This window comes from Enterococcus sp. DIV0691 (assembly GCF_051711145.1).
In the GTDB taxonomy this organism is placed as follows: domain Bacteria; phylum Bacillota; class Bacilli; order Lactobacillales; family Enterococcaceae; genus Enterococcus_B; species Enterococcus_B hirae.
Map to the genome: position 1 here is coordinate 2,350,172 of NZ_JBIOLY010000001.1, position 115,343 is coordinate 2,465,514.

The 115,343-nt window shown below is 37.2% G+C and carries 101 protein-coding genes, 1 pseudogene, 1 riboswitch and 1 other annotated feature (2 of these 104 running past the window's edge); of the genes and pseudogenes, 25 read left to right on the plus strand and 77 right to left on the minus strand.

What is annotated here, in order from left to right; genetic code table 11:
- The 6 genes from IGJ11_RS10810 to IGJ11_RS10835 all read right to left on the minus strand — a co-directional run.
- Window positions 1-564, minus strand: partial view of a hypothetical protein gene (locus tag IGJ11_RS10810; protein WP_010720766.1) — the 5' portion only. Its footprint begins 63 nt before the window's first position; 564 of the gene's 627 nt are visible here — the first part of the coding sequence; it begins with the start codon at window positions 562-564; its stop codon lies off the left edge, out of view.
- Between the two features lie 884 nt (window positions 565-1,448).
- Window positions 1,449-1,715 (minus strand): hypothetical protein, encoded by a 267-nt coding sequence (locus tag IGJ11_RS10815; RefSeq protein WP_242697128.1) that lies wholly within the window; start codon window positions 1,713-1,715, stop codon window positions 1,449-1,451.
- A 317-nt stretch (window positions 1,716-2,032) separates the two neighbouring features.
- A complete protein-coding gene (gene rsmA, locus IGJ11_RS10820) occupies window positions 2,033-2,923 on the minus strand; it encodes a 16S rRNA (adenine(1518)-N(6)/adenine(1519)-N(6))-dimethyltransferase RsmA (RefSeq protein ID WP_010720768.1) in 891 nt (296 codons plus the stop codon).
- Window positions 2,916-3,482, minus strand: a complete 567-nt coding sequence (gene rnmV, locus IGJ11_RS10825) for a ribonuclease M5 (RefSeq protein WP_010720769.1) — start codon at window positions 3,480-3,482, stop codon at window positions 2,916-2,918. Before rnmV ends, rsmA begins: the two co-directional genes overlap by 8 nt.
- Complete coding sequence (locus IGJ11_RS10830) at window positions 3,475-4,251, minus strand: TatD family hydrolase (RefSeq protein WP_010720770.1); 777 nt, start codon at window positions 4,249-4,251, stop codon at window positions 3,475-3,477. The genes rnmV and IGJ11_RS10830 overlap by 8 nt, the downstream gene beginning before the upstream one ends.
- A gap of 162 nt (window positions 4,252-4,413) precedes the next feature.
- Complete coding sequence (locus IGJ11_RS10835; protein WP_010720771.1) at window positions 4,414-5,733, minus strand: APC family permease; 1,320 nt, start codon at window positions 5,731-5,733, stop codon at window positions 4,414-4,416.
- Window positions 5,734-5,905: 172 nt separating this feature from the next.
- Here IGJ11_RS10835 and IGJ11_RS10840 point away from each other — a divergent pair, with 172 nt between their 5' ends.
- Window positions 5,906-6,493, plus strand: a complete 588-nt coding sequence (locus IGJ11_RS10840; RefSeq protein WP_207431616.1) for a hypothetical protein — start codon at window positions 5,906-5,908, stop codon at window positions 6,491-6,493.
- A gap of 179 nt (window positions 6,494-6,672) precedes the next feature.
- Here the strand turns inward: IGJ11_RS10840 and ribH are convergent, their stop codons facing one another.
- The 7 genes from ribH to metG form a co-directional block, all read right to left on the minus strand.
- Window positions 6,673-7,134, minus strand: coding sequence for a 6,7-dimethyl-8-ribityllumazine synthase (ribH, locus tag IGJ11_RS10845; protein ID WP_207431614.1), 462 nt, complete (start codon window positions 7,132-7,134; stop codon window positions 6,673-6,675).
- Between the two features lie 18 nt (window positions 7,135-7,152).
- The gene (gene ribA / locus IGJ11_RS10850) at window positions 7,153-8,328 is read right to left on the minus strand and encodes a GTP cyclohydrolase II (protein ID WP_207431612.1); all 1,176 of its coding nucleotides are present in this window, start codon (window positions 8,326-8,328) and stop codon (window positions 7,153-7,155) included.
- Window positions 8,325-8,945: a riboflavin synthase gene (gene ribE / locus IGJ11_RS10855; protein ID WP_207431610.1), complete on the minus strand. Its 621-nt coding sequence runs from the start codon at window positions 8,943-8,945 to the stop codon at window positions 8,325-8,327. The genes ribA and ribE overlap by 4 nt, the downstream gene beginning before the upstream one ends.
- Complete coding sequence (gene ribD / locus IGJ11_RS10860) at window positions 8,930-10,003, minus strand: bifunctional diaminohydroxyphosphoribosylaminopyrimidine deaminase/5-amino-6-(5-phosphoribosylamino)uracil reductase RibD (RefSeq protein ID WP_207431631.1); 1,074 nt, start codon at window positions 10,001-10,003, stop codon at window positions 8,930-8,932. Before ribD ends, ribE begins: the two co-directional genes overlap by 16 nt.
- Window positions 10,004-10,112: 109 nt before the next feature.
- A riboswitch (FMN riboswitch) is annotated at window positions 10,113-10,246 on the minus strand.
- 566 nt (window positions 10,247-10,812) lie between these two features.
- Window positions 10,813-10,980: a hypothetical protein gene (locus IGJ11_RS10865; protein WP_207431608.1), complete on the minus strand. Its 168-nt coding sequence runs from the start codon at window positions 10,978-10,980 to the stop codon at window positions 10,813-10,815.
- Between the two features lie 12 nt (window positions 10,981-10,992).
- Window positions 10,993-11,670 carry a DUF6338 family protein gene (locus tag IGJ11_RS10870; protein ID WP_207431607.1) on the minus strand — a complete coding sequence of 226 codons (678 nt, stop codon included), beginning with the start codon at window positions 11,668-11,670 and terminating at the stop codon, window positions 10,993-10,995.
- A 933-nt stretch (window positions 11,671-12,603) separates the two neighbouring features.
- On the minus strand, window positions 12,604-14,613 hold the full coding sequence (metG, locus tag IGJ11_RS10875; RefSeq protein ID WP_010720780.1) for a methionine--tRNA ligase: 2,010 nt from the start codon (window positions 14,611-14,613) through the stop codon (window positions 12,604-12,606).
- 431 nt (window positions 14,614-15,044) lie between these two features.
- Between metG and IGJ11_RS10880 the strand changes: the two genes are divergently transcribed.
- Together IGJ11_RS10880 and IGJ11_RS10885 are read left to right on the plus strand one after the other, a co-directional pair.
- Window positions 15,045-15,323, plus strand: coding sequence for a hypothetical protein (locus tag IGJ11_RS10880; RefSeq protein WP_341352323.1), 279 nt, complete (start codon window positions 15,045-15,047; stop codon window positions 15,321-15,323).
- 102 nt (window positions 15,324-15,425) lie between these two features.
- Entirely contained in the window at window positions 15,426-16,247 is an 822-nt protein-coding gene (locus IGJ11_RS10885) for an NUDIX domain-containing protein (RefSeq protein WP_010737158.1), read from the plus strand.
- Between the two features lie 311 nt (window positions 16,248-16,558).
- Here IGJ11_RS10885 and IGJ11_RS10890 read toward each other — a convergent pair whose 3' ends face one another.
- The 5 genes from IGJ11_RS10890 to opp3b are packed head-to-tail and all read right to left on the minus strand — an operon-like array spanning window position 16,559 to window position 21,578.
- The gene (locus tag IGJ11_RS10890) at window positions 16,559-17,566 is read right to left on the minus strand and encodes an RNA-guided endonuclease TnpB family protein (RefSeq protein ID WP_034700625.1); all 1,008 of its coding nucleotides are present in this window, start codon (window positions 17,564-17,566) and stop codon (window positions 16,559-16,561) included.
- Window positions 17,567-17,579: 13 nt separating this feature from the next.
- The gene (locus tag IGJ11_RS10895) at window positions 17,580-18,536 is read right to left on the minus strand and encodes an ABC transporter ATP-binding protein (RefSeq protein WP_010720784.1); all 957 of its coding nucleotides are present in this window, start codon (window positions 18,534-18,536) and stop codon (window positions 17,580-17,582) included.
- The gene (locus IGJ11_RS10900; protein ID WP_207431606.1) at window positions 18,511-19,587 is read right to left on the minus strand and encodes an ABC transporter ATP-binding protein; all 1,077 of its coding nucleotides are present in this window, start codon (window positions 19,585-19,587) and stop codon (window positions 18,511-18,513) included. The genes IGJ11_RS10895 and IGJ11_RS10900 overlap by 26 nt, the downstream gene beginning before the upstream one ends.
- 5 nt (window positions 19,588-19,592) lie before the next feature.
- Complete coding sequence (locus IGJ11_RS10905) at window positions 19,593-20,636, minus strand: ABC transporter permease (RefSeq protein ID WP_010737155.1); 1,044 nt, start codon at window positions 20,634-20,636, stop codon at window positions 19,593-19,595.
- Window positions 20,637-21,578: an oligopeptide ABC transporter permease gene (opp3b, locus tag IGJ11_RS10910; RefSeq protein ID WP_010720787.1), complete on the minus strand. Its 942-nt coding sequence runs from the start codon at window positions 21,576-21,578 to the stop codon at window positions 20,637-20,639.
- 83 nt (window positions 21,579-21,661) lie between these two features.
- Between opp3b and IGJ11_RS10915 the strand changes: the two genes are divergently transcribed.
- Window positions 21,662-22,006, plus strand: a complete 345-nt coding sequence (locus IGJ11_RS10915; RefSeq protein ID WP_010720788.1) for a DUF3899 domain-containing protein — start codon at window positions 21,662-21,664, stop codon at window positions 22,004-22,006.
- A 79-nt stretch (window positions 22,007-22,085) separates the two neighbouring features.
- Here IGJ11_RS10915 and IGJ11_RS10920 read toward each other — a convergent pair whose 3' ends face one another.
- The 8 genes from IGJ11_RS10920 to IGJ11_RS10955 all read right to left on the minus strand — a co-directional run bounded on the left by IGJ11_RS10920 (window position 22,086) and on the right by IGJ11_RS10955 (window position 33,277).
- Window positions 22,086-23,750 (minus strand): peptide ABC transporter substrate-binding protein, encoded by a 1,665-nt coding sequence (locus IGJ11_RS10920; protein WP_010720789.1) that lies wholly within the window; start codon window positions 23,748-23,750, stop codon window positions 22,086-22,088.
- A gap of 353 nt (window positions 23,751-24,103) precedes the next feature.
- Window positions 24,104-24,652 carry an aminoglycoside 6'-N-acetyltransferase gene (locus IGJ11_RS10925; RefSeq protein ID WP_034700626.1) on the minus strand — a complete coding sequence of 183 codons (549 nt, stop codon included), beginning with the start codon at window positions 24,650-24,652 and terminating at the stop codon, window positions 24,104-24,106.
- 685 nt (window positions 24,653-25,337) lie between these two features.
- A complete protein-coding gene (gene rlmN, locus IGJ11_RS10930) occupies window positions 25,338-26,411 on the minus strand; it encodes a 23S rRNA (adenine(2503)-C(2))-methyltransferase RlmN (protein WP_251849716.1) in 1,074 nt (357 codons plus the stop codon).
- 250 nt (window positions 26,412-26,661) lie between these two features.
- A complete protein-coding gene (locus IGJ11_RS10935) occupies window positions 26,662-29,103 on the minus strand; it encodes a DNA translocase FtsK (RefSeq protein ID WP_207431605.1) in 2,442 nt (813 codons plus the stop codon).
- Between the two features lie 341 nt (window positions 29,104-29,444).
- The gene (locus tag IGJ11_RS10940) at window positions 29,445-30,881 is read right to left on the minus strand and encodes a glycoside hydrolase family 1 protein (protein ID WP_207431604.1); all 1,437 of its coding nucleotides are present in this window, start codon (window positions 30,879-30,881) and stop codon (window positions 29,445-29,447) included.
- Window positions 30,882-31,153: 272 nt separating this feature from the next.
- Complete coding sequence (locus IGJ11_RS10945) at window positions 31,154-31,972, minus strand: amino acid ABC transporter substrate-binding protein (RefSeq protein WP_010720795.1); 819 nt, start codon at window positions 31,970-31,972, stop codon at window positions 31,154-31,156.
- Window positions 31,973-31,988: 16 nt separating this feature from the next.
- Window positions 31,989-32,624 carry an amino acid ABC transporter ATP-binding protein gene (locus IGJ11_RS10950; protein WP_010720796.1) on the minus strand — a complete coding sequence of 212 codons (636 nt, stop codon included), beginning with the start codon at window positions 32,622-32,624 and terminating at the stop codon, window positions 31,989-31,991.
- A gap of 11 nt (window positions 32,625-32,635) precedes the next feature.
- Complete coding sequence (locus IGJ11_RS10955) at window positions 32,636-33,277, minus strand: amino acid ABC transporter permease (RefSeq protein ID WP_010720797.1); 642 nt, start codon at window positions 33,275-33,277, stop codon at window positions 32,636-32,638.
- Window positions 33,278-33,477: 200 nt separating this feature from the next.
- Window positions 33,478-33,708, minus strand: a binding site (T-box leader).
- Window positions 33,709-33,800: 92 nt separating this feature from the next.
- Here IGJ11_RS10955 and IGJ11_RS10960 point away from each other — a divergent pair.
- Window positions 33,801-34,286: a prolyl-tRNA synthetase associated domain-containing protein gene (locus IGJ11_RS10960; RefSeq protein ID WP_081128492.1), complete on the plus strand. Its 486-nt coding sequence runs from the start codon at window positions 33,801-33,803 to the stop codon at window positions 34,284-34,286.
- A 231-nt stretch (window positions 34,287-34,517) separates the two neighbouring features.
- On the opposite strand, the gene IGJ11_RS10965 is transcribed toward IGJ11_RS10960, so the two are convergent.
- From IGJ11_RS10965 to IGJ11_RS10975, 3 genes are all read right to left on the minus strand, one after another.
- On the minus strand, window positions 34,518-36,590 hold the full coding sequence (locus IGJ11_RS10965; protein ID WP_251849718.1) for a DNA topoisomerase III: 2,073 nt from the start codon (window positions 36,588-36,590) through the stop codon (window positions 34,518-34,520).
- A complete protein-coding gene (locus IGJ11_RS10970) occupies window positions 36,523-36,900 on the minus strand; it encodes a DUF1033 family protein (protein ID WP_010720800.1) in 378 nt (125 codons plus the stop codon). Before IGJ11_RS10970 ends, IGJ11_RS10965 begins: the two co-directional genes overlap by 68 nt.
- A 123-nt stretch (window positions 36,901-37,023) precedes the next feature.
- Window positions 37,024-37,590 (minus strand): TetR/AcrR family transcriptional regulator, encoded by a 567-nt coding sequence (locus IGJ11_RS10975; RefSeq protein ID WP_010720801.1) that lies wholly within the window; start codon window positions 37,588-37,590, stop codon window positions 37,024-37,026.
- 149 nt (window positions 37,591-37,739) lie between these two features.
- On the opposite strand from IGJ11_RS10975, the gene IGJ11_RS10980 reads away from it, so the two are divergent.
- Window positions 37,740-39,041, plus strand: coding sequence for a multidrug efflux MFS transporter (locus IGJ11_RS10980; RefSeq protein ID WP_081128488.1), 1,302 nt, complete (start codon window positions 37,740-37,742; stop codon window positions 39,039-39,041).
- Between the two features lie 112 nt (window positions 39,042-39,153).
- On the opposite strand, the gene IGJ11_RS10985 is transcribed toward IGJ11_RS10980, so the two are convergent.
- The 7 genes from IGJ11_RS10985 to IGJ11_RS11015 all read right to left on the minus strand — a co-directional run bounded on the left by IGJ11_RS10985 (window position 39,154) and on the right by IGJ11_RS11015 (window position 46,733).
- Complete coding sequence (locus IGJ11_RS10985) at window positions 39,154-40,281, minus strand: aminotransferase (protein ID WP_207431602.1); 1,128 nt, start codon at window positions 40,279-40,281, stop codon at window positions 39,154-39,156.
- A gap of 432 nt (window positions 40,282-40,713) precedes the next feature.
- A complete protein-coding gene (gene mnmA / locus IGJ11_RS10990; protein ID WP_010720804.1) occupies window positions 40,714-41,835 on the minus strand; it encodes a tRNA 2-thiouridine(34) synthase MnmA in 1,122 nt (373 codons plus the stop codon).
- Window positions 41,836-42,412: 577 nt separating this feature from the next.
- Window positions 42,413-42,697, minus strand: coding sequence for a hypothetical protein (locus IGJ11_RS10995; protein WP_010720808.1), 285 nt, complete (start codon window positions 42,695-42,697; stop codon window positions 42,413-42,415).
- A gap of 98 nt (window positions 42,698-42,795) precedes the next feature.
- Entirely contained in the window at window positions 42,796-43,575 is a 780-nt protein-coding gene (locus IGJ11_RS11000) for a hypothetical protein (protein ID WP_080292488.1), read from the minus strand.
- 230 nt (window positions 43,576-43,805) lie between these two features.
- Window positions 43,806-44,354, minus strand: a complete 549-nt coding sequence (locus IGJ11_RS11005; RefSeq protein ID WP_438772553.1) for a hypothetical protein — start codon at window positions 44,352-44,354, stop codon at window positions 43,806-43,808.
- Window positions 44,355-44,524: 170 nt separating this feature from the next.
- On the minus strand, window positions 44,525-45,076 hold the full coding sequence (locus IGJ11_RS11010; RefSeq protein WP_438772554.1) for a hypothetical protein: 552 nt from the start codon (window positions 45,074-45,076) through the stop codon (window positions 44,525-44,527).
- A 1,045-nt stretch (window positions 45,077-46,121) separates the two neighbouring features.
- The gene (locus IGJ11_RS11015; protein ID WP_207431598.1) at window positions 46,122-46,733 is read right to left on the minus strand and encodes a metallophosphoesterase; all 612 of its coding nucleotides are present in this window, start codon (window positions 46,731-46,733) and stop codon (window positions 46,122-46,124) included.
- A gap of 698 nt (window positions 46,734-47,431) precedes the next feature.
- Here IGJ11_RS11015 and IGJ11_RS11020 point away from each other — a divergent pair.
- Window positions 47,432-51,292, plus strand: coding sequence for a bacterial Ig-like domain-containing protein (locus tag IGJ11_RS11020; protein ID WP_207431596.1), 3,861 nt, complete (start codon window positions 47,432-47,434; stop codon window positions 51,290-51,292).
- 95 nt (window positions 51,293-51,387) lie between these two features.
- Window positions 51,388-52,164 carry a hypothetical protein gene (locus IGJ11_RS11025; RefSeq protein ID WP_010720815.1) on the plus strand — a complete coding sequence of 259 codons (777 nt, stop codon included), beginning with the start codon at window positions 51,388-51,390 and terminating at the stop codon, window positions 52,162-52,164.
- Window positions 52,165-52,288: 124 nt separating this feature from the next.
- Here IGJ11_RS11025 and IGJ11_RS11030 read toward each other — a convergent pair whose 3' ends face one another.
- The 4 genes from IGJ11_RS11030 to IGJ11_RS11045 form a co-directional block, all read right to left on the minus strand.
- Window positions 52,289-52,630, minus strand: a complete 342-nt coding sequence (locus IGJ11_RS11030) for a DUF1831 domain-containing protein (protein WP_010720816.1) — start codon at window positions 52,628-52,630, stop codon at window positions 52,289-52,291.
- Between the two features lie 75 nt (window positions 52,631-52,705).
- Window positions 52,706-53,836 carry a cysteine desulfurase family protein gene (locus tag IGJ11_RS11035; protein WP_207431593.1) on the minus strand — a complete coding sequence of 377 codons (1,131 nt, stop codon included), beginning with the start codon at window positions 53,834-53,836 and terminating at the stop codon, window positions 52,706-52,708.
- A 176-nt stretch (window positions 53,837-54,012) separates the two neighbouring features.
- Entirely contained in the window at window positions 54,013-54,987 is a 975-nt protein-coding gene (locus tag IGJ11_RS11040; protein ID WP_010720818.1) for a ribose-phosphate diphosphokinase, read from the minus strand.
- 81 nt (window positions 54,988-55,068) lie between these two features.
- Window positions 55,069-55,917: a dihydrolipoamide dehydrogenase gene (locus IGJ11_RS11045; protein WP_207431591.1), complete on the minus strand. Its 849-nt coding sequence runs from the start codon at window positions 55,915-55,917 to the stop codon at window positions 55,069-55,071.
- Between the two features lie 179 nt (window positions 55,918-56,096).
- Here IGJ11_RS11045 and IGJ11_RS11050 point away from each other — a divergent pair, with 179 nt between their 5' ends.
- The 4 genes from IGJ11_RS11050 (at window position 56,097) to IGJ11_RS11065 (ending at window position 61,170) form a co-directional block, all read left to right on the plus strand.
- Window positions 56,097-58,004, plus strand: a complete 1,908-nt coding sequence (locus tag IGJ11_RS11050) for a M13 family metallopeptidase (protein ID WP_207431590.1) — start codon at window positions 56,097-56,099, stop codon at window positions 58,002-58,004.
- A 962-nt stretch (window positions 58,005-58,966) separates the two neighbouring features.
- On the plus strand, window positions 58,967-59,932 hold the full coding sequence (gene bioB / locus IGJ11_RS11055) for a biotin synthase BioB (RefSeq protein ID WP_034699881.1): 966 nt from the start codon (window positions 58,967-58,969) through the stop codon (window positions 59,930-59,932).
- A complete protein-coding gene (bioD, locus tag IGJ11_RS11060) occupies window positions 59,922-60,599 on the plus strand; it encodes a dethiobiotin synthase (protein WP_207431589.1) in 678 nt (225 codons plus the stop codon). Before bioB ends, bioD begins: the two co-directional genes overlap by 11 nt.
- Entirely contained in the window at window positions 60,586-61,170 is a 585-nt protein-coding gene (locus IGJ11_RS11065) for a biotin transporter BioY (protein ID WP_010737130.1), read from the plus strand. Before bioD ends, IGJ11_RS11065 begins: the two co-directional genes overlap by 14 nt.
- A 260-nt stretch (window positions 61,171-61,430) precedes the next feature.
- On the opposite strand, the gene IGJ11_RS11070 is transcribed toward IGJ11_RS11065, so the two are convergent.
- From IGJ11_RS11070 to IGJ11_RS11085, 4 genes are read right to left on the minus strand one after another with little or no spacing between them, the layout of a single operon-like run.
- On the minus strand, window positions 61,431-61,979 hold the full coding sequence (locus IGJ11_RS11070) for a cysteine hydrolase family protein (RefSeq protein WP_161652028.1): 549 nt from the start codon (window positions 61,977-61,979) through the stop codon (window positions 61,431-61,433).
- Window positions 61,980-61,990: 11 nt separating this feature from the next.
- The gene (locus tag IGJ11_RS11075) at window positions 61,991-62,683 is read right to left on the minus strand and encodes a 5'-methylthioadenosine/adenosylhomocysteine nucleosidase (protein ID WP_010737128.1); all 693 of its coding nucleotides are present in this window, start codon (window positions 62,681-62,683) and stop codon (window positions 61,991-61,993) included.
- 16 nt (window positions 62,684-62,699) lie between these two features.
- Window positions 62,700-62,984 (minus strand): cell wall synthase accessory phosphoprotein MacP, encoded by a 285-nt coding sequence (gene macP / locus IGJ11_RS11080; protein WP_010720826.1) that lies wholly within the window; start codon window positions 62,982-62,984, stop codon window positions 62,700-62,702.
- A 12-nt stretch (window positions 62,985-62,996) separates the two neighbouring features.
- Window positions 62,997-63,560, minus strand: a complete 564-nt coding sequence (locus tag IGJ11_RS11085) for an NUDIX hydrolase (protein WP_010720827.1) — start codon at window positions 63,558-63,560, stop codon at window positions 62,997-62,999.
- Window positions 63,561-63,785: 225 nt separating this feature from the next.
- Here IGJ11_RS11085 and IGJ11_RS11090 point away from each other — a divergent pair, with 225 nt between their 5' ends.
- Both IGJ11_RS11090 and IGJ11_RS11095 read left to right on the plus strand, forming a co-directional pair.
- Complete coding sequence (locus IGJ11_RS11090; RefSeq protein ID WP_010737126.1) at window positions 63,786-64,451, plus strand: 5-bromo-4-chloroindolyl phosphate hydrolysis family protein; 666 nt, start codon at window positions 63,786-63,788, stop codon at window positions 64,449-64,451.
- A gap of 169 nt (window positions 64,452-64,620) precedes the next feature.
- The gene (locus IGJ11_RS11095) at window positions 64,621-65,808 is read left to right on the plus strand and encodes a toxic anion resistance protein (protein ID WP_010720829.1); all 1,188 of its coding nucleotides are present in this window, start codon (window positions 64,621-64,623) and stop codon (window positions 65,806-65,808) included.
- A gap of 222 nt (window positions 65,809-66,030) precedes the next feature.
- On the opposite strand, the gene IGJ11_RS11100 is transcribed toward IGJ11_RS11095, so the two are convergent.
- The 8 genes from IGJ11_RS11100 to IGJ11_RS11135 all read right to left on the minus strand — a co-directional run bounded on the left by IGJ11_RS11100 (window position 66,031) and on the right by IGJ11_RS11135 (window position 74,039).
- Window positions 66,031-67,410, minus strand: a complete 1,380-nt coding sequence (locus IGJ11_RS11100) for an APC family permease (RefSeq protein ID WP_010720830.1) — start codon at window positions 67,408-67,410, stop codon at window positions 66,031-66,033.
- Between the two features lie 36 nt (window positions 67,411-67,446).
- Window positions 67,447-68,313, minus strand: a complete 867-nt coding sequence (locus tag IGJ11_RS11105; RefSeq protein WP_207431588.1) for a GRP family sugar transporter — start codon at window positions 68,311-68,313, stop codon at window positions 67,447-67,449.
- A gap of 88 nt (window positions 68,314-68,401) precedes the next feature.
- Window positions 68,402-69,427 carry a two-component system sensor histidine kinase SapS gene (sapS, locus tag IGJ11_RS11110; protein ID WP_010720832.1) on the minus strand — a complete coding sequence of 342 codons (1,026 nt, stop codon included), beginning with the start codon at window positions 69,425-69,427 and terminating at the stop codon, window positions 68,402-68,404.
- Between the two features lie 17 nt (window positions 69,428-69,444).
- On the minus strand, window positions 69,445-70,119 hold the full coding sequence (gene sapR, locus IGJ11_RS11115; RefSeq protein ID WP_010720833.1) for a two-component system response regulator SapR: 675 nt from the start codon (window positions 70,117-70,119) through the stop codon (window positions 69,445-69,447).
- Between the two features lie 176 nt (window positions 70,120-70,295).
- On the minus strand, window positions 70,296-70,910 hold the full coding sequence (locus IGJ11_RS11120) for a DUF624 domain-containing protein (protein WP_053766293.1): 615 nt from the start codon (window positions 70,908-70,910) through the stop codon (window positions 70,296-70,298).
- Window positions 70,911-71,765 carry a carbohydrate ABC transporter permease gene (locus tag IGJ11_RS11125; protein WP_081128456.1) on the minus strand — a complete coding sequence of 285 codons (855 nt, stop codon included), beginning with the start codon at window positions 71,763-71,765 and terminating at the stop codon, window positions 70,911-70,913.
- The gene (locus IGJ11_RS11130; RefSeq protein WP_063627525.1) at window positions 71,762-72,673 is read right to left on the minus strand and encodes a carbohydrate ABC transporter permease; all 912 of its coding nucleotides are present in this window, start codon (window positions 72,671-72,673) and stop codon (window positions 71,762-71,764) included. Before IGJ11_RS11130 ends, IGJ11_RS11125 begins: the two co-directional genes overlap by 4 nt.
- 40 nt (window positions 72,674-72,713) lie before the next feature.
- The gene (locus IGJ11_RS11135; protein ID WP_063627526.1) at window positions 72,714-74,039 is read right to left on the minus strand and encodes an ABC transporter substrate-binding protein; all 1,326 of its coding nucleotides are present in this window, start codon (window positions 74,037-74,039) and stop codon (window positions 72,714-72,716) included.
- A gap of 227 nt (window positions 74,040-74,266) precedes the next feature.
- Here IGJ11_RS11135 and IGJ11_RS11140 point away from each other — a divergent pair, with 227 nt between their 5' ends.
- Entirely contained in the window at window positions 74,267-75,097 is an 831-nt protein-coding gene (locus IGJ11_RS11140; protein ID WP_207431586.1) for a manganese catalase family protein, read from the plus strand.
- Window positions 75,098-75,378: 281 nt separating this feature from the next.
- Here IGJ11_RS11140 and IGJ11_RS11145 read toward each other — a convergent pair whose 3' ends face one another.
- The 5 genes from IGJ11_RS11145 to IGJ11_RS11165 form a co-directional block, all read right to left on the minus strand.
- Window positions 75,379-75,780, minus strand: coding sequence for an organic hydroperoxide resistance protein (locus IGJ11_RS11145; RefSeq protein ID WP_010720840.1), 402 nt, complete (start codon window positions 75,778-75,780; stop codon window positions 75,379-75,381).
- A gap of 153 nt (window positions 75,781-75,933) precedes the next feature.
- Window positions 75,934-76,140 (minus strand): hypothetical protein, encoded by a 207-nt coding sequence (locus IGJ11_RS11150; protein ID WP_010720841.1) that lies wholly within the window; start codon window positions 76,138-76,140, stop codon window positions 75,934-75,936.
- Between the two features lie 2 nt (window positions 76,141-76,142).
- The gene (locus IGJ11_RS11155) at window positions 76,143-77,678 is read right to left on the minus strand and encodes a phosphomannomutase/phosphoglucomutase (RefSeq protein ID WP_207431585.1); all 1,536 of its coding nucleotides are present in this window, start codon (window positions 77,676-77,678) and stop codon (window positions 76,143-76,145) included.
- Between the two features lie 18 nt (window positions 77,679-77,696).
- On the minus strand, window positions 77,697-78,152 hold the full coding sequence (locus tag IGJ11_RS11160) for an arginine repressor (RefSeq protein ID WP_251849725.1): 456 nt from the start codon (window positions 78,150-78,152) through the stop codon (window positions 77,697-77,699).
- A 72-nt stretch (window positions 78,153-78,224) separates the two neighbouring features.
- Window positions 78,225-78,863, minus strand: coding sequence for a GyrI-like domain-containing protein (locus IGJ11_RS11165; RefSeq protein ID WP_207431584.1), 639 nt, complete (start codon window positions 78,861-78,863; stop codon window positions 78,225-78,227).
- Between the two features lie 213 nt (window positions 78,864-79,076).
- Between IGJ11_RS11165 and IGJ11_RS11170 the strand changes: the two genes are divergently transcribed.
- A complete protein-coding gene (locus tag IGJ11_RS11170; protein ID WP_010737117.1) occupies window positions 79,077-80,450 on the plus strand; it encodes an MFS transporter in 1,374 nt (457 codons plus the stop codon).
- Between the two features lie 78 nt (window positions 80,451-80,528).
- Window positions 80,529-81,635: an NAD(P)/FAD-dependent oxidoreductase gene (locus IGJ11_RS11175; RefSeq protein WP_207431576.1), complete on the plus strand. Its 1,107-nt coding sequence runs from the start codon at window positions 80,529-80,531 to the stop codon at window positions 81,633-81,635.
- A 136-nt stretch (window positions 81,636-81,771) separates the two neighbouring features.
- Here IGJ11_RS11175 and IGJ11_RS11180 read toward each other — a convergent pair whose 3' ends face one another.
- The 6 genes from IGJ11_RS11180 to IGJ11_RS11205 form a co-directional block, all read right to left on the minus strand.
- Window positions 81,772-82,371, minus strand: coding sequence for a LysM peptidoglycan-binding domain-containing protein (locus IGJ11_RS11180; protein WP_010737115.1), 600 nt, complete (start codon window positions 82,369-82,371; stop codon window positions 81,772-81,774).
- A 705-nt stretch (window positions 82,372-83,076) separates the two neighbouring features.
- On the minus strand, window positions 83,077-84,249 hold the full coding sequence (queG, locus tag IGJ11_RS11185) for a tRNA epoxyqueuosine(34) reductase QueG (RefSeq protein WP_010720848.1): 1,173 nt from the start codon (window positions 84,247-84,249) through the stop codon (window positions 83,077-83,079).
- A 24-nt stretch (window positions 84,250-84,273) separates the two neighbouring features.
- Window positions 84,274-85,020, minus strand: coding sequence for a hypothetical protein (locus IGJ11_RS11190; RefSeq protein ID WP_010720849.1), 747 nt, complete (start codon window positions 85,018-85,020; stop codon window positions 84,274-84,276).
- Window positions 85,021-85,324: 304 nt separating this feature from the next.
- Window positions 85,325-86,275, minus strand: a complete 951-nt coding sequence (locus IGJ11_RS11195; RefSeq protein ID WP_063627531.1) for a metal ABC transporter substrate-binding protein — start codon at window positions 86,273-86,275, stop codon at window positions 85,325-85,327.
- Between the two features lie 47 nt (window positions 86,276-86,322).
- Window positions 86,323-87,174 carry a metal ABC transporter permease gene (locus IGJ11_RS11200; protein WP_010720851.1) on the minus strand — a complete coding sequence of 284 codons (852 nt, stop codon included), beginning with the start codon at window positions 87,172-87,174 and terminating at the stop codon, window positions 86,323-86,325.
- Window positions 87,171-87,917, minus strand: coding sequence for a metal ABC transporter ATP-binding protein (locus IGJ11_RS11205; RefSeq protein ID WP_207431574.1), 747 nt, complete (start codon window positions 87,915-87,917; stop codon window positions 87,171-87,173). The genes IGJ11_RS11200 and IGJ11_RS11205 overlap by 4 nt, the downstream gene beginning before the upstream one ends.
- A 245-nt stretch (window positions 87,918-88,162) precedes the next feature.
- On the opposite strand from IGJ11_RS11205, the gene IGJ11_RS11210 reads away from it, so the two are divergent.
- Window positions 88,163-89,536, plus strand: coding sequence for an amino acid permease (locus tag IGJ11_RS11210; protein WP_010737111.1), 1,374 nt, complete (start codon window positions 88,163-88,165; stop codon window positions 89,534-89,536).
- Between the two features lie 232 nt (window positions 89,537-89,768).
- On the opposite strand, the gene IGJ11_RS11215 is transcribed toward IGJ11_RS11210, so the two are convergent.
- The 4 genes from IGJ11_RS11215 to IGJ11_RS11230 form a co-directional block, all read right to left on the minus strand.
- The gene (locus IGJ11_RS11215; protein WP_010737107.1) at window positions 89,769-90,659 is read right to left on the minus strand and encodes a LysM peptidoglycan-binding domain-containing protein; all 891 of its coding nucleotides are present in this window, start codon (window positions 90,657-90,659) and stop codon (window positions 89,769-89,771) included.
- Between the two features lie 113 nt (window positions 90,660-90,772).
- Entirely contained in the window at window positions 90,773-90,943 is a 171-nt protein-coding gene (locus IGJ11_RS11220) for a hypothetical protein (RefSeq protein ID WP_010720855.1), read from the minus strand.
- A gap of 1 nt (window position 90,944) precedes the next feature.
- Window positions 90,945-91,616 carry an NAD(P)H-dependent oxidoreductase gene (locus IGJ11_RS11225; RefSeq protein WP_207431572.1) on the minus strand — a complete coding sequence of 224 codons (672 nt, stop codon included), beginning with the start codon at window positions 91,614-91,616 and terminating at the stop codon, window positions 90,945-90,947.
- A gap of 77 nt (window positions 91,617-91,693) precedes the next feature.
- A complete protein-coding gene (locus tag IGJ11_RS11230; protein WP_034699918.1) occupies window positions 91,694-92,599 on the minus strand; it encodes an AraC family transcriptional regulator in 906 nt (301 codons plus the stop codon).
- A 194-nt stretch (window positions 92,600-92,793) separates the two neighbouring features.
- Here IGJ11_RS11230 and IGJ11_RS11235 point away from each other — a divergent pair, with 194 nt between their 5' ends.
- Genes IGJ11_RS11235 through IGJ11_RS11245 form a run of 3 tightly spaced genes read left to right on the plus strand, consistent with a single transcriptional unit; the run spans window position 92,794 to window position 96,491 of the window.
- On the plus strand, window positions 92,794-94,251 hold the full coding sequence (locus IGJ11_RS11235) for a glycoside-pentoside-hexuronide (GPH):cation symporter (RefSeq protein WP_034699920.1): 1,458 nt from the start codon (window positions 92,794-92,796) through the stop codon (window positions 94,249-94,251).
- A 15-nt stretch (window positions 94,252-94,266) separates the two neighbouring features.
- Window positions 94,267-95,301, plus strand: coding sequence for an aldose epimerase family protein (locus tag IGJ11_RS11240; RefSeq protein WP_178287213.1), 1,035 nt, complete (start codon window positions 94,267-94,269; stop codon window positions 95,299-95,301).
- 2 nt (window positions 95,302-95,303) lie between these two features.
- The gene (locus IGJ11_RS11245) at window positions 95,304-96,491 is read left to right on the plus strand and encodes a galactokinase (RefSeq protein ID WP_010720860.1); all 1,188 of its coding nucleotides are present in this window, start codon (window positions 95,304-95,306) and stop codon (window positions 96,489-96,491) included.
- Between the two features lie 221 nt (window positions 96,492-96,712).
- Here IGJ11_RS11245 and IGJ11_RS11250 read toward each other — a convergent pair whose 3' ends face one another.
- The 5 genes from IGJ11_RS11250 to spxA form a co-directional block, all read right to left on the minus strand.
- Complete coding sequence (locus IGJ11_RS11250) at window positions 96,713-97,180, minus strand: DUF4809 family protein (protein WP_178287211.1); 468 nt, start codon at window positions 97,178-97,180, stop codon at window positions 96,713-96,715.
- 542 nt (window positions 97,181-97,722) lie between these two features.
- Complete coding sequence (gene pepF, locus IGJ11_RS11255; protein WP_034699929.1) at window positions 97,723-99,537, minus strand: oligoendopeptidase F; 1,815 nt, start codon at window positions 99,535-99,537, stop codon at window positions 97,723-97,725.
- Between the two features lie 123 nt (window positions 99,538-99,660).
- Window positions 99,661-100,656 (minus strand): competence protein CoiA, encoded by a 996-nt coding sequence (locus tag IGJ11_RS11260; protein ID WP_207431569.1) that lies wholly within the window; start codon window positions 100,654-100,656, stop codon window positions 99,661-99,663.
- A gap of 100 nt (window positions 100,657-100,756) precedes the next feature.
- Window positions 100,757-101,404: an adaptor protein MecA gene (locus tag IGJ11_RS11265; RefSeq protein ID WP_010720865.1), complete on the minus strand. Its 648-nt coding sequence runs from the start codon at window positions 101,402-101,404 to the stop codon at window positions 100,757-100,759.
- 388 nt (window positions 101,405-101,792) lie between these two features.
- Window positions 101,793-102,191 (minus strand): transcriptional regulator SpxA, encoded by a 399-nt coding sequence (spxA, locus tag IGJ11_RS11270; protein ID WP_002296384.1) that lies wholly within the window; start codon window positions 102,189-102,191, stop codon window positions 101,793-101,795.
- Between the two features lie 778 nt (window positions 102,192-102,969).
- Between spxA and IGJ11_RS11275 the strand changes: the two genes are divergently transcribed.
- Window positions 102,970-103,677: an HAD family hydrolase gene (locus IGJ11_RS11275; RefSeq protein WP_010720866.1), complete on the plus strand. Its 708-nt coding sequence runs from the start codon at window positions 102,970-102,972 to the stop codon at window positions 103,675-103,677.
- 119 nt (window positions 103,678-103,796) lie between these two features.
- Here the strand turns inward: IGJ11_RS11275 and IGJ11_RS11280 are convergent, their stop codons facing one another.
- From IGJ11_RS11280 to IGJ11_RS11295, 4 genes are all read right to left on the minus strand, one after another.
- Complete coding sequence (locus IGJ11_RS11280; protein ID WP_178287205.1) at window positions 103,797-106,991, minus strand: DEAD/DEAH box helicase; 3,195 nt, start codon at window positions 106,989-106,991, stop codon at window positions 103,797-103,799.
- A 15-nt stretch (window positions 106,992-107,006) separates the two neighbouring features.
- Entirely contained in the window at window positions 107,007-110,141 is a 3,135-nt protein-coding gene (locus tag IGJ11_RS11285; protein ID WP_207431567.1) for an AAA family ATPase, read from the minus strand.
- Window positions 110,141-111,268 carry an exonuclease SbcCD subunit D gene (locus IGJ11_RS11290; protein ID WP_207431566.1) on the minus strand — a complete coding sequence of 376 codons (1,128 nt, stop codon included), beginning with the start codon at window positions 111,266-111,268 and terminating at the stop codon, window positions 110,141-110,143. The genes IGJ11_RS11285 and IGJ11_RS11290 overlap by 1 nt, the downstream gene beginning before the upstream one ends.
- A 200-nt stretch (window positions 111,269-111,468) precedes the next feature.
- The gene (locus IGJ11_RS11295) at window positions 111,469-112,095 is read right to left on the minus strand and encodes a lysophospholipid acyltransferase family protein (protein WP_010720870.1); all 627 of its coding nucleotides are present in this window, start codon (window positions 112,093-112,095) and stop codon (window positions 111,469-111,471) included.
- A 128-nt stretch (window positions 112,096-112,223) separates the two neighbouring features.
- Here IGJ11_RS11295 and IGJ11_RS11300 point away from each other — a divergent pair, with 128 nt between their 5' ends.
- The 3 genes and pseudogenes from IGJ11_RS11300 to IGJ11_RS11310 form a co-directional block, all read left to right on the plus strand.
- A complete protein-coding gene (locus IGJ11_RS11300; protein WP_010720871.1) occupies window positions 112,224-112,958 on the plus strand; it encodes a tRNA1(Val) (adenine(37)-N6)-methyltransferase in 735 nt (244 codons plus the stop codon).
- The gene (locus tag IGJ11_RS11305; RefSeq protein ID WP_053766274.1) at window positions 112,948-113,229 is read left to right on the plus strand and encodes a GIY-YIG nuclease family protein; all 282 of its coding nucleotides are present in this window, start codon (window positions 112,948-112,950) and stop codon (window positions 113,227-113,229) included. The genes IGJ11_RS11300 and IGJ11_RS11305 overlap by 11 nt, the downstream gene beginning before the upstream one ends.
- Before the next feature lie 227 nt (window positions 113,230-113,456).
- Window positions 113,457-113,564: pseudogene (locus tag IGJ11_RS11310) on the plus strand (transposase); the annotation flags it as partial.
- Between the two features lie 113 nt (window positions 113,565-113,677).
- Here IGJ11_RS11310 and IGJ11_RS11315 read toward each other — a convergent pair.
- Window positions 113,678-115,343, minus strand: the 3' portion of a protein-coding gene (locus IGJ11_RS11315) for an acyltransferase family protein (protein ID WP_010720873.1). The gene runs 281 nt beyond the window's last position; the window shows 1,666 of its 1,947 coding nt (coding positions 282-1,947); its start codon lies beyond the right edge, outside the window; it ends in the stop codon at window positions 113,678-113,680.

Below are 115,343 nucleotides of genomic sequence, written 5' to 3' on the forward strand. Positions count from 1 at the left end.
GAAAACTGGAATATCAAAATATTTGCTCAATGTTCCGGCTACAAAATAAGCAATATTGTAATCGACTAAACTATGGATCAACCCACCAATCCCCATTAGGATAAAGACTGTATAAAAATAGCCTTCAGAATAATAAGTTTCTGGCATGTTCCCTACAAAGAAAAAGACACTAACCACTAACATTTCCGCAATCGAATGAATGATACCTATCACAAAATTGAAACTTTGGAAGCGCCAGTTGGCTAAAGTAAATTGGCCATTTTTTAAAACGATTTCTGGTTTCTTTTGCAAATACCAAGAACCAATCACTGCAAAAATCAAATGAGATAATGCACGCAGCGCAATAATTACTGGTGTGGTCAAAAAGAAGCCAAATGTTGTACCCAAAGCAACGGTAATCGCAATTCCTGGTGAAAAAAACATCGCAATAAATATGGGTACATGAGAAGCCAAAGTAAAAGAAGCAGGTGGAATCATGATTTTTGGCATAACCATTGGAATAATAACCCCCATAGCTATCAACAAGGCAGAAATAGTCAGGGATCGTACTGATTTTTTTTTCATTTTTTTCTCTCCTAATGTGTCTTGACACCTTTATGATGTCTTATTTTAACTTTAACAACAAGATGTGTCAAGACACATCAATCAGAAAAATGTTGAATGAGCCTTTTTCATGTATTCAATTATCCGACACCAGATAAAGTAAATTTTGAATGAAGCTTATACAAGAAATATGTTTTAAACTACAGTCTCTGCTAGCTACATCATCTCCTTCAATTTTTGTCTATATAGATGAAAGATAAATACAAAAAAGAAGTACGCCCTATGTACATGTCAACAACAATATTTCCTGGAACCCTATTTAGCCCCAGTATCATTCTAATTCCCTACCCTAAGGTATACACTAAAACAACGAGATACACTGGGCTCACCCTCTTGAATTATAGTCCATTTTAATGGTTGCTGATTTTAATACAAAAATAAACCCGTCCACCCTCACTGAAGTTTATGACAGGTTTATATTTGGTTGTTTTACTTCAATCAAAAAAATTTTTTTCTTTTTTATAAGGATAGCTCCACCAAAACAACAGTATGAACACGATAAAAAAAATTACTTTTAGATAGGCAGGAACATCCCTGAAATAAACTCTTACTGTTTTTCCAAAATCATCATGAATGAATAATCTAATGAAATTAGATACACAAAAAAATAGTGTCAGTCCCCAAAAAATCAGTCTCTTTGTTCCTTTCATTTTCTTAAATGAAGCTAGCAGTCTTAACAGTCCAATGAGCTGCGGTTCTATTCCACCCGTGATTCACTAACCAATTTTCTGCACCTTGTTCTAAATTATCTTGCCATTCGAATAAGTAATTAGTAACATCACTTACCGTTTTTTCACCTGTTTTAGCTACTAACCATTTGGCTATCTTTTAATGACGGCAATTTTCTAGCGAGGAGTTGGTTGTCTATCGGACTCGTATTTTTCTTTTAATATTTGTAATTGCTCCACTTGGGATAAGTGAGCATCGGATACTAATCGTTCAAATTCTACTTTCTTTTCATTTGATAAATCGTTGTAGTATTTATCAAATTCGTTTGTGGCGGTAAAGTTCGTAGCTTTTTCTGAAGCAAATACATTGGTAACAGGGGCAATTGATCCGCCAACGGTAATCAATGTTAACCCCAAAACAATCGATTGGTTCATTTTGTTCATTAACTCACCCTTCTTTCTCCTTAGTAATCAAAATAAGTTCTAAAAATTCATCGTGTTCATTTATGATTATAGTATCGTTTTATTCTAAAAAAATTTATTTTCATAAGAAACTATTTTTCGGTCTAAACCGTTAGCCATTCTTAAATACATGAACGATTATGATCTTAAACTGAGATTACAGGAATCGGGCTACAGGAGTCATTTACTTATTTTTTCAATTAGTGATGACTATCCTGAACTTAGATAAACAAAACGCCTAAAAGCTAGTATGCTAGACTTTTAGGCGTTTTGCTTTCTTTATTGAATTATATTAGAACTTAATTTTTCTCGCTCAGCTCTTCCATTGCATTACTTAATGCAGCAAATTCGGCTAATGAGAGGGTTTCTCCACGACGTTTAGGATCGATGTTAGCTTTTTCTAAACTAGTCGTTAACCAAGCTTTCGTTGCTTCATCTTTGCCATATGAAGATTGTAAGTTATTCCATAATGTTTTTCTTCGTTGCTGAAACGCTGCTTTTGTCAATCGGAAAAATGCCTTTTCATCAGTAACCGCTACAGCTGGTTGCTTTCTTCTGGTTAGTTTCAAGATAGCTGAATCGACATTCGGTTGTGGAACAAAAACAGTCTTAGGTACGATGAAAGCAACAGATGCTTCCATATAATACTGTACAGCGATTGATAATGAGCCATATGCTTTTGTACCGGGATTTGCAGAAATACGATCAGCAACTTCTTTTTGCATCATCACAACCATTTCTTCTACTTGCAGATCTGATTCTAAGAAATGCATCATGATCGGTGTCGTAATATAATAAGGTAAATTTGCAACAACTTTGATCGGTAAATCTTGTTCAAAATAGGTTGTTGCTGCCTGATCTAAATTAGTTTTTAAAATATCTTGATGAACAACAGTCACATTAGGATAAGGAGCTAACGTATCTTTTAACACAGGAATCAAGCGATCATCGATTTCAAAGGCAACGACTTGATTGGCATTACGTGCTAGTTGTTCCGTCAACGCTCCAATACCTGGACCAACTTCGATGACATTTGTTTGTTGATCGATTTCGCCAGTTTCCACGATTTTTCTTAAGATATTTGGCTCAGTCAAAAAATTTTGACCTAAACTTTTTTTAAATGAAAATCCATGTTTCAATAAGATTTCTTTTGTTCTAGAAGGTGTCGCAATATCACGCTGTTCACTCATGTTGTTCCTCCACTTTTTTCATTGCTTGGGCAAATTCCTCTGGTGTGATCCGAAACATTTTTAAACGCTTCTCCAGTTGTTTCCCATTGGTATAACCAATTCTTAATTCGTCCCCTAATTTTTCACGTTTTTCTTTTGCTTGTGCTCCCGCTATTAAACCATGAGAAATCAACACTTGTCTAGTAATTTCCGTTTCGTCTTCCTCAAAAGATGGGGTGATTACTTTTTTTAATGCTTCTAAGATGGCCTCGTCACTAGCATGTTCAACGCCAAGACTTCCTTGTTTTTTGGGACGTGCTTGCTGACGAGGTAAGAAAGCATGTTTTGCCTGAGGAACGACTTCCATGATCGTCTTGCGGATTTTCTCGCCCGAAAAATCAGGATCGGTAAAGATGATCACACCACGTGTTTCCTGCGCATGTTCAATCTGCATGAGTATTTCATCATTGATCGCTGAACCAATCGTTTCGATCGTGTCGACGTCGACTACTTCTTGGAGTCTTCTAGTATCGTCTTTTCCCTCAACGACTACAATTTCTTGGATTTTTAATTTAGTCATTTTCAGCGATCCTAAATAGACGATGAGCATTTTTCCAAGTTTGGAGCGCCACTTCTTCTACCGGAAGATTACGTAATTCGGCAATTTTTTCAACTGTATAACGGGTATAACCTGGCTCGTTTCGTTTCCCACGATAAGGTACTGGAGCTAAGTAAGGCGCATCCGTTTCTACTAGCAATCGATCGAGTGGAACATGAGTGGCTGCTTCTTGAACATCTTGCGCTTTTTTGAAAGTCACGACCCCACTAAATGAAATGTGCATTCCTAAATCAAGAAATCGTTTGGCCCATTCAAAATCGCCACTAAAACTGTGCATGATTCCACCAATATCACGAATATCTTCTTCTTTTAAAATTTGATAAGTATCTGCTAACGCTTCTCTGGTATGGATACTGATCGGCAGATTCATTTCTTTCGCAATCGCAATTTGTCTACGAAAAACTTCAGCTTGCACTTCTTTCGGATCTTCCATCCAGTAATAATCTAAGCCGATTTCACCTAACGCTACCACTTTCGGCATCGTTAATTGCTCTTGTAATTTTTTCTCAACGTCTTTAGTATAACTTCCTGCTTCAGTAGGATGCCAACCAATAATACTATATATGTTTGAATAATCGTGACTAAGCTGTAATGATTTTTCGATCGTTGGGGTATCGAAACCTACTACCGCCATTTTTGTCACGCCCAACTCTTTGGCCCGTTCAATAGTTTCAGGAATATCATCATTAAATTGTTCCGCATTCAAATGGGTATGAGAATCAAATATCATTTTTTATCGCTCCTTTTCTTCATTACTTTAGCATATAAGTGGCTATGGCAGAAGTAGGAAAGACGAAAATCAGGTCAAATTTATTGAAATGCAAATTTCTAGTTGTAAATAAAAGGACTTAAGCAAGTTTCCTCTCTTAAGTCCTTTTACATGACTATTAAATTAACGCTCGTCTTGTTTTTTCTTGTAATAATACACTGGGATACCTAGTAATGTGACAACGATCCCGATCATTGCCAAAGCTGTTTGAGTAAATAAAGTCATCCCTAAAATAAAGACAGCGCCAAAAATTGCAATCAATGGAATCACGGGATACAAAGGTACTTTGTATGGTCTTGGTAAGTCTGGTTGTTTTTTTCTTAAAACAAATACACCGATAAATATCAATAAGCTAAACAGCCACATAACAAAAATTAGCATATCAGTTAAAAAGTCGAATGAACCTAAACTCATCATAATGCACGCAATCACTAATTGAAAAAGTGCTGGAACATATGGCACTGTGAATTTTTTTGATAATTTCGTTAACTGTTTACTAAAAGGTAACTCACCTTCCAAAGCCATCGCATAAGGAATACGGATTCCGGTCAACGTGTACCCATTCAGTGCCCCATAAACAGAAATCAAGATACCGATTGTCACGATCTTTCCACCGATATTTCCAAAAATAACCGCTGATGCATCAGATGCTGCATTAAGGTTACCTGCAATCTGATCAATTGGCAGAGTTTTTAAGAAAACAAAGTTGATCAATAAGTAAACCACTGTTACAAAACTTAACCCTAAAATAATTGCTTTAGGTAAATCTTTTTCGGGACGTTTCATTTCCCCCGCCATTGCACCGACACCAAGCCAGCCATCATAAGCGAATAAAGTTGCTAGTAAAGCACTACTCAAGCCTTCTGCAAAAGACACATCTTTCCCTGCTTCGAATGGGAATAGTTGGATCGTTCCACTACCTGGTGTCAACAGTCCCCAAATAACGATGACAGCTAATGGAATCAATTTGATAATCAGTGTCGCAGACTGGACAGTCGTACCCACTTTTGTTCCTAGTAAATTCAAACCAGTAACAGAAATAGCAGTAATAATCGCAATTAATAGAAGATAATCCGTAGATATTTGTAATAAGTTCGTCATTTGTGTCGCAAAAATAATCGAAAGCGCCGCAATATTCGCTGGAAAATAAATCAAGCTTTGGGACCAACCCAGTAAAAAGCTCGGTAATTTTCCATAAGCGGCTTCAATATATTTGACTGCACCACCCGTTTCTGGGATCGCAGTTGCCAACTCAGCTACCGTTAGACCAGCACAGATCGTTAAAAATCCTCCTAATAGCCATGCCAATAAGGTCAAACTAGTCGATTGTGTACTTGCCGTAACAGCCGCTGTTTTAAAGAAAACTCCTGCCCCAATTACAGTTCCCATAACAGTTGCTAATGCGCCAAATAAGTTGATCTCTCGTTTTAACTTGCCTTTCATTCACATTCCCCTTTTCCCCGCAGTTTTTAATATAATTTTCAGTATAACGGAGAATATTTTGTTTTACCATCATTTTTTTCAGTAAATTTATTGAAAGATACCACCTTAGACCTATGAATCCTCCATTCACCTCAATTATAATTAATGTAGGTTAGATAAAGGAGGACCAATTATGGAATTTAATCGTTCTTACCCAAAACTGGCATCTTTCCTAAAGGATCATTTTGCCATTTCCAGAAAATCACAACAACAATCACTTTGGCATTGGTTCACGCTGATTTTGTTCGGGACATTCATTCTTGCTACTTTCACTCAACAGTTGCTTTTGTTGTTTAGCTTGATTCTGCTAGTTGCACTGATCAAAGGTCCCGGAATGATTATATGGGGAGCCATTTATGCTTTTTTAATCAGCCTTTTTCCTCCTCTAGGTATCATTTTATCTGCGCTTTTCTTTCTATTGAATCTCAGTACTTTCACCAAAAATTGGCGAGTCACTTTAGTTGCTGGTTTCTTTTATTTTTACCCTGCAACGATCATGTCGTTAAGGACGCTCTCACAGCTCGATAATCCTTGGTTCCTATATAGCAGTTTATTCGCTGGGTTAGTGCTACTCCATTTGATGTTGCAAAAACTTTACCAACGCTATGGGATTGGCCGAACGATTTTTTGGTACATTGTATCGATACCTTTTACTCTTTTAAGTTTCTTGTTACCAACTCGTTTAAAAGAGCGATTCAAAAAAATCCCCTCAAAAAAATAGTGTCAATTTGTATAGCGACCACCTAAAGTTAGATTTTTTGGTCTAACTTTAGGTGGTCGCTTTAATGTATCTATTTCAAGCAAAACATACTAAGATTAATATTTACGTTTGTTACATTTAGTAAACTGAAGAATGCTATTTACACAGTAAACTCATCATACTCTAAAAAATAGGAATTCTTAAATTTGTTGTGAAAGAGAAATCATCTCAATTAACCCTTGCGCAGCTTCACTGCCTTTATTCCCTGCTTTCGTCCCTGCTCGTTCAATTGCTTGTTCAATGGATTCCGTGGTTAATACCCCGAACATCACTGGAATATTGGACTCCAGGTTAATATGTGCGACTCCTTTGGCTACCTCATTGGAAACCAATTCATAATGAGTAGTTGCACCTCTGATAACTGTCCCCAACGTAATCAACCCATCGTAATTGTCCTTTTTGCTGAGCTTTTTGGTAATAAAAGGAATTTCAAAAGCTCCTGGTACCCAATAAATATCAATTTGTTCTTCTTTCACACCGTGCCTTTTTAAATTATCCAAAGCTCCTTGTAATAATTTTTGATTGATAAATTCATTAAAACGCGCGACTACAATTCCGATTCGAATATCTTTTGGAGAATAATTTCCTTCAAAAATTGTCATTTTCTTGCTCCTTTATTTTTATACTGATAAGTAATGGTGAAACTTATCTTTTTTTGTTTTTAAATAGGCTTGGTTTTCCTTTTTCGGAACGGTTTCAATTGGTACCCTATTGACAATCGTAATTCCATCTTGTTGTAACTCTATTACTTTATCGGGATTGTTTGTAAGTAAACGAATGGACGTTACACCAATTGATTTTAAAATTTCTGCTGCAAAGTGATAATCCCGTTCATCCGGAGCAAAGCCCAATTCAGTATTTGCTTCATAAGTATCCAATCCTTTTTCCTGCAATTGATACGCTTTTAACTTATTCCTCAATCCGATTCCGCGGCCTTCTTGACGAAGATAAAGAATAGCTCCAGTCCCCTCTTCCTTGATCATTCTCATCGCTTCATGTAACTGTTCCCCACAATCGCAACGCTGAGACCCGAAGACATCACCAGTTAGACATTCCGAATGAACTCGGACTAATGTAGGAAACTGACTATTTTGAATATCTCCCTTTGTTAACAATAGATGCTCCCGTTTTTCTCCGTCTTCATAAATAGTCAATTTGAAATCACCATAATCTGTTGGTAAATTTACGGTTATATGACTATTTTCTTCTAAATAATTTACCAACTCATCAATCGTAATTAAAGGTAATTGCCATTCTTCAGATAAACGGGTCAGATCTTTCATTCTTGCCATCGTTCCATCTTCTTTCAGAATCTCACAAATATAAGCAGCCTCTACACTATTAGCTAATTTGGCTAAATCAATTGCAGCTTCGGTGTGTCCTCGACGTATAAGCGTTCCGCCATCTACACTAATCAAAGGAAAAATATGTCCTGGTCTAAGAAAATCACTTGTTTTCGAATGAGGATCAGCCAATGCTTTAATGGAAGTAGCTCGATCAAATACTGAAATACCAGTCTTCGTATGTTTATGATCCACACTAATCGTAAAAGCTGTACCAAACGCATCAGTATTATGAGTTGTCATTTCTTCTAAAGATAAGTGTTGCGCAATCTTCTTCGATATTGGCACACAGATTAATCCTCGACCAAATTTGGTCATGAAATTTACTGCCTCAGGTGTCACATATTCGGCTAAACCAACCAAATCTCCTTCTGATTCTCTATCTTCATCATCAGCTACAATGATTAATCCGCCCTTTTTCAAGGTCTTTATTGCTTCAGTAATATTACTCATCGTAAGTCCTTCTCCTTGTACATTTCAAATTTATTTCTCTGTGCCTTTACATATTTCCCAACGATATCCGTTTCTATATTCACAAGATGTCCTACACCTAAATTCCCCAGATTTGTTAAGGATTTGGAATGTGGAATCAGACTAACAGAAAAGCTTGCTGTTGTTGTTTCCGTAACCGTTAAACTTACTCCATTAATTGCAATTGATCCTTGCGGAATGATTTCACCTGCATATTTGGTTGGATAAGCAAACGTCAAAATTAATGCGTTTTGATTCTCTATTTTCTTGATCAATCTTGTAACAGTATCAATATGTCCCGAAACAAAATGTCCTTCAAAGCGTTGCGTCATCAAAACTGCTCGTTCTAGATTTACCCTCTCTCCAACTTTTACGGTGGAGAAAGTAGTCCGTTTAAAAGTTTCAGGCATTATTTCAGCTTTAAAAAATGTGCTTGAAACCTCAATAGCAGTTAAACACACGCCATTGACTGCCATGCTATCTCCAATTTTGTAATCACTTAGTATACTGTTTGAAGCTTGGAAAGTGAGTTGGATCATTTGTTGGTTTCGTCTAATTTCTTTGACTTTTCCTTGCTCGGCGATTAATCCTGTGAACATTGCTTTCGTTTCCCCCTAACTCGAATGTCTTTTCCAAGCTGTTCAACTTCCAAAAATACTAATTGTTGTTCTTTAGAAACTAAACGTTCACTATGAAAGGACATCGGACTTTTTCCACCAAAAAGTTTGGGCGCAATATAACTGATGACTTCATCCCAGAGATTTTCTGCTAAAAAAGCATCATGAATTTTCGCTCCACCTTCTATATACAGCGACTGAACACCTCTTTTTCTCATGGTCTCAATAAAGAAGGTAAAAGAAAACTTAGGCGTATAAAAAATAGTTACATGGGGAAACAGCTCCTTTAGCTTAGGGTTTTCCGTAAATATCCATACTGGATTTGTTGTCGTTTGAAAAAGATTGAGTTTAGGATTTTTAAGAATCCGCCCTCTACGATCCAAAACAATGCGCACTGGTGGAAAGTTAGTTACGACATCAGGCAACAAAATAGGGTTATCAACTAGAACGGTTTCGCTTCCCACTACGATTCCTTGATATTCTCCTCGCTCTTTCCGTACTCTTGAGATTGCCTCTGTACCTGTTATTGAGTACCGCGAACCTTCCTTTAAAGAAATCTTTCCATCTAGTGTAATAGCTTGTTTTAATGTGATATAGGGACGATCCCTTTCAAAAAAATGGTTATAAAAAGGGTTCAGTGCTCTACATTTCTCTTCTTCCACACCTACAATTACTTTGATCCCATGATTTTGTAGAAATTCTTTCCCTTTTCCTGCTACTAAAGGATTTGGGTCAAGCTGACCTATGACTACCGTTGAGATACCAGACTGAATAATAGCTTGCGTACAAGGCGGCTGTTTCCCTTGGTGGTTACAAGGTTCTAAGGTAACATATAGAGTTGAATCAAACAGTTCTTCGGGGGAATCACAATTTTGAATAGCATTTACTTCAGCGTGGGACTCGCCATATTGTAAATGGACACCTAATGAGAGTAGCTTTCCTTCTTTTACAATCGCTGCTCCAACTAATGGATTGGTAAAGGTATTTCCCTTTCCTTTTTTTGCCTCTTCAATCGCAGCCATCATGAAAGACTGGTGCATATCAATTCCCCCTTTCAACAAAAAAAGCCCTGCGAAATTAATCACAGGGCATAACTAAATAAACCTAAAGATAATCGATTTTAATACAAATAAAACCGATCTTCAGTCGATTTTTCTTCTCCCATCCAGACTTTAACTGTCGGTGCCAGATTCTCACTGGCTCAACCACAAAAATGTGGGTCACGGACTTCGAGTAAACTCGTCACCGTCGGTCGGGAATTACACCCTGCCCCGAAGAAATATTCAATTCGTTTAGAGTATATTCTTAAAGCTTAATTGTGTCAACCTCAAAAAAAAACACAAAAAATAAAATGTAGGTTGAATATCAACAGTTAATTAGTGTGAATCGTATGAATAGAATACGGTAATATGTCTATGAAATGGACACTAATAGAGCATAAAAAAACTTTTCTATCTATGATTAAGGTTTGTTTTAAATAATCAAGAAAAAGCAGGTAAAAATTTTGAAAATTGTTTATTTTCGTGTTTTATTAATTAATCAAAATGAACAATTGGAATAAAATTATTGCAAGTAGGCATTTTTAGTCATTTCCTTTTCATCAAAAACAAAAAGCAGTCGTATCGAAGGCGTAAAAACCTTGATATGACTGCTTTTATCGTATACCAGCTATAGGGATCGAACCTAAGACCTATGCGTTACGAGTAAATAAATCTTTTTTATTGATTTTACTACTAATAAATAGTAAATATAATTTAAATATTTCAATTTCTATATCAAATTTCTAATTATTTCAGTCATTTTTAGGACTTTTAAAATAACAGTTTATACAATTATAGTATTTTTAAACCTATTTGTTATCTTTATGGTACGATGCAGGTTTCATATTACTTGGCTTTTTAAGATGGGAATTACCTTGGATGGGTTGAAAACCTCTTTTTTCAACATGTTCATAGCCAAAATCATATACTTTATCTGATTCCGAAAAAATTTTTTTTATTTTTCTATTACTATTCATCTTCCTTATCTCCTATTCATTATTTTGAGAATGCAAACTAAAATCAGTACTTAACGAAATTATATCTGATTGTCTAATATACACACCAGTATTATTGGACTCGTCAAATTTATATGAGTTGTAGGTTTCCTCTAAAAACAAATCATTTTCTCCATCTTTTTTTCCACTTGAAGCAAATGATTTACTTGAAAACAGTCCATAGATTTCTTCACCATTTTTTAGTTTTACTATCATGTAACCGCCACCCATATACTTTAGTTCATAAAAAATATAGTCCCAGGAATTTGAGGTAATCGATGCCTTATCAATACCTAGCCAACACAATAATAACTTAATTTTTCGTAAAAGTCTGTAAAGTATACTTTGCTTATCATTAGATGTCTTAGAGGAAGTTGCTTTGAGTAAACTAATTATTGATATAGAAATAATTATTGGTAGAACTATATTTCTTAATAGAGAAACTAAAGATTCACTTTTAAATAAATAATCACCAACAAAATAGTAATATATCCTATCAATTAATTTATAAAAGAAAATATTAACTAAACTAAAAACCAGATACTTATATATGGTCAGCGTGCCATTACTTTTTTCTAAATACAAAGCATTAATTAACATCATACTTATTAAAAATCCAGGAATAAAATAAGAAATAGCTAAAATTAATCCTTCTTCAGAAAAATTTATCAATTGAAGTCACTTTCTTTCGTAAATATTCATCAATTATTTTATTATAACATTAATGGTTTATAAAAGTCAGAACTATAGCTAAATTTATATAGTTCATTATTATATACGCTTTTCTATTTTTGAAAAACTTTACTAGAGAATAAGTGAAAGTTTTTTTCAACAAATAAATATTTAAATTAGAAATAGCTACACTCATAATAGATACTACCCTTTAATTTTTTTAGTGTTTAGTTATACAGATACTTTAGAGAAGATAGCAGGTAGATAAAACCATCTTAATAGCTATGTGGAAAAATTTAGTACTTGAACATAGAGTCTCAAACAGTGAACCATACGAACCTAATATAAATGTGAAATTAACTTTTAAGCGTATATATACTTAGGAAAATAATGATATGTTCTTTAGAGTAGATAATTTACAAATGCTCCATACTTTTTGATGTCGATGAAATTCGCCAACATCTTTTTTATGATGTAAAAGGGTAAAAAAGACACCTGGAATCCTTTAGAATTAATTTGACGAACCAATTCATAGGAGGATTCAAAATGTCTTATACTCAGCTTATCGAAGGACTTTAAATATTCTAAACCTAATTATCTATTTTGAGGAAAATAATTTAACCCAAAAAAATATAATGGCAAATTTAATTGATTGGCAAAGATACTCTTCAATACACGCCCGAAGAATATCCACATTGTCATTTGTCGTCTCCTCTAGGATCATTTGTTAGAAGGACAATTATTGTGACGATTTATGATTCGTCACGATAAAACCAACCAAATAAAAAAGACAGAAAGAAGTATTTCTTCTTTCTGTCCAAATTATTCTAAGATTATTCTTTACCAACATCATTTGACTACACTACTTTTTATGATGATTGGCTCACCATTCACGCTTACTGATTATTGACCTAAATCATATGGATGTTCATCTTACCCAATTTCTGAACCATTTGGCATTGATTTTGGCGCTTCGACTACTTGTAACGTGCCATCGGGTGCTTCTGCAGAAAGAATCATCCCTTGGCTAATTTGTCCACGCATCTTACGTGGTTTCAAATTCGCTACGATCACTAGTTTTTTGCCGATCAATTCACTTGGATCAGGATAAAATTCAGCGATACCTGATAAAATTTGGCGGTCTTGGTTATCTCCCGCATCTAAACGGAATTGCAATAGCTTATCTGCTCCTTCAACTTTTTGACAGTTGATGACTTCAGCTACTTTTAATTCCACTTTTTCAAATACATCAAATTTGATTTGTTTGTCTTTAGTTGAAACAAGCTCAGTTTCTTCGGGGTCCCATTTCACTGATTCTTCATTCGTTTGTGTTCCTTCAGACATTTTCGCTTGGATATAGCTGATTTCTTCTTCCATGTCCAACCGTGGGAAAATTGGTGTACCTTTAGCAACTACTTTTGTTCCAGAAGGAAATTCGCCAAAGTGCAAGCCTTGAAGATTCATCGTTTCTGGGTCTAGTCCTAATTGATTAAAGATTTTAATTGGCGTTTCTGTCATGATCGGTTGCAATAAGATCGCAGTGATCCGTAATGATTCTGCTAGATGGATCATTACACTCGCTAATTCTTTTTTCTTGTCCTCGTCTTTGACTAAAACCCATGGCTCTGTTTCATCGATATATTTATTTGCACGAGAAATCAAGACCCAAATTTCAGCTAATGCCGTATTGAACTCCATTTTTTCCATCGCATCATGATATCGTCCGACGACATTTGCAGCTGTTGTTGATAATTCACTATCAAAAGGCGTCACTAAAGAAGCATAGTCAGGAACGATCCCATCACAATATTTATTGATCATTGCAACGGTACGATTCAATAGGTTTCCAAGATCGTTCGCCAAGTCATAGTTGACCCGAGAAACAAAATCTTCTGGTGTAAATACGCCATCTGAACCAAATGGAACAGCACGAAGTAAATAGTAACGTAACGCATCGAGACCATAACGTTCAACTAGCATCTCTGGATAAACCACGTTTCCTTTTGACTTAGACATTTTTCCGTCTTTCATCAACAACCAACCGTGACCAAAGACTTTTTTCGGTAACGGTAAATCTAATGCCATCAACATGATTGGCCAATAGATCGTATGGAAACGGACAATTTCTTTTCCAACCATATGGACATCTGCCGGCCAATATTTTTGGAATAAGCTATCATCATCAGAGCCGTAACCTAATGCAGTAATATAGTTGGATAACGCATCGATCCAAACATAAACGACATGTTTAGGGTCGTCTTTCACAGGGATTCCCCAACTAAATGTCGTTCTGGAAACAGCAAGATCTTCTAACCCTGGTTTGATAAAGTTATTGATCATTTCTTTCTTACGAGATTCTGGTTGGATAAATTCAGGATGCTCTTGGTAATACTCTAAAAGACGATCAGCATATTTGCTCATACGGAAGAAATAAGATTCTTCTTTGACTAATTCGACTTCATGCCCACTTGGAGCTTTCCCACCGATTACATTTCCTTCTTCGTCTTTATAAACTTCTGCTAATTGTGTTTCAGTGAAAAATTCTTCATCCGAAACAGAATACCAGCCTTCATATTCGCCAAGATAAATATCGCCTTGTTCAACTAGACGATCAAAGATTTTTTGAACAGCCGCTTTATGATAATCATCCGTTGTTCGGATGAATTTGTCATAACTGATATCCAGCGTTTTCCAAAGTTTTTTCACATCCGCAGCCATCTTATCGACATAGGCTTGTGGTTCAACACCTAATTCTGCTGCTTTTTTTTCTATTTTTTGACCGTGTTCATCCACCCCAGTTAGATAAAACACATCAAAGCCCATCAATCGCTTATAACGTGCAACTGCATCACAGGCAATCGTTGTATACGAATTACCAATATGCAGTTTGCCACTTGGATAATAGATTGGCGTCGTAATATAAAAAGTTTCCTTTTCTGCCATGGGGCTCTTCCTCCTTTATCGCATGATGCGAATTCATTTCCTTGCTAGTATACCATAAATCAAAAAGACTGCGACGATTTTTTCGCTACCCTCTAACAAATGCCTTTCCTCTTTATTATTTTCCTAGTAAAACATGCTATAATAATTAATAGTGTGTGAGAAGAAACCTAGGAATCAGTAAGTTTCGTTTTTAGTAAGCAGCATGTTTACATGTAGGTTATCTCTCACAATGTCACGGAATCTTGTAGCAGTTCCGTTGTTTTATTTTGACGAAACATAGCTTCGACTTAATATCTGCTTATAGGAAGAATACATCGTTCTCCCTTCTAAATAAACCTTTTTATAACAACCCAAAAGCAAGTGGATCTGAAATAGGTTGTTTATGTTTACGACTAATAGACAGTTCATTGTCCAAGAAAGGCTGAAATTTTATGCAAAAAAAACATCTTTATTTTACAATCAGTATTGCACTGCTTTCAGTGTTACACTGGCTGTTCAGCTATTTTTATATACGATTATATGGTTATTTTAACCTCCAAGGAAGCTTGAATCAGTTTCTTTTATTTACCCAAGTTTTTCGTTTTGCTCTCAATTTTTATATCATTTTTTGTGGGTATGTAACGCTTCGTGAAGAAAATAGAAAACTGTTACTGATCTATTTACTTTTCTTCTTGTTCAATTTACTCCTACCGTTTTTATTCCCTATCTAAGTATAGAAGTCTTTCTCCAAGGAAAACTTTGGTTTTTTTTTGGAGTCTGCTAAAATAAGATAAAAGTATATTTAAACAAGAACGTCATCAGGAGGTTAAACGATGAAACAATTTGCTTCTAAAGAAGAGGAAAAGTTATATTATGAACATGAAGCAAGTGAAGCTGATTTTCTTGACTGGTATCAAAAGCAAGAACGCCCAGAATATGACAAACCTTCTTTGACTGTTGATATCGTGTTGATGTGTTACAACAAGGAAGAAGACCAGTTAAAAATTTTACTGATCCAAAGAAAAGGGCATCCCTACCGAAATTCATGGGCTTTACCAGGTGGTTTTGTCCAAAAGAATGAATCCACTGGTGAAAGTGTCTTACGTGAAACCAAAGAGGAAACGGGTGTCGTGATTTCTCAGGAAAATATTGAGCAGCTACACACCTTCAGCACACCGAACCGAGACCCTCGAGGCTGGGTCGTGACTGTCAGTTACTTGGCTTTTATTGGTGAAGAACCGTTGATTGCTGGTGACGATGCAGAAGAAGTCCGATGGTTTACCTTGACACGCCAAGGAAACAAAATCCATCTAACGAGTGATGAAGTTGCTATTTCTTTAGATTTACTGACAAGTGAATCTTCTGGCAAAGATACTTTAGCATTTGACCATAGTGAGATCATTACGAAAGCATTTAATCGAGTGACAAATAAAATGGAACATGAACCACAAGTCTTACAAGTATTAGGTAAAGATTTTACGATCACAGAAGCCCGAAAAGTATTTGCCAAATTTTTAGGGATCGATTTTAAAATGATTGATCATTCAAATTTCAAAAAAGCGATGCTGCAATACTTTGATGAAATTGGTGAACGACCAGTAGGAATCGGGCGTCCATCCAAGATTTATCAGTTGAAGCCTGGAAACTATGAATAAGGTGAAGATTTCAGAAAGCTGAAATACCAAAGATTTTTATTGGATTTTTCTGCAATCAGCAAATACCTGAGCAATTACCCATTAATGACCATCTGATGGATAAATACTTCTCATAAATAAGCCGAAGAATTACACAAAAGCAATGCTTTTGGTGTTCTTCGGCTTATTTTAGAGGTTAGCCAGAAAGGTCATTACCTCTTTGTTTGGTTTATCATAATTAGTGAGCTTTTCTTGAGAAGAAAATTCCTAGAAACAAAAACAGCAAGTGTTTTTTATCAACAAGGCGATCCCTAGCGCTCCTACCAGTTCATTTATTCAAAAATCACTTGTTTCCCGATTTTTTCTAGTTCTAGACTTTTTTTAATCACTAAAGGATCGGTTTGTTCATTCATATTGATCAAAATCAACGTTTTATTATACCAGTTTGCTTTATACCTCAGCTTAGTCACTAATTTATACCAATCTTGAAGTGAGAAGTCTGACAAGAAAGTTTCATTAGGGACAGCTTCTACAAACAAATAGTCATAATAACGAATCAATTTGCCAGATAACTGTTCCAAATAATTTTCTTTTTGAAATTTTTGTTTTAAATAAAGATCCATTACTTTACGCTTTTGTTTTTGATAGTTCTTCGATCGTTCCAAACGAGCTTTTCGTTTCTGAGCTGCCCGTCCCTTAATCCCTAATTTTCTCTTAGCCAGCTGCATTTCTTTTTCAGTTTTTTTCAACAATGGTAATGGTACATCAACTGGAGAGGATGTCTCGATTAGTTTTTGCGGATCATAAGCCACACCGATCCAACGACGAGACTCTGTTATTTCTTTCGCTGAAACCTCACAGAGTAAAGAAACATAAAAAGCTTCATTATAACGTGAGGAGATCGTCGCTGAACGAATCTCTCCTTCGATTGGTCGATGGAGGTTTACCTGAATGAGTTCTTTCTGTTTTGGCAGTTTTAGATACTTATCTTTCAAATAAATAGTGCCTTTTTGATTATTTGTTGTATAAGACTGCCACATACTTTTTTTATTTTTCAATTTTGGAAAACTGGCACGTTTTTTAAAATAATTACGAAACGCACGATCTAGATTTAGTTGTGCATTCGCAAGCGCTAAGCTGTCTGCTTTTTTTAAAAAATCATATTGCTTTTTTAAAGAAGCAGGAGTCAGTGTATAATCGATGACACCTGTTTTAGCGTAGCTTTCCTGACGGGCTTTTAGTAAGTGGTTATACGTAAAACGAACACAGCCAAAATTTTGAACAAACCATTGCTTTTGTGAAGCCGTGGGATAAATTCGGAATTTAAAGGCTTTTAGCATCAGCACTTACCTCCTAAGACGTCACAAGTAAGCTCGCTTCTTTTTGCCGTTTCAATTTTTTTGCGTAATAAGCCACTTCTTGCTCTGTCGCATAGACAAAATGCTCTGGGGCAATTTCTCTTAATGTCCGTTTTTGCCCGTCTTCTGGTTCTGGTTGATACTTGATTCTTTTCCGTTGTCTTTCATGATCGGGATCTGGTAGTGGAATTGCAGATAATAAACTTTCCGTATAAGGATGAACGCCATGATGGTAAATCTCATCACTTGTTCCCATTTCCAATAAACGACCGTTGTGCATGACACCGATCCGATCACTGATATGTTTGACCATGGATAAATCATGAGCAATGAATAAGTACGTTAGTTGTTGTTGTTTTTGCAGATCCTGTAATAAATTGACCACTTGTGCTTGAATCGATACGTCTAAAGCCGAAATCGGCTCATCACAAATAATAAAACGAGGGTTAACTGCTAAAGCACGTGCAATCCCAATCCGTTGTCGTTGTCCACCTGAAAATTCATGAGGATAACGTGTACCATGGCTCGGATTCAATCCTACCGTTCGAAGAAGCTCATCTACTTTTTCTGAACGTTCTTCTGGAGACTTGACCAATCCATTGACATCGATCCCTTCTGCAATGATGTCACGAACTTTCATTCGGGGATTCAATGATGCATAAGGGTCTTGGAAGATCATCTGAACCTCACGGCGAAACTTAGCCATTTCTTGTTTTCCTTTTAGCTTGGTGACATCTTTTCCGTCAAAGAAAATCTCGCCATCGGTCGGTTCATTTAAGCGAATGACTGTCCGCCCAGTGGTTGATTTACCACTACCGGATTCACCAACTAAGCCAAAGGTTTCCCCTTCATAAATATGAAAGCTAATATCATTAACTGCGTGAACTTCATTTTTCTTTCCAATATTGAAATATTGTTTTAGACCATTAACCTCTAGCAGTTTTTTTGGCATTCGTCATCCCTCCATTCGCTTTTTGCTTTTCTTCAAAAATCGCCCAACGACGTTTGATTTCTTCAGGTGGCTCTACTTTTGGTGCTTGAGGTGCTAAAAGCCAAGTTGCTGCTTGATGTGTTTTTGATAATTCAAAAAATGGTGGTTCTTCTTCTGCATCAATCTGCAAGGCATATTCATTCCGTGGATAAAAGGCATCGCCTTTAGGTGGGTTCAATAAATCAGGTGGTGAACCCGGGATCGCATAAAGTCGTTCATTCGCACTATCTAAGGTCGGCATCGAACCTAACAAGCCCCAAGTGTAAGGATGTTGCGGATGATAAAAAATTTCTTCCGAGGTACCGACTTCAATGATCTTTCCGCCATACATCACCGCTACCCGATCCGCTACATTTGCTACTACACCTAAGTCATGTGTGATGAAGATAATCGAGGTATCGATTTTCGTTTGGATTTCTTTTAGCAGTTCTAAAATCTGGGCTTGAATCGTAACATCTAATGCAGTTGTTGGTTCATCAGCGATCAAGATCTCCGGGTAACAGATCAACGCAATCGCAATGACGATCCGTTGCCGTTGTCCTCCTGAAAATTGGTGAGGATAACTGTTGATCCGTTTTTCAGCCTCAGGAATCCCGACTAAGTTTAGTAATTCCAATGCTGCTTTTTGTCCTTCTTTTTTCGAAACTTTATTGTGTTTTCGCAAGGATTCAGCCACTTGTTTCCCAATCGTCATCGTAGGATCGAGAGAAGTCATTGGATCTTGGAAAATCATTGCGATTTCTTTCCCACGAATTTTTTGCATGGCTTTTTCTGATTGATCGACAATATTTATTCCTTTGAATAAAATCTCGCCCGAATCGATCGTAGCATTACTTGATAACAATCTCATGATACTTCTGGTAGTGACTGATTTCCCACTACCAGATTCTCCAACAATTGCTAGAGTCTCGCCTTTGTTTAAATGAAAATTGACACCACGGATCGCTCGGACTTTCCCAGCGTACGTATCAAATGAGATTTGCAAATTTTTAACTTCAAGAACTTTTGTCATATTCCTCACTCTTTCATTTTAGGGTCAAAGGCATCACGTAATCCGTCCGCTAGTAAATTGAAGCCGATCATGATAACAGATAACGTTGCCGCAGGGATCCATAATAGATATGGCAGGTACAAGAAAGTTTTATAGCCATCACTCAGCATTGTTCCCAATGAAGCAGATGGTGGCGTTAGCCCCAAACCAATGAAACTTAAAAAGGCTTCAAAGAAAATTGCCGATGGAATACTAAACATCATTTGAATAATGATTACACTGGAAATGTTCGGTAAAATGTGTTTGAAGGCAATTTTCAATTTCGATTCACCTAATGTCATACCAGCTAACACATATTCTTGATCTTTCAGTTTCAGGGTTTGCGCTCGAACGATACGAGCCATCGGAATCCAGTTCGTGATCGCCATTGCTGCCACGATGGAAAAAATACCTGGTTCAAAAACAACCAACATTAAAATCATGACTACCAGATTAGGAATCCCAGATAAGATCTCTAAGAAACGTTGCATCCCGTTGTCGATTCGTCCGCCTAGCAGACCAGAAATCAGCCCATAAGCAACACCGATCGTCACATCTAATAATGCAGCAATAAAAGCGATCAGTAAGGAAATTCGTGTTCCCATGAATAGACGACTTAATACATCACGTCCTAGACCATCCGTTCCTAAAAAGAAATTCACATTTGCTGGAACATTTGCTTGGGCATATTTATCGACTAACTCACCACCAACCATCGCTTTTCCATTCAATCCATCGATATTTAACCCTGGAATACGTGGGGGTAGATTGATGTAATCGATATTTTGTGCCGTTGGGTTGTGTGGCGAAACAAAGATCGTAACGATCGAGATCAAAATGATCACTGATAGTAAAATCATCGAAACGACTGCAGCTTTGTTTTTCTTTAAACGTCGCCAAGAATCTTGAATGAAATTTAGCGATGGAGCTGCAATTTGTTCTCGTTCTTCTTCAGTGTTTTTTTGTAGCGGAAGAAATTTATCTGCAGGAATATCTGCTATTGTTTCATAACGTTTTGGTATCAGTTCCATCTAGCTTCGACTCCCTTCTGAAACACGGATTCTTGGATCAACTAAACCATACAGCAGGTCAACGACTAAAATCACAAAGATCAACATAAATGAGTAAAGGATCGTTACTGCCATGATCGTTGGATAATCATTCGTCGTGATCGATTTAACGAATTGCTCACCAATACCAGGGATAGCAAAAATATTTTCGACTACTAACGAACCAGTCATCAAAGCAACTGCTAACGGCCCTAACAATGTCATTAATGGGATCAAACTATTACGAAGACCATGTTTAAAGGCGATCTCCCAACGGCTTAATCCTTTGGCTCTCGCTAATTCCACATAATCGCTGTGTAATACTTCGACCATTTCTGTTCGGATAAAACGAGCTGAATCGGCTAAAGGTGACATAGCCAATGCAATGGTTGGAAGGATCGTATAAATGAAGCCGTCCCATTTAGCAATCGGCAGTACATGCAAGCGGATCGCAAAAATATATTGTAATAAGACTGCAAAAACAAAGTTAGGGATCGAGCGACCCAAAATAGCAACCAACGTGGAAGAAGTGTCTGCCCAAGTGTTTTGCTTCATTGCTGAAATCGTTCCTAAGATCGTACCGATCACTGTTCCAAAAATAATCGCTTGTAGTCCTAGTTGTAATGAAGGTCCTACTCTACCAGCTAATAAATGAGCAACAGGCTGATTTTTAAATTGGAACGAGATACCGAAATCTCCTTGAAGTAAATTTGACAAGTAAATACCATATTGGACGATCACAGGTTTATCCAGTCCAACTTGTTGATTCAACATAGCGATCGTTTCAGGACTCAAGCGCTCTTGGTTGGTATAAGGTGTTCCTGGTAATAATTGCATTAAGAAGAACGTGATTGTGGCAATCAACCAAAGCGTAATGGCCATAAAGAAGACACGTTTCAATACATATTTTAGATAACTATTCACTAATGTTTCCCCCTAGCTTTTGACTTCTGACAAATGTTTCGCTACATTATTAATGAATGAACCAAAGATAAAGGAGCAAACTGATGAAAAAGAAGTCTCTTCCCTACCTGATTGCTGGTGTCTTGATTCTCCTGATTATTGTAAAAAATAGTTTGAATCATCAACTAACACTCACTCAATTATCAAATGATTTATTTTTATGTGCGATGCCGTTTTTGATTATCGGCGGATTTTTATGGGTTTTTTCCTCGGGTTTCTTTGATCATTTTCAACGATCGATCTATTTAGCCCGAACAAGAAACCGCAAGAAAAAACCAGAATTTTCTTCACTCTCGTCTGCCAGCTATGGTATGTATACCTTTTGGCTGATCATTGCCGGAATCTTGCTTGCTCTTTCTATCGTGCTGGTGATTTTTTCGTTTCTATGATACGTAACCTTTAAAAAGTGGAGAGAGATTAAGACAACTGTCTTAATCTCTAGTCCGCTTTTTTTGTCTTAATGTTTGCCTATTCTTCTACATAAGTCCATTTGTAATCCCATGAAGCTCCTGCAGCGTGGTGGACAATTCCTTTGACTTTTTCATTGACTAAGTGTCCTTCTGCTTTTTGGTAAACTGGGATCACACCCATATCGTCTGACATGATTTTAGTTGCTTCTTGTAGATCCGCCCAACGTGCTTGCTCATCGCCCGCATCTTTATTCCCTGAGTCATCTACTACTTTGTCGTAGTCCGCATTACTCCATTGTCCGCGGTTATAAGAGTTACCTGCAACAAATAGGTCCGTAAAGCTGCTTGGATCAGCATAGTCTGCTGCCCAACCGCCTAATACAGTATCAAAATCACCTGAAGACGAACGGTCTAAACGAACAGAGAATGGGACTGGTGTTGGTTTAACTTTTACGCCATCTAAATTTTCTTGGATTGAGTTTTGGATATACTCGATCACTTTTTTCGATGCATCATCATCTGAAGCCATCAAATTGAATTCAAGGGAATCAATGCCAAGTTCTTTTTTCGCTTTTTCCCAATATTCTTTTGCTTTGTCTTTATCGTAAGAAACAAGTTTGCCTGCTTCTTTCGCAAAATCTTCATTTGTTTCTGGATTTTTAGACATGTCCGCTGGGATCAAGCCAGTCGATACAACCGATCCATCTCCTAGAACTTGTTTCACTAACGCATCACGATTGATTGAGTATGAAATAGCTTTTCTTAAGTTGACATTTTTAAATGGTGAATCAGCTTCACGTTGGTTCAACTCAATATAGCTCGTACGTGCTTCTTTGACTGACGTATAAGCTGGATCATTCGCATTTTGTTGAGCGAGTTCCCCTGAAAGGATGACGTCATCTGCTTGACCGTCTTTAAAAAGATTCAATGCTGTAGAAGATTCTTTGACCACGCTAACTTTGATTTCAGATAACTTCACTGCATCTTTATCCCAATAATTATCATTTTTCTTGTATGACCATTCAGTATCTGTCCCTGGTCCGTCAAAATCTGTTAAGGTAAACGGTCCATTGTATACTGCTTTATCACTTGCTGAAGCATAAGCATCACCGTTTTCTTCCACTACTGATTGTTTTTGCGGGAAGAATGATGGGAAAGCAAGTAAATATTGGAAGTATGGCGTTTGTTTCGTCAATGTGATTTCTAATTCATGATCGCCTACTGCTTTGATTCCTAATTCTGATTTATCTTTTTTGCCTGCTGTGATTTCTTCTGCATTCGCTACTGGAGCAAAAAGATACGCATATTCAGAAGCTGTGGCAGCATCCACTGTACGTTGCCAACCATAAACATAATCAGCCGCAACTACTGGATCACCATTGGACCATTTAGCGTCTTCACGCAATTTGATCTTGTAAGTCAACCCATCTTCACTAACTTCTGCCAGTTCACTCGCTCCTGCTGGTTGTGGTTTACTATCCTTATCTAAACGATAGATTCCCTCATACACATTATTTAATGCAGTAAAACTAATTGTATCCGTTGCTAACGATAAATCTGCTGTTGGCATTTCTTGAGGTACGACTAAATTGAATACTCCGCCTCCATCTGTAGAGTTGCCACTCGCTGAATTACTACTTTTTGTATTTGCACTTCCGCCATAACAGCCTGCAAGTACCAGCCCACTCAAGGCTACAACACTAAATGCCCATTTCTTTTTCATTTCCCTTACCCCTTTTGTCGAAATTTTCAGAATAATTAGTTTTTTCTGAGTTGTTTAAGAGTTTAATGAATAATTATTAAAAAAGCAATACTTTCTTCTCGGTTTTTTTTAAAATAATGTCATTATAGTGAAATATTTATTGTTCTTTTCTGAAAATACACTTATTTTATAAGGTTTTATTTCTACTTGATAAAAAAATAAAATAATTTTCATCAAAAAAAAATAAATCGTAAAAACAGCTATAATGTTCGGATTTAGCTCATAAAAAGATTATAATTTTTTATTCTAACAAAAAAACACTAATACTAGAGAACAAAATGGATCGTTCATTTCTCTAATATTAGTGTCTTAATTTATTCCGTTGGCTCTCTTTTGGCCACTCGTTTTGCTAACCAAATATCAGGTTGGTTCCACCCATTCGCATCTGGGATCACACCGATAATCTGATAGCCAAGTTTCTCATAAAATGTATAGGGATGATGATTGATATTTTTGATTTCTTGTAACTTTGCAAAGGTATCTTCAAATAAATCCGTTTCAACTAAATTTGTTTGTCCTTCAACATCATCTGTCCCTAGATAGATGACCAGGCCGCCATATGAAGCAACTTCTTTTTCCAGGTAGGAAACCAATCGTGTTCCGATTTGTTGTTTACGATGTGCGCTTGCTACTACCAAAGGATGTAACTCCCACCCTGTTTTGCCATATTGAGGGATCGCTCCAACAAAACCGACCAATTCCTCCCCTTCAATCGCCGATACAGCAATCCGTTCTGGAGCCATCAACTGTTCGACTTCTTTCATCGGCTCTGTCCCATACTCATCAGGCCAAGTCAATCTTAAAAGATCTGCAAGCTGATCTCGCAAGACAATATTCTCACGATCAAACTCACTGATAATCATCGCTATCCCTCCCTTTTCTGCCTATTTTAGCAGTACTAGAAAGAAAAAAGAAAAGTTTATGCTTAAGGTCGTGAAAAGAAAGGTCGTAAAAACATCGGGTAGCTCCGATGACAATAAGAAAGAATTTTTTGAAACAGCTGTGCTAACTGACATTTCAAGAATAAATTGATGAACTATCATTTCTTATAAAAATTATTAATTTACTAATAGACTCCAATCATTAACAAATAGCTTTTTCATCCATGGCTAAATAAATAGTATTATGATTAGGATCAATAACAACCCTTTACAAACAATCATGCAACGAATCACTAACGAATGGGACAGATTAGGAACATTGGTTTCCATTCAATCCCCTCACTTGCATAAAAAAGGATTCAATGATTATACGCATCAGAATGTATGCAGAATTACTAAATAATAGAGGAGTCTTATGAAGGATCGGAAACTGTTACTATTTTTATCATTATCAATCATCTCAAGTCTCGCTGTCTTGAACGTGACAAAAGATATTCTGTAAGGATTATCTTGTTTCGTTCTCTCTTGGATATTGTATGGCATTGGGATGAACCGCAAGAACAAACAGTAAATTGAGGTTCTAAGAAAACTCAGCAAAAGACGACAAAGCATAAGGCTTTGTCGTCTTTGTTGTTTCTTCTCCATGGATGTTGGATATTAGCTAATGCTATTTAGTCGTTGCTTTTTCTTTTTTCATTTGTTTACTCCGTAATTGACCACACGCAGCGTCGATATCTGTACCGTGTTCTTTACGGATCACGCAATTGATACCATTCTTTTTCAATACATCATAAAATTTCAGCACATCTGCTTTAGGACTTCGAGAGTATTGGTCATGTTCACTGACTGGATTATAAGGGATCAAATTCACATACGTTAATTTCTTTTTGTCTTTTAATAGATCCGCTAATTGTTGTGCATGCTCCGGACGATCATTGACCTGATTCAACATGATGTATTCAAACGTGATTCGTCGATTGGTTTTTTCAAGATATTCATCTACTGCAGCCATCAATTTTTCAATTGGGAAACTCCGATTGATCCGCATGATGGAGGTCCGAATCTCGTTATTTGGTGCATGTAATGAGATCGCTAAATTGACTTGCAACCCATTATCAGCAAATTCTTTGATCTTATTTGCCAAACCACTTGTTGAAACAGTAATGTGTCGTGCGCCAATTGCCAACCCTTTGGCATCATTGATGATATGTAAGAAGTTCATGACATTATCATAATTGTCGAACGGTTCGCCAATGCCCATCACAACCACATGGGACACTCTTTCTCCTTCTTGTCGTTCATCAAAATAGTGTTGAACCATCATGATCTGTGCCACGATTTCTCCAGCTGTCAAATCTCGATTCTTTTTTAACAGCCCACTTGCACAAAAAGTACAACCAATATTACAGCCGACTTGTGTCGTCACACATACAGATAATCCATATTCTTGTCTCATCAAGACTGTTTCGATCATATTTTTATCTGGTAATTCAAATAGATATTTGACTGTGCCATCCGATGCTTCTTGAGCCACTATTTGTTTTAACGGATTGATCACAAACTGATCCGTTAACTTTGTTATCAAGTTTTTTGACAAGTTGGTCATTTCGGAGAAGTCTTTGACACGCTTTTGATAAAGCCATTCCCACACTTGGGCGGCACGGAATTTTTTTTCGCCGTTTTCTAAAAACCAATTGGTTAATTCTTCGATTGTTAAACCATAAATGGATTGTTTTTCCAAAATCGTTTCCCTCTTTTTTTCAAAGTATCGCTACATACTATAACTGATTCTCACAACTAATGCAATAGTTCACAAAACAAAGATACTAAATCTTAGGCTGTTTATGGATGCTCCTCCTTTTTTAGCTATCGTTTTTTTGATTTTTATGAATAAGTGATCAATCTCATAAAAAAACCGAAGAACACCCAAAGTTATTTTTGGCGTTTCTTCGGTTTCATTGTTAGAACTGACAAGCACATACGCACTTTTTCTATGTTTCGTGATCCGTTGGCATCATATCCATTGGTTCTTCAACTTGCTCAATGAAGACTTTTCTTGGCTTACTTCCTTCTGAAGGTCCTACTACGCCATGCGCTTCTAATTCATCGACTAAGCGTGCTGCCCGATTATAACCAATTCTAAATCTTCTTTGCAATAATGAAATACTTGCTGTCTGCATTTCAATGACAAGTGCTTTAGCTTCTTCAAATAATTCATCTTGTGGTTGTTCTGCGGTACCGCCTGATTCTACTTCATCAGAAGGCATCATTTTTTCTTCATAATGTGCTTCTTGTTGATCCGTTACGAAGTTGACCACTCGTTCTACTTCGTGGTCAGAAATAAACGCACCTTGAACCCTTATCGGTTTGTTTTCACCCATTGGTAAGAAGAGCATATCCCCACGTCCGAGAAGCTTTTCCGCACCGTTGGAGTCAATGATCGTACGTGAGTCCGTCCCACTAGAGACTGCAAATGCCATACGAGAAGGAACATTTGCTTTGATGATCCCTGTGATAACATCCACACTTGGACGTTGGGTCGCTAAAATCATATGGATTCCCGCTGCCCGTGCCATTTGTGCCAAACGAATAATAGCATCTTCGACTTCATTGCTGGCAACCATCATCAAGTCAGCTAATTCATCCACGATCACCACGATAAATGGCAAGGTAGGATGTTTCGTTCCATTTTCCAAGTTTTTTTGTTGGACAAATTCATTATAACCAGTAATATTTCTAACACCAGTAGCAGCGAATTTTTCATAACGTTCTTCCATTTCTTGAACGACTTTCTGCAACGCTTGAGCAGCTTTTCTCGGGTTAGTCACAACTGGCGTCAAAAGATGAGGAATCCCATTGTACATGTTCAATTCCACCATTTTGGGGTCGATCATCATCAATTTGACTTCATGGGGTTTTGCTCGCATCAAAATGCTGGTAATGATCCCATTGATTGCTACCGATTTCCCACTACCTGTCGATCCGGCTACTAATAAGTGAGGCATTTTAGAAAGGTCTGCGGTTTGGACTCGCCCAGAAACATCTCTTCCTAATGGCACTTCTAACAGCTTATCTGGATGATTGGGTTGCGCTTCGATGATTTCTCTAAATGACACCATGCTGATCTTGCTATTCGGTACTTCGATTCCGATCAATGATTTACCTGGGATCGGTGCTTCCATCCGAACATCTTTAGCCGCTAATGCTAATGCAATGTCATCCGTTAAACTGACGATTTTACTTACTTTGACACCCACTGCTGGTTGGACTTCAAATTTTGTCACAGAGGGTCCTAAACTTGCTTTAACAACTTTCGCATCTACGCCAAAACTTTGAAAAGTTTGTTCCAAGACTCCGATATTTTTCTCGATTTTTTTATACTCGTCACTTTGATCCGTCGTTTTTACTGAATCGAGTAAATCGATTGACGGTAATTCATAATCTTGATTTTCCTGCTCTGCTTCGATTTCAAATTCTAATGCTGTGCCATCATCTTCTAAGCTCTCTGCTTCTAACGGTTCAGATGCAGTAGGCGTTGTGACCGTTGGCTCTGCTTTTGGCATATCCATTGTCGCAGATGGGACAGTTCCTTGAAAACTATCGATCGGTACAAAACTGAGTTGTTCGGGTTCATCATCTGCTATTTTTTCATAAGAAGGCGCAGACTTTGCTTGTTGTTCAGCGGAACGACGTTTTTCCAGCTCAGCAATCTCAGCTTCTGCCGCTTCTTTTGCTGCTAATTTTTTCTCTTCTCGTGCTTTCGCTCGTTGCTTTTGCCGTTCTTCTTTCGCCGCTTGTTTCTTCGCTTGCTTTGCAGGATCTCCTTCCAGCAGTTCTTGCATTCGTTCTCCCATCACTTGCAAGCTATTGACTAATTGATAGCCTTCGATATTGCTAAATAAAATTGCACCACTTATTAATAATAAAATGGCAACAAAGTAACTACCAGGTTGAGCAATCAAGAAATACGTAAAATTATAGAGTGCTGCTCCAACCATCCCACCACCAACATTACTGCTGACTCGAGCATGCTGGATGTCACTTGCTAACAGATCCCAAGTGGTTCCTAGAATGTTTGGTTCGCCACTATGGAGTTTTCCGAATAGATGGGCATGTAAAAAGAGAAGAATTCCTAAGTAAAAAAGAATGCCTCCAAACCACCGACGGCTTTTACCGATTTTAAAATCGGTATTTTTTACAACGACCCAAAAACCTAAAATAGCTAATAATATACAGAGAAGCTGATAAGTTTTCCCTGCAATGATCCGAAAACCATTTGCCACTAAAATACCTAAAAAACCTAGTTTTAAAAAGCCAAATACGGCAAATAAGATCAATGCAAATCCGATACTGATCGCAAGAAGTTGTTCCTGCTGCTGTTGTTGCTTTTTCGTCTTTTTCTTTTTCTTTGCAGGACGTTTTTTCTTTGCCATTTTTATCCCTCATTTCATCAAGTTCCATTATACAAAAAAAAGCGAGGGAACAAAAGTTTTGTTTCTAAGTTTAAAGTTTTTCTTTTCGAACACTGTATTTATATACTTTAAGAAACTTTTTCAAATAACCAATGGCTAGATCCTGCACCCCTATCGAGAAACTATGATAAAAAAACCGAAATTCCACAAAAACCAAGAAAGTTTTTGGGAATTTCGGTTCATTCAATTCATTTGGTTCATTCAGTGAACTCAATGAAGCTGGAAAGTTTTATCCTCACTGCTTCTATTTTTAGATAAAAGCGATCACGCTTTATTTCCCTGAACGTTTACTATCAAAAAGGTCAGATCGTTGAGCCATTTTCTTTGATCACTTGTTGGTACCAATAGTAACTATCTTTCTTGTAGCGATCCAATGATCCTGCTTGAGTTTCATCTTGATCGACATAAACAAATCCATAACGTTTTTGGTAGCCATTCAACCAACTTAACAGATCAGTGTAAGACCACGTACAATAGCCAAGGACTTCAGCACCATCTGAGATCGCTTCTTTAATCGCTTTGACATGACTTGAAAGGTAAGCGATACGATACTCATCGTGGATCTTTTTATCCTCTGTCAATTCATCGTATTCCCCTAAACCATTTTCAGTAATCAATACAGGCATCCGGTAGCGACTCGTAATCCGTCTTAAAGCGATCCTCAATCCTTCTGGGTCGATCTCCCAATCCCAATTCGTACGTTCAACGAAAGGATTGTCGACTTTTTTGTACATTCCTGGGACGCCTGTTTCTTCAGAAGATCCTTTTTTCCCAGTCGTATTCATTTTGCCAGCTCCTACACCATCCAACGGATTAAAGGCATTAGTCGCTGTTTGATAATAGTTGATCCCCAAGAAGTCTGGTTTAGCAGATTCAAGCAGTTCTGCGTCTCCTTCAACCATTTCAGGTGCCCAGCCACGTTCTTCTAAAAATTTCATAGCGGCGATCGGGTACTTGCCCCACATGTAGACATCCATCCAGTAATGAGCCATCAAATCTTCCGCATTTTCTGCAGCTAAAATATTTTTAGGATCGCTGTTGATCGGATAATTAGGTGTGTAAGCAAAACTTGGACCGATTTTACCTGGCATTCCTAATTCATGAAACTTATTGATCACTGCTGCATTTGCTAAGTTAGCAATATGGTTCACTTGATACATCCGTTTTGGATCAGTAACACCTGGTGGATGAGCAGCTAATAAATAGCCTAGTGAAGTAAAAATATTTTGTTCATTCAAGCTGATCCAATAATGGACTTTTCCTCGAAAAGCATTAAATAATGTTTCAGCATAATTAGTGAAATCTTCAACGATTTGGCGTGATTCCCAACCTGCATACTCATCTTGCAAGGCTTGTGGAAGATCCCAATGATACAATGTCAACATTGGTTCAATCCCGTTTTCAATCAACTCGTCGATCAGCTCTTCATAAAAAGCTAACCCTGCTTGATTGATTTCCCCACGACCATTAGGAAAAATGCGAGTCCAAGCAACTGAAAAACGATACGCTTTCAATCCTTGTTCTTTCATTAAAGCAATATCTTCTTTAAAGCGATGATAGTGATCAACCGCTAGATCGCCGTTTGTTCCTTTAAAAGTTTTCCCTGGAATACGGACAAAACGATCCCAGACCGATTCTCCTTTGCCGTCTTCTTGCCAGGCTCCTTCAACTTGATAAGCCGCTGAGGCTGATCCCCAAAGAAAGTCTTGGGGAAATTCAGTTAATTTTTGGTGTTCCATCAATCTCTTCCTTTCTTGCTTCAATCCTTACTAAAAAAGGATAACACGAAACCCCTTTCAATACAAAAGGAGAAATCAATCATTGAACAATTTTATGATCATTGGAATTTTTCAGACAAAAAATAAGCAAGAATTTTTTAAAATATGTGTTTCAAAAATTCTTGCTTATTCATTTGGCGCAGGTTAATTTCATAGGTTTTATCGTGTGAACTAAGAGACACTCAAATTACCACGCTTCTTTTTAAGACACTCAATGATGTTAGATTGCCTGTTTACTTCTGAACGGGTGTCACGTCTTCACCAAACCATTTGTCTGAGATTTGTTGGAATTCTCCTGTTTTTTCTAATTCCGCAATCCCTTCATTGATTTTCTTCACTAATTCCTTGTCTTTCTTTCGGGCACCCACGACAAAATCTTCGCTTTGATAATCCCCTTTGATCATATTGAACTGATCCAACTCATTTTTTTGCTTCAAGTAATAACCAGCATATACTTTATCCATCAATAACCCATCGATCCGTCCACTCTTCAAATCGATCAATGCTTCATTAAAGCTATCATATAAAACAGCATCCTGATTTTTTACAATATCTTTTAATATTTTTGGTTGTTTGATAAAGGCATCATAACCAGAAGAACCATTTTGAGCTCCTAGGATTTTGTCCTTCATTTGAGCAAAGCTAGTGATCCCTGATTTTTTCGTAGTGATCAGGACTTGTTCGTTTTGCATATAAGGTTTTGAAAATTGGACTTTTTTGGCTCTTTCAGCTGTTTTAGTATACCCATTCCAAATGAGATCAATCGTCCCATTATTCAATTCAAACTCTTTCATGGACCAGTCAATGGGTTGGAAAACGACTTTGATGTCATATTCTCTAAAAACTGCTCTAGCAAGGTCAATATCAAAACCTGTTAGTTTTCCTTCTTTATCACGAAACCCCATCGGTACAAAGGTGTCATCTAACCCGATGATGATCTTTTTTTCTGATTGAATCGTTGACCAATTGTCTTTATCTGTCTTTTCATTCCTACAACCAGAAAGAAAGACGATCCCTGCAACTATCGCAAGTAGCAAACTGATTTTTTTCATCAAGTGTCCCTCCTTCTTACTTGTTTGGGATGACCTTCACGAGTTGATCTCCCACATTTTCCGCAAACACCAAATCATGGGTTACGATGATTTGTGTCACACCTTCTGCCTTCAATGAGACGATCAAGTTTTCTACTTGTTGTCGCAGCTCAGGGTCTAAGGCACTTGTCGGTTCATCATAAGCAAGAACTCGAGGATTCATTGCCAAGGCACGTGCGATCGCTACCCGTTGTTTTTGACCGCCAGATAATTGATAAGGATAGTTGTTGAGTAAATCACTGATCCCAAGTGAATCGGCTAATTCCTGTGCTTTTTTCGTATACGTTTCTTTCGATTGCTTCAACACCATTTTAGGCGCTAAAGTGATATTGTCAAAAATACTTAAGTGTGGAAACAGTTGAAAATCTTGGAAAACAACACCTACGACTTGCTCTTTCGTTTTCAATTCAAATGGGTCAAAGGCTACACCATCCAGATAAAATTCCCCACTGTCTGCTTTTTCCAATCCTGCTAAGATTCTCAAAAGTGTCGTTTTCCCTCCACCAGAAGGACCGACGATCGCCATGGTTTGACCATCTGGAATGACTAGATCTAACGCGTTGATTACTTTCTTTTCTCCAAATGCTTTACTTACTTTCTTTAATTCAATCATGTCCATTCCTCCTAGCGATAATAGTTTAATTTTCCTTCTACTTGTTTCATGATGATCGTTAAGATACCAGTTAGTGCCAGATAGATGAAAGCCACACCTAGTAATGGTAGCAATGTTGCATCACGTTCCATCGCAATCTTCCCTGCTCGCATAACGTCTCCTAGTCCTAAGATATAGATCAAAGAAGAGTCTTTCACTAAGTTGATCACTTCGTTCCCAACCGATGGTAAAACGATTTTTGTCACTTGTGGGATAATGATTTTTGTGACGGTTTGAAAAGGACTCAACTGTAACACTTGCGCAGCTTCATATTGTCCTTGGGGAATCGATTGAATCCCCCCACGAAAAATCTCAGCAAAATAAGCGGCATAATTTAAAACGAAAGCCAATAACGCTGCTTCAAAACGGTCAAAGACGATCCCGATCGTTGGCAATCCATAAAAAACAAAAATCAATTGTAGTAATAACGGTGTACCACGCATGACCCAGACATAGGTCTGCAAGATATAACGAATTGGTTTAAAATGTAAAGACAACCCTAATGCTAAAATGATCCCTAATGGCAATGATCCAATCAAGGTAAAAATAAATAATTTCAACGTTGTAAGAGCCCCTACTAATAGTTGTGGCATGACTTCCAGCAAATAATTCATTTCTTTCTTCCTCCTTTTAAATAAAAAAATCCCCTTGACTCTCGTCAAGAGGACGCATCACACGTGTTCCCACCTCTGTTTGTTTCTTTTTCACAAAAGAAACCTCACGCAGTCATTCCAGAAAATGAGGTAAAACAAAAGTAATTGTTGTTGGACATTTACTTCACACGAAAATAAAAAAACGTCCTTCGGTCAAATGACCAAAGGACGTAAATTACGTGGTTCCACCTTTTTTTGCTAGTCCCTCACGGAAACTAACCTTATCTGGTCATCAAACAATGACCGCAGCTGTAACGGGCTTCCCGGATTTTCCTACTGTATTTCAGAAAATCGACTCCAAGATGTGTTTCACCATTAACTGCTATCTCTTTCCACCTGCCAGAGACTCTCTTCAAACATTTAATCGCTACTCTTCTTTTCGATGTCGTTGATTTTAACTTACGTGTAATTTACACGATTATTTTTCTTTTGTCAATTATTTTTTTATAATGAATGAAAGAAAAAGAAAGGAAGCGATCAATCGATGGTTTTGGCTACTGAAAAAGAAGCCTATCAATTACTTGATTTACTAGGCATTCCCTATCAAAAGGTGGATCATCCACCGATTACTTCTGTCAAAAATCTGCCATTTACACTACCAGGACCTCAAGTGAAGAATCTCGTGTTAAAAGCAAAAAAAGGGAAACAAATTTATCTTGTTATCTTACCTGATGAAAAGCAGGCAAATTTGAAACAACTTGCAGAACAGCTGAATGAGAAGCGTTTGTCTTTTCTTTCAGAAGAACAGCTCCTTGATTTATTAGGGGTAGCTCCCGGTACTGTTACACCTTTTGCATTGATGCATGATCAAGAAAAAGCGATTCAAGTAGTCATTGACTCAGCCATTGATCAAACCTCTACCGTAGGATTTCATCCAAATGTCAACACGACAACATTGATCTTATCGTTTTTAGATTTCATCAAGATTTTAGAATACCTTGAACATCCACCTATCTACGAAGATTTATAAGCACGGCTATTTGTGATAAAAAGCCCAACATACAAAAAATGAGGTTCCTCCTAAAAATTGTACGTAAAAACAACAATTTATAAGAGGAACCTCATGACTTATGTCTCAGACTAAGCTTCTTTCACATTCTAAACCATGTTACATAAACAGCAATCACTTGAAACCAATCACCATTTTTTAACATACAATAGTGGTCTCAAAAACCATTGCTGATTTTCAACAAACGACACGCTATTTCTTCATTGCAGCTTTTAAAGCTGCAGCAAGTGGGCTTTCTTCCGGTTCTTCTGCTTGCGTGTACTTTTTCAATAAACGACGTTCTTCATGCTTCGTCATTTTTTTCTTTTGTTCTTTTTTATCTAACATTTTTTCGGTCGTCCCATCATATTTACAACGGAAATAAGCGCCATTTTTGCCTTCGATGATCTCCATTTTCCGATGACATTGCGGACAACGGTGGTTCGAGACTTTTGGATCTTTTCTTCTACGGTAATGACAATCTTGATTCGTGCAGACATAGATTTTGCCATCTCGAGTATTTTTTTCTCTAAGATTGGAACCGCAGTCTGGACATTTTTTCTGTGTGATCGAGAAATCTTGGTAAGATTGTTTACTTGTTTTGATTTCTTGTACCAATCGTTTTGTTTCTTTTTCAATGCCCATTAAAAATTGGCTGGCTTGTTTTTGCCCCGCTGCAATTGCTTCTAAGTCTTTCTCCCAGCTTTCTGTTAAATCAGGGGTCACTAAGGAAGGATTGACTAATTCCAATAATTGCTTCCCTTTTGGTGAGACTTGCAAGCCTTGCGGTGTTCGTTCCATCAATTCCGATTTGATCAACTTTTCAATGATTTCAGCACGAGTTGCCGGTGTTCCTAAACTATGTTTTTCCATAAATCCTAGTAAACTCGCCTCTGTCAAAGGCTTAGGCGGTGCCGATAGTTCTTTCTTGATCGTAAATTCTGGTTGGATACGCATTCCCTCCACCCAGTCCACTTCATTGCTCTCCTTTTGACTGACATCTTTCCAGCCAGCTTGAAGGACTTGATTTTGATGGAACACAAATTGTTCTTTGCCAAATGTCACAGTCACTTTTGTTTGACTGATTTTGTGTGGCTCAGCGAATAAACCTAAGAATCGAGTAACAATCATCTGATAGATTTTTTGTTCTTCGTTGCTAAGTTTCTCATAGCGTGGACGATTTTCAGTTGGTAGTAACGCATGGTGATCAGTGACTTTACTGTCTTGGAAGACTTTTGTTTGACGAACAACTGCCCCATTTTTTAAATACTGTTTCACTTCTGGTGAAAAATCGCTGACCGCCTGTAAACGTTCTTTCATCGTACTTTTCATATCACTCGTCAGATATTTACTATCTGTACGAGGGTATGTCACGATTTTATGCGTTTCATATAAACTTTGGACCAGTCCTAAAGTTTTTTTAGCAGAGTAGCCATAACGCTGGTTTGCTTCTCGTTGGATCTCCGTTAGATCATAAGGCAATGGCGCCGGCTCCACTTTTACTTTTTCTTGGATGGCTGTCACAGTTCCTTTATTCTTAGCTAACTCTTTCACTAACGATTGAGCTTCTTCATGAGATTTCAATGCGAATTGGTTTTTTTGAACCATCTTTGCTTGTTGTTTTTCTACATCTAATAAAATTGAAAAATAAGTTTGTGGTCTAAATGTTTCAATTTTCCGTTCTTGTGTTCTGACCAAGGCGAGTGTTGGAGTTTGAACTCGACCAGCAGATAGATTATCTTGATACTTCACAGTCAGCGCCCGTGTTACGTTCAATCCTACTAACCAGTCAGCCTTTGCTCTAGCTAGCGCCGAATAGTAAAGTGCATCATAGTCTTTTGCGGGCTTCAATTGTTTGAATCCTGTCTTGATTGCTTTATCTGTTTGGGAAGAAATCCAAAGACGTTTCACTGGTTTATTGAAGCGGACATATTCCAAGATCCACCGAGCAACCAATTCCCCTTCTCTTCCGGCATCCGTAGCGATCACAGCCTCTGACACATCTTTACGTTGCGCCAATTGCTTGATTGTTTTTAATTGGTGACCTGTTTTAGGCAGTGGTTTGATTCCTAAATTTTTAGGAATCATCGGCAACGTTTCCATTTGCCAACTTTGCCATTCTTTATTGAGGTCTTCAGGCATTTTCAGCCCTAACAAATGACCAAGGGCCCAAGTAACGATCACCTTGGGTCCTTCGTAATAATTTTTGTGTTTTTGATTAGCACCAAGCACCTTGCTTAGGTCTTTCGCAACGCTTGGTTTTTCCGCTAGAATTAGTTGTTTCATAAAATTCCTTTCTGCTTTCTAAAGTGATTGGCTGATGATTTTTCAATAAGGCTAACCCTTTATATTGTTGAAGATCATCATCACATTCTTCACACCAGCGCTCGTCTCCGTCATTCCAGAAGGCACTTAGAAAGTTGCTTTTTGCATGGATATATTCGTATTTATTTTTGATTGCAAGCCATTTTTGTTCATAATTAACCTGTGCTTCTTCAAAAGAATCAAATGTTTCTTCTACTTCGATATCCTCTTCCCAATTCTCAAAGAACCACCAAGGCTCATTATCTCCGAACATTGTCACTACTTGATACATACTCGTGCTCCTTCTCTACGATTTTACTAGACTCATCTTAGACACTTTTCAAGAAAGTTGCAAGAAATTTCTCTTATAAAAGGGACATTTTATGAATTTGTCTATTTTAAAGAAACGTACTACTTATTTACTTGGTAAAGTGGCAATAAAGTCATTGATCATCCAAGAATAACTCTCTTCAGGAGACACAGTTGCTTCCTTTGTGAAATAGCCTAAAAATCGTAAAGACAAATAGCCATGGATGATACTTCGCAATTCTCTGCTGCGATGCGTTTTTTCTTTTCGGGTCAAGTCAAAGGCATCAAATAATTGTAGAATGATCTGGTTCGTTTCATAGATTCCTTCTAACAAAATCTCCTCATTGGTGTGAGGGACACTGATCAGCAACTCGTAAACGGCCTGGTTCGCAAAAGCAAAAGACTGATAGACTTGTGCATAGACACGCAGCGCCTCTGCTCCGCTTTTTCCAACCAAAGAACGACGCAACGCTTCGTTTAACTCTTGTAATAATTTTGCAGTCAATGCGGTCTTTACATCACGCATATTTTTAAAATGATTATAGAGGGAAGGAGACTTGACGTCTAGCGCCTTAGCCAGGTGTTGAAAAGTGACTTGTTGAACATCCATCTCTTCCGCTAGTCCACGAAAGCAAGCGATGATTTTTTCTTGAGATAGATTTCTTTTTTTCATTTCGTTGTTCCTCTCGTATGTTAACTACTTAACAACTTTAGTTTACCATGAAAAACGAACTTAAAAAAGAGGCTTCCATTGATAAACTACACATTGTAGTTTATAATAAGCGAATGTAAATGAAAATTTTCAGAAAGAAGGACATAACAGTGACCACACGCATCAAAGAAAAATTATTTAGGAAAAGAGAAACTTGGGAACAAAACTTATTTGTCTTATGGTTTGGGACTTTTATGGCAGGGATTGGGTTTAGCTTAGTCATGCCATTTATGTCACTATACATAGATACGTTAGGTAACTATAGTACGTCGCAATTGAATTTTTGGAGTGGGTTGACCTTTTCTTCTACGTTTTTCGTCACCACATTGATTTCTCCTTGGTGGGGCAAATTAGCCGATCAGAAAGGCAGAAAATTGATGCTCTTGCGTGCTTCCTTAGGGATGGCTGTCGTTATTGCCTTGATGGGTTGTGTGACCAGTGTGTATCAACTCGTTGCACTGCGGTTGTTACAAGGGATCTTTTCTGGTTACATCAGTAATGCCACTGCCCTTGTCGCTACTGGTACGCCGAAAGAAAAAAGTGGTCAAGTCCTAGGAACATTGGCTACTGGTTCCGTCACAGGAACATTGCTTGGTCCTTTACTTGGGGGGATTTCAGCCTCAGCATTTGGTTATCGTCCAACTTTCTTCATCACAGGAATCATTTTATTTCTCGTCTTTTTATTGAGTCTCTTCTTTGTTCATGAAACATTTGTACCTATTAAAAAGGAAAATATGGCTTCTGCCAAACAAATATTCAAAGAATTGAAGTATCCCCATGTCGTGATTGGTATGTTCGTCACAACAATGATTATTCAAGCTTCGAATAATTCTATTAGCCCAATCATTAGTTTATATATTCGTCAATTACTAAATGGACATGGCAGTGTCACGCTGATTAGTGGGATCATTGCTTCGATCCCAGGAATTGCCACATTGATCGCCGCTCCTCGTTTTGGTCGCTTAGGCGATAAAATCGGGAGTGAACGTATTTTAGCCATTGGCTTAGGATTTGCAATTTTAGTTTATATCCCAATGGCCTTTGTGACGAATGTCTGGGAACTTGCTGCGTTGCGTTTTTTGATCGGTATTTCAGATGCTTGTTTGCTTCCAGCTGTCCAAGCTTTGATCACCAAATATTCCCCACATCACGCCGCCGGTCGGATTTTTAGCTACAATCAATCCTTCCAAGCAACTGGGAATGTCGTTGGTCCAATGATTGGTTCGAGCGTTTCAAGCGTGTTTGGTTACCGAGGAGTCTTTCTTTCCACTTCTTTACTTGTTTTAGTGAACTTCTTACTAGTACGTCGTAACACACAAGAAATCCATGACAATGAGCTTGTTGACTCATCAGAAACATCCGATACACCTGTCCTTTCTTCAGACAAACACACACAACCTCATGGACATTGATTGCTTACTAATAGTCAATCTGGATAAACAAGAACCATCGTCATATTCCAGATTTAAGAGACCCCCAAAAGTTAGATTTTTTTGTCTAGCTTTTGGGGGTCTCTTAAATTTCTCATACTTTGTTATTTCCACGTTCTTTTAGATATTCTGAAAGTAACGCTAACCCTTTTTCTAATGTTTCTTTCCTGCAACAATACCCTAAGCGCGCATGCTGAGGCACTCCATAGGCACTACCAGGGACCAGTAGGACACCAGTTTCTCTCAGAAGATCAATACAAAATTGCTCATCGTCTTCTGTTATGTTCAAGCGAATGAATGACGTTGACACGTGATTCGGTAACACTAATTGGACATTTGGTTCATCAGCCAGCCATTTTTCAACGATGGCTAAATTCTCCGAAACGATTTTTTTATTTCGTGCAAGGATCTTTTCTTTATTCCTCAGTGCGTGAACCGCTAATGCATCTGACAAAACACCACCGCTAAGTACTAAATAGGTATGGTATTTTCTTAAACGCTCAATGATTTCTTGATTCGCTGCTACCCAGCCGATGCGTATACCAGGAACAGAATAAGTCTTTGACAATGAATTAGTCGTGATTCCCTTGTCATACAGATCCACGATTGAGACAAAATCTCCCCCTGCTAATGGGGCATACACCTCATCCATCAAAATATACGCATCGACTTTTTCGGCAATTTCGATAATTTCTTCCAATGTTTGGCGATCCAACAATGTACCTGTTGGATTATTGGCACTGTTTAAACAAATCATTTTAGTATTTGGTTGGATCACATCAACTAATTTCACACTATCAAAACGCCATTCCTCTTCTTCTGTGAGTGGTACGAAATCAACAGTTGCACCTAAAGATTTGGGTAAGTCATACAATTGTTGATAGGTTGGCAACATGGAGACCACATGATCTCCTGGTTCAATCAATCCATACAGCGCCAAAAGGTTCGCACCAGTCGCCCCATTGGTTTGAATAATGTTTTCTGAAGAAAGCGATTGATACAAAGAAGCGACTTCTTGTTTGAACGTTGCCGTCCCCTCGCTCCACCCATAATCCAACGACGTTTTACTCAAAGATTGAAAAAAATCAGTAACTGTCGTTCCGTCTAACCCAATCAGTTCTTCTAACGTCAGTGCTTCGATGGAACTTTGTGCAAGGTCATATACTGCTTCTTTTTCCCACTTATTCAACCATTCTTCCAGTCCAAAATGTGTGATTTCCATCTTTTTCGCTCCTTTTGCTTTCTTCAATATTTTTGATTCACTACTTTCTATTCGTTGATACTCAAACAAACCAAGAAACACTCGTCGCTCCTAGATGCCATGTAAATGAGATAAACGGTCGGTTTCCTTTTTTATTATACTCTCTTTTTAAAAATAACGCTTTCAAATAGATAGAACTGCCTGTTGAAAAAGTCGCCTGACACTGTTTTCTTCAGAAAAAATTATTAGACAAAAATCTGAAAACTCTTTGCTTCAAAAACCCCTTACTGATATTTCAGAAGACACTCTAGCAAAAAAAGCCGAGGAATACCAAAAATAGGCGAAACTATTTTCGGATTCTTCGGCTTATTTCTCAGAACTAAACTTGTCTTAACTCTTTTCTTGTTCTTCTAACAAAAGAAAGTTGTTCAAAGAGCTGTTCGCAAGCAAGATTTACACATATTGCAAGACTTTTTCTTTATTGTAGGCATGATCAATCAAGCCACCACCAAGGCACTCCATTCCATCATAAAAGACGACAGCTTGACCTGGTGTGATCGCCCGTACAGGTTCATCAAAAATCACTTCGGCACGATCACCTTCTAATAACCGAACCGTTACCGGCACATCTTGTTGGCGGTAGCGAAATTTAGCTGTACATTTAAATTCCTTTGGCATTGGTTCATTCGTTGTAAAATGGATTTCGCTCGCATCAAGGCTTGTTGCATATAAGGCAGGATGATGAAATCCTTGTCCTACATATAACGTATTCGTTGCAAGATCTTTTCCGACTACAAACCAAGGTTCTTGTGATGCACCGCCACCACCAATCCCTAGGCCTTGTCTTTGACCGATCGTGTAATACATCAATCCAGCATGTTGACCTTTGACTTCACCATCTAGTGTCACCATATTTCCTTTTTTAGCTGGTAAATAATTACTTAAAAATTGTTTAAAATTCTTTTCGCCTATAAAACAAATCCCAGTGGAATCTTTCTTTTTAGCAGTTGCTAAACCTGCACGTTCCGCAATTTCACGTACTTGTGTTTTTTCCATACCACCTAGTGGGAACATTGTTTTCGCTAATTGTTCTTGTGACAATTGGCTTAAGAAATAAGTTTGATCTTTGTTGTTATCTACACCACGAAGCATATGTGCTACGCCATTTTCGTCACGCACTACTTGCGCATAATGCCCCGTTGCTACGTATTCAGCACCTAGATCCATCGCATAATCTAAAAATGCTTTAAATTTGATTTCTTTATTACACATCACATCTGGATTAGGTGTCCGTCCTGCTCGGTATTCAGCTAAGAAATATTCAAATACACGATCCCAATATTCTTTTTCAAAATTGACAGAATAATAAGGAATCCCGATTTGTGAAGCAACTTTCGCTACATCCTTATAATCTTCCGTAGCTGTACATACACCATTTTCATCCGTGTCATCCCAGTTTTTCATAAAGATCCCAATGACGTCGTAGCCTTGTTCCTTTAGTAAAAGTGCTGTTACAGATGAGTCGACACCGCCACTCATCCCAACGACAACGCGTGTCTTGCTGTTGTCTTTCATGGTATCACCATCATTTCAATTAGATTTTCTGAAATCATCTACGAGTTGAAGGTCGCAACTTTTCAGTGCTTTACATTATACGATATATTTTTGAAAATTTCATCCCTTATTTATCAAAGTATTAGTATAGCCTTTTAATCACTTTTAAAAAAAGAAAATTGGAATCGTCTTTCTATCATTTGCTTTTGTTCAGACGATTGCTCATAGTTAAAGACTATCCACATGAAGAAAATAAGCGTAAGGAAAGAATATAAGTAGCAAACAAATAATTGAGGATTAATAGCACCATCTTTGTTAAAAGATATACCTGATACGTTAAATAAAATGATTTTTCTTCTTTTCAATTTGTATCATTTTTTTCACCCCCCAAAAAAAAGCCAGCCCAAAATACAGATTAGGTTAAGGAAAATAATGATTCTTTTTAAGAATTTGGATTCAATTTTTGTGGATAAAAACAAGTTAACCCCTCCGATGATCCAACAACTAATCGATAGAATCATAGCAAGACATAGCCCTTTATGGTCAAATATTTTTTTCATCTTTTCTCCTTCAATAATTTTAAAAATGCCAAACCGATTCAATTAAATCGTCGCCAAATATCAAACCAATTATCAAGCCAGCTATACAGCCAATTATAGAGACTGATAAAATTTAGAAGGATCACTACTATTTTTAGATAATTAGATTTGATCTTGGTAGCAAAGAAAAGGCTAGCGCCACCTAATAACCAACACGTAATCCTCACTAACAATAGAAAATTAAGCTCATCTGTTTGGATATAGCCAACATAAGCAACACTAAAAGATAACGCTAACAAAACAAATGAAATGATTGTACAGGTTTTACTTTTTAATGGGATCATTTTCTTCTCTCCTTTTCATTCTTCAAACACATTTTTTAGTATTTTTAATAAGAATACTCATCTCTCCTAAACACTTGCCTTTGTCAAATACCTGATAGTTATAGACCAAAAATCCAAACGACGATATGGAAATAGGTTGCAAAAAAATAATTGATCCCTAAGAGAACCCACTTGACTTTTCTATTCTCGTTCTTGAGGTTCGCCGCAAGAATAAGACCAACCACCCCAGACAAACTTAGTAAAATCAAAAATCCAAGCGTACGCAAATAATCCCCAGAGGTAAGGTAACTGTAGTGGACCCTGATAAAAAAGCCAGCTGACAAGATCATTGGTAATCCTAAACAAATGATCGCTACTCGTTTCTGATCTTTTGTTTTCAGTAACCAGATAGATAGTAGCAAATAAACAATTAGCGCAATAAGCCAATCAAATCTTGCAATACTAACAAAGCCGATAAAAATAAATACAACTCCAAAAATACAAGCAAAATGAATGAAAGCTGCCCATCTTTTTAAAAGTTTTGAATGTACACCAGTAGAAAAAAGCAAACTGAGTCCACTGAGTAAACAACAAAGATAATAGATGAACACAAGACTGATCTCTATAAAAAGTCCGACTGACAAAGCCATTGGCAATCCCAAACAAATGATCGCCTCGCGTTTCTGATCCTTTTTTTTCAGTAGCCAAATTGTTAGTAGCAAATAGGCAATTAAATCATATCTTTGAATGCCAATAAAACCGATAAAAATATATAAAACCCAATAAAGACAGCCAAAATGAACGATAGCTGTCCATTTTTTTAAAGGGGTGGCATACACTCCGGTAGAAAACAACAAACTAAGTCCACTGAGTAAAAAGCAAAGACAATAGATTAACACTAAACTTACTTCTGAAAGATTGTGAAAAGATTTCACAATTATCCCAACAGAGCCCCTCATTACTAATAATGTACCTAGAAAAATGCTACAGACGAAGAAAATCATGGAATACTTCGTACAGGTCTTACTTGTTAGCGACAACATCCACACTACTCCTTTCTAACAAAAAACCTTTTTATATTCTAGCAAGCCACTTCCCTTTCCAGTACTCGATATGTATGTAAGACGTCTCACTGAAGAAAGATGTAGATATGGTAATACATTGCAAAAATATAATTCAACCCTAAGAGTATCCATTTGACTTTTCTGTTCTCGTTATTGATGTTTACTGAGAGAATGAGTCCAATTAATCCAGACAAACTCAGTAGAATCACATAACCAGTCCATTCCCAGCTAGCTCCAGAAGTTAGTAGCTCGTAATTGATTTTGAGAAAGAGCCCTATTGAAAACAACATCGGTATCCCCAAGCAAACGATTGCTACTCGTTTCTGACTTTTTGTTTTCAATAACCGGATGGACACGAATAAATAGGCCATTATCGCAAGGATAAAAATGAAACCTTGAATGATCATTAAACCAATCCAAAATAGACCAATGAAATAAACACAACTAAAATGACTAATTCTAATCAACCATTTTAACTCTTTTGAACGTACACCGGTCGAAAAAATCAAACTGATGCCACTAAATAAACAGCAAAGATAATAGAAAAAAAAGCCACTTACTTCTTGATAATGACTAAATGGAGCAAATCCATGCTCCCCTGCTATCCTACTCACTACTAGTAAAAAAATGGAGGAAATACTACAGATTAAGAAAATCACTGTAAACTTGGTACATACCTTACTTGATAACGGCAACATTTACACTACTCCTTTCTAACAAAAAACCTTTTTATATTCTAGCAAGCCACTTCCCTTTCCAGTACTCGATATGTATGTAAGACGTCTCACTGAAGAAAGATGTAGATATGGTAATAAGTTGCAAATAAATAATTAATACCCAAAAGTATCCACTTGGCTTTTCCCTTATCGAGTTGCGTTGAAAGAATCAGACCACTTAAACCTGATAAATGAAGAATGACTATGTATCCAATGGTGTCCCATGACCATCCCCCCCCATAAAGGATTAGTTCGTAATTGAGCTTGATAAAAAAGCCAATTGAAATAATCATCGGTATCCCGAAGAAAGTGATCGCTAGCCATTTCTGCTTGCTTGCTGTCAGTAAAACGATAGCTAGGAACAAATAAAGAACGATAAAAAAAAGTAGATGGAAAAGAAAAGCAAAAATAAAGAGAGAAAACCAATAAACACTACTAAAGTGGACAATCGCCGCTGTCCGTTTTAAAATTTTTGAATGCGCACCTGTAGAAAAAATCAAACTGAGCCCACTGAGCAAACAGCTAAGATAATAGAAAATCATCAGACTTCCTTCTGGAAGATCACTTAACGGAATAAATCCATAAACTTTACCAAACAAACCAACAATCATCAACATCATTAAGAAAAAACTACCGATTAAGCAATTTCTTGAAACCTTTATACACGTTTTACTGTCTAGCGATAGCATTTATACCACTCCTTTTTTATTTTCCTAACTAATTTTTTAAAAATGTAGCAAAAAATAAACCGATCAATCCTGACACCATGATAAGAAAGAACGGAACCAAAGTTTTAAGACCAGGATAATACATATAGAGCGCTATCACACACCCAAGAGACACTGACATGGATAGCACCAAACCAACTAGATAAGCCTTCATTCTCATCTTCTCCTTTTATATTAATGAACAAAGTAAAATAGAATTATCATAATCTGTGAAAAAAACATTTATAAAAAAAACTACCCTTTTACCATTTTTTCTAGAAATAATCGATTACAAAATCTAGATTCAGCAAAAAAAGTTAATTTTTTCCAAAAAACGTTATTTTAAATTAAATAAAAACTAAAATTTAATAACATATAAATATTATAATTATTGACTAAGTTTATTTCCCCTTCTATAACCCTCTAAATAAAATTTATAAAAATCTATGAAAAATCTCTGATATTATTGCAAAATTAAAATAACGCCGCTCACAATTATGCTTTAATTTATTTCGTCCTAGCTATTACCCCTTGTTTTACATCTTAATAAAAAAACATATATAATATAAATTTAAAGATATACAATTATTTTTAACTTGTTATTATTTTACCATAAAAACTTAAGTAGAATACCCGTGGAATTTGAATTCTTTTATATCGTCACCTGTTTATAGACACTTTTGTTTGCTGTCTCTGTCACTAATGACCATGTAGATACAACGACTAATGATCAGCTGACTCAATACAATGACTTTTCCAAAAATGAATATGCTCCCTTTGATCAAACTTTTGAATAAAAGCCAAATTACGATATCTGATTAACGGCAAAGAAAAAAACTTTCGTTACATTCGAACGATAGAAGTAACTCCAACGGAATTTAAAAATCCTCTTAAGTTCGCTTTAACAGCGAACTTAAGAGGATTATTTTTTCTAGACTAGCAGAAATGTTTTACGTCCTTATTTTTGTTGAAGACGTGCTAACTCTTGTTGTTTAGCTTCGTAAATTTCTTCAATGTCATCTTCTGACAACGGTGTGCCAAAGGGTTGTTGCACTTTCAACAGTTCTCTTTCTGGCGCATCTACACCGACATTCACATCATTACCGATCGGTACACTATAATGATGGATATGTCCGTGAAGATTACGGATACTATCGTTTGGTCCCAGCAACATCGGATAATGAGTCAAATAGTATTGCTGATGATTGAATTTGATGATGGTTCCGACATCATAAAAATAAAATTTTTTTGAACCAACCTTGTTTCCTGGATCATGTTTTTCTAAATATCTGAAAAAAGCACGACTGTCATGATTTCCCTTGATCAAATGGATTGTCCCGTTGAGTTGTTGCACCAACGCCAGTATGTCTTGGCTACCTTTTTCATATTGTGGGTGCATCGCCAGATCGCCTAAGTGATACACATGATCGGTTTCTTTGACAACTTTATTCCAGCTATTGATTAGTTGCTGATTCATTTCTTCCACACTAGCAAATAAACGAGGCGCAAAATCATTATTGCCTAATAAGTTTTTATGAAAAAAGTGCATATCACTAATAAAAAAATTCATATTGACCCCTTCTTACTTCCTTTTCTTTTAGGGTAAACAATCTAAGACAAAGTTACAACTGTTTAGATCCCCACAGTCTCTCTCAAATCATACCAAACTAAACGATGTCTCTTACCGTATTTCCACTTCCCCCTCCACATTTTTTCAAAACGAATATTATTTCACCATCAAAACCTAATTATACAAAAGTTATTTTTAAATATTTATAAAATAACAAATAAATATAATAATCACTCTATATAAAAGCCATTGTTAATTATTGTCAAAAAAACAATGTCACAATCACAATATATTCAAAAACGCCTTTTCAAAACCTTAAATTTTGATATAACTATGTTCGATCTAACTATTTATTTATTCTTGTTATGCATAACAACCGACAGAATAAAAAACATTTGTAACTATAAAATATAAGTAATTAAATCATTTTTATATGTTATTATATTGTTGAAATACCAAAGGAGGGGTGCTCTTGAATGTTTAGTGCGATAACCTTATAAAATCTTTCCCTATTGTCCTTGCAAGTTTAGTATCAAACGCTTATTTCTTTTTTAGACAACACCATTTTTCAACCAAAATCCAAGCGAAGGTACCATGTTTACTTTCTGTTTTTAGGACTAGAGTATGTTTTTTATAAGGTATCAATGATCAAAGAATAAAAATAAATAATACTTAATTGAGTATAAGGAGGAAAATTCATGAAAAGGTTACTCTTATCTTTACTGCCGCTTACGATGCTATTGAATCCTGCCAGCTCCGTCATTACACACGAGATGAATGAAGTCACTCTACCGCTTATTTCATATACCCAAAACAACAAACAGACACTTCAAGAAGTCAAAGACTCGAACAATCTAGAAACCACAGTAGATGCGTTAAATTTAGCTAATGATTCTAAAGCAGCATTAGCTTGGAGCAATCGTCATTTTCCAACAGTTTTTAATGAAGACATTAAATTTATAACCGGTATCAACAAAAAATTACGAATAAAATACCTGAACAGATCTGAGTACTACCAACCACAGCAAAATATAAAACTTCTTGACGATCTGTTTCTCACACAAGCATCAGAAGATATTAATTTATACGCAAACTTTACACCGGATGATTTCGGAATCAATTCAGAGTATTTTATTAGCAATCCCGATAAAATCTATCAATCCATGTTAAAAAATAGCCGTTATGGTATTGACCATGGTTACCTTCTGGGCAGTTTGACTAAAAATAAACTGAATCTTGAAAATAATGAGTATATCCAGATGAAAATTACTGTACCTAAAGGAACGAAGATGATGAGGGTTGGAACGCTCTTAGACTCAAAATACGTATTACCAAGAGAAAGCACTTTGCATTATACCCTGTCCAATTTTAATCAAAAAGATAAGACTATCACCATCAATGCACTGTTGGTCGATCGAAGTGAACTTGAACATGAGACAACCGAGTTAGAAAATAAGTTGAATCACGAAATGAAATCGCTTTACAATACTCCTTCTAACCTTGTTAAGTTGACTCCACTAGGCTTAAATGCCGGACTCGTCCTTACAAACAGCATTCGCGTCATTTCACACACCTTGGATTCTTTAAGCTCGAATCATATTCTTACTGAGAATTTACTAGAAAAGGAAAAACTTCATTTTACAAATGGTTTATTCGTTCATACAGAAGCATTAGAGAAGTTAAACCAGTACTATCCAGCGGAACAATGGCAACAAGTTTTTGAACAGAACTATGACCTAAAACATTTGGGACTTACACAATCATGGGACGACGATAAAGGTTATTTTAGTGACAGTGACAGCGTGATTACTTTTTCTCATTACGAACCAACCGATAACTTACCTCAACTAGATGTAAATAAAACCTTATCATCTACAGTCATACACGAAATTTTTCATTACCTTATTGATTTAAAAGATAGATTTAAACATAAAGAACTTTTCAAAGATGATCCCATTGCTTTTGAGACTAAAATAAAACAGCTGAAAGAAGCTGAAATAAATGAATTAGTAGCATTGTTAAATAGTTCTTATGCAAAAAGTAATTGGGAAGAATTTATTTGTGAAGCTTTCGCAGCAAAGTTCAATCCTGACAAGGAAATAAGTAATCGTTTTAAACAGGAAGTTCCGAAAACAAATCGAATGTTAGATATTTTATTTGATGAAGCACCACCATCAGCGCCTAATCATTTAAAAACAATCGAAGTCGGTGGTAATTCTGCCACTTTAACCTTTGATCATTCTACAGATAATACTGGTGTTGAAAAGTATCAGATCTATAAAAATGGAGAACTTACTAAAACTGTACTTGCTCCAAAAGATGCAAATGATCTTTCCTATCCTGATCCTGGAAAACACTCACAAAATTTAAAAGTAACATTTGATGATCTTGAACAAGCAAAAGAATATGAGTTTTATGTTGTCGCAGTTGATGATGCGTGGAATGAATCTGAAAAAAGTTCTATACTAAAAGTAACAACACGTGACGTTGAACCACCAAAACTAACTGGACCTTTAACAGGGCAACCTTTAGTAAGCAGTGCCGCAAGGTTTAGCTGGCCTCCTCCAACAGATAATCAAAAAGTAAAAGAAGTACGGTTATACCGAAGACACTCCTCTTCATTACTAGTCGAATATACTCCGTCTTTCTTAACAACAAATGAAACATTTTTTATTGTTCCCGAAGGCACCAATTACTATACAGATTTCACCGTTGAAAAAGGGCAATCTTACACCTACTATATGACTGCTATTGATGAAGCTGGAAATGAGTCAGAACAAAGTAATCAAGTTATCATTCGAACAGAGGATAAGCATGATGAAAAGCAAAATGAAGATAGAGCAGAAAATATCACATCTTCTCAAGCAACACTTAATTGGTCTGGCCTTTTCGGCGGACTCAACGTATCAGGTTTTAATATCTTTGGTTGGTTTTCTGGTGGCGGAGGTTGGCTATTCGGTGGCATGACATCTGTCGCTGGGTCAGTAACGTCTTCTCTAGTCAATTTAACTTTAGGCATGTCGCATCACTTTGTTATCGTTCCTATAGATAGTCAAGGTAATCCGATCCATGCGGGAATACAGATCAGTGTAGACTCAGTTGATCGTTCCTCTATCCAAACCAAAAACAGTATCTTATATCAGGGGCAAGAATGGCGTAAAGAAGATAATTTCGTTCACGCAACAGATGAAGATGGTAAAGATATCCCATTCAAAGATGGGCGTATCACAACAAATGGAGCTCGTATTGATACCAGCAAGCCTGGAGTTTATGAGTTAACTTATACGTTTAAAGGAATTGCCAAAAGAACGGATTCCACTTTTACAGTTACGGTCAAAGAAGACAACTCCTCTATCCAAACTAAAAATAGTATCTTATATCAGGGACAAAAATGGCACCAAGAAGATAATTTCGTTCACGCAACGGATGAAGATGGAAATGAGATTTCCTTTGAAGACGAGCGGATTGTAACGAACAATGCTAGTGTTGATACAAATAAGCCAGGTATTTATGACTTAACCTACACATTTAAAGGAATTGCCAAAAATACGGATTCTCCTTTTTCAGTTACGGTCAAAGAAAATAAAACTTCCATCCATACGAAAGATACTGTCTTATACGTTGGGGAAGCTTGGACTAAAAAAGTCAATTTCCTTTCTGCTACTGATGCGGATGGAAAAACTGTTTCTTTCGATGACCCTAGGATTTCAGTAAACGGCACAGTCGATACTCACAAACCGGGTGACTACACCATTGTCTATCAATTTACTGATAAAGGTAAAACTGTAACTTCTACCACAAATGTTACAGTCAAGGAAGACTTGACTTCGATTAAAACAAAAGACAGTCGTATCTACACTTTACAACAATGGACTAAAGCAGATAATCTTCTATACGCTACCGATGCTGACGGAAATGAAATTCCTGCAGATGATGAAAGAATTTTCATAAGCAGAGCCGCTAACACTGCTAAACCAGGCGTTTATGAAGTCATCTATTCGTTGCAAGGAAAATCAAAAACGTTCAAAGATACAGCGATAATCACAGTAGTAGAAGACCAAACGACCTTGGACTTAAAAGATGTGACACTATACACAGGTCAAACATTCGATCCAAATTCTCCATTTAAAAACGTGACAGATAAAGATGGACAAAAGCTTGAAGCAAAAGATGTGGAAGAATACTATATTGATGAAATCAAAACAAAGGAGCTTGATACGTCTAAACCTGGGACACACACGATTAGAATCGCTTATTATGATGCAACAAATAATTGGAAATACAGTACCCGACAGCAAATCACGATTAAAGAAGACTTGTCTTCTATCGTTACAAAAGATAATGTCGTATTTGTAGGCGAAAAATGGAATAAACAAGATGCTTTTGTGAGTGCGACAGATGAAGACGGGAAATCAGTTCCTTACTCAAATGGACGCATCACAACGAATGGTGCTAAAATCGATACAAGCAAACCAGGTGTCTATCAATTGACTTACACCTTTAAAGGGCTCGTCAAAAGAACGGATTCTACTTTTACAGTTACTGTGAAAGAAAAGTGAACAAGCAAAGGAATCCAAACTTCATTATTAGTTAGTCAAAACCGACAGCACGTGTGAATCATGGTAAACTTAAGGAAAAACAGGAGGTATTGATTATGCCTATCAGCTTTCATACTACTCTGACTCCTTCAGCAATCGAGATTACGTTACCAAATGAACATGGGAAGATGACTATCACAAAAGAAAAACCAGCTCTACCTGATCATTCACTTTATCTATTTTTCAAAAACAAACAATGTATCGCAATCGGTCAAACCGTGGTACCTAAAAGTTGGGATCACATCGTATTGGTTCAACTTCCTTGGGATCTTGAAGCCAGTCATCTAAGCTACCTACTTCAAGAACAGGCAGAATCAACGGGATTGACAGTAGAAATCGATGATTCCGCAAAAGAAACGATCCCTCAAGTACAAGTCAAAAAGTTAGCGGAACCAGTCGAAGAAATCACAAAAATCTTGGCAGTATTTGGTTACTCTTTAGAAAAAAGCAGTCCTCAAAAGAAAAAGCCGGCAAAAGCAAGACATCGTTGGACGAAAGAAGTTAGTGAGATCCCTTTTACCGTTAATTTTAGAAACAGTCAGGCAACACTTTATTGGATCAGTCGAAATGAATTATTGATCAAAAAGGGGGCTATACTATTAGCGGAAGCTCCTTTAAATAAAGACGGTTCCGTCAGTTATGCGGCAAAATATGGGGATAAATTACGTGATGATTATAAAGATAGCATTGTGGGAAATAAAACGAGCAAAGATATTATCGTCAAAAGCGTCAATGAAGCAAGTCTGTTACTCTACTTCGGTGGAACAAACAGCTGGTTAGAGATCATTGATGAAAATGGTAAATCCTTAGATGAGTGGACAAAAGTAGAATAGAGGAATGGTTATTCTCTAGCGATTGTCCCGTTTCAATAGATAGTAAAAAAGCAAAGAAATCAGCTTTACTAGCTGTTCTCTTTGCTTTTTTTACTGGAAACAATGATAGATACGTTCGACTTCCTTAGACTTTTTCAAATAATCCTCGACTGATCATACCATCCATCAAAAAATAAAATTTATCTTGACTCATTTTTTGCCGGTCGTCTTTAAAAATATTGACTGCTTTCAATCCGTTAGCTGTCGTAATAGACATTTTTAGTGTTTGGATATCCTTTGAAACAGTGATTTTTAGTTTAAACCCTTCTTTGCTTTGTGGGGTTGCATCTAGCGGACGGATCAACTGATAATTGCCGCCATTTGTTTCGGTAAATCCATTGTCTCTCAAAGTGTAACGTTTTGCATCTGGATGTAAACGATAACTTGTTTTTGCTCCTAAAACTGTGGCTGTTTTTTCAAATGCCATGATTTTCACCTCGGTAAATTGATTTCTACTTTTATTATAAAAGTTTCTTGCATCATTTACTAGGTTTTTTCCAACTTAGATTGATTGGATCAATACATCAAGAAAACGTTGGACTTCTTCTTTGGTATTGCCGTAACCAAAACTGATTCGTATGGATTCTTTAAGGATTGGTGTATCTTTCCCATACATTGCCTCCAGCACATGCGAAGGTTCGATATTACCAGCTGTACATGCTGACCCAGTAGATATCGCAATCCCATTAAGATCCAACTTCATCAAAAGTAAGTCATTCGCAACACCAGGTAATCGAAGGTTTAACACATGTGGTAATTTGTTGTTTAAATCACCATTGACTTGATAAGAAATTCCTTCTTTTTCCAAGGTATCCAAAATCAATTCTTGAAATCCAGCATATTTTTCACTTCGAGCTTCACGTTCTTCAGCGGTTAGAAGCTTGACCGCTTGCGCCATTCCCCAGATACCCGCGAGATTTTCAGTACCTGCTCGCCGCTTTTCTTCCTGTTCTCCACCTAAAAGTAGTGAAGGAATATTTATGCCATCTTTTTTATATAAAAATCCTACGCCTTTTGGTCCATTGATTTTATGGGCAGAGATGCTAAGTAAATCAACACCTAACTCCCTTGGATGAATCGTCTGATTCCCATAAGCTTGAACCGCATCGGTGTGAAAATAAGCAGGGTGTTCCCGCAACCGTTCGCCGATTTCTTTGATTGGCATCAAATTCCCGATTTCATTATTCCCAAACATGATCGAGACTAAAATCGTTTCATCACTTAATGCTTCATCAAAGTCAGTTAGTGAGATATTGCCTTTTTCATCTACTGGTAAATACGTGACTTCAAAGCCTTGTGTTTCCAGATATTTCATTGTATTCAAGACAGCAGGATGTTCGATAGCGGTAGTGATCAAATGATTCCCGTCTTTTTTTCGTGAAAAAGCCGTTTCAAGGATCGCTGTATTATCGCCTTCTGTCCCTCCACTATTAAAAATGATTTCATGATCATTGACTTGTAAACTATCAGCAATAAGTTGTCTTGCTGTTTCTAACTTTTCATGGGCAATTCGGCCGAAGCCATGGATACTCGAAGGATTCCCAAAGGTTTCTTGCATCATTGTGGTCATTTCTTGAATGACGTAGGGATGCATGGGCGTCGTCGCTGCATGATCCAAATAGATTTTTTCCAACTTCTTTCATCCCTTCCAAATAGAACTAGGCACATTCTAGCATAAAATAAGCAAGTTACCAAAGAAACAATCACTAAACCAGGATAGTTTCCCAACTTTTAGAAAAAAATTCGTTCCACAATTCGTGCTACCACGATTGTCGAACGAATTTTATTTCATCACTTAACAAAAAATGATTAATCAAATACTTTTTCTTCTAGACGGAACAATGGACTCATTGGTGTATTTTCATGAATTCGTTTAACCGCTTCTCCCATCAGCTCTGAACAAGTAACAATCGTTAAATTGTTAGGATGACGTTCTTCTTGAGTAAATACAGAATCAGTGATGCAGATATCTTTAATCGGTGCATCATCTAAAATTTGTTTTGCAGGAACAGACAACAAGCCGTGTGAAGCACAAGCATAAACCTCTTTTGCTCCGTTTTCTTTCAAAACATTAGCAGCTCGAGCAAGCGTTGCACCAGTATTCAAGATGTCATCGACCATGATACATGTTTTTCCTTGGACATCACCAATCACATATCCACTATTTTCATCTGCATCATCGGCGTGATCCACGATCGCCAATGTACTATTCAAATATTCAGAAAGACTTCTTGCACGTTGGACACCACTATTTTTTGGTGAAACCACAACAATATCGTCACCTGTTAAACCAAGTTCTCGGTAATAGTGAGCAAACAATGGCATTGTGAATAAGTTATCTACAGGGATATCAAAGAATCCTTGGACTTGAACTGTATGCAAATCCAATGTCAGCACACGAGTTGCGCCAGCTTCTTGGATCAAATTAGCAATCAATTTAGCTGTGATCGGTTCATGTGGTTTTGCTGTACGGTCTTGTCTGGCATAACCGTAATAAGGTAACACAACATTGATTGTTTTTGCACTGGCACGTTTCATCGCATCGATCATGATCAATAATTCCATATAATAATCATTAACTGGCTGATTGGTTGATTGCACGATATAAACATGATCCCCACGAATACTTTCTTCGATATTGATCGAGATCTCTCCATCACTAAATTGTTTTACGACACTTTTTCCTAGCTCCGTTCCAAACACCTTGGCAATTTTTTCCGCCAGTGGTCGATTCCCATTCAAGCTAAAGATTTTCAATGTGTCATCCTGATACTTTTTACTCATGTTGTCCTCCCTATTGTTCTCTCTTCTTCGATAGTTTAACATATTTTTTCCAGTTTTTCTGGTAATTTCTGCAAATAATTTTTAAGGCAGCGAAACAGTTCCATTACACCAACTAGCAGGAATCAATTGATGCGTGTTGCCCCAGTTGTCATGAACTTTGAAAAAGCGTTCTCCAGAAGAGGATTGATAATACGCATACGCAGTGACCCAATGATTGCCATAGGTACTCCCTAATACTTTCAAGACCCCTAAGATCACAGGTTTTCCTTGGCGAATCCGTTTAGTCGCTCGCTGCCAAGAACCAAGCATCGTACTTCTAGCAGACACTCGATTTCCTGTATGTTTTAAAAACTTCGTGATACCATGACTGACTTGACCGGGAACCGTCGGAAGTCCTAGCGGCTGGATCGCTTGGCGTAATGCTTCACTTAGTTGCGCATGGTCTTTCGTTCCTTTTTCACGTAACGTTGGAGAGAAAAACAATTCGTTTTGAAAATCTTGGTAATAAGCAATAAGGACAGTTGCAGCATAGGTCCCACAAAGATAGCCAGACGGTGTCCGCCAATTTTTATAGTTTAAAAACCGTTGTTCAGGCAATCCCACCCAACAATCCAAAAGTTCTTGTCCGTTTTCCTTTGGCGCAATCAAAGATTTTTCACGATTATCTGCAAGCCAACGAGAAATATTGGTGACTTCTGCTTCAGTCATCGGTACGAGTTGATAAGCTTTTCTTGCATCTGGGTAGGAGTGGCTCGCAGGACCGTATTCTATTGGTTGTTTGTTTTGATCTAGGATGACATAACTACCATCTTCAAAAATTAAAGCGTAACCCTTTTCTTCATCCTTCATCGCCAACTGTTCCACAGCGCTTAACCGTTTCTTGATACCATCTAAATTCCATTCGATTGATTGTTCAAATACAGTTTTCAAGAACGAATCACCTCCGTCTTTTTTATTATAAGTGAAATAAGGAGAAAAACAAATCAGATAGACTAGTTCTGCTGTGCCTACGGCAAGCCCCCAACAAGTGCTTCTTTCCTCTTTCTATTTGTTTATTCGCTGTTTTTATATGATAATAGGAACATTAGATAAAAAGGAGCGATAACCGAATGAACAAAGAACTTATAAAGCAAGACTTTTTTGAAGCTGTGAATGAAGAATGGCTAAAAACAGCCAAGATCCCCGCTGATAAACCAGCCACTGGCGGTTTCCAGGACTTAGTTGACGGTATCGATGATCTTTTGATGACAGATATTGATCATATGCTGGCTGAACCTGATAAAGTCCAATCAGATATGATGCGTCACTTTCTTCATTTTTATCAATTAGCTAATGATTATGATCGAAGAAACCAGTTAGCTGCTAAACCGTTGCTTCCTTTAATTGAACGAATTGAAAAAATCGAATCTTTTGAAGACTTGAACCAACAATTTCCTACTTGGACATTGGATAGTTTACCTTTACCGTTTAGCTTAGATGTCGATGCGGATATGAAAAATGCACAAACAAACGCATTATTTGCTTATCCCCCTTCATTATTTTTACCTGACAAAACTTACTATACTGCAGAACATCCAAATGGTGCGCAACTATTAGGCGTTTTCTTTGATATGATGGTCCAACTCGTTGAATTAACCGGAAAAGAAAAAAGCCAAGCAGAGGCAATCGTTGAACAAGCCATCCAATTTGATCGATTGGTTGCGCCTCATGTTAAAAGTGCGGAAGAAAAAGCGGATTACAGCAAAATGTACAATCCCCGGTCATTTGACACCTTCATCCACTATACCGATAAACTGGATCTGGAAAAGTTGACAGTGGGATTGATTGGTACCACACCGGATAAAGTAATCGTGACGGATCCTGTTTATTTTGAACAGTTAGGCGAACTACTAACCACAGAACATTTTCAATTGATCAAAAGTTGGATGATCGTCCGAACGATTCGTTCGTTGAGTAGCTATCTATCAGAAGACTTTAGACAAATCAGCGGAATCTTCTCACGGACACTCTCAGGTACAGATGAAGCCATGCCGCAGAAAAAAGCTGCCTATTACTTAGCTTCAGGTCAATTTGACCAAGTCGTTGGCGATTATTATGGCAAAAAATACTTTGGTGAAGCGGCCAAAAAAGATGTTGAGCATATGATCGAAAAAATGATCTCTGTCTATAAAAATCGTTTAGAAAAAAACAACTGGTTAAGCGATACTACTCGAAAAAAAGCGATCATCAAATTAGATAAACTAGGAGTTCAGGTCGGCTATCCAGACCAAATCCCTGCGTTATATACGAAGTACCAAACAGTGACACAAGAAGAAGGCGGAACCTTGCTTTCCAACGCTTTAGCCTTCAGCAAAATCGAATTGAAAGAACGTTTTGGTCGCTGGAATCAACCTGTTGATCGGACGGAATGGGAAATGAGTGCTGATACAGTCAACGCCTATTACCATCCGTTCAGAAATATCATTGTTTTTCCAGCTGCTATTTTACAAGCACCATTTTATAGTTTAGAACAATCAAGTTCAGCAAACTACGGTGGGATCGGCGCTGTCATCGCCCATGAAATCTCTCATGCCTTCGATAATAATGGTGCCTTATTCGATGAATATGGTAATTTAAATAACTGGTGGACGGAAGAAGATCTAGCGCACTTCCAAGAAAAAGCCCAAGCAATGATCGAAGAATTTGATGGCTTATCATTTGCTGATGGTACTGTTAATGGTAAGCTTACTGTTTCAGAAAATATCGCAGATGCGGGCGGTCTAAGTTGTGCTTTAGAAGCAGCAAAAACCGAAGCAGATCACTCACTAGCAGACTTTTTCGTCAGCTGGGCGACGATTTGGCGGACAAAAGCAAAAAAAGAATACCAACAATTGTTGTTACAAATCGACGTTCATGCCCCTGCTAAATTACGTGCCAATATCCAACCCCAAAACTTGATGGAATTTTATGACACATTTGCGATCACTGAAAAAGACGCGATGTATCTTCCACCTGAAAAACGAGTGCATATCTGGTAATACAGTTAAAAAACGCTCCAATGGTAATAAGAAAATTTTTTGAAACAACCTCTCATATAAAAAAATTGACTTATTTCAAGGAGCGGGTGTTTGAACACTATTTTTCTCTTTACGAGGGACTGAGACAAAAGTTGTCTCAGTCTTTTCTAGTATCTCTAAAAACGGATAAACGGTGTTCAAGAAGCAACTCCTCAACAATAAGCGATGATTTTCTAAAATATGAGGAGCTATTTTAAAAAATCCTCTCTTATTCGCTCGGAGCTAAACGCTTCTTTCACAGCCTCTTGCTAAACGGTGTTCAAACATCAGCTCCTTGAAATAAGCCTGAATTTTTCAAAACATGAGGAGCTGTTTCAAAAAATTCTTTCTTATTGTCATCAGAGCTACCCGATGTTTTCACGACCTCTGATTCACGGTGTTCAAAGAGCTGACCTTCGGCGATAAGTCAAAAAATCTCAAAACATGGGAAGCTGTTTCGAGATTTCCATCCTTAATGCTCCTGCGATTACTCATCGCAGTTTTTACTTGGTGAGCGCTCAGGTCAAAACACTCTTTTCACGACCTCTTGTTCACGGTGAGACAAAAGCAGCATCTTCGGAAAATTTGCCGAAATTTACCAAAAATTTGAGAAGCACCAAGTAGGTAACAATCAACATCAAAAACGAGTTTTTGTGTTTCTTGTCAATTTTCGGAAATTCCTTCTTATTTCTTGATGCTGAACACTTTTGTCTCAACCTCTCTTAATATTATCATTTACTTTTCTACCAAGCTCATTTTGACTACCCACAAACCAACTCCACTTAATAAAGAAAAATAAATCCTTCCATCTTCCTTCACTGTTCTCTACTGTTATCTACCCTTTCCGACCATAAATAGTCATAAAACTGCATCATTTCATTTACCTCTTTATTTTCGTTAACCTTTGTAATAAAATTAGTTAACGAAAGTAAAGAGGTGTTTTTATGGAAAATCTATTCGAACCTTGTGTTCCGCTAACAAAAACAACATGTCTGGAGATACTAAAAGACAAAACTAATTTATGGGGGTATTATGCACAAGCCCTTCAGCTCAAAACAAACAAGTCACAAAATATCATCCGTCTTAATACATTGCTGAATGCTAAGAGCGGCTTGTGTAGAGAAGATTGTGGTTATTGTGCGCAATCAAAAAAAAGTTCTGCAACGATTGAAACATATGGATTATTACCCAAAAAAGAAATCATTCGTAAAGCGTTGATTGCTAAAAAGAATCATTCCAGTGTGTTTTGTATTGCGTTAAGCGGAACACGCCCATCAAAAAAAGAAATCCACCTTTTAGGTGAGGCAATTCAAACGATCAAAAGCATAATGTCGATTGAGATTTGTTTATCCATTGGCTTAGTTACAGAGGAACAAATTGATTATTTAAAATCGTGTGGAGTAGATCGGTTGAATCATAATCTTAATACTAGTCGAGATAATTACCCAAACATCACAACAACCCATTCCTATGATGATCGGTTAGAAACATTAAACAAACTTCGTCAGCACAAAATGAATATTTGCTCTGGTTTTATTTGTGGCATGGGAGAAACAGATGAACAATTAGTCGATCTGGCTTTTGACTTAAAAGATCAAGAGCCTTATTCCGTTCCAGTCAATTTTTTACTTCCAATTGCTGGAACAATGTTTGAGGAACACAATGAATTAACCCCTATGAAATGTTTAAAAATCTTAACCATGCTGAGGTTACTATTCCCTACTACAGAACTTAGGGTAAGTGCCGGAAGAGAGTTTCATTTAGGAGAACTCCAACCATTTGCTTTATTGATCGTGGATTCTATTTTTTTAGGCAACTATTTGACAGAGAAAGGAGCACCTATTTCTGAAGATCAAAAAATGCTTGATCGTTTAGGTTTAGTTGTGGCTGGTGTCTGTGATGAAGAATAATTATATTATTTGCGGGATTCATACCGATTGTGGAAAATCAGTGATCAGTGTCTTACTCTATGAATATTTACGTGATCTGACAAATCAGGAACCGTTACTCGTGAAACCGATCCAAACAGGACCGTTTCCTGATACAGATTTTTATCAAGCCTGCCATATTGAGAAACAAAATATTGTTCATTTCTATTCAATGTCATTAGAAGCATCTCCACATATCGCTAGCAGAAAAGAACATCAATGGATCGATCTACTTGTCTTGAAGGAAAAAGCAAATGTTGTCTTGAAAAAAAATCGACCCACGATTTTTGAATTAGCAGGTGGTCTGCTTTCTCCCATTAATGACTCGCAAACCATGTTAGACATGATCAAACTTTTGCAATTACCGGTTATTCTCGTTTCGGATAATTATTTAGGTGCAATCAATCATACGTTGCTAACGACTAGTTTATTACAAAGCGAAAACATTCCAATAGCAGGTCTGATTTTTAATTCAAGTAAAGCAAATGAAAAGAATGACCTAGAAGATTTAAGCCAATGGATCACAGATAAGACAGGAATCACACAAATTGGCAAATTACCCTATTTAGAGGATTTAACTCATTGGTTAAAATCGAGAACAAAAAAAAGAGAACTTAGTAAGGAGTGGCATTTAAATGTATACAAATAGGCGAGATATCACCATGATGGCGATGATGATGGCATTATTGATCATCACAGCAAAACTAGTGATTCCGTTACCACTATTCGATTATTTATCTTTACAAATTATAACGATTTATCTGATTTATCCTTTATTAGGAACAAAATACGGGCTCATTGTCACATTCAGTTATTTGATCCTAGGGCTCATTGGATTACCGATTTTCGCTAGTGGCGGAGGTATTTTTTATATTTTTAAACCTAGTTTTGGCTTTCTACTATCTTTTGCAACTTTCCCACTGATTCAAGCTACACTGTCAAAATTGTTCTGGCGCAGAAAATGGCTCCCATTAAAAAAAATCCTGATCATTAACTATTCAGGATTACTTTATCTCTATTTAATCGGTCTGTTGTATAAATGCTTGATTTTATTCTTTTACCTTAAAGAAACGAATGTTCTTTACAGTGTGCTAGCAGTTTCCACATTGATTGATTTAAGTTGCGATATCTTACTTGTGTTCGTAGCTAGTTTGCTTACCTATAAGTTATTGCCACTCATTCATAAGCACAAACTAGCAAACCAACTCTTTATCTCCTAATAAAAGCCGCTATTTCAGCGATTGGAAAAGAATCGAACCATCGGCTTAAAATGGATACTGATTGATTGACTTAAAAAATCTTACAAAATTATAAAAGAAAATAAACCGAAGAAGAGGTTGAGACAACTTTGTCCCAGTCCCCCTTCGGTTTATTTTTCCGTATTGACTTACTCTATCGTACGACAGAATGTACAACAGAACGATCTGGTTACTTCATGAACCAGTGAGGCCCACAAATCATTAACAAGCTTATTATATATTTACTTGATCAACGTTGCCCCGAGGACTGTTTCAAAATGACGTAGTGCCCAGTCATGACCGACTGGATCAAAGCTAGCTACAGCATCTTCAAAAATAAACAGTTGATAGCCTAAATTATATGCATCAACAGCTGTGTGCAACACACAAATGTCCGTACATACGCCAGTCAAATAGAGTTCAGTGATCCCCCGCTCACGGAGCCGAATATCTAGATCTGTTCCACTAAAAGCAGAGTAATGCCGCTTATCAATCCAATAGACATTGGCTTGTTCTTGAGCTCTTTCGTAAACAGCTTGTAGCGAACCATAAAGGGCACGACCATTGGTGCCAATCACGTTATGCGGAGGAAATAGTTTATTTTCAGGATGGAAGTTATCCGATGGGTCATGCGCATCAATCGCAAACACCACAAAGTCTCCCTCTTCAATAAACTTTTTCGTGTGAGTCGTCACTGCTTGTTCAATCACTTGCCCAGCTTTACCTGTCGTTAATTCCCCGTCATCTGCCACAAAATCATACGTGTAATCAATCGAGATCAATGCTTTCATTAATGTTCTCCTTATACAAGATGTTTGACAAATTCGATTACCATCTCAGCAGAACGTTTCCCTGCATCTTCAATAAACTCATCAAAGGTTTGTGTCGCTGCATGATCAGCAGTATCACTCATCGCACGAACGATCAAGAAAGGAATATTGAACTGACGAGCCGTTTGTCCAACAGCCGCTCCTTCCATTTCACAAGCCAACGCATCTGGAAAGTTTGTTAAAATCTCTTCTACTTTTTCGGAAGAATCAACAAACGTATCTCCAGTAACGATCAAGCCTTCTTTCACATTCAGATCTATCGCTTTGGCTGCTCTTGCCATCTCTGTGCGAAGATACGTACTTGCTTCATAATAAAGCGGCATCCCTGGTATTTGTCCTGGCTTATAGCCAAATCCGGTTGCATCTGCATCGAAATAAGCTACTTTATCAGAGATTACGATATCGCCTACTTGTAGCCCTTGTCCGATACCACCCGCTGAACCTGTATTGATGACCATATTTACACCATATTGTTGGATCAATAAACTAGTAGTGACTGATGCCAAAACTTTACCGATCCCTGAACGAACCACAATTACTTCATGTCTTCCTAAAGAGCCTGAAATGAACAATGCTCCTGCTCGTTCCCATGACAAGGGTTCACTTAGCTTTTCTCTTAAAATTTTGATTTCTTCTTCCATTGCACCGATAATACCGATTTTCATAGCTTTTTCCTTCTTTCTAAATAAATGCGACCGCAAAAAATACGACACACAATAATAGAATAACAATAATCAAGGATTTCATCAAAAATGAATTCCACTTCGTCGTTTTTTCACGTTCACCGATTCTTGTTTTTGTGATAGGTTTGTTCCGTTTTTGTTCCTTTCGATAAAAACTAGCAATTTTCTTTTCTTCTTGCTGATAAGCAGCCTCTTCTTTTCTTTGCCGTTTTAATGACTCTTGGGCTTGCGCCTGCTGTCGTTTACGTAATTCACTTCTCGTAATCAGCGGTCCTTTGGCCATCAGCCGATCCCTCTACTTTCCTTTAATCAATAGCTCCCAATATTGGATCGCATACATGGTTTTCGCATCACAGATCAGTTGATCATCTATTGCTTGTTTAGCTTCTGCGAAAGTCAGTGCATATAATTCAAGCACCTCATCTTCATCTTGAGCCAACGGATTCTCTACTTTCTGTAAATCAATCGCATGATAAATATGCATGATCTCATTTGCAAATCCTGGTGAAAGATACATAGATGAAACATGTTTGAGCTTTCCTGCCCGATACCCAGTCTCTTCTTCCAGTTCTCTTGCAGCGGTACGTTCCGGTGTTTGGCTTTCTTCTGGATCGATTTTCCCAGCAGGGATCTCCAAAATCACTTTTTCTAATGGTTTCCGAAACTGTTTCACTAATAATAAACGATCCTGATCATCAAATGCGATGATCCCTACACCACCCGGATGAAACACTAATTCACGTTTGGCAAGTTTCCCATCCGGCAGGCGGACGTCATCTACTGCAACATCGATGATTGCTCCGTGATAGATTTCTTTTCGTTCGATCGTTTTTTCTTCAAATTGCTCATATTCAAGCATCTTTCTCCCACTTTCTTTGTAATAATACCCGCTTTTCGTTTACTTTTCAATTTTTCTAGAGTTTTCTTTTAGTTTACCATAACTAAACCTTAGAAATTCTCTAAATCTACAAAATCCTCCTTTAGTCCCATACTCTTTCTTAGGTTGAGTGTGCTAAAATAAGGGTGGAAATGAGAACAACGCTTCATTACTTAAAATGGATGGAATATATATGGAGGGCTTATTATGCGAAAATTAAATTGGCGATGGATCTTAGGTCTATTGTTGGTGTTTCTTTTGATTCGTCAAGGTCACTTTTCTTTAGTAACAGTCATTTTGATTATCGGCGCAGCTTTAGTGATTTGGGGAATCTTTGGCTCTGGCAAGAAAAAATCAGCAAAAAATGAAATGCCCGATTTATCTGATGAACTTGAATCACATTATACAAAAAGCGGGATGACACCTAGTGAGATTACTTTCTTTAGACAGACAATGAATCAAACGAAAGTCGAAATTGAACAATTGCAACAAAACATGCAACAAACAGCCAAACTAAAAGCTGTCGATCTTCGTCACGATACAGTGAAGGCGGCCAAAGCACTCTTCAAAGCATTGGTGAAAGAGCCCAACCGATTACACGAAGCAAGTCAATTTCTTTATACTCACTTACCAAACTTAGTCGATTTGACCAATAAATATATTGAGATCAACGACCATGAAATCAAAAACAAACAGACTTATGAAAAATTAGAAGAAAGTTCACAAATCATTGATCAACTAGCACATCTGATCGCTCAAGACTATCAACAATTTGTCTCTGAAGATTTAGATGATCTAGATGTAGAAATATCAGTTGCGAAACAAAGCTTAAAACGAGAGAATCTATCTGATGATAACAATCAATCTCAATGATCGGTTAATAGAATCATAAAGGAGTGTTTTGTTTCTTAGACACTCCTTTTGCTTATCCTTTCTTTTGTTTATCCTTTATAATAGATGAATAAGATGAACAACTGTTTTTTTACAAAAATGATAACATTGAACCTATCGCATCACATTGAACCACGAGGAGGAGTTTTAAATGGATAATAAACCTAAAGAGGTAACACCTGTAAATGACACGTTAGATGATTTGTTAAATAATCCGTTCTCTACCCCAACAGATAAATTAACCCAAACACAACAGTCAGAAATCAATGCTTTGCAAGAACAACAAACCGCTGCACGCTTGATTGATAAACTACCTGCTGAACGACAAGAGCAAGCCAAAGAGCTAGCAGCCAAAATCGATGTTTCAGATGCACAGTCGGTGATCAGCTACGGTTCTGCTGCTCAAACGAAGTTAAGTGAATTTTCACAATCCATGTTAAATCATGTACAGGCACAAGATATTGGTCCTGTCGGAGATTCATTGACTGAATTGATGTATCGTCTGCAAGAAGCAAATCCTGATGAATTGCGAGCTGGCGAAGGCAATATTTTTCAACGGATGTTTGGCAAAGTAAAACAATCGATCTATGAAGTGACTGCAAAATATCAAAAGATCGGTGCCCAAATCGATAAAATCTCTGTTAAACTAGAAAAAGAAAAAGACGGGCTTTTAAAAGATAATTTGATGCTCGAACAACTCTATCAAAAAAACAAAGATTATTTTGATGCACTGAATATTTATATCGCAGCTGGCGAATTGAAGATGGAAGAACTTCAAACAACGATCATTCCTAAAGCAATGAAAAAAGCCGAAGAAACAGGCGATCAAATGGATGTTCAAATTGCAAATGATTATACTCAATTTCTAGATCGTTTAGACAAACGAACCCATGATTTACGTTTGGCAAGACAGATCACTATCCAGCAAGCACCACAGATCCGTTTAATCCAAAATACTAACCAAGCGTTAGCAGAAAAAATCCAAGCATCAATCGCAACAGCGATCCCTCTATGGAAAAACCAAGTAGTTATCGCCTTGACGTTACTTCGCCAAAAAGATGCGGTAACTGCCCAACGTCAAGTTTCTGAGACAACCAATGATCTATTGAAGAAAAATTCAGAAATGTTGAAAATCTCTGCTATTGAAACAGCAAAAGAAAATGAACGTGGGATCGTTGATATTGAAACCTTACAAACAACTCAAAATGATTTGATCGAAACGATCCAAGAAACATTACGCATCCAAAAAGAAGGAAAAGAAAAACGTCGTCATGCAGAAGTCGAACTTGGTCATATGGAAGACGACTTGAAACAAAAATTACTCGATTTAACACAATAAGACTATTTTGCATGGAACAATCAAAAAAGGCTCTATACTTTTTGATGTTGGTGAAATTCGCCAACATCTTTTTTATGCTTTAAAAGGATAGAAAAGACACCCCGAAATCCTTCAAAATGAATTTGGCTAACCAATTCATCGAAGGACTCAAGATGTCTTACACTCGTCTTATCAAATTACGCTATAGGTTCTAAACCTAGGTCGTTTGAAAAGAACGAATCATCAATTTTGTTGATTCATTTTACTATGTTGGTACCCATAACCAAAGTAAATCACTAATCCAATCGCCATCACGATACCGAAGACGATCCATGTGACTGGTTGTAAACGAAGCATCAATACCAAGCATGTACCGATAGATATGATCGGTAATATCGGTACAAATGGCACTTTAAATTCACCGGCTTTGGGTTTACCAAACATTTTTCTTAGTTTAAGTAATCCTAAGCTGACTAACATCAAATAGGTCAACGCCATGATGTTTGTTAGTTCAGCGAGAATATTCAATGGGAAGAAACCAGCGAAAAATAAAGCCGCTACCCCAGCTACAAAAGTCGCCTTTCTAGGCGTCCGATGCTTTTCATCGATCTCTGTCATAAATTTAGGTAAAAGACCGTCTTTACTTACAGCAAACAATAACCGAGCTAGCGAATACATCATAGAAATCGTTACGGTCAAGAGCGTCAAAATGGCACCGACTGCAATCACAGCTCCGATTGTTCCATGACCAACGTAACGCATCGCAAAGGCAACTGGGTCACTGACCCCTAATTCAGTAAACGGAACAATCCCCGTTAAAATCAAGGTAACTACGATGTATAAAGCTGTGGCAATCAAGATCGAACCAATGATCCCTCGAGGAACGTCTTTTTGTGGCTCTTTCACTTCTTCGGCTGCCATTGCAACTGAATCAAATCCCAAGAAAGCGAAGAAGACTAGAGCTGCTCCATCTAAAACGCCTGAAAAACCAAATGGTGTAAATGGTTGCCAGTTTTCAGGTTTTACAAAGAAAATCCCTACAACGATAAATAATGCAATAATACCGAATTTCACAAAAACCATGATATTATTCAATCTTAATGCTTTTTTGGCTTCTAAAGAAACGATGTATGTCACAAATATGACAACGAACACTGCGATCAAATCGACATAGGTGCCATTGTCAGGATTATAACCACTGGTCAAGGCTTGTGGTAAATGGACTCCAAATCCTTCCAAGAACCCTTGAACATAACCAGACCAGCCGGAAGCAACCGACGAAACTGCTAATAGAAATTCGCCAATCAACAACCAACCTGTTAACCAGGCGGCAAATTCACCAAAAACAACATAAAGATACGCATACGGGCCACCAATGACTGGCACACGTGAGGCAAACTCAGCAAAGCTTAACCCCGATAAAATGACAACGATTGCAGCTAAAACGAATGAAAGTGACAGTGCTGGACCCGCATTTTGATTGGCCGCAACCCCTGTCACTACAAATATTCCTGTGCCGATAATTGCGCCAATTCCAAGCATAATTAAATCGGACGTTTTCAGATCTTTCTTCATCCCACTTGTGTGGTTGAGATTGATTTCTTTCTTACGAAACAAATCCATGGCAGTACCTCCCTATTTTAGGTTGGAAAACGGCCATTAAGCCGTTTTCATATACCCTAAAATGATACCACCTAAAATGACTAAAAGGCAACCGACAATAACGTAAACAAGTTCTTTTTTCGTTTTCTTTTCTCCCAAAATGAAAATACCACCTAAAGTTGAGATGATAATCCCCATCTGTGATAATGAAAATCCAACAGCTAAACCAAGTGATTTAACAGTTAAGAGCATGCACACGTTCCCAATTCCCCATAGCAAACCACAAATCATGTTCTTCCAAACAAATTTATCCACTTTCACTTTACGAAAGGCAAAGAAACTTGCACCTAAAATCATTCCGATACTTTGAGGTAAGATGATTGACATCGCATCCAAGTTAGCCCAGTTCACAATGATCGTATAAACACCATAACCAATCGTTGAATAGATCAATGCTCTAAACCCTTTACCAAAATCAAGCATTTTATTGTCAGTATCAACTTTTCCTTCATCATCTTGGCGAGCTGTTAAATAGGCACCGCTAACAAGAAGTGCTAAAGCTAGGATACCGTATACATAATCTTTCGTTTGTGTCCATTCATGAAAGAAAACGGCTCCCGCAATCGTATTCAAAATTAATTGAAAACCAGTCGATAAAGGCAAACCAACAGAAACGCCCATAAATTTCATTCCATGGAACTGTCCGTTTTGACCAACACTCCAAGCTAACCCAGAGAGGAATCCAATCAAGAAAATCCATGGTGTGATTGTTGGGCTAACGATGAAAAAGACAACTAATGAAAAGATAAATGCACCAATCGTCATCCCTAATGTCTGTTGATTGGCATCGCCACCAATTTTCCCGCTTACTAAACCAATACTTCCCCATGCTACCATAGGGATTAATGCTATTAAAATTTCCATAACTAATCTCCTTTTATTTCACATGATATGAAACTTATCAGCGAAAACGTTCACAACACAAGAAGTTTTTTTCGATTCTAACTATTTTCTAACGTTTCTCATTATAGAAATTTAAGATTGGGAAAAACAGGGTCATCGTTGTTCCCTCTCCTACAATTGATTCAGCAAGTAGTTGGATCCCAAGTTTTTCAGCTAAGGATTTAGCCAAATAAAGCCCTAAACCAGTAGAATGTGTTTTACTCAATCGTCCATTAGAACCTGTGAATCCTTTGTCAAAAATCCGCGACAAGTCTTCTTTAGGAATACCGATGCCCGAGTCTTTGATGGCTAAAGAGATCCCTTGTTGGTTCTTTTCGATCGAAATGATGATTTCTCGATGGTCAGGTGTATATTTAATCGCATTGCTCAAAATTTGTTTGAATATAAAAGCTACCCACTTGGCATCTGTTAAAACTCTTTGATCTTCTCCAATAATCTCATACCGAAGATTTTTTTGAATAAAGTAATTCGCCTGACTGCGGATCACTGGCTGAATGATGCTTTTTAATTCATACTCTTGGATTAAATAATCTCTCGAAAAACTATCCAACCGTGCATAATAAAGAACTTGTTCTACATATTCATCGATTTTAGCTAATTCGTTTTCTAGTAGGGTATATTTTTGATCATCAATATCGAATTCAATCGAACGCACCAAGAGTTCAGAGGCTGCTAAAGGCACCTTGATTTCATGGACCCACGAATCAATGTAATCTTTTTGATCCTGTTGGTTACTAATCGCCTCTTGCATGACTTCTTGGTGCTCACGGATCAATTGATTGATATAATCTTCGACTAATTTTTCTTCTTCTGTATGACCGCCACTCAAATAACTTTGTAGCGGAGATATTTGTTTGAGATCGGCAAGTTTTTCCCACCAATGACGTTTGCTTAAATAACGGACAAGTAAATAAAAAAACAAAAATACGGCTTGAATAAGCGCCAGATAGCCAACCATCGTCCAGTCGACTAAAATATTAGGTGCTAACCACATGACAAAAATCGTTAGCAAGACAAAAAAGAGCCAGCCTAAGAGCAACGACCATTGATCCTTTAAGTATTTAAAGAAATTCATTATTTATTTTCATCCTTTCAGGGAACAATATAGCCCTGCCCGACTTTTGTTTCGATATATCCTTTGATCCCTGCTTGTTCGATTTTCCGACGTAAACGATTGATATTGACTGTCAATGTATTGTCATCAACAAACCGCTCATCATCCCATAATGCTCTCAATAACTTTTCTCTGCTAAGGATTTTCCCATGTTGCTTCATCAAGATAAATAGTAATCGATATTCGTTCTTACTTAAATCGATGATTTCACCGTTGATTTCCATACTCCCATTATCAACATTCAACGTGATCCCATTATGACTCATGACTTCACTCGACAGTTCCCCATAATTGTAAGAACGTCGCAATAAAGCATTGATTTTGGCAATCAGCACATCAATTTGAAAAGGCTTGGTGACAAAATCATCTGCGCCCATATTCATCGCCATGATCATATCCATATTGGTATTTCGACTGGAGATGAAAATAATCGGCACTTTGGAGACTTCTCGAATTTTTTGACACCAGTAGTAGCCATCAAAGACCGGAAGATTGATATCTAATAAAACAAGTTGAGGTTCTTCTTTTTCAAAGTCTGCAAATACTTGATTAAAATCAGAGGTACCGAACGTTTCAAACTGCCACTTTTCCAGTTCTTCCATGATGAGTTGGCGGATGATTTCTTCATCTTCTACAACCATAATTTTTGCCATCTTGTTGTCCTCCTACTTCTTTCTTGCTATAACCATAACAAAGAAGGCCGAACGTGACAAGTAACCATATTTTCAACTATTTCTCTCTCCATACGCCTTACATCTGAAACGATGGGTTTATTCCTCAATATTTAGTCAGGTAGTTGATTCTTTCATCGCAAATTTTTTGACTATTCTTAAACTTTTGAAGGGCTCTTTATTTCTTTCCGTCCAAAAAACAAAAATGTTTGTAAATAAAGCAAGGAACTTCCTCCGACTAAAACCACATAAATAGGTCCCAGGAAGAATAAAAAAAGCAGTAGTAGCAGGGTTCCCCCTAAATGTAAGAGAGCGTTTTTCCATTGATAAAAAAATAAAATAAAAGCAGTAAAAAGAGGGACTTCGTTTGCTCTCTCTAGTTGGAGCAACATACGGTAGCTAACCATCACGATACTTAAAAAAAGGATACTTAACGAAGCATACATCAATATCAATCCCCATGCTCCGCCCCAGTAAAGAAAAATACGACTATCAATCAGTAAAAGCAATAAATAGAAACTGACTATGAGGTCTTGCTTACGGTAGGTCAAAAAATTATGACGAAGTTCTTGCCAAAACAACGTATGGATCTTTTTCTCTTCGTTTTTGTGGTAGTGATAAATGGTAGACATAACCGTACGACTAGCACTGCCAATTGTCAACAGCGGTAAGCTAGTTAATAGCCATAAGAATTGCAAAATAAGCAATGACGGAATCCATTCAATGACTGTCAAAAAATGCTGATTGATTTTTTCACTATGAATTTTATTCATTTAGCCTTTTGACCCTCCTGTCAAATCCATTCCTTCAATAAAGTAACGTTGCGCAAAGAAGAACATCAAAATCGTTGGGATCAAAACAAGTGTGGCTCCTGCCATCAAATAATTCCATTGAGTCGTCGCCTGATTTTGGAAAACTTGCAACCCAATCTGTAAAGTATACTTCTCTTGATCTTGGATGTATAATAACGGCCCTAAAAAATCGTTCCAAGCCGCATTGAATGAATTGATCGCAATCGTGATTAACGCTGGTTTAGTCAGCGGCAGCATCAGACGGCTCCAAATATAGAAATGATTTGCTCCATCGATTTCTGCCGCTTCAATTAATTCATCATTGATGGATAAATAAAATTGACGCATCAAAAATATATTAAATGCATTGCCGAAAAATGATGGAACGATCAATGGTAAATAAGTTCCTACCCAGCCTATTTTTGAGAATAGAACATATTGGGGGATCATGGTCACAAAACCTGGAATCATCATCGTAGAAAGGACTAAAGCAAACATTAGCTTTTTTCCTGGAAAATCTAATTTCGCAAACCCATAAGCAATGAAGGAATTCGAGAGAACATTGCCAAATACCACTAAGACTGTGATCAATAAAGTATTCCTTGCATAACGCCAGAAGGGGAAAGCAGTAATTGTATCCAGATAGTTTTGCCAAACAATTTTTTCTGGAAAAAAAGTTGGAGGATAACGTACGATCTCTTCCATTGGTTTTAAAGAAGTAAATACCATCCACAATAATGGTGTGATCAATACGATCCCGATAGCCATCATGAGGAGATAACTAACGATTTTTTTGGTTTGGCGGTTAACACTTGTTCTTTTGAAATATTCCATCATTTGCCATCACCTCCAGAGTAATAGACCCATCTAGGTGCCAGTTTCAAATTAATAAAAGTCAATACTAACACGATCAAAAATAGGATCATTGACATCGCCATTGCGTACCCCATGTCGAATGCGACAAAAGCTTTATTCCACATGTGAAGATTATAAAATAGTAAAGAGTTAGCTGGTCCACCTGTTCCATTTTTAGTCATCACATAAGCTTCTTGAAAAATTTGAAAAGAACCAATCGTTGAAGTAATCACATCGTAAAAGATAATCGGTGTGATCAATGGCAACGTGATATTTTTAAATTTCCCCCATACGCCAGCACCATCAATCGCTGCTGATTCGTATAAAGAGCGTGGAACGTTTTGCAAAGTCGCTAAATAAAGCAACATTGCTCCGCCAGAACTCCAGATTTTCATTAAAATCAAAGCTGGCTTTGTCCAGTTAGGATCAAACAACCAGGCTGGTCCAGAAATATTGAACCAACCTAGAAACGTATTGATCAACCCGGCAGAAGGTGAAAGCAGTTGCATCCATAAAATATAAACAGCAACACCAGATAGGACTGCAGGTAAATAAAACATCGTTCGGAAAATACTGATACCTCTGATCTTTTGATTTAAAATCGTTGCTAGAAATACGCTAAATATTGTGGTTAAAGGAACATTGAATAGGACGAAATACACTGTATTGTATAATGATTTCCAAAAAAGATCATCGTGTAGAAACATCCGTCTAAAATTAGCTAATCCAATGAAATTCATTTTAGAAGTCAAATTATAATCAGTGAAACTTCCGATAACAGAAAAAAGCATGGGCCCTAACATAAAGACGACAAAGCCAATAATAAAAGGCGAGATAAATAAATAGGCCCATCTTGCCTCTTTTTTCTTTCGGATTGATAAACGCTTCATTTTCTTGCCTCCTTTTTTCTTTCAATTAGTCAACAGTTGATTAGTTATTTTGTTTTACTAGATTCTCCACCGCTTTTTGAGCATCAGCTAAACCTTCTTTTGGTGTTTTTGTTCCTAAGAGAATTTGATCGATTTGTTCGTTCACTAGTGTCGTATAATCTGGTGCTGCTAATGGGACAGGTGTAATGACCGTATTTTTGAAATTCTCATCAGCCATTTGATAGATCATTCGTCCCTTGTCACTTAGCTGTTCATTCTTCACTAAGTTCTCATTGGCTGTTTTACTTGCCATGATATCAAAACTCTTTTCGCCAAATTTTTCTTGAACTTCTGGTGAAGAAAGATACTTGATAAAGTCATAAGAAGCTTCTGGATCTTTTGCCCCATAAGGTACTTCGAGTACAAAGCCGCCGCCCCATGACCAATGACCAGAACCTTTTTCTTTTTCTGGAAGCGGAATGACACCAAAATCAAAATCTTCTGGAGCATTTTCCATCAAGCTCGAATAATAATTGATATTTTGGGCACGCATTGCGACTAAACCTGAGATGAATGGATCAGAAACACCTGAGCCAAATTCTGCCTCTAATTTATTGATCGTATCTTTCCCATAATAGTCTTGCCAATCTTGGATCCACTCTAATGCTTCAACTTTATTCTTCGTATCGATTTTGATTTTGCCGTCTTGATCAAACCAGCTTGTCCCATTATCTGCATTTAATGCCCAGACATCTGCCCCTAAATTCCATAAAGGATAAAATCCAATTCGTGTGAATTCTTTTTTATCTTTTTTATCCAATTGATGGGCGGTTTTTTCTAATTCATCCCATGTAGTTGGTAAATCTTTTTCAGCGATTCCTGCTTCTTTAAATAATTTTTTATTATAAAAAATAACTTGAGTATCTGTGTTGAACGGAATCGCATATGGATCACCTTTGTACTCCACTGTATCCCACAATTGTGGATAAAAATCTTTTGAGGTCTCTTCATCTACATATTTAGATAAGTTTGTGGCCTGTTGCGCTTCAGCTCTTTGAGCAACTGAATTGATATCTTGAACAATCACGTCTGGTGCATTCCCCGCTGTAATCGCTGACAATGATTTGGTCCAAATATCCCCCCACGGTTGGTATTTATAATTTACTTGGATCTTATCTTGTGATTGATTGTAATCGTCAATGATCTCTTCGATCACTTCTTTACGTGCTCCTGATCCCCAAAATGACCAGAAATCAATAGTTTTCTTCCCGTCACTTGTTTTTTCAGATGAACTAGCTGCGTTTGACTTTGCACTACTTGAACCACAACCTCCCAACAAAAATAATGCTGTACTTGCCAGCACCCCAGTAACTAACAACTTTTTCATTTTATCCCTCCATTTTTTAATAAAAAGGTTATCTTTCGCCATTTGCAACCGATAACATTTTAATATAACGATATCATTTTAATCAGAAAATAACAATTTATTAGGCGTGTCTACTCATATATCAGATTAAATCTGTCACCGTACTTTTTCTAAGCATTTCCTTTGTGTTTTCTCATTTTAAAGTGCAGAATGTAAATGTATTAATAAAAGATTAGGAGGAATTTTTGATGTTCAGACACCAAAAGGAACTACAGTTTGAAGCAAAACCAGATCGTCCGAATCCGTTAATCGCAAAATATTTACAAGAACTTATCGGTGGACAATACGGAGAGATGAGTGTGGCAATGCAATACTTGTTTCAAGGTTGGAGCTGCCGAGGAGAAGAAAAATATAAAGACATGTTAATGGATATCGCAACAGAAGAACTTGGACATGTCGAAATGTTAGCAACGATGGTCGCACGATTATTAGAAGATGCGCCAGTTGAAGACCAAGAAGAAGCAATGAAAAAAGATCCTACGATCGGCGCAATCATCTCTGGTATGAATCCTCAGCATGCAATTGTCGCTGGCTTAGGACCACGCCCTGCTGATAGTGTTGGCAACCCTTGGAGTGGCGGTTATATCGTTGCAAGTGGAAACTTGTTAGCTGATTTCCGTGCCAATCTAAATGCTGAATCTCAGGGACGGTTACAAGTCGCTCGTATCTATGAAATGATCGATGACCGTGGTGTCAAAGATTTACTGGCAGTCTTACTTGCAAGAGATAGTTATCATCAAAACTTATGGGCAAGTGCCGTGAAAGAATTGGAAGAAAACGAAGGATCCATTCTTGTACCAAGTACGTTCAATCGTGAAAACGAACGAAAAGATATCGCCTATGACTTTTATAATTTCTCAGATGGTGATGAAAGCAGCAAAGGTTCTTGGGCAAGTGGTGAAGCCTTAGATGGTGAAGGCGAATACCAATGGTTAGCAGAACCAAAAGTTGAAGGTGATAAGCCAAAATTACAACGGGTTACACCAAAAATGTATGGAACACCGCCAAGTAAAAAATAAAACATGCAAAAGTGGTTGTGTCCAACATCCTTTGGGTCCTTACCACTCAACAGAATAAAAATAAGAATGATCGACCAGCAAGCCATTACTTTCCTACTAAAAACAGTAGAAATGCTTGCTGGTCGATCATTTTTTAGCTTCTATTGGCATTTATAAGCCAAGAATAGTTTGAGACTCGTCACCATCATTTTTAGGACCGATAGAAAACTCTACCGGTCCTGTTTTTTATAAAAAAATACTTATCTAAAGGTACTTACTTCTTCCTCAGATAGAAAAATCGTTTAAACTGTCACTACCTCAACATCAATATTTCCTCTTGTCGCTTTTGAATAAGGGCAGTAATCATGGGCATCTTCCGCTAATTGCTTGGCTTGTTCCTCGCTCACATCGTCAACATGTACTTCTAATACCACACCGATTTTATAACCACCCTCATCAAGTGTGTAAAGTGAAACCCGTGCTTTAACTGTGGAGTCTACGGACAAATTAGCTTCTTTGATCATATGTTGCAGTGCACCATTGAAACATGAGGCATAGCCCGCAGCAAATAGTTGTTCCGGATTTGTTCCTTCAGCATGGATGCCTGGAGGAGTGATCTTCATTTGCATCGAACCATTTGGTGCTGCTACTTCGCCTTCTCGTCCACCATGATTGATCATCGCTGTTTCGTATAATTTTTTCATTGTACTGCTCCTTTCGATATGACACTTCGTCTATTACCAGTGTAAGCATATCTAGCAATTTGTTCAAAAATTCTGCTCCTAGATTCATACTGCAACGATTGAGGACTTCTTGATTAACATGAGCATTTTAGTTTATTTTCTCATGAAAGTTACTTATTCAAAAACAAGGATGCCATCTTCAATGATTTTTCCAAAAAAGAGAAAAATACCACTCGTAAATAATAAAGTCATGTTTGTTCCCAAATAAATAGCTAATTTCTCTACACAATTTTTGATATGATTGATTCTAAGATAAAGAAAAACTAAAAAATTTACACCATAAACTAATACAGTCAAAAAAATTACTATGTTCGCAACCATTTTTACTTTTCATTTCCCTTCGCTTCCTTAGTATCCACTATCAGTGGTTCAACATTTGAGTATTTCTTTAAATGTTCCGCAAGTAGCTGTAAAACGTGTTGATTTTTTCCAACTTCATCATTTTCGATCTGAAGCACCAGTAATGGTTCATGCAAACTTGCTCGTAATAAAAACCAGCCATTCCCATATGGTTCTTTTAGATCGTAACGAATTCCTTCTTCATTTTCCGGATGAAATACCAGTCCCTCTTCGTTCAATTCGTTCGCTAGCCCTTGAATAATTGTTGCCCCTTGTTTTTTCGGATCCTCTCCACTAAGCCTTAACCTAATTTCTTGTACTTCTTGTGGCTGTTTTAAGTCGTGGATAATCTCTTCCAACGTTTGTTCTGTTTGTTTCAGTTCTGGCAAAAGCATCAAAATTTTTGCAATGACATAGGCACCATCATCTAAAAAATAATTTTCCTTGAATGCTGCATGTCCACTTGTTTCAATCGCTAACGGAACATCGATCCCTTCTTTATTGCATGCAATTGCACGATTGATGACATTACGATAACCTGAAATGTAACGATCTTGTCTGCCACCTTTTTCTTCAATAAACGTTTCTAGGTGATTAGACGTTGGTGAATTAGTTACGATCGTCGCTCCAGGGTATTCTTTTAACACGATCGTACTTAATAAGGCGATCAAATTGTTACGATTGATCACTTGACCACTTGCACTGACTACTGCCGAACGGTCAACATCCGTATCAAAGATCACTCCTAAATCGGCTTGACTTTCTAAAACAGCTTGCTTGATACTTGCCATGGCTTCAGCATTATCTGGATTCGGGATATGGTTCGGAAAATGACCATCGGGGTCTAAAAACTGCGAACCTGCCGTATCTGCTCCTAATCGTTGTAGTACTTTTTCAGCAAAAAAACCACCGGAGCCATTTCCTGCATCTACGATGATCCGCCAGCCAGCTAACGGTTTTGTGTCAGACATTCCTTTCTTTCTAATACCATTTTTGATTTTTTGAACTAAGTCTTCTGCATAAGGTGTTAACAGATCAGCTTTTTGGACTGTCCCCTTATGATTGGTTTTATTTGGTGTTGTTTCTGATAAAATAAATGCGATATCTTCTTTTTCTGCGCCGCCATTAGCTGTAAAAAACTTCATGCCGTTAAAGTAAAACGGCAAATGACTAGCTGTTAGCATCACACTTGCATCACACTGGAATTGAGAAAACTGAGTAGCCATAAACATCGCCGGTGTCGTAGCTAACTCAAAATCAAGAACATTTATGCCTTGTTCGATTAATCCGTCAATCAGCGCTTTTTCTAACGTTGGACCACTGATTCGACTATCCCGCCCCACTCCTACCGTTAATTTACCTTCTTGATATTTGCGTGGATGATCCCTTTTTAACCAATTAACCAAGCCACAACTTATTTTTTGGATTTCAGCTGGTGTCAAATTAGCTGAATGTGTTTCCGTCGTCATGGCAATCCCTCGAATATCAGATCCGTTTTGTAGCGCTTTCAACAAAGACATAAATCATTCTCCCTTCTTTTATTCCCTCATTCTTTCTAATTTTTCTGCAAAATCTTGTGCTTCTTCTTCCGAACGGCAAATCACAATGAATGTATCCACTCCAGCAATCGTTGCAACAACTTCTGGATAAGCGACTTCATCTAGCCAATTGGTTACGACATCTGCCCCATCTTTTTCTGTTAGCACCACAATCATAAATTGAACAACTTGTATTTTCAAAACTTCTCTTTTAACAGCTGCTTGTAGTCGTTCTTCATGTAACGTTTCAGCAGGCTGACTGAATAGATTGTAACGAACTTGCTTATTTTCATCCGTAGACTTCACTAACTTCAGCTCACGGATATCACGCGAAATAGTTGCTTGAGTGGCTGTAACCCCTGCGTCTTGAAGACAAAGCAATAGTTCTTCTTGTGTGCTGATTGGTTTTTCTGTAATGATTTGACGAATAAATGCTTGTCGTTGGATTTTTTTCATAGCGGACACCTCTTGTCTTTGATTATAGCAAAAAAATAATCGTTTTTCTGCCTTTTTTGGTATTTTTTACTTTTATTTTTTTAGTTGATTTTTTGGCGCAATCTTGACACGCAAAATCGTTCTCAGTTTTTCTGGGTTGGCTCTGCGCGGATCCCCTAAATAAATTTCTTTATGTTCTTTAGCTATCCGTTGATACCCTTGCTCTTCGATAAACGTTGTTAATTTTTCAAAGGTTTGTGGCTCATCCTCATATGGTCCCACATGAAGCATCTGAGCGACTAATCCTTCATCCATGCTACTAAATACTATTTGGTCGAACAAATCATTGGGAATTTTGTCCGCTACACGTAGTAGAGCCTCATGTGCAACTTCTTTCGTCACAAATTCAGGTTGTTTGATCATGATCTGATAAGCAAAATGACTCTTCTTCATTACTTTTTCTTGCAAATAAGCTTCTTGTAATCCCCAATGTCCTTCTAATGGATAAACAGTGTAAGGAAGATAGTTAGGAATCTGCCAATTTTTCTTTGGGGCCATTCGGATCGCATAACTAACAGCATATAAAGCTGCCACTCGTCGCTGAAAATCGTCTTCATTTGGATCCCCTACTCCTTTTATGCTAAAAAAATTCTGTGGGGATAACGTTAAGATCTGTGGCTTTTTTTTACTACTATAACCTGGTTCCGTTTTTTTCCAATCAATCGTAGCCATTTTTTCCTCCTGCGATGATTTATTCTCTACTATCATAACTCTTTTCAAAAGACTTGGCTAACCTGGTTGACACTTTTTTTACCTCTATGCTAGAATAAGCGATGGAAATAAATCGTACAGATAACACGTATATTACGTGTCGAGAGAGAGGCGGTTTCTATTTTTATAATAGAAATCACTCTCTTTTTTTACGAAATTTTTTGAGGTGAGGATATGACAAAACAAAAACAATTACTCTTAGTACCTGCAGTCATCGCAACCGGCATGATGTCTTTTGCGGGAGTGTTGATCGAAACAGCAATGAACGTCACATTTCCAACGTTGATCAACCAGTTTCAATTAACGACTGCACAAGTTCAATGGGTGACAACGATTTACCTGCTGATGATCTCGATCATCGTGCCATTATCAACTTATTTAACACGAAATTTCAGCCTTAGAAGTCTCTTTTTACTTTCAAACCTGCTTTTTTTAGCAGGAATCATTGTTGACTTCTTTTCTCCGACTTTCTTCATTTTATTACTTGGTCGGCTTTTACAAGGGGCAGCTACCGGGATTGCTTTACCACTAATGTTCCATATTATTTTGACCTTTGCGCCTATGAACCGCCGCGGAGCGATGATGGGGGTGGGAACACTGACCACAGCAATTGCTCCGGCTATCGGGCCAACATATGGGGGAATCTTAACTTCAAATTTCACTTGGAATCATATCTTTCTTTTCTTGATTCCTATTTTGATTCTTTCTCTTGGCATCGGCTTGGTTGCTATTCCTTCAATGCCCGTTCAAAAAAGTGGACGTTTGGATGTGTTGAGTGTATTTAGTTTGTGTTTATTATTTAGCGGTAGCTTAACGTTTTTGAGTATGCTAGGACAACCGCTTAGTTGGTTTGCGTTACTAATAGCGATTATTGGTGGGATCCTTTTTTATCAACGAACAAAAAAAGCCGATTATCCATTGATCCAACTAACCATTTTTTCTAATAAAACATTTCGTTTATTCTTATTTAGCTTTTTAATCTACCAGTTCTTATTGCTAGGCGTTTCTTTTGTCTTACCAAATTTTGTTCAGATTGTTCAAGGAAACAGCCCTTTCATCGCTGGAATCGCCATGTTGCCAGGAGCTACGATTGGCGCTGTATTATCGCCTTTTTCTGGAAAACTGCTTGATCAACACGGTCCCAAAAAACCGATTTTTGCCGGATTACTCCTTGCTCTTGTTGGTTGGTCCGCACTAGTCTTTCTTCTAGGACATGTTTCATTGCTATTGTTGATTACTTGCCACGTGATCTATATGATAGGGATTGGTTTGTCTTATAGCAATATGATGACCACTGGGATGAATGCTTTAACGGATGACTATCAAAGTGATGGCAATGCTGTTTTTAACACCTTACAACAATTTTCTGGTGCCGTTGCTACTTCATTAGTGGCAATCATTATCAACCTTATTCAAGCGCATGCTGATTTGAGCTATAAAGTCGCCACGACATTCGGTTCACAAGTTGCTTTAGGTGTATTACTTCTTCTATTAGTTATCAGCTTTATCTTATTTATTCGTTATAGTTTAACTACAAAACATTCATGATTGATTGAAACGGCAGTCGTTTGCAACTGCCGTTTTTTTGTGCAAAAATACAATTTGTAAGTAAAGGAGGAATCAAACATGGAAAAAATCGCCATTATCGGTGGTGGAATCATCGGTATGACATTAGCCAATTATGTAGATACCACAAAATACAGCATCACCTTATTTGACTATGGAATCGGTCAGGCAACCAAAGCAAGTGCGGGAATCATTTCTCCATGGTTATCCAAAAGAAGAAATAAAACATGGTATCGTTTAGCCAAAGACGGTGCGGCATTTTTCCCAAAATTAGTGCAAGATTTCGCACTTGATCCGACCATTTATGCTCGTTCCGGTACACTCTTGCTTCGACAAAAAGAACAATTAGCAGAATTACTTGATCTTGCAGAAGAACGAAAAAAAGAGGCACCTGAGATCGGAGAAATCCATTTATTAAAAGCGGATCAAACAGCTGATTTACTTCCTTTATTAAAACCGACCCCCTCTTTATTCATCACTGGTGGTGGCCGTTTAGACGGAAAAGCTTACCTTCATTATTTAACGGCACGCTTGAAAAGGGCTGGTGTAACAGTAATAAACGATAAGATTCGCCTACAAAAAAGGAGTGATGGTTGGCTGATCCTCGGAGAATTTGGTGAAGAACCGTTTGACCGTGTCATTTTGACTCCTGGACCTTCCTTGAAGTCTTTATTGGAACCATTAGGCTATCAGGTCGATCTTCGTCCTCAAAAAGGGCAGTTGATCGCTTTTACTACTCATCAGCTCCAAAGCCAAAAATGGCCTGTTGCCATGCTAGATGGAGAAGCAGACCTCATTCCCTTCAATGACGGAAAAATCTTATTGGGCGCTACACATGAAAATGAACAAGGATGGGATCTGACTCCTACTAATGAAGCATTTTTACAGTTGACTGAACAGACAAAAGCTTTTTTTGTACAACCAGAAAAATTACTTTCACAGCCTTATCAGTTACAAGTAGGAACGAGGGCATATACGTCTGATTTTGCTCCGTTTTTTGGTCCTTTATTCGATGAACCAAATCTGATCGTCGCAAGTGGACTCGGTTCTTCTGGTTTGACGACTGGTCCTTATATCGGTTATCTCTTAGCTGAATTTATAAACACTGGTACGTGGCATGGAACGGACTATCAAAAAGATCTCCATAACTACATCAAGAAAACCTAAGATGAACAAAGAGATAACTATTTCATTCATCTTTATTTTTTGTCATTACTGTCTCATCCCTAAACAGCAAAAAAACCAAGAAATCGAATGACACGATTTCTTGGTTTTGTCTTTTTATTAGTATTCAATAATCGACTTAGTACCAGCCGTTTGCTAACCAGAATGCTTGAGCAGCATCCCAAGAGCCATAACGTGATGATACATATTGATCAGCTACGCGTTCTTGGTTTGCAGCAGAGTAGTCACCATTTAAGTATGATGCATCTAATTGGTAACGTCCGATGTAACGGCCGTTAGTTGCTGTGTAAGAACCGCCTGATTCTTTATTCGCAATCCATTCTTTTGCAGAACTTGAATTGCTTGGAGCTGTTGCTGTTTGAGCAGCTGGAGCAGCAGGTGTTACTTCAACTGTTTTAACTGGAGCAACATATGTATGTTCTTCCGTTACTGTTTCAGTTGTTTTTGGTGCTTCGACTGTTTTTGCTGAAGCATCACTTGAAGTCGGGATCGTTAATTCTTCGCCAACATAGATGCGGTTGATGTCTTTGATACCATTTTTTTCAGCGATTGCATCGATCAATGAGTTATCTCCAACAAATTTTTGTGAGATTTTTGATAGTGAATCACCTGATTTAATTGTATAGACTTCGTCAGCATGAGCAGTTGTTCCTACAAACATTGCAGTTGCACCAGCAGCAAAAGTTGTTCCTAAAACGATCTTCTTAATTGAATTCATGTTTATCTCCTTTTTTTTCCATGTATTTATCAACGTCATTAACTTTATCATCTAGAAATATTTCATAGGTAAAAGAAATATGACATTTAATGACAAAATATCCCAATTTTTAACATTTGTAACATAACTCTGGACAAAAAAGTACGACTAAAGTCCTAGAACCCTTATCTCATAAGAAAGAAACCGTTTTTTAACATTTTCTTATAAAGTTTAGAAAATCTTATATTTTGTAATATTTCTAGTATTTTTTTTTAACTTTTTTGATTTTTTTGTTTAATTTATCCTTTTTTTTAGTAATTATGTGTCAAAACGACAAAAAATTGAGTAATTATTACAACCTTTACTAAAAAATTTTAGGATAAGTTTTTTAATATTTTTGAAATTTCTGGTATTTCTAGATTTTTTGCTAAAAAAAACCGATAGTATTCTATTTTTTGAACTGCTTCAATTACAAACGAGTCGAACATTCAGTGGATTATACTACTCTAAGTATTGAAATTTTCTAATACAGATTCTTTTTATTATTTAGTTATGATCCATTATTTTACTTTAATCAATAAAAAGACTAGAACAAACTAACTGTCCTAGTCTCTTTGTCGTACTACGCTTGTTTTAGCATAATACTCTATTTTTTTCTTATTATAGAAGTGAAAGGAATCTTGTACATAAAATTTTCTCTTATTCGCTCGGAGCTGACCGCTTCTTTCATGTCCTCTTTTTTCGCTTCGTTTTCTTGGCTAACATTTCTTGCGCTTCTATAATTTCTGTGATCACTTCTTGGTCTTCTTCGCGTTGTTTCATTTGCTCTAAAGTTTCCAACCATTTTTCTGGTTCTTTTCTACCTAAACGCCCAATCGACCAAGCAGCGGTTGCTCGAATAACCGGTCGAACATCACTTAAACAGCTTTCGATCTCAGGTAAAGCCGAAGTATCCCCAAGGTTTGCTAAAGCAATCAAAGCATTTCTTTGCAATGGTTTTTTCCCTCGCCATGAACCAGCTAAATGCCCAAACTGTTGTTTAAACTCTTTATTTGATAAAGAAAGCATTGGTTTTAATTTCGGATAGACTTCTTCTACTTTTGGTTCCATTTCTTCATGGAAATGGAAATCTTTCCCTTGATTATAAGGACAGACTAACTGACAGATATCGCACCCGTAAATGACATTTCGCATTTTTTTCCGATACTCATTTGGCATTAGCCCTTTGGTTTGGGTCTGATAAGATAAACATCTTTGTGCATTCATCCTGCCATCGCCTAACAAAGCTTTTGTCGGACAAGCTGTCACACAACGAGTACAATCACCACAGCCAAAAACACCTGGTTCATCAGGTTCAAATACGATATTGGTGACAATTTCTCCAAGATACACGAATGAACCGTATTCTTCTGTGATCAGCAACCCATTTCGACCAATAAATCCTAGTCCTGCTCTTTGTGCAACAGCCACATCTACTAATTCTCCAGTATCCACTTGTGGGGCAAACCGCCAAGCTTCTTCTTGTTGCCAGACACTTGCTCTGCTTTGGATAAAAGTAATCAATTGATTGAGACGGTCACGTAAAATATCATGGTAATCGATTCCCCAAGATGCCCGTGCAAATTGTCCTCTTTTTTCATCTTTTGGGACCTCTTCATGGATCTTGGTTGGATAAGCTAAAGCAATAGCGATAATCGATTGTGGGCGATCAAAAGTTTTTTCTAAATATAAACGTTCTTCAATCACTGGATGTTCAAATCCCGAAGTATGTCCAGCGGCTTTTTGTTCTTCTAAAGACTCTTTTAAATAATCAAAGGGTTCTGCCGTCGTAAAACCGATTTTATCAATACCTAAACGTTTGCTTTCTTCAATGATTTCTTCTTTTAAGGTTTTTGTCATCTTTTCCACCTATTCAAATAATTGCTAGCGACTATAAATTCCGTAATAAAGCCGATCTCTTTTTAGCTGGACAAATTGGATCTGTTGATCTGCGATCTTTCGTTCTTCCATCCATCTTTTTCTAGTAGCAAAGATTTCCCAATAGTTGAGAGACAACCATTTTCTTTGGTTATCTAGCGCTTGAAAAAAGTTGAGCGATACTGGCTTAGTATGCAACAATTCATGCAATCGAACCTGTTCTACTGCGGAAAAAGTGGATAAATCTCTGGAATATAATGTTTCTTCGTAGAGATTCTTTTGCTGCGAGTAGGTAAATGTTTGTGGAATATCTCCTGGGCGGGCAATCAAAACCAAACGATTATAGAATGTATTCATTAGTTTACTATTTGCAATAAACGAACTTTTATAATAAGCCGATTGAATTTTTTCAATGACCCCTTCTGTCCCCATTGTGGAAAATAATGCTGGCCATGCCTTGATATTGATTTCATTATTTTGTTTCACTAATACTCCTGGAATAAATCCAACAGAAGAAATCGAGACAAAATAACCAATTCCAGTCTGTTCATCTAATGGCTGAAATTCATCAAAAAGCCATTTCCCCGGATAACGTTCTTCTACATCCGATTCACTTGGACTTGCTATGAATAATTTAGCCATTTCTGTTTCAAGAAATTGAAGGTCTTGATCTTTATCAGAGCTATCCTGTTGTTCGATCACTTTAAGGATTTCTTCTTTGATTAGTTGTTTATCTTTACGCGTAAAATTCATAGCTTTACCTTCCTTTCTTATCTTTAACTATAACGGAAAACAACAAAAAAAGGTATCCGAAACTAACAAAAAGCAGACGTTTTTTTTATTTTTTTACTTGCAAAATAAGTGAGCCTTCGCTTGATTTACTTTCCACATAAATCAGGGTAAATGAATCCTCCTGCTTCTTGTTTTTTGAATCTTGATTTTTAGCATAAATAAGCCGAAGAAATCAAAATCTAACGAACTGATTTTGATCTCTTCGGCTGGCTATTTAGCACGCATTCTTTTCTAGTTTTTTTGAATGAAAGTTATTTTGTACCATTTATTTTTCTTGTGTCAACCCATCATGGATCGTTCGGATATTCCAGTCCATCATCTTATAATAAGAATCTCCTGGTTTGCCTTCCTTATCGATAGAGTCTGTATATAATCGATCATAGATAGCTACTCCCGTTTCTTTCGCTACACGTTCCATGCTTCTAGGATCAACACTTGTTTCGACAAACAAAGCGGGTACTGCAGAGTCTCTTACTTGATTGATGATCCGTTTCATTTGTTCAGGTGTTCCTTGACTTTCTGTATTGATTTCCCAGATATAACTTGCTGGGATTCCATAAGCTTTGGAAAAATATTTGAAAGCTCCTTCACTCGTTACTAATAATCTTTTGTCTTCAGGAATTGTTTGAAAGTTTGTTTTAGCTTTTTCATCCAATTCGCTCAACTTTTCAATATATTTTTTTGCGTTTTCTTCATAGACTGCTTTATTTTCAGCATCTTTTTCTGAAAAAATACGGGTAATTTCTTCTACATACTTCATCCCATTCGATAAATCTAACCAGGCATGAGGGTCAGCTTTACTCTTGGAAGTCCCACCTGATAAATAAATGGGTGTTACTTTTTTACTCACTGCAAAATAATCTTTCTCTTCTTTTTTATGTGTGGTTTCCATTAAATTTGTAAACCAGCCATTACCAGTTTCTAGATTTAGCCCATTATATAAAATCACATCGGCATCACTCGCTTTTTTGATGTCTTCTGGTAACACTTCATATTCATGAGGATCTGTTCCTACAGGCACGATACTATGAACAGCTACATGTTCCTTTCCTACTTCTTTTGCCATATCCGCTAAGATAGAGTTGGTTGCTACAACATTCAATGTTTCTTTAGTCGTTTCTTTATTAGCTTCCTGCTTTTCTTGACTGCCACAGCCCACTAACAAAAAGAAACTTGCGAACATTACCCAAAAAATCCGATAGTTATTGGTTTTCATCTCATTACTCCTTTTTTCAAATGATTTGTTTTACATGATCATTCTTTTTACTCGCTTTTTATGACCCGTTTATGAGCAAAAAAGATTCCCTTAGAAGGTGAAAAGCAAAATGCCAACAGAAAGAATAGCGCGCAAGCTAAAACGATGGTTGCACCGGAAGGCCAGTTATAGCTATAACTAAAAAATACCCCCAAGATTGCACTTAATACACCAACTGTTGATGAGATAGCAATCATTTTCACTAAACTATTCGTTAATAGATAAGCTGTAGCAGCTGGTGTGATCAACATCGCAATCACTAAGATCGTCCCTACTGTCTGTAAACTAACCACTGCGACTAACGTCAGGAAAAACATGAGCAAATAGTGGATCAAGGTAATATTTAGCCCATAAGCTTTAGCCATCATCGGATCAAAAGAAGTAATTTTGAGTTCTTTATAGAAAATGAACACAAACAATAACACAATACCGCTAACGATCGCCGTCATCTGCAGGTCGCTTTCTCTCACCGCTAACACATTTCCAAATAATATATGGTAAAGATCCGTAGCACTTTGGGCAAAAGAAATCAAAATGACTCCTAATGCAAAGAATGAACTAAAGACGATACCGATTGCTGTATCATTTTTTAATCGACTTCGTTGGGTGACAAAACCAATGAGCCCTGCCGTCAGCATGCCGAAGACCGTGGCACCTAAAATATAACTAAAGCCAAACATGTAAGAAATTGCTACTCCTGGTAAGACCGCATGTGAAATAGCATCTCCCATCAACGACATCCCTCGTAAGATGATAAAAGATCCGATCACCCCGGAAGCCAAACCAACGAGCATTGATGTGAACAATGCATATTGTAAAAACTGGTAGTTCATCATTCCTTCAATAAACGATTGGATCATTTTTCTTTTGCTCCTTTCACTAATTGCCCGATCACTTCACCATAAGCAATCTTCAGATTTTCTGAAGTAAATGTAGTTGCAACAGGTCCGGCAGCGATCAATTGCTGATTCAATAAAATCACTTCATCAAAATATTCTGTTACTTTGTGCAAGTCGTGATGAACAATGATGATCGTTTTACCTGCTGCTTTTAATTCTTTCAATATTGAAAAAATTTTTTTCTCACTTACGGCATCAATCCCTACAAATGGCTCATCAAGAAAAATCCATTCTGCTTGTTGCGCCAATGCGCGGGCAATAAAAACACGTTGTAACTGTCCACCCGACAATTCGCTTATTTGTCGCTTCCCATACGAAGCCATACCGACTTTTTCTAATGCTTGCTGTGCTCGTTCTTTTTCTTTTTTTCCCGGACGTTGTCCCAACCATAATGATGGATAAGTCCCCAATAAGACCACACCTAACACATCAATTGGAAAAGAGAGATCCAACTCATTTCGTTGTTCAACATAAGCGATTTTTTTACGTGCTTCTTTTAGCAATGAACCGCCAAAAGAAATTTCTCCAGATACTTTGGGAATCAAAGCCAGTATAGCTTTCATAAAAGTTGATTTTCCCGCACCATTTGGACCGATGATCCCAGTGATTTTTTTGGGTTGGATCATTACATCAATTTCGTTTAACGCTAACTTTCCTTGATAAGCAACGGTTAATTGCTGGATATTAATGATCGCTTCTGACACATTCTCCACTCCTTTTAGGTTTACCTAACTTTTTATTTAACTATAGTTTAACTAAAGACGAAAGCATTTTCAAGTATCCCGCATGATTTTTTTTACAAGAAAGGCTCGCAATTTGTGAGAACTTTCTGTAAAATCACATCAAGAGTTTTAAAAGCAAATTGTCTTTATTGATCATTTATTTGTTATTAATGTCTATCATTTATTCGTATTTGCTTGTTTTACTCAAAAATGAAAGGAGTTTTAGTATGGAAGAAGAAAAATTAACTCGAAGCCTTAGTGCCCGTCACATTCAGATGATTGCACTAGGAGGAACGATCGGCGTAGGATTGTTTATGGGTGCTTCCTCAACCATTCGTTGGACAGGTCCCTCAGTAATGGTTGCCTATGCTGTCGCAGGTCTCTTTCTTTATTTGATCATGCGAGCACTTGGCGAAATGCTTTATGTCGATCCTTCAACGGGTTCTTTTGCGAATTATGCTAGTAATTATCTTCATCCTGTCGCTGGTTATTTAACTGCTTGGAGTAACATCTTTCAGTTTATTGTTGTCGGGATCAGTGAAGTCATTGCAGTCGGTGAATATATGAATTATTGGTGGCCTCATCTGCCAACAATCATTCCTGGGATTGTCGTCATTCTCTTTTTGATGCTTGCCAACTTAGCTTCTGTTAAAGCTTTTGGTGAACTAGAATTTTGGTTTTCAATGATTAAAGTCGGCACGATCGTTTTGATGATTCTGGTAGGGCTAGGTGTCATCTTATTTGGCTTAGGAAATCAAGGCCAAGCAGTCGGGATCTCTAATCTTTGGAAAAACGGCGGTTTCTTTACCGGCGGAGTAAAAGGTTTCTTTTTTGCGCTATCCATTGTTGTTGCATCTTATCAAGGAATCGAGCTGATCGGAATGGCCGCTGGAGAAGCTGCAAATCCGAAAAAAACGATCGTTGAAGCTGTTCAATCAACTATTGGACGAATCTTGATTTTTTACATTGGTGCTATTTTTATTATCGTTAGTATCTATCCATGGAATCAATTAGGCACAATAGGTTCCCCATTTGTTCAAACATTTTCTAAAATCGGGATCACATTTGCTGCCGGATTGATCAATTTCGTCGTCTTGACGGCTGCCTTATCTGGGTGTAATTCGGGTATTTTCAGTGCCAGTCGAATGATCTACACCTTAGCAATCAATGGAAAAATGTCGAGGAAATTTTTAAAACTAACCCGTCATGGCGTACCTTTTTATCCAGTCGTAGCGATTTCTAGCGGGATATTGATTGGCCTAGTTTTAAATTACCTGTTACCTTTGTTTGTGAATCATGCAGAAAATATTTTCGTTTTTGTCTATAGTTCCAGTATTTTACCAGGGATGGTTCCTTGGGTAGTTATCTTACTTAGTGAGATCCAATTTAAAAAACAACACCCAGAAGAAATGAGAGATCATCCATTTAAAATGCCATTATCACCTTATACCAATTATCTTACTTTATTATTTTTAGCCATTGTCTTGATTTTTATGTTTATCAATCAAGAAACAAGAATTCCATTGATTATTGGTCTCGTGTTTTTGTGCTACATGACGATTCATTATTTTCTACGTGAACGAAGACTGAAAAGTCGCTAATCTTCATCAAAAAAGCAGGGCTTCCCATCAAATGGGACCCTGCTTTTTTATGGTCTAAAATAAAAAAATTTCTACGATTATTTATGTATCACTATCTTACTATTATCTATATCTTTTATTCAGTTCACGATGAACTTAAACAAACCATTTCAATTCAAAAAAATAAGCTAGTGTCCAATCAATTAATTGGTCGCTAGCTTATTTTTGCTGATCAAGGCATCTTGTCAGTGGCTTAATTCAATTTCAATACTTCTCCAGGACTGAAGAAATAGCTGTCCATCGTCATCCCATTCAATGATAAAAGCTTATCAACTGGTATCCCTGTACGTTCTGCAATCTGGTTTGGACCTTCTCCTTGTTGAACGACAGTAGTAGCAGCTTGTTCATTTGAAGTAGCACTTGCTGTCTGTCCTTCGGTTCCTTGGGTAGCTTGACTGGAAGATTGTGTCGTTGAGTCAGTCGTCTGAGAAACACTAGTTTCCGTTTCACTAGTTGTTTGACTGCTTGACGTTTCTGCTTGTACCGAAGCACTTGTTCGGAGATAGATATCAGAAATTTTAGCTACTTGTTCCGTATAATCTGCTGAAAGTTGGTTGATCCAATTTGCAAGATCTACACCTTCTTTGGTTGGCGCTGCTTGATACGTTGCTTGTAGTTTGCTGATCCCTTCATCAGAAATAGCTTGTAGCGCTCGAGCCTTTTGATTAGCAATCGCAGACAACCCCATCACACCGTTTTGATTGTTCTGAATCTCAGCTTGGTATTCTTCGATCAAACGAGGCGTTTGTTCTTCCAATTTCTTTGTATAATCTGTCATAATCGTTTGTAACTGATCCGTCAGTGTGCCTGTTTTCGATTCTTGAGTCGAACTTGCAGTTTCTTTATTTTTTGGTTTCGTTGTGGAAGAAGCTTTTTTTGTGGTAGTTTCGCTTGTTTTTGCGACCGAGCTTTCTGCACTCGAACTATTCTTTCCATGAAAATAAAGAGCTGTAACAGCACCTATAAGGACTAAGCAAACAGCAACAGCCGAACCAATTTTGATCAATCGGCGTTGCGTTTCTTTTTTCTGTTGTTGTCTACGAGCCATTCGGACATTGACTCTTTGCTCGTTTTCTTCGTTCATTTCTTTCACCACCCATTAGTATATAAAATAGCGTTCTCAATCCTACTTTAATCCCATTGTAGCAAATAATCATCATTCTGAACATTTTAAACTGTGTTATTTATAAACAAAACTCACCATTTTTGATGATTCCAGGATTCTCCATCGATTTCTCCTTGTAATTGGACTTTTCGTTCTGAAATTTCCAGTAAAAGTTTTTTTGTTTCATGCAACACAGCTTTTGTTTCATAATCTACCGATGTACTTAATTCTTCCAATTGTCGTACAAACCATTCTTCCGCCATTTTATTGCTCCTTTAATTCTTGTAAGATAAATGTGAGGTCTTCAATCTCTTCTTTTTCATTCTCTAAATAGTCGATTAAGAATGCTTGCTTAGTCTGATCTAGTTGTTGTAAAGAATGATTGCTGCTTAGTCGCTCAATAAACCAGTTTATTCGCTGGATCAAGGTCGGTTTGCCTACTAATGTCAGGTATTGTTGATACGCCACTAAACGCTCCCAACGCTTTTCTTCTGTTTGATACATGAATTGCGCCATCACAAATGGAGGTAAAAAAGTCATTTCAAACTTGTGGGCAATCCGCTGATACGGTCTTAATAATTCAGAAATGGTATATTCTTCTTTCCCGCCTGCTTGATATTCTTTTTCAGAAACGCCAGTTGTTACGACAATCCCTAATTCTTTGCCTTTAAGAAATTCGTCAGCGTGTTCCAATACAGTGTCCTCCCATAGTTTTAAATGAGCTGGCGCACTATACCAATACAAAGGGAATTGGAAGATGATCCGGTCATGTGTTTTTAATAATTCAAGTTCTGTATCACGATCAATCGTCCAATCTGGGTAATGTTTTTCCAAATGATGCCAAGTAACCGTTAAATTTTCAGTTGCTTCTTTGAAAAACTGTTGGTTCAATGATGTCTCAATCGTAGGATGACTAACGATAATCAAAGTTCTCATTTCTTGACTCCTCTTCATTCTTGCTATTTTCTAGTTTAGCACAGAACACAAAATGTCATTAGTCTCCTGCCTTATGGTTAGGTAGACCAGGAAACAATCTCTTGTTCTTCTAATTCTTTCTTCAAAGCACCTAATGAAAGGTTTTTGGACGCTTCATTTTTCATCCGTTTCCGATAATTTGTTGCTGTTTCTCCAGTTGTCTTTTTGAACATTCGGCTAAATACAACTAAACTATTAAAACCAACTTGATAAGCGATACTCTCTACTGAATCATCAGTCAACGATAATAAAAATGCTGCTCGGTTGATTCGCACGCCAATCAAATATTCTTTGATACTCGTTCCTAATTGATTTTTAAAGACTCTTGATAGATGACTCCGGTTGACTGACAGTTGTCGAGCAATTTCCTCTACTGTTAAATTTTCTGGATAGTGTTCTTCAATATACTTCACTGTTTCGATTGCTAGTGGCGAAGAAACCTTTTGATTTCCCAAACCGATTTTCCCGCCATCTTTTAGTAATACGGATAAAAAGCGATAAGTCAAAGCCGTCAATTCTAACTCATCTGCTAAACCGTCTTGTGAATAATGAAGACAGTCCAAAATAATATCTATATATGCCGAAATACCTGCAGAAACCATTGTATACTGATCTTCTTTGAATAAGGAACGTTCAATGATCTCTTTCGCTAATGGCCCACCAAAAGACAACCAACAGTAGACCCAAGGCTCTTCACCATCTGCTAAATAAAAAGTAGAATCCCCTGGCCGGATCAAAAACAGATCTCCTTTTTGCAATTGATATTGCTGTTCTTTCACATGGTAAGTTCCTTTACCTTCCATCACGACATGTAACACATAATCTTGTCTGATTGCTGGACCGAAAGAATGATATGGCAAAGTTTTTGAAAATCCACAAAAGTCAAAATAACACCCTTTAGCTAATTCTTGACGTTCTTTTTTTAAAAATATTGCTTGCTCCATCGCTCTCACTCCTTTGTTTTTACTTTACTCTTCTTGTTCTACAACGTGCAACAAAAAGTTAAATATTAGTCACAAAAATATATTCACCAGGAAGCGTTTTCTTGATAAAGTCAATAGTAGAAAAAGAACTTTTTTTATTTATTGTAACCGGTTAACTTTTTATTGTATATTTAACAAAGAAGGGATTAGATACTATGAAGAACAAAATGATACAACGGGTTTCTTATGCTTTAGGCGCATTCGGTCATGATACTTTTTATGTTACTCTCAGCACTTATTTTATGGTTTTTGTAACAAGCGAGATGTTTGCAGGTACAGATAAAGCAACTACTGCTCGAATGATCGCTACGGTGACCAGTTTAGTCGTTGGTATTCGTTTGATTGAAATCGTTTTCGATCCATTGATTGGCGGGATTATTGATAATACTCGGACAAAATATGGAAAATTTAAACCATGGCTGGTCATTGGTGGTTTAGTTAGTTCATTCCTTTTGATTTTTCTTTTTACTAATTTCTTTGGCCTTGCTACTCACAATACAACTTTGTTTATCATCCTTTTTACCATTGTTTTTGTATTATTAGATAGTTTCTATTCATTTAAAGATATTGCTTTTTGGTCAATGATTCCAGCTTTAAGTACTGAAACCAAAGAAAGAGAAAAATTCGCGACTTTTGCTCGATTCGGTTCTTCCTTAGGAGCAAACGGGACCACTTTGGTCGTCGTACCAATCGTCACATTTTTCACTTATTTAGTCACTGCTCATCATGTTGAAGGCGCTTCAGGTTGGTTCTGGTTCGGTGTGATTACCGCTGTGATCTCTGGAGGAACTGCAATTATTACAGCTTTAGGAACAAAAGAAGTCGACACGGCGATTCGTCAACAAAATGAAAAAGCAAGCATCAAAGATGTCTTTAAAGCAATTGCCCAAAATGACCAATTAATGTGGTTAGCACTTTCTTACATTGCTTATGCTATTGCCAATGTAGCAACAACTGCCGTTTTATTCTACTTTTTCAAATATGTCTTAGGTCAACCAACTCAATTCTGGATTGTCGGTTTAGTAGCAGCTTTACTTGGACTAGTCGCTGTGCCTTTATTCCCTGCTTTGACACGATTGATTTCTAGACGCTATGTCTATATCGGCGGTATTGCGATGATGATCAGTTCTTACTTCTTCTTCTCTATCGCAGGTACTAGCTTACCGATCGTGATCGTTGGACTTGTTTTATTTTACTTCCCACAACAGTTGATCTTTTTATCTGCCTTGATGACGATCACTGATTCTGTAGAATATGGACAATGGAAAAATGGGATTCGTAACGAAGCTGTGACTTTATCGATTCGCCCACTGCTCGATAAAATTGCAGGTGCTTTATCTAATGGGATCGTTGGGTTTGTCGCAATCGCAGCTGGTATGACTGGAAATGCTTCTGCTGCTGATATTACCAATCATGGGATCATGACTTTTAAAGCGTATGCATTTTATGTTCCTGCAGCATTGATGTTCTTTTCTGCCATCATTTTTGCTTGGAAGATCACTTTGACAGAGAAAAAACATGCGCAAATCGTCAAAGAACTAGAAAATAAATTAGCTTCACATGAAGAACTCGCATCTGAATTAGAAGATGACTTTATCATTCCACAACATTAAGAAAGGAATTATATTATGACGATTACAGAAAAAGACTTTGGTCAGGGGTACCATTTGATAACATTATCCAATACTCACGGACTTAAATTAGCCGTCACTGACTTAGGTGCACGGATCGTTCAACTAACTGCTAATGATCGGGAATTAATTTTAGGGTTTGACTCCGCACAAGAATATTTGACAAAAGATGCCTATATCGGAGCAACGATCGGACGAACAGCAGGTAGGATTGAAAAAGGCCAATTTTCTTTGAATGATCAAACCTATCAATTGAGTGTCGATCCTCAGACAGGGCATTCACTTCATGGAGGTACACCAGGATTTGAACAGAAAAAATGGACGTATCAACTAAGTGAAACAGACAAAGAAAGCTCAGTCACATTTACTACTACCAGTCCCGACGGAGAACATGGTTTTCCTGGAAATCTATCCGTAGAAGTTTGTTATACTTTGACAGAAGACAACATTTGGCGTGTTAGAACGCAAGCAATCAGTGATCAGGATACGCTTTTCAATCCGACCAACCACGTGTATTTCAATTTAAGTGGCGATGTAGAAGAATCAATTGATCAACATACGCTTTGGCTAGACAGTGAGTCTTTCGCTCCATTACGACCTGATAGTATACCAACTGGCGAAAAAGCGAGTGTTGCTCAAACACCTTTTGATTTTCAAACACCTCAAAAATTAGCCACCGTCTTTACTAGTCAATTTGAACAAAAACAACTTGTTGATGGGATCGATCATCCTTTCTTTTTAAATAACCCAGGTATGAATCATGTATCGGCTTATTTATTAAGTCCCGATGAACAAATCAAAGTAAGCATCATGACCGATTCACCTAGTGTTGTGATCTTCACTGCTAACTTTGGGCAAGACACCCCAGAAATGCATGGAAAGAAACTAGCCAACCATGGTGGTATCACGTTTGAGACTCAAATCGCTCCCGGAGCAGAACAGTATCCAGCTTTTGGAAATATTCATTTAACAGCACACACACCATTTGAAACAACTACAGAATTTAAAATCGACACAAGAGAGGGTATCTAACTATGGAAATCAAACGCAGTTTAAATACAAAATTCGCAGAAATCTTTGGACCTAAAAAAACCACACAATATTTTTCTCCAGGCAGAATCAACTTGATTGGTGAACATACAGATTATAACGGTGGTCATGTTTTCCCTGCCTCCATCACTTATGGCACACAAGGAGTTGCCGCACCTCGTGAGGATAATAAAGTATTGGTTTACTCAACAAACTTTGAAGACGACGGTGTCATCAGCTTTACTTTAGACCAACTTGATTACGACAAACAAGCAGGATGGGCAAACTATGTCAAAGGTATGATCGTTAAACTAAACGAAGCAGGCTACCCAATTGAACATGGTTTTGAACTCTTAGTTGAAGGGACGATCCCGAACGGTGCAGGACTTTCAAGTAGCGCTTCCTTAGAATTGTTAGTCGGTGTTGCCTTAGAAGACTTATTCCATTTATCCATTGATCGACTTGAATTAGTTCAAATTGGTAAAAAAGTAGAAAATGAATTTATCGGTGTCAACTCGGGGATCATGGACCAATTTGCGATTGGCTTTGGCGAATTAGACAAAGCTATTCTACTTGATACAAATACGTTAAAATATGAAATGGTTCCAGTAAAATTAGATGGCTATGCAGTAGTAATCATGAATACAAATAAACGTCGTGAATTAGCTGATTCTAAATATAATGAACGACGTAGTGAATGTGAAGAAGCACTAAAACGTCTCCAACAAAAATTAGCTATCCAAGCATTAGGTGATTTAGACGAAGAAACATTTGAAGCAAACATTGATTTGATTGGTGATGACACATTGATTCGTCGTGCTCGTCATGCAGTTACTGAAAACCAACGAACACTAGAAGCTAAAGCTGAACTGGTACAAGGAAACTTGGCTGCTTTTGGTCAATTATTAAATGCTTCACACGATTCGTTGAGACATGATTATGAAGTAACTGGTATCGAGCTTGATACATTAGTCGATGCAGCACAAAAACAAGAAGGTGTTCTAGGCGCCCGTATGACAGGAGCTGGCTTCGGTGGCTGTGCGATCGCATTAGTCAAAGAAGAAAATATCCCTAACTTTAAAAACAAGGTCTATGATGAATACTTAGACGTCGTTGGCTACGCCCCAGAATTTTATGTGGCACACATCGGCAATGGTACTACAAAGATTATGGAAGAAAGTGTTTCAGCTTAATCCAATGAAAGAAATGTAAGGTAGTTCAACGTTACGTTTCAAAAGGATAAAGCAAAAGTAAGATCGTCACTTTTCAAAAAAACAAATAATCATGAAATGCTACCTGAAAATAAGTGTCAAAATAAAGACCGACCGTCAAAAGTTCATTTAAACAACTTTTGGCGGTCGGTCTTTTTGCAGCTAATTTTCTCACCATATCCATTTCAATAAAACATCTACTATTATTGAAATAAATACGCATGATCCGTTTGATCTTCGATTCGTTTTTGCCATTCAGGATCATGTTTTGGTACAGTGGCTATTTCTTTAAATTTGTATGGTCCTAATTCAAAAAACTGTTGAAGGATCTGATTAACTTGCTCAAATAAGGCTGGACGCTCCATCCTATTTTTGACGGTCAGTTGCTGATCAGCTGTACAAAAAGTCACATTCCCTAATTCTTCAGAAACATTGATCGTCTTGCCCGCTCTACTCAACTGGCGAATTTCTCCTAACATTTCATAGATGTCCTCACCTTCATATCCTTCTAGTAGTGCTAGACTGTCAACTAACGAACCCACAGTCAAATCAGCGATGATTGCTGTTTTCGTTCCTAATTGCAGCGAATAGATCGCAGCATCTACGATACCACAGGCATTACAACCACCTTCTGTTAACTCACTTTTTCTAGTGATTTGTACTTCCATCATTTCTGGGACACCTTCTTCCTATTATAGCTCTGTTTTTTATTCTTCGCGTTCTTTGCTCTTCTTTTCTTCATTTCCAAGCGAGCAGCTTCTCGCAGACAACGTACATGACAATTGACATAAGTTAACACTACTTCATCTGACTCTTGTTCAAATCCCCAAAAAGACATATTCATCCTTCCATTTCTTTTTTGAATGTGTATGGTACAAAAATATTGTGCAACTTCTCTGACAATAAGAAAAATTTTGGCTTATTTCATAGAGTTGACACTTGAATACCATCTATGTATTTTTAGAAGTATTGATAGGCATCTCCAACATCTATCAGACAAATTATTTTCTATAGCATAAGAAAAAATAAAATTTACGTCAATATAAACAAGCAACTATAAAAAAATAAAATGCTCTTATTTATTTTAATTATGAGGTAAATAACTAAAACCCACAGAAATCCACATAGGACTTTTGTGGGTTTCAGCTATTTAGATCAGATAAAAGAAACAGAAGCTATCTGTTGATAATCAACGCATGCTTGTCTCGAACACTTATGACAATTTTTCAACTAGTTCCTCTAATTCATTTAATCGTTGTTCAAACTTAGTCATAGCTGATTCGATATAATCAGCTTTTGTCATGTCGACGCCTGCTTTTTTCATGACTTCAACTGGGTAATCACTATTTCCTGATTTCAAATAAGTAAGGTATTTTTCTAGAGCATCTGGCTCTTGACCCCAAATTTTCTGCGCCAAAGCAGAGGCAGCTGAAAAGCCTGTTGCATATTGATAAACATAATAATTATAGTAGAAATGTGGGATACGAGACCATTCATATTTGATTTCCGGATCTTTTTCTACCGCTGATCCATAATATTTGGCATTCAATTCCCCATAACTGTCGCTTAGATATTCACTGGTCAAAGGTACACCTTTGGCATCTTCTTCATGCATGAAATGCTCAAATTCTGCAAATTGTGTTTGTCTGAAAATCGTTCCTTTGAATCCATCAAGATAATGATTCAAGACATATGCGCGAACACGTGGATCTTGTTCAGTTTCAAGCAAGTATTCTGTCAAAATATTTTCATTAGTTGTTGAAGCAATCTCTGCTAAGAAAATGGAATAATCACCGTAAACAAACGGTTGATTTGAACGAGTAAAGTAACTATGCACACTATGTCCCATTTCATGTACGAGCGTAAATAATTGATCCAACGTATCATGCCAGTTCATTAAAATATAAGGATTGGTATCATAGCTTCCTGAAGAATAAGCGCCACTTCGTTTCCCTTTATTTTCGACCACATCGATCCAACGGTCAGCAAAAGCTTTTTCTACCACTGACAGATATTCTTCCCCCATTGGTGCCAAAGCTTCCAAAGCTTTCTGTTTCGCTTCTTCGTAAGTGAACTTGATAGGAGCTTCTCCTAATACTGGTGTATATAGATCATACATATGCAGTTTTTCTACATTTAAAAGACGTTTGCGTAATTCCATATAGCGATGCAATAGCGGAAGATTTTTATTGACTACTTCAATCAATGTATCATAAACGCTTTCTGGGATATGATTGTTGCTCAAAGAAGCTTCTCTAGCAGAATGATAATGGCGAATTTTTGCTTTGTAATTGTGCCCTTTGATATGGGTACTCAATGTTGAAGCAAACGTATTTTTAAATTGATCATAGACACGATAAAGCCCTTTGAATGCAGCTTCTCTAACTGTACGATCTGTGCTTTCCATCAATTGACCATAGACACCATGAGAAAGCTGGATTTTTTTCCCATCTTCTCCCACGATTGTAGGAAACTCTAGATCGGCATTGTTTAAAACAGCAAATGTATCACTGGAAGCGCCAAAAATTTCTCCTGCTCCAGCTAGTAATGATTCTTGTTCTGCAGATAATATATGCGCACGATTATCCACCATTTGTTTTACGTAATGACGATATAGTTCTAACTTCGGCTCTTGCTCAAAATACTGCCAAATCTGCTCATCCGAAAGTTGAAGGACTTCTGGTTCATACCAAGAGACTGCTTCACTTACTTTAGAAAATAAACTTCCTGCTCTCGCATATAACGCTTGATAAGTCGTATTTGCTGTATCTTGGTCATTTTTTAAATGAGCATAGACATAAATGAGTTCCACTTTTCGGTAAACATCTAAAACAAATTCAAGCGCATTCAGAAATTCTGTCGCACCCTTTGCTAATGTTCCTTTATATTGATCGGAATTTTTTAATTCTTCTGTTAATTCTTGGTATTTTTCATCAAATTCTTGATCGCTAGAAAAGATTTTGGTGAGATCCCAAGTCAGTTCTTCAGGCAATTCTTCTCGTTTTGGTAATTGGGTCGTTTCACTCATTTAATACACTCCTTTATTGTTTTCACTCTTTTTTTCTAATTCATATTGAAAATAGAAAAATGAATAAGCCTACTAAAATCAGCTACTCTTAATTAGTGTATCATAATTTATTTCTGTTTGACATCAAGAATATCTCCTCACACTCCTGGTAAAGTAATCGGAAAATCTTTTTCTTATCAACCATTGGATAAAGCCAAGTTGTTTTATTTGGTTCAATTTTTTGGAGCCAATTGAGATACTTCCATTGTTTGCTTCTGCCTGCTTGTTCACTGATGATTTCTTCAAATAAAAGACGATAAAAGAAGACTTTTTCTTGAAAATAAAAAAAAATCGACTTTCTGCGTACATCCATGGAGATAAATAAAGTAAATTTTTTTTTCTAAGATAGAATTGTTTTTGTAAATGAACGTATTTAGACTGACGATAGTATAATTTTTTTTGTAACCATTTTTGACAGCCAACATTAGTAAGAACTTTTTGCCGATTTTGATTCTCCATCTGTTTTTCTAATAGACTTACAGGAGATTCACTAAAGAAAGGCCAGCTGATTGTTTCATAGGTTACTGTTCCAGAAAATAATTCTGCCAAATGACAAAACAAATATAATCTTTTTTCTAGCCAATCGATTTTCCATAAATGAGTGCCCATAGTGTCATTGTACATACAAAAGTACTTTTCTCTCGTTTTTAAACGATCATTTTTGAAAAAAGCAGAACCTAAGATCCACCAAACACGATAGTTTTTGCTTAGATATCCTTTTGTTCGTTCTTTCATCCGTTCATAAGCGAGAACTGAACACTGAATTTCTATGGCTAGATCCCCGCAAAGGATATCTGGTCTTTGTCGAAGGGTTGGTAAATAGGCTTCTAAGACAGGCGGATGAGTAACAAATTGTCTACACCACTCAAAAAAATATTTTTTGAGTTGGAGATGCTCTATTGTTTCTTTCTCACTAAAACCAAAGCAATCCTGTAAATTTTTGTGAGCAAAATGTGCTGTTTTTTGCTGCCCAGTTTTTAATATCACTGGTTCCTTACAAGCTGGGCAGAAAAGACTTTGCCGTTTCGTACATGTTGTAGCCAGAAATCTTTTTCCATGTTTATCGATTGCAACCATCATAAATTAGCTGACCCCCTTCTAAAAGAAAATACGTCAAAAAAAGAACCTGATCATTTTCATTGATCAGATTCTTCAAATTGTTTCTTTGATTATTTGCTGCTTACGCAAAATAAAATTTTGTACGTTCCAAAGCATTTCGTTCCATAAGTAATTGCGCATATTCGTTCAATGTTTCAATGGTCCGATCGCTTCTTTCTGCAAACTCTAAAATTCGAGCTACTTCATTAGCGACATCTGTTTGGTTTAAATCTTCCATCCAAAAATGTACGGCTAAATAGTAGATACCATCTAGTAAATACAAATCTGTCCAGGCTGATTCCAACTCGACATCATTGGCTAGTTGAATCATTTGTTCAAAGTCTTCAAAAGCAAAAATCGCTTGGTGTTCTGTTTCATCGGAAATGCGTTCAGTCGTTTCTTCTTCATTATTTAAGATTTGTTGCTGGATAAATTCAGTTACATCATCAGAATCTAAAGAGTCTTCGTCTTCTTGGAGCATTTCTTCATTCGGTAAGTTTTTACTAATAAAAAGTTCTAAACCGTCTCCTTTAGGAAGCACTTGAAATGTAACAGCTTCGCTACTGCGGAACTCATCTTCAATATCAACTTCTTCTAAAATACTGTAGAAAAAATTTTCGATCTCTCTATGGTTACCAAGCAAGTCTAAAAATGAGACGCCTCGCTCTTCTAAATCTTCATGACCGATCATTACTCGGATCGTATTTTCATTAATATGTTCCATTTCCATCTGGCTACACCTCACTTTGCCACAACTATCAATATAACTTCATTGTAGCGAAATAAGCTTAAATGTAAAGAAAAAAAATTACCATTTAAAATCAAAATAAGTTTTTAATTTAACCTTGACATCATTTTTTTCACTTAGCTAAACGTAAAAAAGAGCTTAGGACAAAAAGCCACTCCTAATGCGAGAACGAATAAACGGCATTCAAAAAGTAATCCTTAACAATAAATCGAATTTTTGATACCAAGTATTTTGGTCTTCTCAAATCTTGCTATCACCCAAAGAGTAAAATTCCTTTGCATGTTACATCTAGTTATATGTACTTTCTATTCTGGTAAAAAAAAACTTAGAAAAACTACAAAAATAGTTTTTCTAAGTTAACGTTTATTTTCTATAATCCAGCCATTAATTGTGCTTGACGCAATTCCAATTGACGTACATCACGTGGTAAGAAACGACGGATTTCATCTTCATTGAAACCAACTTGTAGGCGTTTGTCATCGATCATAATCGGACGACGCAACAATCCAGGGTTATTTTGAACGAGTTCTAACAGTTCTTGCAATGGTAAATCATCAAGATCCATGTTTAGTTTTTGGAAAACTTTTGAACGTGTTGAAATAATTTCTTCTGTGCCATCTTCAGTCATTTGTAAGATTGCCTTTAATTCTGAACTATTTAATGGTTCAGAAAAGATATTTCGTTCAACAAATGGAATTTGATGTTCTTGTAACCACGCACGGGCCTTTCTACAGGAAGTACAACTTGGGGAAGTATATAGTGTTAACAACGTGCACCACTCCTTTTCATGACTAATGTCACTTTTTTGTAACAGAAGATCATTATAATCTTCCATCTGTTTCTATTATACATAATCAACTTTTAAATAGCTAGCTTTTTTCATAATATTTTATCAAAAAAATGAAAGTTATCTAAGATTTATATTCCGTAAAACCAACACTTTACGTTTAGTTAGCAATTAAAAAATGAGAGTTTTCAAATTTAATTCAAATATAACCTGCCATTGAAACAGGCTTTAAAGTTGTACTATTATTTTATTACTCACCCCGCAAAAAAACGGTTTCTTTGAAAAAATTATGTTTTTTATTTCTGTCTGCTTTATTTTGTTTGCTATTACAACAGTCCTTTTAATTGAACCTAACCCTTATTTTGTCCGCTAATTAAGCACCCTTTTATATTACAATGGTTATAAAATGAAAATCACTACAAAACGCCTTATCGTCATCATTAAGTGTTATTTTATATTTTAATCATTTTCGTTTTTCTGTATTAAAAAAAACATTCTTTATCAAGTAAAATAGGATTATTCTATTAAAATTAGTCAGAATTTCGTTTCATTGAGGATTAATTTATTCATCAGATAATCAAATGATATTCAATTTTACTATTTTAGTGAAAAAAACTGAAACTTAAAAAGCTTATTCTGTCAAGAAAAGCGAAATATAGTAATAAAAACCTTTATTTAACAACGTTTTAACCGGTATTTTTCTGATACAATAGTCGAGGATTTATGAAAAAAATGATGAAAACCGAAAGGCGTGTAGAATTTGATTAAGTCAGTTGTTTTTGACGTTGATGATACGATGTACGATCAACAACAGCCATTTAGAAATGCGGTAAAAAAAGTAGTACCGCTTGTTTCAGATATAGATATGGGACCATTATATCTCCGGTTCCGTCATCACAGTGATGAAAATTTCCCTAAAGTGATGGCAGGAAAATGGACCTTGGAGTATATGCGTGCACATCGAATCAGCCAATCACTAAAAGACTTAGATTATCCACATATTACTGAAGAAGAAGGTCTTTATTTCCAACAAGTTTATGAAGAAGAATTAGATAATATCTGTCTTCATGAGGAAGTAAAGAAAACATTGGACTTCTTGACTGAAATGAATATCCCTCTCGGAATCATTACCAATGGTCCCACCGATCATCAAACCAAAAAATTGAATCAACTTCAATTAGCAAACTGGATTCCTTCACAGCATATGATCGTTTCGCAAGCAACAGGATTTCAGAAACCAGAAAAAGAGATTTTTCAACTTGCTGAAGAACGTTTCAATCTAACTGCAGAAGAAACTCTATATGTAGGCGATAACTACGACAATGACGTATTAGGTGCTAAAAGAGCTGGTTGGCAAGCGCTTTGGTTTAACCATCGCGAACGAAAAGTTGATGGTCCATTGAACTGTGATATCGAAATCACCTCATTTGATCAATTATTAGAAACGATGAAAGTAATTTTCAGCTAAAGCATCCATGCACAGCTCCTAGCAAAACAAATAACTAAAAAACTCTCGAAACATAATCTTGTTTCGAGAGTTTTTTATTATTGAGTCTTAAGATTTAATCATTTTTTGTTTCAAAATTTTTAGTCTTCCAGGTCTCCGACACTCAGAATCATCCGGATATCATCTTCCGTTAATTTGGTTAATTGGTCTTCATTTCCTTGGATGACTTTTTGGAATAACTCTCTTTTTTCTTGTTGTAACGAATCCATCCGCTCTTCAATCGTTCCTTCTGCAATCATGCGCCAAACTTCGACCACATTTTTTTGTCCGATACGGTGCGCACGTCCTGCCGCTTGTTCTTCAATGGCTGGGTTCCACCATAAATCATACAGAATTACCGTGTCTGCTCCCGTTAAGTTGAGTCCGGTTCCGCCAGCTTTCAATGAAATCAAAAAGACATCTCGTTCTCCTTCATTGAATGCATCTACCATCGTTAAACGATCTTGCGGTTTGGTGCTTCCTCTTAAGTAAAAAGTAGAAATTCCTAATTCTGCTAGTTCTTCTTGTAAGATGGTCAACATACCTGTAAATTGAGAAAACAACAGAACCCGCCGATTGTTTTCTTTGGCTGCGACCAGTAGATCTTTGACTTGTTCTAGCTTTCCTGAGCCACCTTCATAATCCTCCAAGAATAATCTTGGATCACAGCAAATTTGGCGTAATCGTGTCAAACCAGCTAGAATACCGATGCGATTCTTTTTAAAAGCTTCTGAGTCCATAGTAGAAATCTCTTCTCGCATCTGACGTAAATAAGCCAAGTACACGGTTTTTTGCTCTTCTGTCAATGCAGAATAAAGATTCATCTCGGTTTTTTCTGGTAGATCGCTTAACACGGTTTGCTTATCCCTTCGTAACACAAACGGACGAATCATTCGGGCAATTTCTTCAGGTGCCAGCTCTCTAAAGCGGGTCTTATTCGGGAAAAATCCCGGCATAATCGTTGCAAAGAGCGACCATAGTTCTTCCAAATTATTCTCAATTGGCGTCCCGCTTAAGGCAAAACGTTGCGGTACGCTTAATTCTCGTAGCGCTTGAGCTGTTTTGGTACTACTATTTTTAACCATCTGAGCCTCATCAAGGATCAAATAATTAATCGCATGTTTTTGATAATCTGCTAAATCTTGTCTTAAACTAGCATAAGAAGTGACTCTGATATCTGCCTTACGAGCTAATAGTTCTTCTCGTTCCTTTTTATTCCCGTTGATTACTTGGATGCTCAAAGAAGGAGCAAATTTTTTCACTTCTGCTTGCCAGTTATAGATCAAACTAGCAGGAGCGACGATCAAAGCAGAGAGTTCGCCTTTTTCTTCTTTTTCTGAAAGCAAATAGGCAATTGTCTGAAGGGTTTTTCCTAGACCCATTTCATCTGCTAAAATTCCGCCAAACTGGTAATTTCCCAGCATTTTCAACCATCGAAATCCTTGTTTTTGGTAATCACGCAATTCAGCTTGTAGACCTGCTGGCAAGGATACTTGATATTGTTCAGGTTGTATTAGATCTTGGATCATTTTTTGATAGGAGTCACCAAAAGTTGCTGAACTTCCTGCTAACTTATCTTGAATGATCAATCCTTGGTTTTTAGGCACATGGATCGTTCCAGATTCTGAACGGATCGATTCACGGAATTGTTGCAAGATTTGACTTGTTTGCTGAAACTCTTCGGAATCAAAGGACAATACTTGCCCATTTTCTAACGTATAGAAAGCATCATTTCGCAACAAACTTTGTAAGACCTGATTGATTTCTTGTTCCTCAATCCCAGTCACATCAAAACGAATATCTAACCATGAACTGGTTTCTTCCACTTCGATCTTCGGTTGATGTCGATGTGCATCTAAATACAATTCCCGAAGTTTTTTCCCAAGGCGGACCTCACCAAACTGACGAAAAACGGCTAACTCCGTACGGAAAAAAGTATACAACTCTTCTCCTGTTGGCAATAAACGTTCATAGCCTGTATCATTTCGTTGGTAGCGATACATTTTGAACAAGTCTAATACACGTTGTTCTTGGGCTTTGTCTCTTAACACTTCAGAAGCATTTTCAGCAATAACTTCATGTTTTTTATCTGTTGAAAAAACGACTTCATCATAGACAAAATCAACACGAGCCTGGATCTTGCCTTTCGATTTTCTAAAGAAGAAAATAAATTCCACTGGCACGTCAGCAACTTCTGCTTTCACTTCATCCGCTATGCTCACTTGACCAATTTCAGATAGCAATGGAATGATTTCTTTGAATAATGAGGATAGTTCTTGCTTAAGAAACAATACTTCTGGTTTCTCAAATCTTCTCATAAGCTGTTTCCAAGTTAAATAGACTGCTTGTTGACGTTTTGTTAATGAATAAAAAGTTCCTTGGATCATTCCCCATTGATAATGAGTAAAGAACAACTCAAAGTCATTCAGTGCGCTTAATTGATAGGCCTCTTCTTTTTTTGTTACTTCAAATTCTAAGGAAGGCTCATTATCAGAAAATCGAACCCCTTGATAATTCACTTCTCCGATCTTCATTTGGAGTTTTGTCGTTTGGTTCATCTGTTCTAACAATGTTTTTGCTTGTTCGATCGGTAATAACAAATAACGTTTATCTAATTTCCCTTTGACTTGTAGGCCGTTTGCACCTAAAAGAAGTTGCGTTTGGGCACACTCAGCTAACGTTTTTAAGATTACTTGATCTTCTCCTTGAAAAGCTCGTTGATCTAGATGGAACTGGTATTGTTTATTCACAGTGTAGCGTTCATTTTCCATATAGGAATGTAAAAAATCAAAAATGTTTTTAACGATATACGTTTTCTTTGGCTGATCTAAATAGCCAATCCGCAAATAAACGGCTAAAATAGCTAATTCCGGATGATAGTGATTGGTCTCAATCGTTTCTACTTGATATTCCACAATCAATGGTTGCGTCCGTGGTGAATTTTTTTTGACAGTTAGTCTTGAAAAACCTTTCGTTAAAATTTCACCTTCGCTACTTTTTTTGACTGGTTCTAACGCAGGTTGATCTGCCTTGATTATTCGTGAAAGATTCTTAGAGCGCAAGTACAGTTCGACTGCCACTGTATGCTTACAATAATGATGTTCTTCCCAATAAGGGCATTGGCAGAAATCGACTTCTTTGGCTGTCCCATCTAAATCGACCATATACAATTCACTGCCTAAGACTTCCGCATGCCAAACTTTTTCTTCTTGGTCAGGGACAACCGATAATACCCGTCCTTCTTGCAGATATTGACGTCCTCTTGCAATGACTTTTTCTGGAATGCTCCATTTCATCAGTTAATCCCCCTCTTATCCAAGATGATAGCGTACTTTACTTTGTCCGCTACCTTCTGTTTCGATTCTGATTTGTTGTACTACTCGTTCTTTTAATTCTCTCACATGGCTGATGATCCCGATCATACGACCTTCACTTTCAATTGTTTCTAATGCTTCAATCGCCATTTCAAGTGCTTCTTCATCTAACGATCCAAATCCTTCATCAATGAATAACGCTTCGATCAACACACCACCGGCTTGTGTCTGGATCACTTCAGCTAAAGCCAACGCTAAGGATAAAGCTGCAATAAAACTTTCGCCACCAGATAGCGTATGAGCCCCACGTGTCAGACCTGCTTCATCATCATAGATATTGATCTCCAACCCAGTTTTCCCACGGTAACTTCCCACTTCATCTGCAAGCTCAAATTGGTAACGATTTTTCGTCAGACGTTGCAATCGCACATTTGCCACTTGTAGTACTTCTTGTAAATACACTTGTAGTACGTATCTTTCCAAACTGGTTTTTCTAGGGTTTTCCCCATTCATCGTTTGCGATAATTGTTGTAGTTGGATCAATTCATCTAATTGTTCTTGACTCGCTTGATAAATCGAAAAAAATTCTTCGATGATTTGCTGATTCTGCTGTTCTTGCTCTTGCAAGTGATAACAATGTTCCTGTTGTGTTTGAACCGCAGCTTTTAGCTCATCTAGTTGTTGCTCCAATTGTTCTAAATCAGGAAGTGTTTCAGCTAAAGCAACATAGTTCAACTGGCTTAAGCGGTCTTCAACGATTAATCGTTCTTTCTCATATTCGTTGACCAGTTGACTCTTCTCTTGGTATTCAACTGTTTGTTTAGCAAATGCCAATACCGCATCTGCTTCTTTAAAGTAAGCTTGCTCTTTTATTTTTGCTGAAATTTCCTCTTGGATACGCTGAATTTTATTTTCAATTTTTGCCTGTTGTTCATGAATATTAGCCATTTGCGCTTTTAACAAACTGATTTCTTGAGAAAAATGAAGTTCTTTTGTTTTTTCTTCTGCTAACCATTGGGCTTTCATCGCAACATTTTCTTCTAATTGGTTGACATCCTCAATCAAAGTCTGAGTATTTTGTCCTTCTAACTGTTTCGTCAAGGTAACAAGCTCCCCTTGTACTTGTTGGAGCTCTTCTTTGTTTTGGCTGATTTGTTCGGTGATCTTCTTTCGCTGATCTTCGATAAGACTTAAACGTTCAGTTAGTGTTTGAGTAGCGATTTTTGCCTGTGTGATGGCCTCTGCACGCGAATCCAAATCATGCTGGATTTTTTCTAAGGATACAAGAGGATCATCTGCTATGGCAAATTTAAACGATTGCTGGATCAAATGTTGTAATCGTTCTTTGCTTTTTTGGATCTCTACTTGTTTTTCTGTTCCGAAGTTTTCCAAGTCAGCTATTTTTTGTTCTATTTGTGCTTTTTCTGCTTCACTACGCCCTATTTCTTGATTGATTTGTTCAAGGTTTGTTTCTGCCTCGGCTAAATTTGCTTCCAGTTGGACAAATTCTTCTTGATTAGGCAATACATGCTCATTTTGTTGTTTAGGATGCTCCGTTGACCCACAAACTGGACAAGGTTGCCCTGGTAATAATAGCAATTGCAACTTCGCAATTTGTTGGCTTGCCCATTGACTCTTTAAAAGATCAACTTGATTATTTTGTTTGCTTAACATTACTTGTTGAGCTTGGAGTTTTGTGATCAGTTCGGACAACTTGGTTTGATTCATCTTTAACTGTTCTGTATTCTGGTGATTTTCTGTAAGGATAGTTTGGTACTTTTCTTGCTCATGCCGAAGTTGTTCGTAACACAATTGATCACTGTGCAAGCGATCTTGGTCAAGCAGCAGTTCTGCTAGTCTTTGTTCTTCTTCTTTTAACTGGACTTGTTCTTGAAGAATTTTTTGTTCTTTTTCTTCTGCTTTTTTCTTAGCCTTTTGTAATTCTTCACTTTCATTTTGCTTTTTTTGCCATTCTTCCGCAATTGGGATCAATGACTTCATGACTTGTAATCGATTCGCTGCATGTTCCATTTCTTGTTGGGCATTTTTTCGTTCAGGTTCATCTTTACGCCACTGTGCATACGCTTGTTCTTGTTGCACGAATGTTTCAGAACAAGTCTGTTCTTTATCAATCAGTTCTGCTTGTTCTTTCTGGTATTCTTGACTTCGTGTCAACGTATCGACCAGTCGTTCAGCAAATTCATAATGAGTGATCCATTGTTTTATTTCATTGATTTCACTTTCTTGCTGGATCAATTCTGCATATTTTTGCTCTAATTTTTGCTTTTCTTCCTGACGTGTTTGCAATGTTTGCGAATGATAATAGGTATCTTCTAATTGCTTTTGTTGTTCTTGTAAATGAACCAGTTTATTTTTTTCTTGGAGAAGTCTTTCTTGTAATGTTGTTTGCTCTGCCTGCCAATAAGTGAATAACGCATCAAAACTTAAGGTTTCAGGAACCGTTCCTGTGTCCAAAGGGATAAACCGTTTTTGCAGCAAACTCAATTCTTGCTCAAGATGATCTAATTTTTTTTGATGTTCTTTGGCTTTTTCTTTCAATTGTTCATTAAGTTGTTGGAAAAATTGCGTGCCAAACAAATTACGTAAGACAATTTCTTTCTCACTACTTGATGAAATTAAAAAATTACGAAATTCTCCTTGAGGTAGTAAAACGATCTGAGAAAACTGTTTCGCATCCAGATTCATTAATTCTTTGATTAATTGATCCACTTCACTACGTTTCGTGTATTGGCGCATTTCTTTGCCCGCTTCATCAAAGATCGTCAAAGAAACTTTTGCTGCTTGCTTTCGATTGCCTTCACCTTTACGTTTGGCCAAGAGTTGTTCTGGCTTACGTTCAATCTCATAATTCAGCCGCTGATGCTCAAATGAAAAAAAGACACACGTTTCTTCTTCAGGCGTAGCAAAAAGAGACCGCATTTCTTTACCAGTCCTGATTCTGCCAGAAGTTTCACCAAACAATGCATAAGTCATTCCATCAAAAAGAGTCGTTTTTCCTGCACCTGTTTTTCCAGTAATCAAAAATAGTGGTGCTTCGGTCAATTTCGCAAAATCAATTGTCTCGTCAATAAAAGGACCAAAATTTTTTAGTCGTAATTTCTTGGGTTTCATTACTGATCATTCCTGTCCGTGAGTTCTTGTAGCGTTTCTTTTAACCAGATTTCCTGCTTGTTCGTCAACTGTTCCTTGGTCATTTCTTTGAAAAAGCCTTGTGCGATCTTATGTGGATCCTTTGTCATCATCTTTTTTTGTTTTCCCTGTTTCAGTTCTACTCGACCGTTTGAACGTTCCACACCAAGTATCCGTGGATAGATTTTTCTTAATTGATTCATCATGTTAGGGATAATCGTTCGATCTTCCAAATAAATTTGGAGATAATTTTCACGATTGATCGTCTGATAAAAATCTGGATTCAACAGCTCTTTAAAACTTGCTGTTATTTCTTCAATATCATATAACGGGGTCAGTTCTCGAAAATCCAAAGAGACGTCCTCTTCTAAATCTACGATCCAAACACCTTTTTTTTGATTGATTTCTGACAATGAAAATTTTAAAGGCGACCCACTGTAATGGGCATTTTTTTGATTCAATGCTGCTTGATTGTGGAGGTGTCCTAATGCGACATAATCAAATGGTTCAAGTAAATCTCCTGGAACAGCATCTAATCCGCCTACTTCAATTTTGGTTTCTGAATCTGATTTCATACTCCCGGTCACAAAAAAGTGACTCACTAACACTTGTTTTTTTGTTGAGTCAAACTGCGTTTTCATTTTCTCAATGACTTTTTCCATTGCTTGTTGAATGGTGCGTATTTGCTCATCTTCAAAATATATCCTCGCTGAGATTGGTTCAAAATAAGGCAAAAGGAAAAATTGCGTATCCTTGAATATGATTGGTTGAAAGGCTTCTGGCAATCTAGTTTGTAAATAATAATCGGACTGACTGAACCAAGGTGTTCCTGTCGAAAGACGAATACCGCTATCATGATTTCCGGATATCGCAAAAATCGGAAATCCTTCCCGTAGATTCCATTCGACCATCAATTGATTGAACACTTCAATGGCATCCACTGACGGAACACTTCGATCATAAAGATCTCCCGCAATCACGATTGCATCAACATTTTCTTCTTTTGCAATTGCTAAGATCTGGGTTAAAACATGCTCTTGTTCCTTGATTCGATCGTATCCTTGTAGTTTTTTTCCAATATGCCAATCAGCTGTATGTAAAAAACGCATCTCATCACCTCAAAAAATGTCCTTCTAATTATTATAACACTTCCCCTCATTACATGATACCTAGGATCATTACGGACTAAAACAAATAGGCAATGAAAAAAAGTTGCTGATTCCGTATAAACATAGATAATCCCATGCTTAGAAAGAACCGCAACTTTTATCATTACCTTGCGCTTTGATTTTTATTGAAAAAGAATCATTTACTTTTTATTTTTGATTTCATATTTAAAGTCAGGATTGACTTCTTTGTCTAGTTGATCGAAAGCGGCTTGTGTTCTACGTTCGATTTCTGCCATTCCTTCTTTGTCTGTTTTTTTGATATCAGACAAATCGATTGGTTCACCAAAACGCACAACCACCCGTTTTCGCTTGAATAAGTCACCCAAAGTCAATGGTCCTTGGTAGACAGCAGGAACGATTTTTGCTTTTGACATTTTAGAAATCAATGCCATTCCGCCTTTTAATTCCGTTGCATGTCTTGTTCCACTTGGGAACATAATCAAACCTAAATGAGTAGATTTTAAAATTTTAACTGGCGTTTTGATGACACTAGGTCCTGGATTTTCTCTTTTTACTGGAAACGCATGGGCATGTGTCAAAATAAAGCGTAATACTGGATTTTTGAATAATTCTTCTTTTGCCATAAAGCTAAATTCTTTAGGCGAAGCTGCTACAGCAAGATATAAAGGATCCCACCAAGTTCGATGTGGCGCTACCAAAATATAATTCTCATCTTGTGGTAAAACTTCTTTATTTTCATATCGGGCATTGCCGTTGATCACTGCTAAGATCACTCGGACTAGCCCTCTCATAAATCGATAGAACATAGTCTCTTCCTTTCTAGGTGTATGGTCATAGTATGCCTAAATTTAGGAAACTTTACAAGGTACCTTGGTTCTTTTTTATAAAAATAGTATAATACAATCACTTAGTTTTTTCATTTTGGAGGGAACCCATGCTTCACGAAGATGAACGGATCGATCAATTATATGCAAATGATATTAAAATCATTCAAAGTCCTCACGTTTTTTCTTTTTCACTAGATGCTGTTTTGCTTGCTCATTTTGCACGTGTACCGAAAAAAGGACAAATCGTTGACCTCTGTGCAGGGAATGGTGCAGTCGGTCTTTTTTTGAGCAAACGAACGAATGCGTTGATTGATGGAATCGAAATTCAACCACGTTTAGCGGATATGGCAAGACGTAGTATCCAATTAAACGAGCTAACACACCAAATGACCATCCATACGCTTGATTTAAAAGAAAGTTTATCCGTTGTTCGTCATAATTCATGTGATTTAGTCGTCTGTAATCCCCCTTATTTTAAGGGATTACCAACCAATAAAAAAAATCCGAATGAGCATTTAGCGATTGCTCGACATGAAATCCATACTACTCTTGAAGATGTGATCCAAATTTCTAGTAAATTATTAAAAACCAATGGACGCTTTGCAATGGTCCATCGCCCAGACCGATTTTTAGAAATTATTCAGTTACTAGAAAAACACCGTATCGCCCCTAAAAAAATTCAATTCGTTTATCCAAAAATGGGGAAAGAGGCAAATATTTTGTTGATCGAAGGAATCAAAGAAGGCAAATTAGATGGCTTTAAAGTTGCTTCACCGTTGATCACATACATGCCTGATGGTAGCTATACAAATGAAATCCGAGAAATTCTTTATGGCCAGTGAGCATTATTTTTATGTCTTAGCTTGTAAAGATGGCACGTTTTACGGTGGCTATACGACGGATCTTTCAAGAAGATTAGCAGAACACAATCATGGGACAGGAGCTAAATATACCCGATTACAAAAAAGGCGACCCGTCAAAATGATCCATGCTGAGGTGTTTGCAACTAGGAGTGACGCAACAAAAGCCGAAGCAGCCTTTAAAAAACTCACGCGCACTCAAAAAGAACGGTATTTAAAGACACAGCCCTCTCACATGTTGCCAGAACAATAATTTGGGTCAATATTACTGGGGCTGAATCGACCTTTTAAGGGAATGTACGAGAACTAAACAAAAACACAAAAATTAGTTTTTTGGCTGTTGATTGTTACCTACTTCAAACAATTGAAAAGACATCTTGAGATCCTTTCAAATGAGTTCTGCACTCATTGTTAGAGGAAAATCGGCTCTATAATTTATGGGGCTGATGATGTATCGAGGTTGCTTACGAAAGCTTCCAGAAGAATCCCCATATAAAGACAATCAAACGTGTAGCTTACGGATTTAAATCATTTGAGAACATGAATATTAGGATCTTTTTGAGCAATCAATTAATTAACGTTAAATAACAAAAAATACGGGTCAGAATGAGGTTCATTCTGACCCGTATTTGATTTTATACCACTTATCAGTCCTTATTGACAAAGAGCCGGAAAATCAAGATGTCTTATCTCTTATTCAACTATTCCGTACTACCATTTCCATTAGCAGAACTAGCTACACTACCACTATTAGTATTCGTATCATTTTGGGTTGATTCACTTGAAACAGTTTTCTTCGTTTTATCTTTCCCTAATAAAGTTTCACTTACTAAATGGATATAGTGTTTCATTCCTTCTGGATTTGGATGTACTTGGTCATCATAAAACCAATCATTGTGGCTATTACTATAATCATACCAGTCGATCAATGTAAGATTATCGTATTTTTTAGCCATTTGTGCTAACAAGGCATTCACATCGTTTTGCCAACGTTTTGTAGGAACGCGGACATTTACCCAGTAAACTTTACGATCTCCTAAGGCACTCATGATGCTATCAAATTGCGATTCAGAAAAGGCTCCATTTGTTCCTAAGCCAATCAAAACCGTATCTTTCAATAAGTTTTGTTTTTTCAGTTCTTCAATATATGGCTCACTCGCATATAATTGTCGACCAACGTCTCCATCAACAACAACTTTAGGATATAACTCCTTCAAATCAGTCGCTGCATCTAACATGACTGAGTCCCCAAATGCTGTCAATTCTAATTTCTGCGCTTTCTTTCCTTGTTTAGCTGTTAGTCCATATTTGTCAAGAACTGCTTGATCAACGGTGTTGGAATTATTATCTTCATTTTTCTGGCTTTCCTCCGCCAATCTTTTACTTTCAGCAATTTGTGCTTGTAATTTTTTTTGATCCGCAGTCACTGAATTCTTAGGTGCTGTAACAAAACCAACAAGAGCGATCAACACCATCAATGTTCCTGGAATGACCCAAGGTTTTTGCTTGCTGATAATCGGCTTAGTGAACCAGCCTTTGACTACTTGAATCGTTTGTCCATAATCGAATCGTGCCAAAGGACGTTCAATGTAGCGATAAGAAAGTTCGCTAATGATCAGGATCAATGAAATCTCGATCAATGTATGAAGCAAAACATGATCCGCAATATTCGCAACTTTTGCTTCATAAAAAATCATGACTGGAAATTGATACAGATAGATGCCGTAACTTCGTTTACCGATCCAAGAAAACACGGGATTGGTTAACCATTTGTTCACACTTGCGCCTGGATGCGCTGTTACCGCAACTAAAACGACACAGAAGAGACTAACTAACAGCATGCCCCCATAATAGACAAAACTATAATGATCATCTAACAAGAAAAAGAAGAGGATCAATGCAATCAGTGAAATCAATCCGGCTAGATTCAACACCCGTTTTGCTTGCTTCGGAATATTTTTTTTCAATCGGGTACTTGGCCAGACAAAAGCCAAAGCACTTCCTAACCAAATTGAAAACAATCGCGTATCTGTTCCATAATATACTCGAGTTGGATCGCCGCCTGGCGTAAACAGGATCATCATGAGGATCGCAGAAATAAGTGATCCTCCTAAGACTGTATAAACGATCCACTTCTTTTTACGTACAAAAACCATTAACAAAACAAAAAGAATGGGCCAAACTAAGTAGTTTTGACCTTCCACCGCCAATGACCAAATATGGGTAAACGGTGATTCATTGGCAAATCGATCAAAATAAGACAAACCATTTTTTATTTGCCACCAGTTGTTGACATACAATAAACTACTAACGACTGTTCCTCGTAAGTTATTCAATAACCCTCGTTGAAATAACGTAATATAAGCA

Bases quoted from the DNA above. Each gene is read 5' to 3' on its own strand.
- IGJ11_RS11265 (WP_010720865.1), bottom strand. From the start codon at position 101,404: ATGGAAATGGAACATATTAATGAAAATACGATCCGAGTAATGATCGGT.
- IGJ11_RS11015 (WP_207431598.1), bottom strand. From the start codon at position 46,733: ATGAATTTTTTTATTAGTGATATGCACTTTTTTCATAAAAACTTATTA.
- IGJ11_RS10955 (WP_010720797.1), bottom strand. From the start codon at position 33,277: ATGAATTATTTGCTGGAAGTCATGCCACAACTATTAGTAGGGGCTCTT.
- IGJ11_RS11165 (WP_207431584.1), bottom strand. From the start codon at position 78,863: ATGGCTACGATTGATTGGAAAAAAACGGAACCAGGTTATAGTAGTAAA.
- IGJ11_RS11240 (WP_178287213.1), top strand. From the start codon at position 94,267: ATGACGATTACAGAAAAAGACTTTGGTCAGGGGTACCATTTGATAACA.
- IGJ11_RS11050 (WP_207431590.1), top strand. From the start codon at position 56,097: ATGAACAAAGAACTTATAAAGCAAGACTTTTTTGAAGCTGTGAATGAA.
- sapS (WP_010720832.1), bottom strand. From the start codon at position 69,427: ATGAATTTCTTTAAATACTTAAAGGATCAATGGTCGTTGCTCTTAGGC.
- IGJ11_RS11305 (WP_053766274.1), top strand. From the start codon at position 112,948: ATGGCCAGTGAGCATTATTTTTATGTCTTAGCTTGTAAAGATGGCACG.
- IGJ11_RS11225 (WP_207431572.1), bottom strand. From the start codon at position 91,616: ATGAGAACTTTGATTATCGTTAGTCATCCTACGATTGAGACATCATTG.
- IGJ11_RS11090 (WP_010737126.1), top strand. From the start codon at position 63,786: ATGCGAAAATTAAATTGGCGATGGATCTTAGGTCTATTGTTGGTGTTT.
- IGJ11_RS11040 (WP_010720818.1), bottom strand. From the start codon at position 54,987: ATGAGTAAAAAGTATCAGGATGACACATTGAAAATCTTTAGCTTGAAT.
- IGJ11_RS10840 (WP_207431616.1), top strand. From the start codon at position 5,906: ATGGAATTTAATCGTTCTTACCCAAAACTGGCATCTTTCCTAAAGGAT.
- IGJ11_RS11220 (WP_010720855.1), bottom strand. From the start codon at position 90,943: ATGGCGGAAGAATGGTTTGTACGACAATTGGAAGAATTAAGTACATCG.
- ribE (WP_207431610.1), bottom strand. From the start codon at position 8,945: ATGTTCACAGGATTAATCGCCGAGCAAGGAAAAGTCAAAGAAATTAGA.
- IGJ11_RS11210 (WP_010737111.1), top strand. From the start codon at position 88,163: ATGGAAGAAGAAAAATTAACTCGAAGCCTTAGTGCCCGTCACATTCAG.
- rnmV (WP_010720769.1), bottom strand. From the start codon at position 3,482: ATGACTAAATTAAAAATCCAAGAAATTGTAGTCGTTGAGGGAAAAGAC.
- IGJ11_RS10935 (WP_207431605.1), bottom strand. From the start codon at position 29,103: ATGGCAAAGAAAAAACGTCCTGCAAAGAAAAAGAAAAAGACGAAAAAG.
- IGJ11_RS11280 (WP_178287205.1), bottom strand. From the start codon at position 106,991: ATGAAATGGAGCATTCCAGAAAAAGTCATTGCAAGAGGACGTCAATAT.
- bioB (WP_034699881.1), top strand. From the start codon at position 58,967: ATGGAAAATCTATTCGAACCTTGTGTTCCGCTAACAAAAACAACATGT.
- IGJ11_RS10950 (WP_010720796.1), bottom strand. From the start codon at position 32,624: ATGATTGAATTAAAGAAAGTAAGTAAAGCATTTGGAGAAAAGAAAGTA.
- IGJ11_RS11160 (WP_251849725.1), bottom strand. From the start codon at position 78,152: ATGAAAAAAATCCAACGACAAGCATTTATTCGTCAAATCATTACAGAA.
- IGJ11_RS10895 (WP_010720784.1), bottom strand. From the start codon at position 18,536: ATGCCAAAAAAACTGCTAGAGGTTAATGGTCTAAAACAATATTTCAAT.
- sapR (WP_010720833.1), bottom strand. From the start codon at position 70,119: ATGGCAAAAATTATGGTTGTAGAAGATGAAGAAATCATCCGCCAACTC.
- IGJ11_RS11200 (WP_010720851.1), bottom strand. From the start codon at position 87,174: ATGATCCAATCGTTTATTGAAGGAATGATGAACTACCAGTTTTTACAA.
- IGJ11_RS11010 (WP_438772554.1), bottom strand. From the start codon at position 45,076: ATGATGTTGATGATTGTTGGTTTGTTTGGTAAAGTTTATGGATTTATT.
- IGJ11_RS11155 (WP_207431585.1), bottom strand. From the start codon at position 77,678: ATGTCTTTGTTGAAAGCGCTACAAAACGGATCTGATATTCGAGGGATT.
- IGJ11_RS11190 (WP_010720849.1), bottom strand. From the start codon at position 85,020: ATGAATTTTACGCGTAAAGATAAACAACTAATCAAAGAAGAAATCCTT.
- bioD (WP_207431589.1), top strand. From the start codon at position 59,922: ATGAAGAATAATTATATTATTTGCGGGATTCATACCGATTGTGGAAAA.
- rsmA (WP_010720768.1), bottom strand. From the start codon at position 2,923: ATGAGTGAACAGCGTGATATTGCGACACCTTCTAGAACAAAAGAAATC.
- IGJ11_RS10925 (WP_034700626.1), bottom strand. From the start codon at position 24,652: ATGATTATCAGTGAGTTTGATCGTGAGAATATTGTCTTGCGAGATCAG.
- mnmA (WP_010720804.1), bottom strand. From the start codon at position 41,835: ATGAAAGACAACAGCAAGACACGCGTTGTCGTTGGGATGAGTGGCGGT.
- IGJ11_RS11195 (WP_063627531.1), bottom strand. From the start codon at position 86,275: ATGAAAACCAATAACTATCGGATTTTTTGGGTAATGTTCGCAAGTTTC.
- IGJ11_RS10940 (WP_207431604.1), bottom strand. From the start codon at position 30,881: ATGGAACACCAAAAATTAACTGAATTTCCCCAAGACTTTCTTTGGGGA.
- IGJ11_RS10915 (WP_010720788.1), top strand. From the start codon at position 21,662: ATGAAAAAGAAGTCTCTTCCCTACCTGATTGCTGGTGTCTTGATTCTC.
- IGJ11_RS10885 (WP_010737158.1), top strand. From the start codon at position 15,426: ATGAAACAATTTGCTTCTAAAGAAGAGGAAAAGTTATATTATGAACAT.
- IGJ11_RS11230 (WP_034699918.1), bottom strand. From the start codon at position 92,599: ATGGAGCAAGCAATATTTTTAAAAAAAGAACGTCAAGAATTAGCTAAA.
- queG (WP_010720848.1), bottom strand. From the start codon at position 84,249: ATGACAAAAACCTTAAAAGAAGAAATCATTGAAGAAAGCAAACGTTTA.
- IGJ11_RS11135 (WP_063627526.1), bottom strand. From the start codon at position 74,039: ATGAAAAAGTTGTTAGTTACTGGGGTGCTGGCAAGTACAGCATTATTT.
- IGJ11_RS11030 (WP_010720816.1), bottom strand. From the start codon at position 52,630: ATGGCATTTGAAAAAACAGCCACAGTTTTAGGAGCAAAAACAAGTTAT.
- IGJ11_RS11290 (WP_207431566.1), bottom strand. From the start codon at position 111,268: ATGCGTTTTTTACATACAGCTGATTGGCATATTGGAAAAAAACTACAA.
- IGJ11_RS11295 (WP_010720870.1), bottom strand. From the start codon at position 112,095: ATGTTCTATCGATTTATGAGAGGGCTAGTCCGAGTGATCTTAGCAGTG.
- IGJ11_RS10890 (WP_034700625.1), bottom strand. From the start codon at position 17,566: ATGCTAAAAGCCTTTAAATTCCGAATTTATCCCACGGCTTCACAAAAG.
- IGJ11_RS10835 (WP_010720771.1), bottom strand. From the start codon at position 5,733: ATGAAAGGCAAGTTAAAACGAGAGATCAACTTATTTGGCGCATTAGCA.
- IGJ11_RS10920 (WP_010720789.1), bottom strand. From the start codon at position 23,750: ATGAAAAAGAAATGGGCATTTAGTGTTGTAGCCTTGAGTGGGCTGGTA.
- ribA (WP_207431612.1), bottom strand. From the start codon at position 8,328: ATGAGTAATATTACTGAAGCAATAAAGACCTTGAAAAAGGGCGGATTA.
- IGJ11_RS11300 (WP_010720871.1), top strand. From the start codon at position 112,224: ATGCTTCACGAAGATGAACGGATCGATCAATTATATGCAAATGATATT.
- IGJ11_RS10880 (WP_341352323.1), top strand. From the start codon at position 15,045: ATGCAAAAAAAACATCTTTATTTTACAATCAGTATTGCACTGCTTTCA.
- IGJ11_RS11100 (WP_010720830.1), bottom strand. From the start codon at position 67,410: ATGGATTTGTTTCGTAAGAAAGAAATCAATCTCAACCACACAAGTGGG.
- IGJ11_RS11075 (WP_010737128.1), bottom strand. From the start codon at position 62,683: ATGAAAATCGGTATTATCGGTGCAATGGAAGAAGAAATCAAAATTTTA.
- macP (WP_010720826.1), bottom strand. From the start codon at position 62,984: ATGGCCAAAGGACCGCTGATTACGAGAAGTGAATTACGTAAACGACAG.
- IGJ11_RS11260 (WP_207431569.1), bottom strand. From the start codon at position 100,656: ATGATGGTTGCAATCGATAAACATGGAAAAAGATTTCTGGCTACAACA.
- IGJ11_RS11175 (WP_207431576.1), top strand. From the start codon at position 80,529: ATGGAAAAAATCGCCATTATCGGTGGTGGAATCATCGGTATGACATTA.
- IGJ11_RS11285 (WP_207431567.1), bottom strand. From the start codon at position 110,141: ATGAAACCCAAGAAATTACGACTAAAAAATTTTGGTCCTTTTATTGAC.
- ribD (WP_207431631.1), bottom strand. From the start codon at position 10,003: ATGCACCAGTCTTTCATGATGGCTGCGATTGAAGAGGCAAAAAAAGGA.
- IGJ11_RS10865 (WP_207431608.1), bottom strand. From the start codon at position 10,980: ATGAATAGTAATAGAAAAATAAAAAAAATTTTTTCGGAATCAGATAAA.
- ribH (WP_207431614.1), bottom strand. From the start codon at position 7,134: ATGACAATTTTTGAAGGAAATTATTCTCCAAAAGATATTCGAATCGGA.
- IGJ11_RS11140 (WP_207431586.1), top strand. From the start codon at position 74,267: ATGTTCAGACACCAAAAGGAACTACAGTTTGAAGCAAAACCAGATCGT.
- IGJ11_RS11085 (WP_010720827.1), bottom strand. From the start codon at position 63,560: ATGCTTGAATATGAGCAATTTGAAGAAAAAACGATCGAACGAAAAGAA.
- IGJ11_RS11070 (WP_161652028.1), bottom strand. From the start codon at position 61,979: ATGAAAGCATTGATCTCGATTGATTACACGTATGATTTTGTGGCAGAT.
- IGJ11_RS10970 (WP_010720800.1), bottom strand. From the start codon at position 36,900: ATGTATCAAGTAGTGACAATGTTCGGAGATAATGAGCCTTGGTGGTTC.
- IGJ11_RS10995 (WP_010720808.1), bottom strand. From the start codon at position 42,697: ATGATCCCATTAAAAAGTAAAACCTGTACAATCATTTCATTTGTTTTG.
- IGJ11_RS11215 (WP_010737107.1), bottom strand. From the start codon at position 90,659: ATGAACGAAGAAAACGAGCAAAGAGTCAATGTCCGAATGGCTCGTAGA.
- pepF (WP_034699929.1), bottom strand. From the start codon at position 99,537: ATGAGTGAAACGACCCAATTACCAAAACGAGAAGAATTGCCTGAAGAA.
- IGJ11_RS11170 (WP_010737117.1), top strand. From the start codon at position 79,077: ATGACAAAACAAAAACAATTACTCTTAGTACCTGCAGTCATCGCAACC.
- IGJ11_RS11020 (WP_207431596.1), top strand. From the start codon at position 47,432: ATGAAAAGGTTACTCTTATCTTTACTGCCGCTTACGATGCTATTGAAT.
- IGJ11_RS11130 (WP_063627525.1), bottom strand. From the start codon at position 72,673: ATGAAGCGTTTATCAATCCGAAAGAAAAAAGAGGCAAGATGGGCCTAT.
- IGJ11_RS11245 (WP_010720860.1), top strand. From the start codon at position 95,304: ATGGAAATCAAACGCAGTTTAAATACAAAATTCGCAGAAATCTTTGGA.
- IGJ11_RS11250 (WP_178287211.1), bottom strand. From the start codon at position 97,180: ATGATGGAAGTACAAATCACTAGAAAAAGTGAGTTAACAGAAGGTGGT.
- IGJ11_RS11120 (WP_053766293.1), bottom strand. From the start codon at position 70,910: ATGAATAAAATTCATAGTGAAAAAATCAATCAGCATTTTTTGACAGTC.
- IGJ11_RS10960 (WP_081128492.1), top strand. From the start codon at position 33,801: ATGGTTTTGGCTACTGAAAAAGAAGCCTATCAATTACTTGATTTACTA.
- IGJ11_RS11145 (WP_010720840.1), bottom strand. From the start codon at position 75,780: ATGAAAAAATTATACGAAACAGCGATGATCAATCATGGTGGACGAGAA.
- IGJ11_RS10830 (WP_010720770.1), bottom strand. From the start codon at position 4,251: ATGATATTTGATTCTCATACCCATTTGAATGCGGAACAATTTAATGAT.
- IGJ11_RS10975 (WP_010720801.1), bottom strand. From the start codon at position 37,590: ATGAAAAAAAGAAATCTATCTCAAGAAAAAATCATCGCTTGCTTTCGT.
- IGJ11_RS11095 (WP_010720829.1), top strand. From the start codon at position 64,621: ATGGATAATAAACCTAAAGAGGTAACACCTGTAAATGACACGTTAGAT.
- IGJ11_RS11105 (WP_207431588.1), bottom strand. From the start codon at position 68,313: ATGGAAATTTTAATAGCATTAATCCCTATGGTAGCATGGGGAAGTATT.
- IGJ11_RS11025 (WP_010720815.1), top strand. From the start codon at position 51,388: ATGCCTATCAGCTTTCATACTACTCTGACTCCTTCAGCAATCGAGATT.
- IGJ11_RS10815 (WP_242697128.1), bottom strand. From the start codon at position 1,715: ATGAACAAAATGAACCAATCGATTGTTTTGGGGTTAACATTGATTACC.
- IGJ11_RS11125 (WP_081128456.1), bottom strand. From the start codon at position 71,765: ATGATGGAATATTTCAAAAGAACAAGTGTTAACCGCCAAACCAAAAAA.
- IGJ11_RS11235 (WP_034699920.1), top strand. From the start codon at position 92,794: ATGAAGAACAAAATGATACAACGGGTTTCTTATGCTTTAGGCGCATTC.
- IGJ11_RS10900 (WP_207431606.1), bottom strand. From the start codon at position 19,587: ATGACAAAAGTTCTTGAAGTTAAAAATTTGCAAATCTCATTTGATACG.
- IGJ11_RS11065 (WP_010737130.1), top strand. From the start codon at position 60,586: ATGTATACAAATAGGCGAGATATCACCATGATGGCGATGATGATGGCA.
- IGJ11_RS11150 (WP_010720841.1), bottom strand. From the start codon at position 76,140: ATGGTTGCGAACATAGTAATTTTTTTGACTGTATTAGTTTATGGTGTA.
- IGJ11_RS10965 (WP_251849718.1), bottom strand. From the start codon at position 36,590: ATGAAACAACTAATTCTAGCGGAAAAACCAAGCGTTGCGAAAGACCTA.
- IGJ11_RS11180 (WP_010737115.1), bottom strand. From the start codon at position 82,371: ATGAATTCAATTAAGAAGATCGTTTTAGGAACAACTTTTGCTGCTGGT.
- IGJ11_RS10905 (WP_010737155.1), bottom strand. From the start codon at position 20,636: ATGGAACTGATACCAAAACGTTATGAAACAATAGCAGATATTCCTGCA.
- IGJ11_RS10945 (WP_010720795.1), bottom strand. From the start codon at position 31,972: ATGAAAAAAATCAGTTTGCTACTTGCGATAGTTGCAGGGATCGTCTTT.
- IGJ11_RS10985 (WP_207431602.1), bottom strand. From the start codon at position 40,281: ATGGAAATCACACATTTTGGACTGGAAGAATGGTTGAATAAGTGGGAA.
- metG (WP_010720780.1), bottom strand. From the start codon at position 14,613: ATGGCAGAAAAGGAAACTTTTTATATTACGACGCCAATCTATTATCCA.